Annotated in this window: 109 protein-coding genes, 6 tRNA genes and 3 rRNA genes (1 of these 118 only partly in view); 81 read left to right on the top strand and 37 right to left on the bottom strand. The window is 57.2% G+C overall.

From position 1 onward, the window contains the following. From ACYZT7_RS29540 to rpsU, 4 genes are all read right to left on the bottom strand, one after another. Positions 1-3637: the 5' portion of an EAL domain-containing protein gene (locus tag ACYZT7_RS29540; RefSeq protein WP_462039215.1), read on the bottom strand. Its footprint begins 110 nt before the window's first position; only the first 3637 of its 3747 coding nucleotides appear in the window; it begins with the start codon at positions 3635-3637; its stop codon lies beyond the left edge, outside the window. 122 nt (positions 3638-3759) lie between these two features. Then, the gene (gene rpoD / locus ACYZT7_RS29535; RefSeq protein ID WP_282381437.1) at positions 3760-5610 is read right to left on the bottom strand and encodes an RNA polymerase sigma factor RpoD; all 1851 of its coding nucleotides are present in this window, start codon (positions 5608-5610) and stop codon (positions 3760-3762) included. A gap of 67 nt (positions 5611-5677) precedes the next feature. After that, positions 5678-7657: a DNA primase gene (gene dnaG / locus ACYZT7_RS29530; protein ID WP_449645262.1), complete on the bottom strand. Its 1980-nt coding sequence runs from the start codon at positions 7655-7657 to the stop codon at positions 5678-5680. Positions 7658-8139: 482 nt separating this feature from the next. After that, positions 8140-8355, bottom strand: a complete 216-nt coding sequence (rpsU, locus tag ACYZT7_RS29525; RefSeq protein ID WP_002551877.1) for a 30S ribosomal protein S21 — start codon at positions 8353-8355, stop codon at positions 8140-8142. A gap of 199 nt (positions 8356-8554) precedes the next feature. Between rpsU and tsaD the strand changes: the two genes are divergently transcribed. Next, positions 8555-9580, top strand: coding sequence for a tRNA (adenosine(37)-N6)-threonylcarbamoyltransferase complex transferase subunit TsaD (gene tsaD, locus ACYZT7_RS29520; protein WP_462039214.1), 1026 nt, complete (start codon positions 8555-8557; stop codon positions 9578-9580). A 35-nt stretch (positions 9581-9615) separates the two neighbouring features. On the opposite strand, the gene plsY is transcribed toward tsaD, so the two are convergent. Then, complete coding sequence (gene plsY, locus ACYZT7_RS29515; RefSeq protein ID WP_462039213.1) at positions 9616-10185, bottom strand: glycerol-3-phosphate 1-O-acyltransferase PlsY; 570 nt, start codon at positions 10183-10185, stop codon at positions 9616-9618. Positions 10186-10259: 74 nt separating this feature from the next. Between plsY and folB the strand changes: the two genes are divergently transcribed. Together folB and folK are read left to right on the top strand one after the other, a co-directional pair. Further along, positions 10260-10616 (top strand): dihydroneopterin aldolase, encoded by a 357-nt coding sequence (folB, locus tag ACYZT7_RS29510; RefSeq protein ID WP_462039212.1) that lies wholly within the window; start codon positions 10260-10262, stop codon positions 10614-10616. Then, complete coding sequence (gene folK / locus ACYZT7_RS29505) at positions 10607-11125, top strand: 2-amino-4-hydroxy-6-hydroxymethyldihydropteridine diphosphokinase (protein WP_462039211.1); 519 nt, start codon at positions 10607-10609, stop codon at positions 11123-11125. The genes folB and folK overlap by 10 nt, the downstream gene beginning before the upstream one ends. Positions 11126-11209: 84 nt before the next feature. On the opposite strand, the gene ACYZT7_RS29500 is transcribed toward folK, so the two are convergent. The 11 genes from ACYZT7_RS29500 to ACYZT7_RS29450 form a co-directional block, all read right to left on the bottom strand. Then, positions 11210-12439, bottom strand: a complete 1230-nt coding sequence (locus tag ACYZT7_RS29500) for a multifunctional CCA addition/repair protein (RefSeq protein ID WP_462039210.1) — start codon at positions 12437-12439, stop codon at positions 11210-11212. A 63-nt stretch (positions 12440-12502) separates the two neighbouring features. Further along, positions 12503-14065 (bottom strand): SpoVR family protein, encoded by a 1563-nt coding sequence (locus ACYZT7_RS29495; RefSeq protein ID WP_462039209.1) that lies wholly within the window; start codon positions 14063-14065, stop codon positions 12503-12505. Continuing rightward, the gene (locus ACYZT7_RS29490) at positions 14062-15333 is read right to left on the bottom strand and encodes a YeaH/YhbH family protein (protein ID WP_462039208.1); all 1272 of its coding nucleotides are present in this window, start codon (positions 15331-15333) and stop codon (positions 14062-14064) included. The genes ACYZT7_RS29495 and ACYZT7_RS29490 overlap by 4 nt, the downstream gene beginning before the upstream one ends. A gap of 202 nt (positions 15334-15535) precedes the next feature. After that, entirely contained in the window at positions 15536-17458 is a 1923-nt protein-coding gene (locus ACYZT7_RS29485; protein WP_033056218.1) for a PrkA family serine protein kinase, read from the bottom strand. 296 nt (positions 17459-17754) lie between these two features. After that, positions 17755-18084: a thiosulfate sulfurtransferase GlpE gene (gene glpE / locus ACYZT7_RS29480; protein WP_462039207.1), complete on the bottom strand. Its 330-nt coding sequence runs from the start codon at positions 18082-18084 to the stop codon at positions 17755-17757. Positions 18085-18117: 33 nt separating this feature from the next. After that, positions 18118-18999, bottom strand: a complete 882-nt coding sequence (locus ACYZT7_RS29475; RefSeq protein WP_123368658.1) for a symmetrical bis(5'-nucleosyl)-tetraphosphatase — start codon at positions 18997-18999, stop codon at positions 18118-18120. Further along, positions 18999-19379, bottom strand: coding sequence for a Co2+/Mg2+ efflux protein ApaG (apaG, locus tag ACYZT7_RS29470; RefSeq protein WP_123368659.1), 381 nt, complete (start codon positions 19377-19379; stop codon positions 18999-19001). Before apaG ends, ACYZT7_RS29475 begins: the two co-directional genes overlap by 1 nt. 123 nt (positions 19380-19502) lie before the next feature. After that, the gene (gene rsmA / locus ACYZT7_RS29465; protein ID WP_462039206.1) at positions 19503-20321 is read right to left on the bottom strand and encodes a 16S rRNA (adenine(1518)-N(6)/adenine(1519)-N(6))-dimethyltransferase RsmA; all 819 of its coding nucleotides are present in this window, start codon (positions 20319-20321) and stop codon (positions 19503-19505) included. Continuing rightward, positions 20318-21307 carry a 4-hydroxythreonine-4-phosphate dehydrogenase PdxA gene (gene pdxA, locus ACYZT7_RS29460; protein WP_462039205.1) on the bottom strand — a complete coding sequence of 330 codons (990 nt, stop codon included), beginning with the start codon at positions 21305-21307 and terminating at the stop codon, positions 20318-20320. Before pdxA ends, rsmA begins: the two co-directional genes overlap by 4 nt. Next, the gene (gene surA, locus ACYZT7_RS29455; protein WP_462039204.1) at positions 21304-22620 is read right to left on the bottom strand and encodes a peptidylprolyl isomerase SurA; all 1317 of its coding nucleotides are present in this window, start codon (positions 22618-22620) and stop codon (positions 21304-21306) included. The genes pdxA and surA overlap by 4 nt, the downstream gene beginning before the upstream one ends. After that, complete coding sequence (locus tag ACYZT7_RS29450; RefSeq protein WP_462039203.1) at positions 22601-25402, bottom strand: LPS-assembly protein LptD; 2802 nt, start codon at positions 25400-25402, stop codon at positions 22601-22603. The genes surA and ACYZT7_RS29450 overlap by 20 nt, the downstream gene beginning before the upstream one ends. 130 nt (positions 25403-25532) lie before the next feature. Here ACYZT7_RS29450 and ACYZT7_RS29445 point away from each other — a divergent pair, with 130 nt between their 5' ends. The 3 genes from ACYZT7_RS29445 to ACYZT7_RS29435 are packed head-to-tail and all read left to right on the top strand — an operon-like array spanning position 25533 to position 27989. Continuing rightward, entirely contained in the window at positions 25533-26552 is a 1020-nt protein-coding gene (locus ACYZT7_RS29445; RefSeq protein ID WP_462039202.1) for an aminoglycoside phosphotransferase family protein, read from the top strand. Then, a complete protein-coding gene (gene murU, locus ACYZT7_RS29440; RefSeq protein ID WP_462039201.1) occupies positions 26549-27220 on the top strand; it encodes an N-acetylmuramate alpha-1-phosphate uridylyltransferase MurU in 672 nt (223 codons plus the stop codon). Before ACYZT7_RS29445 ends, murU begins: the two co-directional genes overlap by 4 nt. A 1-nt stretch (position 27221) precedes the next feature. After that, entirely contained in the window at positions 27222-27989 is a 768-nt protein-coding gene (locus ACYZT7_RS29435; RefSeq protein ID WP_462039200.1) for a TerB family tellurite resistance protein, read from the top strand. A gap of 36 nt (positions 27990-28025) precedes the next feature. Here ACYZT7_RS29435 and ACYZT7_RS29430 read toward each other — a convergent pair whose 3' ends face one another. Continuing rightward, positions 28026-29012 carry an alpha/beta hydrolase family protein gene (locus ACYZT7_RS29430; protein ID WP_462039199.1) on the bottom strand — a complete coding sequence of 329 codons (987 nt, stop codon included), beginning with the start codon at positions 29010-29012 and terminating at the stop codon, positions 28026-28028. 73 nt (positions 29013-29085) lie between these two features. Between ACYZT7_RS29430 and ACYZT7_RS29425 the strand changes: the two genes are divergently transcribed. The 10 genes from ACYZT7_RS29425 (at position 29086) to trpE (ending at position 41389) form a co-directional block, all read left to right on the top strand. After that, on the top strand, positions 29086-31485 hold the full coding sequence (locus tag ACYZT7_RS29425) for a PAS domain-containing sensor histidine kinase (RefSeq protein WP_462039198.1): 2400 nt from the start codon (positions 29086-29088) through the stop codon (positions 31483-31485). Further along, a complete protein-coding gene (locus ACYZT7_RS29420; protein ID WP_008147212.1) occupies positions 31486-32115 on the top strand; it encodes a response regulator in 630 nt (209 codons plus the stop codon). It abuts the gene before it with no gap. Positions 32116-32397: 282 nt separating this feature from the next. Further along, a complete protein-coding gene (locus ACYZT7_RS29415; protein WP_462039197.1) occupies positions 32398-33522 on the top strand; it encodes an ABC transporter ATP-binding protein in 1125 nt (374 codons plus the stop codon). Positions 33523-33571: 49 nt separating this feature from the next. Beyond that, positions 33572-34615, top strand: a complete 1044-nt coding sequence (locus tag ACYZT7_RS29410) for an ABC transporter substrate-binding protein (protein WP_462039196.1) — start codon at positions 33572-33574, stop codon at positions 34613-34615. A gap of 199 nt (positions 34616-34814) precedes the next feature. Next, a complete protein-coding gene (locus ACYZT7_RS29405; RefSeq protein ID WP_131061006.1) occupies positions 34815-36062 on the top strand; it encodes an ABC transporter permease in 1248 nt (415 codons plus the stop codon). Between the two features lie 12 nt (positions 36063-36074). After that, positions 36075-36899 (top strand): ABC transporter permease, encoded by an 825-nt coding sequence (locus tag ACYZT7_RS29400; RefSeq protein ID WP_045059981.1) that lies wholly within the window; start codon positions 36075-36077, stop codon positions 36897-36899. 219 nt (positions 36900-37118) lie between these two features. Beyond that, positions 37119-38267 carry an iron-containing alcohol dehydrogenase gene (locus tag ACYZT7_RS29395; protein WP_462039195.1) on the top strand — a complete coding sequence of 383 codons (1149 nt, stop codon included), beginning with the start codon at positions 37119-37121 and terminating at the stop codon, positions 38265-38267. Between the two features lie 79 nt (positions 38268-38346). Further along, positions 38347-39021 carry a ribulose-phosphate 3-epimerase gene (gene rpe / locus ACYZT7_RS29390; protein ID WP_008027088.1) on the top strand — a complete coding sequence of 225 codons (675 nt, stop codon included), beginning with the start codon at positions 38347-38349 and terminating at the stop codon, positions 39019-39021. Next, the gene (locus tag ACYZT7_RS29385) at positions 39018-39836 is read left to right on the top strand and encodes a phosphoglycolate phosphatase (RefSeq protein WP_462039194.1); all 819 of its coding nucleotides are present in this window, start codon (positions 39018-39020) and stop codon (positions 39834-39836) included. Before rpe ends, ACYZT7_RS29385 begins: the two co-directional genes overlap by 4 nt. Positions 39837-39907: 71 nt before the next feature. Continuing rightward, positions 39908-41389 carry an anthranilate synthase component I gene (gene trpE / locus ACYZT7_RS29380; protein WP_462039193.1) on the top strand — a complete coding sequence of 494 codons (1482 nt, stop codon included), beginning with the start codon at positions 39908-39910 and terminating at the stop codon, positions 41387-41389. Positions 41390-41470: 81 nt separating this feature from the next. On the opposite strand, the gene estP is transcribed toward trpE, so the two are convergent. Both estP and ACYZT7_RS29370 read right to left on the bottom strand, forming a co-directional pair. Further along, positions 41471-43378 carry an esterase EstP gene (gene estP / locus ACYZT7_RS29375; protein ID WP_462039192.1) on the bottom strand — a complete coding sequence of 636 codons (1908 nt, stop codon included), beginning with the start codon at positions 43376-43378 and terminating at the stop codon, positions 41471-41473. A gap of 15 nt (positions 43379-43393) precedes the next feature. Next, entirely contained in the window at positions 43394-43738 is a 345-nt protein-coding gene (locus ACYZT7_RS29370; protein WP_462039191.1) for a hypothetical protein, read from the bottom strand. Positions 43739-43784: 46 nt separating this feature from the next. On the opposite strand from ACYZT7_RS29370, the gene ACYZT7_RS29365 reads away from it, so the two are divergent. From ACYZT7_RS29365 to ACYZT7_RS29350, 4 genes are all read left to right on the top strand, one after another. Further along, a complete protein-coding gene (locus ACYZT7_RS29365) occupies positions 43785-44378 on the top strand; it encodes an aminodeoxychorismate/anthranilate synthase component II (RefSeq protein ID WP_157713839.1) in 594 nt (197 codons plus the stop codon). A 9-nt stretch (positions 44379-44387) separates the two neighbouring features. Further along, on the top strand, positions 44388-45437 hold the full coding sequence (gene trpD / locus ACYZT7_RS29360) for an anthranilate phosphoribosyltransferase (RefSeq protein ID WP_462039190.1): 1050 nt from the start codon (positions 44388-44390) through the stop codon (positions 45435-45437). Further along, a complete protein-coding gene (trpC, locus tag ACYZT7_RS29355) occupies positions 45434-46270 on the top strand; it encodes an indole-3-glycerol phosphate synthase TrpC (protein WP_462039189.1) in 837 nt (278 codons plus the stop codon). The genes trpD and trpC overlap by 4 nt, the downstream gene beginning before the upstream one ends. Before the next feature lie 68 nt (positions 46271-46338). Next, positions 46339-47040 (top strand): lipoate--protein ligase family protein, encoded by a 702-nt coding sequence (locus ACYZT7_RS29350; protein WP_462039188.1) that lies wholly within the window; start codon positions 46339-46341, stop codon positions 47038-47040. On the opposite strand, the gene crp is transcribed toward ACYZT7_RS29350, so the two are convergent. Continuing rightward, a complete protein-coding gene (crp, locus tag ACYZT7_RS29345) occupies positions 47037-47681 on the bottom strand; it encodes a cAMP-activated global transcriptional regulator CRP (RefSeq protein WP_462039187.1) in 645 nt (214 codons plus the stop codon). The genes ACYZT7_RS29350 and crp overlap by 4 nt on opposite strands. 230 nt (positions 47682-47911) lie before the next feature. Here crp and ACYZT7_RS29340 point away from each other — a divergent pair, with 230 nt between their 5' ends. After that, entirely contained in the window at positions 47912-48334 is a 423-nt protein-coding gene (locus ACYZT7_RS29340; RefSeq protein WP_007941657.1) for an OsmC family protein, read from the top strand. Between the two features lie 112 nt (positions 48335-48446). On the opposite strand, the gene coq7 is transcribed toward ACYZT7_RS29340, so the two are convergent. The 6 genes from coq7 to hemJ all read right to left on the bottom strand — a co-directional run bounded on the left by coq7 (position 48447) and on the right by hemJ (position 52966). Next, positions 48447-49094: a 2-polyprenyl-3-methyl-6-methoxy-1,4-benzoquinone monooxygenase gene (gene coq7 / locus ACYZT7_RS29335; RefSeq protein ID WP_282381973.1), complete on the bottom strand. Its 648-nt coding sequence runs from the start codon at positions 49092-49094 to the stop codon at positions 48447-48449. A 119-nt stretch (positions 49095-49213) separates the two neighbouring features. Next, entirely contained in the window at positions 49214-49552 is a 339-nt protein-coding gene (locus ACYZT7_RS29330; RefSeq protein WP_008147240.1) for a histidine triad nucleotide-binding protein, read from the bottom strand. Between the two features lie 80 nt (positions 49553-49632). After that, positions 49633-50421 carry an SDR family NAD(P)-dependent oxidoreductase gene (locus ACYZT7_RS29325; protein WP_462039186.1) on the bottom strand — a complete coding sequence of 263 codons (789 nt, stop codon included), beginning with the start codon at positions 50419-50421 and terminating at the stop codon, positions 49633-49635. 62 nt (positions 50422-50483) lie between these two features. Further along, positions 50484-51449 carry a DUF805 domain-containing protein gene (locus ACYZT7_RS29320; RefSeq protein ID WP_462039185.1) on the bottom strand — a complete coding sequence of 322 codons (966 nt, stop codon included), beginning with the start codon at positions 51447-51449 and terminating at the stop codon, positions 50484-50486. Between the two features lie 86 nt (positions 51450-51535). Continuing rightward, positions 51536-52504, bottom strand: coding sequence for an NAD(P)H-dependent flavin oxidoreductase (locus ACYZT7_RS29315; protein ID WP_462039184.1), 969 nt, complete (start codon positions 52502-52504; stop codon positions 51536-51538). A 33-nt stretch (positions 52505-52537) separates the two neighbouring features. After that, positions 52538-52966, bottom strand: coding sequence for a protoporphyrinogen oxidase HemJ (gene hemJ, locus ACYZT7_RS29310; protein ID WP_462039183.1), 429 nt, complete (start codon positions 52964-52966; stop codon positions 52538-52540). A gap of 135 nt (positions 52967-53101) precedes the next feature. On the opposite strand from hemJ, the gene argC reads away from it, so the two are divergent. Both argC and erpA read left to right on the top strand, forming a co-directional pair. Continuing rightward, positions 53102-54136: an N-acetyl-gamma-glutamyl-phosphate reductase gene (gene argC, locus ACYZT7_RS29305; RefSeq protein ID WP_462039182.1), complete on the top strand. Its 1035-nt coding sequence runs from the start codon at positions 53102-53104 to the stop codon at positions 54134-54136. Positions 54137-54303: 167 nt separating this feature from the next. Then, positions 54304-54654, top strand: coding sequence for an iron-sulfur cluster insertion protein ErpA (erpA, locus tag ACYZT7_RS29300; protein ID WP_007947969.1), 351 nt, complete (start codon positions 54304-54306; stop codon positions 54652-54654). A gap of 80 nt (positions 54655-54734) precedes the next feature. Here the strand turns inward: erpA and ACYZT7_RS29295 are convergent, their stop codons facing one another. Both ACYZT7_RS29295 and ACYZT7_RS29290 read right to left on the bottom strand, forming a co-directional pair. After that, the gene (locus tag ACYZT7_RS29295; RefSeq protein ID WP_462039181.1) at positions 54735-55826 is read right to left on the bottom strand and encodes an anhydro-N-acetylmuramic acid kinase; all 1092 of its coding nucleotides are present in this window, start codon (positions 55824-55826) and stop codon (positions 54735-54737) included. A 3-nt stretch (positions 55827-55829) separates the two neighbouring features. Next, on the bottom strand, positions 55830-57266 hold the full coding sequence (locus ACYZT7_RS29290) for a peptidoglycan DD-metalloendopeptidase family protein (protein WP_462039180.1): 1437 nt from the start codon (positions 57264-57266) through the stop codon (positions 55830-55832). A 213-nt stretch (positions 57267-57479) separates the two neighbouring features. Between ACYZT7_RS29290 and tyrS the strand changes: the two genes are divergently transcribed. From tyrS to bfr, 56 genes are all read left to right on the top strand, one after another. Beyond that, positions 57480-58679, top strand: coding sequence for a tyrosine--tRNA ligase (gene tyrS, locus ACYZT7_RS29285; RefSeq protein ID WP_462041880.1), 1200 nt, complete (start codon positions 57480-57482; stop codon positions 58677-58679). A gap of 552 nt (positions 58680-59231) precedes the next feature. Continuing rightward, positions 59232-60770, top strand: a 16S ribosomal RNA gene (locus tag ACYZT7_RS29280). A 161-nt stretch (positions 60771-60931) separates the two neighbouring features. Continuing rightward, positions 60932-61008: transfer RNA gene (locus ACYZT7_RS29275), tRNA-Ile, on the top strand. Positions 61009-61038: 30 nt separating this feature from the next. Beyond that, a tRNA-Ala gene (locus ACYZT7_RS29270) sits at positions 61039-61114 on the top strand. 249 nt (positions 61115-61363) lie between these two features. After that, positions 61364-64255 (top strand): 23S ribosomal RNA (locus tag ACYZT7_RS29265). A 173-nt stretch (positions 64256-64428) separates the two neighbouring features. Next, positions 64429-64544: ribosomal RNA gene (gene rrf / locus ACYZT7_RS29260) — 5S ribosomal RNA — on the top strand. Together the 16S, 23S and 5S rRNA genes with 2 tRNA genes alongside form the textbook arrangement of a ribosomal RNA operon. 135 nt (positions 64545-64679) lie before the next feature. Beyond that, complete coding sequence (gene birA, locus ACYZT7_RS29255; protein WP_462039179.1) at positions 64680-65639, top strand: bifunctional biotin--[acetyl-CoA-carboxylase] ligase/biotin operon repressor BirA; 960 nt, start codon at positions 64680-64682, stop codon at positions 65637-65639. Beyond that, on the top strand, positions 65629-66378 hold the full coding sequence (locus ACYZT7_RS29250) for a pantothenate kinase (RefSeq protein ID WP_462039178.1): 750 nt from the start codon (positions 65629-65631) through the stop codon (positions 66376-66378). Before birA ends, ACYZT7_RS29250 begins: the two co-directional genes overlap by 11 nt. 7 nt (positions 66379-66385) lie before the next feature. Continuing rightward, positions 66386-66826 (top strand): hypothetical protein, encoded by a 441-nt coding sequence (locus ACYZT7_RS29245; protein WP_462039177.1) that lies wholly within the window; start codon positions 66386-66388, stop codon positions 66824-66826. Between the two features lie 142 nt (positions 66827-66968). After that, positions 66969-67053: transfer RNA gene (locus ACYZT7_RS29240), tRNA-Tyr, on the top strand. Between the two features lie 24 nt (positions 67054-67077). Beyond that, positions 67078-67151 (top strand) — tRNA-Gly (locus ACYZT7_RS29235). 26 nt (positions 67152-67177) lie between these two features. Next, positions 67178-67253 (top strand) — tRNA-Thr (locus ACYZT7_RS29230). A gap of 84 nt (positions 67254-67337) precedes the next feature. Beyond that, the gene (gene tuf, locus ACYZT7_RS29225) at positions 67338-68531 is read left to right on the top strand and encodes an elongation factor Tu (RefSeq protein WP_462041879.1); all 1194 of its coding nucleotides are present in this window, start codon (positions 67338-67340) and stop codon (positions 68529-68531) included. A gap of 53 nt (positions 68532-68584) precedes the next feature. Further along, positions 68585-68660 (top strand) — tRNA-Trp (locus ACYZT7_RS29220). 45 nt (positions 68661-68705) lie between these two features. Next, positions 68706-69074 carry a preprotein translocase subunit SecE gene (secE, locus tag ACYZT7_RS29215; protein ID WP_007896620.1) on the top strand — a complete coding sequence of 123 codons (369 nt, stop codon included), beginning with the start codon at positions 68706-68708 and terminating at the stop codon, positions 69072-69074. 9 nt (positions 69075-69083) lie between these two features. After that, positions 69084-69617, top strand: coding sequence for a transcription termination/antitermination protein NusG (nusG, locus tag ACYZT7_RS29210; protein WP_282379324.1), 534 nt, complete (start codon positions 69084-69086; stop codon positions 69615-69617). 117 nt (positions 69618-69734) lie between these two features. Next, complete coding sequence (rplK, locus tag ACYZT7_RS29205; RefSeq protein WP_003210097.1) at positions 69735-70166, top strand: 50S ribosomal protein L11; 432 nt, start codon at positions 69735-69737, stop codon at positions 70164-70166. Continuing rightward, entirely contained in the window at positions 70166-70861 is a 696-nt protein-coding gene (gene rplA / locus ACYZT7_RS29200; RefSeq protein WP_128872506.1) for a 50S ribosomal protein L1, read from the top strand. The genes rplK and rplA overlap by 1 nt, the downstream gene beginning before the upstream one ends. Before the next feature lie 198 nt (positions 70862-71059). Beyond that, positions 71060-71560 carry a 50S ribosomal protein L10 gene (gene rplJ / locus ACYZT7_RS29195; RefSeq protein ID WP_008145489.1) on the top strand — a complete coding sequence of 167 codons (501 nt, stop codon included), beginning with the start codon at positions 71060-71062 and terminating at the stop codon, positions 71558-71560. Positions 71561-71640: 80 nt separating this feature from the next. Further along, the gene (gene rplL, locus ACYZT7_RS29190) at positions 71641-72006 is read left to right on the top strand and encodes a 50S ribosomal protein L7/L12 (protein ID WP_010467258.1); all 366 of its coding nucleotides are present in this window, start codon (positions 71641-71643) and stop codon (positions 72004-72006) included. 220 nt (positions 72007-72226) lie between these two features. Further along, positions 72227-76300 carry a DNA-directed RNA polymerase subunit beta gene (gene rpoB / locus ACYZT7_RS29185; RefSeq protein WP_462039176.1) on the top strand — a complete coding sequence of 1358 codons (4074 nt, stop codon included), beginning with the start codon at positions 72227-72229 and terminating at the stop codon, positions 76298-76300. A 64-nt stretch (positions 76301-76364) separates the two neighbouring features. Beyond that, complete coding sequence (rpoC, locus tag ACYZT7_RS29180) at positions 76365-80564, top strand: DNA-directed RNA polymerase subunit beta' (RefSeq protein ID WP_462039175.1); 4200 nt, start codon at positions 76365-76367, stop codon at positions 80562-80564. Between the two features lie 216 nt (positions 80565-80780). Continuing rightward, on the top strand, positions 80781-81152 hold the full coding sequence (gene rpsL / locus ACYZT7_RS29175) for a 30S ribosomal protein S12 (protein WP_002555494.1): 372 nt from the start codon (positions 80781-80783) through the stop codon (positions 81150-81152). A gap of 118 nt (positions 81153-81270) precedes the next feature. Further along, complete coding sequence (rpsG, locus tag ACYZT7_RS29170; protein ID WP_010490886.1) at positions 81271-81741, top strand: 30S ribosomal protein S7; 471 nt, start codon at positions 81271-81273, stop codon at positions 81739-81741. A 30-nt stretch (positions 81742-81771) separates the two neighbouring features. Then, the gene (gene fusA / locus ACYZT7_RS29165; protein WP_283181874.1) at positions 81772-83877 is read left to right on the top strand and encodes an elongation factor G; all 2106 of its coding nucleotides are present in this window, start codon (positions 81772-81774) and stop codon (positions 83875-83877) included. Positions 83878-83908: 31 nt separating this feature from the next. Continuing rightward, on the top strand, positions 83909-85102 hold the full coding sequence (gene tuf, locus ACYZT7_RS29160; protein ID WP_282379303.1) for an elongation factor Tu: 1194 nt from the start codon (positions 83909-83911) through the stop codon (positions 85100-85102). A 139-nt stretch (positions 85103-85241) separates the two neighbouring features. Beyond that, positions 85242-85553 carry a 30S ribosomal protein S10 gene (gene rpsJ / locus ACYZT7_RS29155; RefSeq protein ID WP_003186070.1) on the top strand — a complete coding sequence of 104 codons (312 nt, stop codon included), beginning with the start codon at positions 85242-85244 and terminating at the stop codon, positions 85551-85553. An 80-nt stretch (positions 85554-85633) separates the two neighbouring features. Further along, positions 85634-86269 (top strand): 50S ribosomal protein L3, encoded by a 636-nt coding sequence (gene rplC / locus ACYZT7_RS29150; RefSeq protein WP_003186059.1) that lies wholly within the window; start codon positions 85634-85636, stop codon positions 86267-86269. 12 nt (positions 86270-86281) lie between these two features. Further along, positions 86282-86884: a 50S ribosomal protein L4 gene (gene rplD / locus ACYZT7_RS29145; RefSeq protein ID WP_007896707.1), complete on the top strand. Its 603-nt coding sequence runs from the start codon at positions 86282-86284 to the stop codon at positions 86882-86884. Next, a complete protein-coding gene (rplW, locus tag ACYZT7_RS29140; RefSeq protein ID WP_002555488.1) occupies positions 86881-87180 on the top strand; it encodes a 50S ribosomal protein L23 in 300 nt (99 codons plus the stop codon). Before rplD ends, rplW begins: the two co-directional genes overlap by 4 nt. Positions 87181-87194: 14 nt before the next feature. Then, a complete protein-coding gene (rplB, locus tag ACYZT7_RS29135; protein ID WP_003176423.1) occupies positions 87195-88019 on the top strand; it encodes a 50S ribosomal protein L2 in 825 nt (274 codons plus the stop codon). Between the two features lie 16 nt (positions 88020-88035). Beyond that, positions 88036-88311 carry a 30S ribosomal protein S19 gene (gene rpsS / locus ACYZT7_RS29130; RefSeq protein ID WP_002555486.1) on the top strand — a complete coding sequence of 92 codons (276 nt, stop codon included), beginning with the start codon at positions 88036-88038 and terminating at the stop codon, positions 88309-88311. A 13-nt stretch (positions 88312-88324) separates the two neighbouring features. Continuing rightward, entirely contained in the window at positions 88325-88657 is a 333-nt protein-coding gene (rplV, locus tag ACYZT7_RS29125; RefSeq protein WP_003210077.1) for a 50S ribosomal protein L22, read from the top strand. Between the two features lie 13 nt (positions 88658-88670). Continuing rightward, complete coding sequence (gene rpsC / locus ACYZT7_RS29120; protein ID WP_003176422.1) at positions 88671-89357, top strand: 30S ribosomal protein S3; 687 nt, start codon at positions 88671-88673, stop codon at positions 89355-89357. A 12-nt stretch (positions 89358-89369) separates the two neighbouring features. Next, positions 89370-89783 (top strand): 50S ribosomal protein L16, encoded by a 414-nt coding sequence (rplP, locus tag ACYZT7_RS29115; RefSeq protein ID WP_461966594.1) that lies wholly within the window; start codon positions 89370-89372, stop codon positions 89781-89783. Then, a complete protein-coding gene (gene rpmC, locus ACYZT7_RS29110) occupies positions 89783-89974 on the top strand; it encodes a 50S ribosomal protein L29 (RefSeq protein WP_002555481.1) in 192 nt (63 codons plus the stop codon). The genes rplP and rpmC overlap by 1 nt, the downstream gene beginning before the upstream one ends. 2 nt (positions 89975-89976) lie before the next feature. Continuing rightward, complete coding sequence (gene rpsQ, locus ACYZT7_RS29105; protein ID WP_003176419.1) at positions 89977-90243, top strand: 30S ribosomal protein S17; 267 nt, start codon at positions 89977-89979, stop codon at positions 90241-90243. Between the two features lie 23 nt (positions 90244-90266). Continuing rightward, positions 90267-90635 carry a 50S ribosomal protein L14 gene (rplN, locus tag ACYZT7_RS29100; protein ID WP_002555479.1) on the top strand — a complete coding sequence of 123 codons (369 nt, stop codon included), beginning with the start codon at positions 90267-90269 and terminating at the stop codon, positions 90633-90635. Between the two features lie 11 nt (positions 90636-90646). Continuing rightward, the gene (rplX, locus tag ACYZT7_RS29095; RefSeq protein ID WP_033059465.1) at positions 90647-90961 is read left to right on the top strand and encodes a 50S ribosomal protein L24; all 315 of its coding nucleotides are present in this window, start codon (positions 90647-90649) and stop codon (positions 90959-90961) included. Positions 90962-90981: 20 nt separating this feature from the next. Continuing rightward, on the top strand, positions 90982-91521 hold the full coding sequence (gene rplE / locus ACYZT7_RS29090) for a 50S ribosomal protein L5 (RefSeq protein WP_003176415.1): 540 nt from the start codon (positions 90982-90984) through the stop codon (positions 91519-91521). Positions 91522-91534: 13 nt separating this feature from the next. Next, complete coding sequence (gene rpsN / locus ACYZT7_RS29085; RefSeq protein WP_003176414.1) at positions 91535-91840, top strand: 30S ribosomal protein S14; 306 nt, start codon at positions 91535-91537, stop codon at positions 91838-91840. Between the two features lie 209 nt (positions 91841-92049). After that, positions 92050-92442 carry a 30S ribosomal protein S8 gene (rpsH, locus tag ACYZT7_RS29080; RefSeq protein WP_003186040.1) on the top strand — a complete coding sequence of 131 codons (393 nt, stop codon included), beginning with the start codon at positions 92050-92052 and terminating at the stop codon, positions 92440-92442. Between the two features lie 12 nt (positions 92443-92454). After that, complete coding sequence (rplF, locus tag ACYZT7_RS29075) at positions 92455-92988, top strand: 50S ribosomal protein L6 (RefSeq protein ID WP_003176412.1); 534 nt, start codon at positions 92455-92457, stop codon at positions 92986-92988. Between the two features lie 10 nt (positions 92989-92998). Then, complete coding sequence (rplR, locus tag ACYZT7_RS29070; protein WP_003186037.1) at positions 92999-93349, top strand: 50S ribosomal protein L18; 351 nt, start codon at positions 92999-93001, stop codon at positions 93347-93349. Positions 93350-93352: 3 nt separating this feature from the next. Continuing rightward, positions 93353-93853 carry a 30S ribosomal protein S5 gene (gene rpsE, locus ACYZT7_RS29065; protein WP_003186035.1) on the top strand — a complete coding sequence of 167 codons (501 nt, stop codon included), beginning with the start codon at positions 93353-93355 and terminating at the stop codon, positions 93851-93853. Positions 93854-93855: 2 nt separating this feature from the next. Next, positions 93856-94032: a 50S ribosomal protein L30 gene (gene rpmD, locus ACYZT7_RS29060; RefSeq protein ID WP_003186033.1), complete on the top strand. Its 177-nt coding sequence runs from the start codon at positions 93856-93858 to the stop codon at positions 94030-94032. A 3-nt stretch (positions 94033-94035) separates the two neighbouring features. After that, positions 94036-94473, top strand: coding sequence for a 50S ribosomal protein L15 (gene rplO, locus ACYZT7_RS29055; protein WP_007896782.1), 438 nt, complete (start codon positions 94036-94038; stop codon positions 94471-94473). Then, the gene (secY, locus tag ACYZT7_RS29050) at positions 94474-95802 is read left to right on the top strand and encodes a preprotein translocase subunit SecY (RefSeq protein WP_008073883.1); all 1329 of its coding nucleotides are present in this window, start codon (positions 94474-94476) and stop codon (positions 95800-95802) included. A gap of 27 nt (positions 95803-95829) precedes the next feature. After that, positions 95830-95946 carry a 50S ribosomal protein L36 gene (gene rpmJ, locus ACYZT7_RS29045; protein WP_002555468.1) on the top strand — a complete coding sequence of 39 codons (117 nt, stop codon included), beginning with the start codon at positions 95830-95832 and terminating at the stop codon, positions 95944-95946. A gap of 130 nt (positions 95947-96076) precedes the next feature. Further along, positions 96077-96433, top strand: coding sequence for a 30S ribosomal protein S13 (rpsM, locus tag ACYZT7_RS29040; RefSeq protein WP_003186020.1), 357 nt, complete (start codon positions 96077-96079; stop codon positions 96431-96433). 30 nt (positions 96434-96463) lie between these two features. Then, entirely contained in the window at positions 96464-96853 is a 390-nt protein-coding gene (gene rpsK, locus ACYZT7_RS29035) for a 30S ribosomal protein S11 (RefSeq protein ID WP_002555466.1), read from the top strand. Positions 96854-96871: 18 nt separating this feature from the next. After that, entirely contained in the window at positions 96872-97492 is a 621-nt protein-coding gene (gene rpsD / locus ACYZT7_RS29030; protein ID WP_003210056.1) for a 30S ribosomal protein S4, read from the top strand. A 22-nt stretch (positions 97493-97514) separates the two neighbouring features. Next, positions 97515-98516 (top strand): DNA-directed RNA polymerase subunit alpha, encoded by a 1002-nt coding sequence (locus tag ACYZT7_RS29025; RefSeq protein WP_462039174.1) that lies wholly within the window; start codon positions 97515-97517, stop codon positions 98514-98516. 42 nt (positions 98517-98558) lie between these two features. Next, positions 98559-98945: a 50S ribosomal protein L17 gene (gene rplQ, locus ACYZT7_RS29020; protein WP_008145500.1), complete on the top strand. Its 387-nt coding sequence runs from the start codon at positions 98559-98561 to the stop codon at positions 98943-98945. A gap of 209 nt (positions 98946-99154) precedes the next feature. Then, a complete protein-coding gene (locus ACYZT7_RS29015) occupies positions 99155-100609 on the top strand; it encodes a catalase (RefSeq protein ID WP_462039173.1) in 1455 nt (484 codons plus the stop codon). A 149-nt stretch (positions 100610-100758) separates the two neighbouring features. Next, positions 100759-101223, top strand: coding sequence for a bacterioferritin (gene bfr, locus ACYZT7_RS29010; RefSeq protein ID WP_123365585.1), 465 nt, complete (start codon positions 100759-100761; stop codon positions 101221-101223). Positions 101224-101288: 65 nt separating this feature from the next. Here bfr and uvrA read toward each other — a convergent pair whose 3' ends face one another. Continuing rightward, entirely contained in the window at positions 101289-104123 is a 2835-nt protein-coding gene (uvrA, locus tag ACYZT7_RS29005) for an excinuclease ABC subunit UvrA (RefSeq protein ID WP_462039172.1), read from the bottom strand. A 191-nt stretch (positions 104124-104314) separates the two neighbouring features. Between uvrA and ACYZT7_RS29000 the strand changes: the two genes are divergently transcribed. Both ACYZT7_RS29000 and ACYZT7_RS28995 read left to right on the top strand, forming a co-directional pair. After that, positions 104315-105712: an MFS transporter gene (locus ACYZT7_RS29000; protein WP_462039171.1), complete on the top strand. Its 1398-nt coding sequence runs from the start codon at positions 104315-104317 to the stop codon at positions 105710-105712. A 9-nt stretch (positions 105713-105721) separates the two neighbouring features. Next, positions 105722-106249 (top strand): single-stranded DNA-binding protein, encoded by a 528-nt coding sequence (locus ACYZT7_RS28995; RefSeq protein WP_016969466.1) that lies wholly within the window; start codon positions 105722-105724, stop codon positions 106247-106249. 70 nt (positions 106250-106319) lie between these two features. On the opposite strand, the gene ACYZT7_RS28990 is transcribed toward ACYZT7_RS28995, so the two are convergent. From ACYZT7_RS28990 to ACYZT7_RS28955, 8 genes are all read right to left on the bottom strand, one after another. After that, a complete protein-coding gene (locus tag ACYZT7_RS28990; protein WP_462039170.1) occupies positions 106320-107477 on the bottom strand; it encodes a glutathionylspermidine synthase family protein in 1158 nt (385 codons plus the stop codon). A gap of 12 nt (positions 107478-107489) precedes the next feature. Beyond that, positions 107490-108203, bottom strand: coding sequence for a DUF1190 domain-containing protein (locus tag ACYZT7_RS28985; RefSeq protein ID WP_309676303.1), 714 nt, complete (start codon positions 108201-108203; stop codon positions 107490-107492). An 18-nt stretch (positions 108204-108221) separates the two neighbouring features. After that, a complete protein-coding gene (locus tag ACYZT7_RS28980; RefSeq protein ID WP_131062034.1) occupies positions 108222-108650 on the bottom strand; it encodes a DUF350 domain-containing protein in 429 nt (142 codons plus the stop codon). A 15-nt stretch (positions 108651-108665) separates the two neighbouring features. Continuing rightward, complete coding sequence (locus tag ACYZT7_RS28975; protein WP_462039169.1) at positions 108666-109340, bottom strand: DUF2491 family protein; 675 nt, start codon at positions 109338-109340, stop codon at positions 108666-108668. After that, complete coding sequence (locus ACYZT7_RS28970) at positions 109327-110361, bottom strand: ion channel (protein WP_461966582.1); 1035 nt, start codon at positions 110359-110361, stop codon at positions 109327-109329. Before ACYZT7_RS28970 ends, ACYZT7_RS28975 begins: the two co-directional genes overlap by 14 nt. Positions 110362-110434: 73 nt before the next feature. Next, positions 110435-110998 carry a rhomboid family intramembrane serine protease gene (locus tag ACYZT7_RS28965; RefSeq protein ID WP_283189236.1) on the bottom strand — a complete coding sequence of 188 codons (564 nt, stop codon included), beginning with the start codon at positions 110996-110998 and terminating at the stop codon, positions 110435-110437. Between the two features lie 232 nt (positions 110999-111230). Then, positions 111231-111929, bottom strand: coding sequence for a PspA/IM30 family protein (locus tag ACYZT7_RS28960; protein ID WP_462039168.1), 699 nt, complete (start codon positions 111927-111929; stop codon positions 111231-111233). 24 nt (positions 111930-111953) lie between these two features. After that, positions 111954-112535, bottom strand: a complete 582-nt coding sequence (locus tag ACYZT7_RS28955; protein WP_462041878.1) for a YjfI family protein — start codon at positions 112533-112535, stop codon at positions 111954-111956. Between the last annotated feature and the right edge of the window lie 98 nt (positions 112536-112633).

The raw sequence follows: 112633 nt of genomic DNA, 5'->3' as shown, positions 1-112633 counted from the left end.
GGATCTGTTCACAGCCTTCGGCAGCGAGGAATTGCTGCTGCGCGAGGGTTTCGACGCCCTCGGCAATGATGGTGAATTGCATGCTGCGGCCCAGGGCGATGATGGCGCGAACGATGGCTGCATCGTGGGGATCATCCGGCAGGCCACGGACGAAAGACTGGTCGATCTTGAGAATGTCCAACGGCAGACGTTTGAGGTAACTCAAGGACGAGTACCCGGTGCCAAAGTCGTCGATCGCCAGTTGCACACCCAGGTGTTTGAGTTGGTGCAGCACTGCCAGCGCCTCTTCAGCCTGGCTCATGATGAAGTTTTCGGTAATTTCCAGTTGCAGGAAACCGGGCTTGAGGCGGTTGTCCTTGAGCAATTGTTCGATTCGGCCGAGCAGATTCGGCTGACGCAACTGAGCCCCCGCGAGGTTGACCGACAGCGGGCCGACGGGTTGGTAAGCCTGATTCCACTCGAACATCTGCCGGCAGGCGGTTTCGAGAACCCAATCGCCGATTTGAAGGATCATGCCGTTTTCTTCGGCCAGCGGAATGAAGTGCTCCGGTGGCACATCACCGAAGGTCGGGTGGCGCCAGCGAATAAGCGCTTCTGCTCCGACCAGGCGATGGTCGATCAGGCTGATCTTCGGTTGATAGTGGAGGTGCAGCTCATTGCGCTCGATAGCGCGTCGCAGTTCATGTTCCAGTGCCACTCGCTCGCTCGCTTGAGCGGTGAGGTCGCGGGTGTAGCTTTCGACCCGGTTGCGACCCTTCGCCTTGGAGCGATACATCGCCGCATCGGCGTTCTTGACCAGCGTGGCGACGTCGCAGCCATCCTTGGGATACAGGCTGGTGCCGATACTGGCGCTGATAAAAAACTCATGTTCGCCGGCCTGGAACGGTGCGCCGAAGCAATTGAGCAACTTGGTCGCGATGTTGTCGGCGTCACTGGCTTGCTGCAGACCGGGCAGCAGGATGATGAATTCGTCGCCGCCCAGCCGCGCCACGGTGTCGATGTCGCGCAACTGCTCCTTGAGGCGCACGGCAATGCCCTTGAGCAGCAGGTCGCCGACCGGGTGACCCAGGCTGTCGTTGATGTGTTTGAAACGGTCCAGGTCCAGGAACAGCACCGCGCCCTGGCCGCCGTTTTCCTGTTGGTTGTTGAGCGCAGTCAGCAATCGGCTCTCGAACAGCGTGCGATTTGGCAGGCCGGTCAGCGGGTCGTGGTGTGCCTGATAATCGAGCTTGGCCTGGGCGTGTTTGAGGCTGGAAATGTCCGCGAACACTGCGACAAAGTGGGTGACGAATTTGTCCCGGTTGCGCACCGCACTGATGGTCAGCCAGCTCGGGTAAAGCTCGCCATTCTTGCGCCGGTTAGAAATTTCGCCCTGCCAATGACCTTCGGCTGTCAGCTGGTGCCACATGGCGGCATAGAACGCGCTGTCGTGCAGGCCCGAGGCGAGCAGGCGAGGGGTGTGGCCCAATGCTTCGCTCTCGCTGTAGCCGGTGATTTCGGTAAACGCACGATTGACCGCGCTGATGTGCTGTTGAGTGTCGGTGATCAATACACCCTCGGCGGTGCTCTCGAATACCGTGGCGGCCTGTTGCAGTTTCTCCTGCATCAGGTGTCGCTCGGTGATGTCCCGGGCGATGGTCAACATGCAGTCTTCATCGCCGATCGGCAGCGGACGGCTGGACACCTCGCAGAGGCGGATCTGCCCGTCGCTGCGGCGTATATGGCAACTGAAGTCGCGGACGAAACCGTCCCGGTGCAGCAGATCGAGCATCTGTTTGCGTTCGTTGAGATTGACCCAGATCCCCAGTTCGAGGACGGAGCGATCCACGGACATCGCGCTGTTGAAACCGGTAATGCGACTGAAACCCTCATTGACCTCAAGCAGTAAACCGTCGCTCTGCCGGGACAATAGCAAGCCGTCGGGGGAGGCATGGAAGGCCTTGGCGAATTTCTCTTCGGAGGTCTGCAGCTGTTGCTGGGTTTCCTTGAGCTGGCTGATGTCTCGCACGACCACCACCAGCGCAGGGGTTGTATCGAGGTCGAACGGTTCCGCGGAGATCAGGCCGGTAAACACTTGGCCATTGTTGCGGCGAAAGGGCATCTCCAGGTTACGGATGCTGCCGGCCTGCAACCGCTGCAACAAACCCGGCCCGACGCCGGGTATGCCCCAGATGTTCAGGTCGGTGGCGGTCTGGCCGATGACGTCTTCGGCCATGAGGCCGATCTGTTCTTCGAACGCTTCGTTGACCTCCAGCAGACAGCCGTCGGAGAGTCGCGCGATGACCAGAATGTCCGGGCATTGCTGGAACACCGAGGCGAACTTCTGTTCCGACAGACGCAATGCCTCTTCAGTGCGCTTGGCTTCGCTGATGTCGATCATCAATCCGCGCATCACCGGTTCATGACCGTGCTCAATCAGGCTGACGATATCGCGTACCCAAATGCAGCGGCCGTCGGCGGTGATCACTCGGTAATCGAGACTGTGATCGCGCCCGGCCAGTACTTCGTGATCGCAGAAGGTCTGGGCGCGGGTCAGGTCGGCCGGGTGAATAATGTTGCGCCAGAAGCCCGGAATCAGCCAATGAGACAGGGGGTAGCCGAGTAGATCCTCGGCATGGGGAGACACATAGCTGTAAGTGAAATCGCTGATCCGCGCTTCCCAGGCGATGGCCGAAAGGCTCTCCACCAGCCCGCGGTAGTGGTATTCGCTGCTGCGCAGTTCTTGTTCCAGATCGACCCGACGGGCAATTTCTGAACTCAGTCGGCGGTTGATCTGGATAACTACCGCCAGCACGATGATCAGCACCAGCAACCCCGGTAGACCGTAAATCAGCAGATCGGTCCAGAAGGCTCGATGATCGAGAACGTTGCCGACCCAAAGCTCCTGAATGGCATTGATTTCGTCCGGGGTCATGTCGGCCAGGACTTTATCCAGAATGCCGACCAGCATTTTGTTGTCCCGAGGCACGCCCATAGCCAGTTGATAGCGATAGGGGGTTTCGCCGCTGACGTAGAGCCCGTCGAGCTTGAGCTGACGCAGGCTCCAGACGCTGGAGGCGAGATCGCCTACCACTGCGTCCACTTCATCGGTTGCCAGCGCTTGCAGCGCTGAGCTGACATTGGGCATCGCCACCAGATTCAGGTCGGGATTGTGGGTGCGCAACAGCTCGTGGGGGGCGTAGTTTTCCACCACGGCGACTTTCAGGCCATACAGGTCTTCGAGCTTGCGTGGTTGGGGGCCTCCGACATGGGCAAGGATGACAATCGGAAAGTCCAGGTAGGGGCGGGTGAATGACAGGTAAGTCTGGCGCTCCGGGGTCGACATGATGCCAGGCAACAAGTCCAGCTTGGCTTGTTTGGCCTGCTCCAGGACGACTGTCCAGCTAACGGGCTCGATGGGCGTCAGCTTGATGGCCAGGCGTTGGCGAATCAGGTCGATATAGTCTGCCCCAAGGCCCTGATAGCGGCCCTGATCGTCGCGAAACTCGAAGGGAGGCCATGACGCATCGACACCCAGGCGTAAATCCGGGTGTGCCGCCAGCCAGCTACGTTCTTCGTCGGTAAGAGTCAGCGCGCCAGCCGTTGCGGTCCAGGCCAATAGCGACAGCAAAAAAAGCACGGTCGGCAGTCTGGGCATAACGGTCTCGTTATGGCTCGGGGGAATGTTTCGAGTGTAGACGGGCAATTCTGCGGGAGCGAAGTACGGGGGATTTTATCTGCATAAAGCAAAACCCCCGGCCTGGGCCGGGGGTTTAGTTGTTACTCGTCGAGGAAGGAGCGCAAATGCTCGCTTCTCGTCGGGTGGCGCAGCTTGCGCAGTGCCTTGGCTTCGATCTGACGAATCCGTTCACGGGTCACGTCGAACTGCTTACCAACCTCCTCGAGGGTATGGTCGGTATTCATGTCGATACCGAAGCGCATGCGCAGAACCTTGGCTTCACGGGCAGTGAGGCCGGACAGAACTTCGCGAGTCGCTTCTTTAAGGCTCTCAACGGTAGCGACATCGATTGGCGACTGCATGGTCGAGTCTTCGATGAAGTCACCCAGATGGGAGTCTTCGTCATCACCGATCGGGGTTTCCATGGAGATCGGCTCTTTAGCGATCTTCAATACCTTGCGGATTTTGTCCTCAGGCATTTCCATGCGTTCGCCCAGCTCTTCCGGGGTCGGTTCGCGACCCATTTCCTGCAGCATCTGGCGGGAAATGCGGTTGAGCTTGTTGATCGTCTCGATCATGTGCACCGGAATACGGATGGTGCGGGCCTGGTCGGCGATCGAGCGAGTGATCGCCTGACGGATCCACCAGGTGGCATAAGTCGAGAATTTGTAGCCGCGGCGGTATTCGAACTTGTCTACCGCTTTCATCAAGCCGATGTTGCCTTCCTGGATCAGATCGAGGAATTGCAGACCACGGTTGGTGTACTTCTTGGCGATGGAGATCACCAGACGCAAGTTCGCTTCTACCATCTCTTTCTTCGCGCGGCGGGCCTTGGCCTCACCGATCGACATGCGACGGTTGATGTCCTTGATCTCGGCGATCGTCAAACCGGTTTCGGTTTGCAGTGCGGTCAGCTTCTGTTGGCAACGAATGATGTCCGGTTGCAGGCGACCAATGGCTTCAGCGTATTTGCTTTTGCCTTTGGCCAGTGCGTCGGTCCAGCTTTCGTCGACTTCATTGCCCGGGAACTGGCGCAGGAAGTCGGCACGCGGCATACGAGCATCACGAACGCACAGTTGCATGATCGCGCGCTCTTGCTGACGCAGACGATCCAGGGCACTGCGAACACGCTCGACCAGGCCTTCGAATTGCTTCGGAACCAGTTTGATCGGCATGAACAGCTCAGCCAGGAGCACCAGCTCGGCAATTGCCAGCTTGTTGCCACGACCGTGCTTTTTCAGCGCCTTGCGGGTGACTTCCATCTGATCGGAGACAGCACCAAAGCGCTGTGCAGCGATGACCGGATCCGGACCGCTTTCGGCTTCTTCTTCGTCATCAGTCGTCGCTTCGGCGTCATCGTCTTCGGTGTCGTCGTCCGCTTTCACGGCTTTCGGATCGACAGGCGGTGGCACTTCCGCTGCAGGCGGCGCAATACCGTCGTCCGGGTCGATATAACCGCTCAGGACGTCGGACAGGCGGCCACCTTCGGTGGTGACGCGAGTGTACTCGGAGAGAATATGGTCAACCGTGCCAGGGAAGTGCGCGATTGCGCCCATCACTTCGCGGATGCCCTCTTCAATACGTTTGGCGATTTCGATTTCGCCTTCACGTGTGAGGAGCTCTACCGTACCCATTTCGCGCATGTACATGCGCACTGGGTCGGTGGTGCGACCAATGTCGGTCTCGACCGCTGCCAACGCTGCTGCTGCCTCTTCGGCCGCGGCTTCGTCGGTATCGGCGTCGGCCAGCATAAGGGAATCCTTATCTGGCGCAACCTCGAATACGTTGATCCCCATGTCATTGATCATGCGGATGATGTCTTCCACCTGTTCCGGATCTGAAATATCCTCCGGCAGGTGGTCGTTGACCTCCGCGTAAGTCAGGTAGCCCTGCTCACGACCAAGTGTGATCAACTCTTTGATACGAGACTGCTGTTGCGCTTTTCCGGACATAACACCCTATCCACTGAAGGTCTTGGCGGGCAAAAAACAAGCCGAGGATTATACCTGAGCTATGACCTCACGCGCCAGTTGAGGTCGGGTCTGATACAGCCAAATTGCGTTTTAATAGGTCGCGCATCTGATTTGCGATCTGAATTGCTTCCTCCGCGGTCAATCCTGGCTGCCTTGCTTTTCTGATAAGTACTTCCAGGCTATCCGTGTGTTGACTTGCCGATAACCTAGTAATGGTGTCTAAAAACTGTTGTTCAAGGTTGTCGCCGTCAATCAGCCACTCCTTTTCCGCTAAAGCCTTAAGCAGGCGCCCCTGTTCAGTGCCATGCCAGCGCGCCATTAACTGGATAGAGTTTAGCTTAGGATTTTTCTGCACGGCCCCGATGAGGGCTACCAGCAGTTGCGCATACGTGTTGCTCTCATTCGCGAAGTGATCGGCGGTTTCTACCTTGCCCGCCAGCTCCGGATGATGAATGAGGGTGCGCAGCGCTATCAGCGTCGGTGCTTCGACTGCAATCGGTGTGCGTGGGGCGCTGTGTTGGTCGCGATCACCGCCGCGTTTACCGTTCTTGTCCCACGGTTTCTTGTCCCACTTCTTGCCGCCCGCACCGGGTTTCTTCGGCGTCCATTCTTGCTGCGGCACGTACATCTCTTGTGCCTGCGGCTGATGGTAGTCGCTGTAATCCGGCATGGCGTCGTAATCGATGCCCGGATCGTAAGCCGGTGGTGCCTCCTGAGGCGCGCTGTGCACCAGCTGGCTCACGGCTTCACCGCTTAGGCCGGTAATTTCGGTCAGTCGCTGACGCATCAGAATCCGCAGGTTTGCGCCCGGGACTTTGTCGATCAGCGGCGCGGCGAGGGTGGCCATGTGGGCCTTGCCTTCGAGCGAGCGTGGGTCCGATTCCTCGGTCAGCTGTTGAAAAAAATAATCCGCTAATGGTTGGGCGTGCTGGTTGATCCGTGCGCGGAAGGCATCGGTGCCTTCGGAGCGGACCAGCGTGTCCGGGTCTTCGCCTTCGGGCAGGAACAGAAAGCGTGCGCGCCGCCCATCCTGCAGGCTTGGCAGCGCCGCCTCCAATGCCCGCCAGGCGGCATTTCGACCTGCCTGATCTCCGTCGAAGCAGAACAGCACGTTGGGCACGACGCGAAACAACCGCTTCAAGTGCTCTTCGCTGGTGGCGGTGCCCAAGGTCGCGACAGCATTGCGCAGGCCTTGCTGTGCGAGGGCGATAACATCCATGTAGCCTTCGACGACGATAATTTCGTCGAGGTTGCGGTTGTTCTTGCGTGCTTCATAAAGGCCGTAGAGTTCCTGGCCCTTATGGAATACCGGGGTTTCCGGTGAGTTCAGGTATTTCGGCTTGTCGTCGCCCAAAACCCGGCCGCCGAAAGCGATGATGCGTCCGCGGCTGTCACGTATCGGGAACATCACGCGATCGCGGAAGCGGTCATAGCGTTTGCCGGTTTCGGCGTTCTCGATCAGCAGGCCAGCATCGATCATGGCTTTCTGTTGCAGGGTATCGCTGCTCAAGTGCTTGAACAGGTTGTCCCAGCCGGGCGGGGCAAAGCCGAGGCCGAAGTCTCGAGCGATTTCACCGGTCAGCCCGCGACCTTTCAAGTAATCCACAGCCGCTTTGCGCGACGGATGGCTTTTCAGGGCCTGGCGGTAAAAGTCGGCGGCGGCGGTGAGCAGCGGGTAGAGCGGCGAATCGGTCGGCTGCCGCGGTTTGTGCGGCCGTCCGCTTTCTTCGCGGGGGATTTCCATGCCGGCGGCTTTGGCCAGTTCTTCGACAGCCTGGACGAAATCCAGGTTGTCGTGGTCCATCATGAAACCGAGGGCGTTGCCGCCAGCGCCGCAGCCAAAGCAATAATAGAACTGCTTGTCGGGACTGACGCTGAAGGAGGGGGTTTTCTCTTTGTGAAACGGGCAGCAGGCGGTGTAATTCTTGCCAGCCTTTTTCATCTGCAGGCGCGAGCTGACCACATCGACGATGTCGGTGCGGTTCAGAAGGTCGTCAATGAAGCTCTGGGGAATTAGCCCGGCCATGGCGTTCTCGTCATCTGCGCTGAAATGGACCCAAAACAATGAGCGGCCGAACGCGGGTCGTTGTTTGAGGCGCGCAAAATGTGCGGCTCGACCGGTGTCGTCTGCATAATCGCTGTCGGGAAGTGTATCTGCCGAAAATCCACTGACGTTAGTACCAATCAGTATTCGACTATTTGAAAGTGTTGCGCTGAATCCGGCTGCGGCCTGTCAATGGCCTCGGATAGCTCATAAGCTGGCACGCAAGAAGGTGCCTTGGGCTGATCGTCGTGAGAGGAGTCAGTGGGTGTGCTCGTCAGTAGCCTTGGAAGGCTCGTCAGAAAAGACGTGCACCGCTGGCAAAAGAGCCAGGTCTGACGCTGTGAAGCAGATGTGTCGCGGTCGCGTGTGCGGCTTTGACGGTGAAGCATCAAGCGTTGTCCGCAAATGCCATTAGCCCGGCTGAGGGCCGGGCTTGGCAGAAGCTTGCTACGAACGTCTGTGTATTAGTACAGACGAACGGCGCGGCGCTGTTCGCGCTGAACTTTCTTGGCGTGACGCTTAACAGCGGCTGCTGCTTTGCGCTTACGCTCAGAAGTAGGCTTCTCGTAGAATTCGCGGCTACGAACTTCAGCCAGTACACCGGCTTTTTCGCAGGAGCGCTTGAAACGACGCAGAGCTACGTCGAAGGGTTCGTTCTCTTTTACTTTGACGGCTGGCATCCAGAGCTACCTTCATTCATTACCGGGGTCAACATCCTCGTGGCAAAAGAGCACTTGAAGACGTCGGTTTTTAAGGGTTGCGGATGTTAACCCCTCATCGCTCGGAATGCAAAGCCTCTGATCGAAAACCGCTAGTCGGGGCATCCCATGGCGACTATTATGCGCGCCTTCGAATTCAGCCTAAACAAGGCGCAAACCCATGCTAGTACTGGGATTAGAAACCTCCTGCGACGAAACCGGTGTCGCATTATATGACAGTGAACGCGGCCTGCTGGCCGACGCGCTGTTCAGCCAGATCGACCTGCACCGCGCCTATGGCGGGGTAGTGCCGGAGCTGGCCTCGCGTGACCACGTCAAACGCATGCTGCCCTTGATTCGTCAGGTGTTGGCTGAAGCTGACTGTGTGCCGACCGAGATCGACGCCATCGCTTATACCGCGGGTCCTGGCCTGGTCGGTGCCTTGCTGGTGGGCGCCTCCTGCGCTCAGGCACTGGCCTTCGCCTGGGGCATTCCGGCGCTGGGTGTGCATCACATGGAAGGTCACCTGCTGGCGCCCATGCTGGAGTCGCAACCACCGCAATTCCCGTTCGTCGCTTTGTTGGTGTCGGGCGGTCATACGCAGCTGGTTCAGGTCGACGGGATCGGTCAATACACGCTCTTGGGCGAGACCCTCGACGATGCCGCCGGTGAAGCTTTTGACAAGACCGCGAAGATGATGGGCCTCAATTATCCGGGTGGGCCGGAAATCGCGCGCCTGGCGGAACAAGGGGTTGCAGGGCGTTTCACTTTCCCGCGTCCGATGTGTGACCGTCCGGGCCTGGCCTTCAGCTTCAGCGGCTTGAAAACCTTCGCCCTGAACACGTGGCAGCAGAGCGTCAGCGCCGGGGACGACAGCGAGCAAGCCCGTTGCGACATCTCGCTGGCGTTCCAGCAGGCCGTGGTGGAGACTTTGACCATCAAGTGCAAGCGTGCCCTGAAACAGGCGGGCATGAAGCGTCTGGTGATCGCTGGCGGCGTCAGTGCCAACAAGGCACTGCGCACTTCACTGGAAAAAATGCTCGGCGACATGAAGGGCGATGTGTTTTATGCCCGTCCAGAGTTCTGCACCGACAACGGCGCGATGATCGCGTTTGCCGGCTGCCAGCGCTTGCAGGCGGGTCAGCACGAAAGCCTGGCGATCAGCGTGCAGGCGCGTTGGCCAATGGAGCAATTGTCGGCGCTGTGAGGACGTGCGGGATGAGCGGCGCTCATGCCCGGTATTTAAAAATGCCGTTCGCGCCCGGCAAACAGGTCGCGTAGATTGCCGCGATGGCGCCAGACGATCAGTCCCGTGAGTGCGCTCATGGGCAGCACTGCCGCCGGTTCTTGCCAGGCAAGCAGCGGCAGGGTCAGCGGTGTGGCGATCAATGCGGCCAGTGAGCTGGTGCGGGTCAGGTAGAACGTCAGCAGCCAGGCGCAGACCGCCAGCAGTGCAGCAGGCGGGTAGAGGCCCAGCAGCATTCCGGCAGCGGTTGCGACACCCTTGCCACCGTGAAAGCGAAAGTACAGCGGGAATAGGTGGCCGATGACGGCGCTGACGCCGATCCAGGCCTGTTCTTGCAGCGTAAGGGCCGCAAACCCTGCGATCAGCACCGGCAGCAGGCCTTTGCAGAGGTCGCCGAGCAAAGTCAGGACGGCGAGTTTCTTGCCGGCCAGGCGCAACATGTTGGTGGCGCCGGCATTGCCCGAGCCACTCATTCGCGGATCGGGGTTACCGGTCAGGCGGCTGAGCAAAATGGCGAAGGACAGAGAGCCGAGCAGGTAGGCGAAAGTCGCCAATAACCAAAACATGCTAACTATTCCGGGCGAGGACGCCCTGATTCTAACGGCGCATTGCGCCCTTGTCGTGCAGCGGAGAAAAGTGCTTGGACAGAGTGTTTATCGAGGGCCTGGAAGTCGACACCGTGATTGGTGCCTATGACTGGGAGCGAGGCATCCGGCAGTGCTTGCGTCTTGATCTGAGTTTCGCTTGGGACAATCGCCCAGCCGCCGTCGGTGATGACCTGACGCTGGCGCTCGATTACGCGAGCGTTTCGTCGCGCATTCAGGCTTTTGCCGAGCAGGCGCAGTTCCAGCTGGTCGAGACCTTCGCCGAGCGTCTGGCTGAAGTGCTGATGAGCGAATTCAACATCACCTGGATGCGCCTCAAGCTAACCAAGCCAGGTGCCATCCCGGCTGCCACGGGTGGTGTGGGCGTGGAGATCGAGCGCGGATGTCGCTGACTCAGGTGTATCTCGGGCTCGGTAGCAATATCGAGCGTGAATCCCATTTGCAGGCTGGCCTGGAAGCCTTGGCAGGTTTCATGGTGGATATACGCTGCTCGGCGGTGTTCGAAAGCCAGCCGGTGGGGATCAAGAGCGGGCCGTTCTTCAATTTTGTGGTGTCGGCGTTTACCGATTTACCGCTGATGGAACTGGATCGCCGGTTGAAATTCATCGAGGCGGACAACGGCCGTTATGCACCGGACCGCAAGGGTTTGCCGCTGGATATCGACGTGCTGCTGTTCGGCGATCTGGTGGGCAACTTTGATGGCTTGATTTTGCCGCGGGCAGAAATTCTGAAAAATGCCTTCGTGCTGTGGCCGTTGTCGCTGATTGCACCGGATCGCGTGCATCCGGGTGTAGGCAAGAGCTTTGCGACGTTGTGGCGCGAGGCGCAGATTGATCAGGTGTTGGCGCCGGTGGCGTTTGAGTGGCGCGGTGAGCAGTTGACCCCTTCAGATCTGCTGTGACTCTGCTGACGCCTTCGCGGGCAAGCCTCGCTCCTACAAGGTTATACGCCAACCTGCGTAGGAGCGAGGCAGCCCGCGATGCTATCAAACAGACGCCGCCTCTTTGTAAGCCTTCAATGCCTTGAGCCGTTCACGCTTGATCGCCTCACCCAGCTCCGGCCCTTTGAATCCTTTCTCCAGCAACGGCTGAACCGCCACGGTCCGAGCGGCATTCGCCGCCCCACGCAAATAATCCGCTTGTGGATAACTTCGCTGTTCCAGCCCTTTGCGTCCACGCGCGTCCATCTCGCACGCCGCGATGAAATCCTCGAACCGCTGCGGTCGACGATAAACGTCAAAACGTTGCAGCAACTCCAGCAAGGTCGACGGCGTCAGCTCCAGGGCGCGATGGCCGTGGGTGTGATATTCGCCGACCAGCAAAGCCAGCTCCTGACAGTCCCTCGGCGCCTTGAAGCGTTCGTTGACCGCCTTGATCAGTTTCAGGCCCTTGTTCTCGTGGGCTATGTGCCGGGGCCATTCCTCCTCGGGTGTCAGTCCCTTGCCCAGGTCATGCAGCAGGCAGGCCCAGCGCACGGTGAGTGGTTGTTTGTGCAGCGCCGCTTGCTCCAGCACGCTCAGGGTGTGCACGCCCGTGTCGATTTCCGGGTGATGGGCTTCCGGTTGCGGTACGCCGAACAGCGCGTCGAGTTCCGGCATCAGCACCTTGAGCGCACCGCACTCGCGAAGCACCTCGACGAACACCCGGGGTTGGTCTTCCATCAGGGCGCGAGAGATTTCTTTCCAGCTTCGTTCCGCGGTCAAGGCTTGCAGTTCACCTGACTCGCTGAGTTGACGCATCAGTTCCAGTGTCTCAGGTGCGACGGTGAAACCCAGCCCCGCATAACGAGCGGCGAAGCGGGCAACGCGCAGAACTCTGAGAGGATCTTCGGCGAATGCGGGGGAAACGTGGCGCAGGAGGCGATCCTTGAGATCCCGTTGACCATGGTAAGGATCGGTCAGGTTCTGCTGATCGTCTTCTGCCATGGCATTGATTGTCAGGTCACGACGGATCAGGTCTTCTTCGAGGGTGACTTCGGGGCTGGCGTGAAAGGTAAAGCCGCCGTAGCCGCGTCCGCTTTTACGTTCGGTCCGGGCGAGGGCGTATTCCTCACCGCTTTTGGGATGAAGAAAAACCGGGAAGTCCGCACCCACCGGGCGAAAGCCCTTGGCGAGCATTTCTTCAGTGGTGGCGCCCACCACGACCCAGTCGATGTCGGTGACAGGCTTGCCCAGCAGGCGATCGCGTACCGCACCGCCGACTTTATAAATCTGCATAAAAACCCTCCGTTAGCTCGACAGAATAACCTTTGCGTCGAACTCCCGGAGGCCGAAACAGGATCAAAGATGGATGACAGCCAGGTCCAGCCGGCCGTAATCCCCCTCGCTGTGTTCACTTCTGGGCGGAACATGCTGGGTTTTCATTATCTGATCCCCTTGCAGGGTTTCCAGGTGAATATCGAAGCCCCAGAGGCGATGCAGGTGCTTGAGCACTTCCTCGGTGGACTCGCCCAGCGGTTTGCGGTCATGTTGCTGGTGACGCAGGGTCAGAGAGCGGTCGCCGCGCCGGTCGATGCTGTAGATCTGCACGTTGGGTTCACGATTACCCAGGTTGTACTGCGCCGCCAGGGTTTCACGGATGATCCGGTAGCCGGGTTCATCGTGAATGGCGGGGACCAGCAAATCGTCCTTCTGGTCATCATCGAGAATGCTGAACAATTTCAGATCGCGGATCACCTGGGGTGACAAGTACTGCAGGATGAAGCTTTCATCCTTGAAGCTGCTCATGGCGAACTTGATGCTCGACAGCCAGTCGGTGCCGGCAATTTCAGGGAACCAGCGGTAGTCCTCTTCGGTAGGCTTTTCACACATGCGCCGGATGTCCCGGTACATGGCAAAACCCAGGGTGTAGGGGTTGATGCCGTTGTAGTAGGGGCTGTCGAAGCCGGGTTGATAGACCACGCTGGTGTGCGACGTCAGAAACTCAATCATGAAGCCGTCAGTTACCAGGCCTTCGTCGTACAAGTCGTTCATCAGGGTGTAGTGCCAGAACGTGGCCCACCCTTCGTTCATCACCTGCGTCTGACGCTGTGGATAAAAATACTGGGCGATCTTGCGCACGATCCGCACAATTTCCCGCTGCCATGGCTCCAGCAGCGGTGCGTGTTTTTCGATGAAGTAAAGGATATTTTCCTGAGGTTCGGCGGGGAAGCGCGCGTTATCCTTGTCGCTGTATTTGTCCGCACCTTTTGGAATGGTCCGCCACAGATCGTTGATCTGTTTCTGCAAATGCTCTTCCCGATCCTTTTGCCGACGACGTTCTTCTTCGGCGGAAATCGGATACGGGCGTTTGTAGCGATCGACTCCGTAGTTCATCAGGGCGTGGCAGGAATCCAGCAGGTCCTCGACCGCGTCGATACCGTGGCGTTCTTCGCACTGCATGATGTATTGCTTGGCAAAGACCAGGTAATCGATGATCGAACTGGCGTCAGTCCAGGTGCGGAACAGGTAATTGCCCTTGAAGAAGCTGTTATGCCCGTAGCAGGCATGGGCGACGACCAACGCCTGCATGCAGATGGTGTTTTCTTCCATCAAATAGGCGATGCACGGGTCAGAGTTGATCACGATCTCGTAGGCCAGCCCCATCTGCCCACGGCTGTAGGACTTCTCGGTGCTGAGGAAGTGTTTGCCGTAGGACCAATGGTGATAGCCCAGCGGCATGCCGACGGAGGCATAAGCGTCCATCATCTGCTCGGCAGTGATCACTTCAATCTGATTGGGGTAGGTATCCAGGGCATAACGAGCCGCCAGGCGACTGATTTCTTTGTCGTACGCCTGAATCAGCTCGAACGTCCATTCGGAACCGGTGGAAATGGGTTGGCGCTTCTGCTCTTTGGCGGTCATGTCACTAACCTGCGCTGGAAGAGTTCACGGAAGACCGGATAGATATCCCCGGCCGAGACCAGTTGTTGCTGGGCAAAAGTGTCAGAGAAGGCTTCGGCGATGCGTTCGTACTCGAACCACAGGGCCTGGTGCTCGCGCGGGGTGATCTCAACGTAAGTGTAGTACTGCACGAACGGCATGATCTGGTTGATCAGAATGTCGCGGCAGATCGGCGAGTCGTCGTTCCAGTTATCGCCGTCGGAGGCCTGGGCGGCATAGATGTTCCACTCGTTGCTCGGATAGCGTTCGGCCATGATCTCCTGCATCAGTTTCAAGGCGCTGGAAACGATGGTGCCGCCAGTTTCGCGCGAGTAGAAAAACTCCTCTTCATCCACTTCCCGGGCACTGGTGTGGTGGCGGATGAATACGACGTCGATCTTGTCGTAGTTACGCTTGAGAAACAGGTACAACAGGATAAAGAAGCGCTTGGCGATATCCTTCGTCGCCTGAGTCATGGAACCGGACACGTCCATCAGGCAGAACATGACTGCCTTGGAGCTGGGGTTGGGTTGCTTGATGAGCAGGTTGTACTTGAGGTCGAAGGTATCGAGGAACGGTACGCGATGAATGCGCGCACTGAGTTTTTCGATTTCTGCTTCGATTTCCCGAATATCGCCGAAGTTGTCAGGCTCGTCCCGCTTGAGTCGCAGCAGTTCGTCTTTGGCTTCGCGTAATTTTGCCCGGCTGCTGCCAGACAGGGCGATTCGCCGTGCATGGGCCGAGCGCAAGGTGCGGATGATGTTGATCCGTGACGGATTGCCCTCGTTACTGATCCCGGCACGAACGGTCTTGAAGGTGTCGGTGCCGGTCAGGTTGCGTTTGACCAGGTTGGGTAGCTCAAGGTCCTCGAACATGAATTCGAGGAATTCCTCCTGAGTGATCTGGAAGACGAATTCGTCCATCCCTTCGCCCGAGTTACCGGCCTTGCCGGGGCCTCTGCCACCGGCACCTCCAGGCGGGCGGGCAATGTGCTCGCCGCTGGTGAATTCCTTGTTGCCCGGATGCACGACGGTCTGCTTGCCACCGCGACCGTGGTGAAGCACCGGCTCGTCAATGTCGCGGCCGGGGATGCTGATCTGTTCGCCGTGTTCCATATCGGTAATGGAACGCCGGCTGACCGCCTCTTCGACAGCCTTTTTTATGTGATCACGGTAACGCCGCAGAAACCGCTGACGGTTCACCGTGCTCTTGTTCTTGCCATTGAGACGTCGGTCGATCACATAGCTCATGACTGCTCCTTAGAAGCTGTCCTGAAAGGGGCGAGCGGTTATGCAGCATCGACCGTGCCAAGGGATGTTCACGCTCCCCCAAGCGCTTTTGGACGCTGACTGAACCTCGCTACCGACTTTCGAACACCTTCCAGAGGTCTGTGTAACAGAAAATGCGCACACAGGCCTCTGGCTGACGACAACCGGTCTGACCGGCAGCGGGTTATTGTGATTTTCTGACCCGCAGGTACCACTCGGACAGCAGTCGTACCTGTTTGTCGGTGTAGCCCCGCTCGACCATCCGTGTGACGAAGTCGTTGTGCTTCTGCTGGTCCTCTTTGCTGGCCTTGGCATTGAAGCTGATGACTGGCAGGAGGTCCTCGGTGTTGGAGAACATTTTCTTCTCGATGACCACCCGCAGTTTTTCGTAGCTGAGCCAGGTCGGGTTCTTGCCGTTGTTATTGGCCCGGGCGCGCAGTACGAAGTTGACGATTTCGTTGCGGAAATCTTTCGGATTGCTGATGCCGGCCGGTTTTTCGATTTTCTCCAGTTCTTCGTTCAGCGCTACGCGGTTTAGGATCTCGCCGGTTTCCGGGTCGCGGTATTCCTGGTCCTGGATCCAGAAGTCGGCGTACAGTACGTAGCGATCGAAGATGTTCTGGCCATACTCGCTATAAGACTCGAGATAGGCAGTCTGGATCTCCTTGCCGATGAATTCGATATAACGCGGTGCCAGGTATTCTTTGAGGAAGCGCAGATAGCGTTCGCGGGTTTCGGCCTGGAATTGTTCCTGCTCGATCTGTTGTTCCAGCACGTAGAGCAAATGCACCGGGTTGGCGGCGATTTCGTGCGGATCGAAGTTGAACACTTTCGACAGAATCTTGAACGCGAAGCGGGTCGACAGGCCGTTCATGCCTTCGTCGACACCGGCGTTGTCGCGGTATTCCTGGATCGACTTGGCCTTCGGATCGGTGTCCTTGAGGTTTTCGCCGTCATACACACGCATCTTGGAGTAGATGTTGGAGTTTTCCGGCTCCTTGAGGCGCGAGAGTACGGTGAACTGGGCGAGCATTTTCAGGGTGTCAGGCGCGCAGTGGGCCTTGGCCAGGGAGCTGTTGAACAAGAGCTTGTCGTAGATCTTCACTTCGTCGCTGACCCGTAGGCAGTACGGCACTTTGACGATGTAGATCCGGTCGATGAAGGCTTCGTTGTTCTTGTTGTTGCGGAAGGTGTGCCATTCCGATTCGTTGGAGTGGGCCAGCAGGATCCCGGTAAACGGAATCGCCCCAAGACCTTCGGTACTGTTGTAGTTGCCTTCCTGGGTGGCGGTCAGCAGTGGGTGCAGCACCTTGATCGGTGCCTTGAACATTTCGACGAACTCCATCAGGCCCTGGTTGGCCCGGCACAGTGCGCCCGAGTAGCTGTAGGCGTCGGCGTCGTTCTGCGGGAATTCTTCGAGTTTGCGGATATCGACCTTGCCTACCAGTGCCGAGATGTCCTGGTTGTTTTCGTCTCCAGGCTCGGTTTTGGCCACGGCGATCTGGTTGAGGATCGACGGATAGAGTTTCACCACGCGGAACTGGCTGATGTCGCCACCGAATTCGGCGAGGCGTTTGGTAGCCCATGGCGACATGATGGTGTTGAGGTAGCGCCGTGGAATGCCGAAGTCTTCCTCGAGGATCGCGCCATCTTCAGTGGCGTTGAACAGACCCAGAGGCGACTCGAATACCGGCGAGCCCTTGATCGCGTAGAAAGGCACCTTCTCGATAAGCTGTTTCAGCTTTTCGGCCAGGGACGATTTACCGCCACCCACAGGGCCGAGCAAATAGAGAATCTGTTTCTTCTCTTCCAGGCCCTGAGCAGCATGGCGAAAATACGACACGATCTGGTCAATGCATTCTTCCATCCCGTGGAAGTCTTCAAAGGCCGGATAGCGGCGGATCACCTTGTTGGAAAAGATTCGCGACAGTCTCGAGTTGGCCGACGTGTCGAGAAGTTCCGGTTCACCGATGGCCAGCAACAGACGCTCGGCGGCGGAGGCGTAGGCGCTGCGGTCGCTTTTGCACAGCTCAAGATACTCTTGCAGCGAGAGTTCTTCCTGGCGTGTGGACTCGAAGCGTTGTTGGAAGTGGCTAAAGATACTCATGACGTCACCTCGCTCGATACGTGGAGCCGACGCCGGATCATTCAGTCGATGCTGGCAGCGACCGAATATGCAGTCGCTGTTTACCCCCCAGAACTCTTTCGGAGCTGACTACCCCGAAAGCTACTCCCGATGACCCGCGCGCCGGTGTACCGGCTCTCCCCTGTTTTGGATGGCCTGCGCTTAAGGATAGTTGGGAATTCGGCAGGTAAAGGCGAGATACGTAATTAGTTGTGGCAGACCGTTCGTCTGCCACCGCGCGAGCCCGCAGGGGCCGGGGCTTGCGCGTTACAAAAAAATTATTCGGAAGTGCCTTGCGCCGTTTCCGAAGGATAAGTCGTACACCACAGCTCAAAACCGCCATCCATGCTGTAGACGTCGGAGAAGCCCTGACTAATGAGGTACGCAGCGGCGCTCTGACTGGAATTGCCGTGGTAGCAGACCACCACTGTCGGTGCGTCGAGGTCGGCAGCGCGGATGAAATCCGAGATGGAGTGGTTATCCAGATGCTTCGAGCCGGCGATGTGCAGCGCGGCAAAGGTCGCAGGATCGCGGACATCGACCACCACTGCGCCTTGTTCGCGCAGGGCGTGGGCCTGTTCCGGGGGGATACGTTTGAATTCGCTCATGGCGGGCTCCTGTGGCTCGGCTGAAAGCGCAGTCTAGCGCGGGGCGCTGGCTGACGATGGTTCGGGGATAAGTGCGGCGACTGGCGGCAGGGCAAGGCCGTGCTCATCGCATTTGCAAGACAGGCGTTCACCGCTGTCGACATTCATGAGGGTCAGGGCGCCACCCCAGACACAACCGGTGTCGAGGGCCGAGATGCCCGGCTCATTGCATCGGCCTTCCAGAGCGGCCCAGTGGCCGAAGATGATCTTCAGGCCCTTGGTCTTGCGCTCTTTGTGCTGAAACCAGGGTTTGTAGCCCGGTGGCGCATTGTCGAGGCCTTCCTTGCTTTTGAGGTCAAGCTTGCCCTCGGCGGTACAAAACCGCATGCGGGTGAAATAGTTGGTGATCACCCGCAGGCGTGTCACGCCTTTGAGGTCGTTGTCCCATTTCGCCGGATCGTTGCCGTACATGCCATCGAGGTAGGGCGGTAACAGGTTGTCATCGCGCAATGCCGCCTCGACTTCGGCGGCATACTTTAAGGCCTTGCGCAGTGACCACTGGGGCGGAATGCCAGCATGTACCAGGGCGACATCGCGCTGTTCGTCGTAATGCATGAGCTTTTGCTGACGCAGCCACTCCAGCAGTTCCGCGGAATCGGGCGCTGCGAGAATCTCGAGCAGGGTGTCGGACTTCTTCAAGCGTTCGATGTTTTTCCCGGCAGCCAGCAAGTGCAGGTCATGGTTGCCGAGCACGCACACCAGCGATTCGCGGATGCTATAGAGGAAGCGCAAGGTGTCCAGGGACTGCGGGCCACGGTTGACCAGATCGCCTACCAGCCACAGACGATCCCGTGTCGGGTCGAAGGCGACCTGCTTGAGCAGGCATTGCAATGCTTGAAGGCAGCCTTGCAGATCGCCGACGGCGTACGTTGCCATCAGTGCAGGGCTCCGGGCACCGCCAGACGGAATGGGGCGATGATGGCGTCGAAGTGTTTGCCGTCGTCGGCAACCATTTCATAAGTGCCCTGCATCGTGCCGACCTTGGAGGTCATGACGGTGCCGCTGCTGTAGGTGTGGCTTTCGCCCGCGTCGATCAACGGCTGCTGGCCAACAACGCCCGCACCGCGAACTTCTTCGACATGCCCGTCACCGTCGGTGATCACCCAGTGCCGCGACAACAGTTTGGCCGGTAGCTCGCCATTGTTGTGCACGGTGATGGTGTAGGCGAAGGCAAAACGGTTTTGCTCGGGTTGCGATTGTTCTGCCAGATAGCGGGTGACGACGCTGACGTCGACCTGATAACGAGGATCGGACATGCAAGAGGCCTTAAAATCGAAGCGGAACGCGGGGCGTAGCTGATGGAACTCAGTCTAGGCCAAGTATCGGGTAGTAAACCAGACATGGGGGCTGGTGTCCTACCCGATAACGCTCATTGCCTGTCAGTCGGCGGCGGGTGTCTGTAGGACTTGTTCGCTGAGCTTGTCGGCCAGGCGCACGAAGGCGGCCAGATCGAGCTGTTCAGGGCGCAGGCTGCCATCAACGCCAGCGGCTTCGATTTCAGCGTTGCTCAGCAGTAGCTTGAGGGTGTTGCGCAGGGTCTTGCGGCGCTGGTTGAAGGCTTCGCGCACGACGCGCTCCAGCAACTTGTGATCCTTGGCCGGGTGCGGCAGCACCGCGTGAGGCACCAGACGCACGATAGCCGAGTCGACTTTGGGCGGCGGATTGAACGCGCCGGGGCCAACGTTGAACAGATGCTCAACCCGGCAGTGATACTGAACCATGATCGACAAGCGACCCCAGTCACCACCACCAGGGCCTGCTGCCAGGCGCTCGACCACTTCCTTTTGCAGCATGAAGTGCATGTCGCGAATCAGGCTGGCGTTATGCAGCAGGTGAAAAATCAGCGGCGTAGAGATGTTGTACGGCAGGTTGCCGACCACTCGCAGGCTGTTTGGCGCGGCATTCAGGCTGTTGAAGTCGAACTTCAGCGCGTCGCCCTGGTGCAGGTTGAAGTTGTCCTTGCCGGCGAACTGCTGGTTGAGGATCGGGACCAGGTCCTTGTCCAGCTCCACCACGTCCAACTGCGCGCCGCTGTTGAGCAGGCCTTGAGTCAGTGCGCCCTGGCCCGGGCCGATTTCCAGCAGGCGGTCTTCGGGTTTGGCGCGGATGGCGCGCAGGATGCGGTCGATAACGCCGGCATCGTGCAGGAAGTTCTGGCCAAAGCGTTTGCGCGCCTTGTGTTGGTAATGCTCGGTCATAAACGGGTCTCGGCCATCTGGTAAGCGGTTTCCAGGGCGACTTGCAGGCTGCCGGTGTCGATTTTGCCGCTGCCGGCCAGGTCCAGGGCAGTGCCGTGGTCCACCGATGTGCGGATGATCGGCAAGCCGAGGGTCACGTTGACTGCCGCGCCGAAGCCTTTGTATTTCAGCACCGGCAGGCCCTGGTCGTGGTACATCGCCAGCACCGCGTCGCAGTGCTCCAGATATTTGGGGGTAAACAGAGTGTCGGCGGGCAGGGGGCCGCGAAGGTCCATTCCTTCGCCACGCAGGCGCTCTAATGTAGGTTCGATAATGTCGATTTCTTCATGGCCCAGGTGTCCGCCTTCGCCGGCATGAGGGTTGAGCCCACACACCAGGATGCGCGGCTGGGCGATGCCGAATTTTTCTTGTAGATCGGTGTGCAGAATTCGCGTGACCCGTTCCAGTCGCTCCGGCGTGATCGCATCGGCAATCTCGCGAAGAGGCAGGTGAGTGGTGACCAGCGCCACGCGCAATCCGCGAGTGGCGAGCATCATCACCACTTGTGCGGTATGGGTCAGGTCGGCAAGAAATTCCGTGTGCCCGGAAAAGGCGATCCCGGAGTCATTGATCACGCCCTTGTGCACAGGGGCCGTGATCATGCCGGCAAAATGCCCGTCCAGGCAGCCTTGGCCAGCTCGGGTCAGGGTTTCCAGGACGAAAGCCGCGTTGGCCTTGTCCAGATGCCCGGCGGTGACCTTGGCGTTGAGCGGTGTATCCCAGACATACAGGCTGTTGGCTGGCGCGGGTACATCCGGCCAGCTGTCCGGGGTTACCGGCAGCAAATCGACAACCACGCCCAGCTGCGCGGCCCGCTCAAAGAGCAGGTCGCGGCTGGTAATGGCAATCAGGGGATGTGGCTGGGCTTGCGAGGCGAGCAGCAGGCACAGGTCAGGACCTATGCCGGCCGGCTCGCCGGGTGTCAGCGCGAAACGTTTGGGTTTCACTGCGCTGCCTGGTCTGCACCAGGGAGTTTGATCTCTACGTACGCTTCGTCACGGATCTGACGCAGCCAGGTTTGCAGCTCTTCGTCGTATTTGCGGTTACGCAGTACGGTCATCGCTTGCTGCTCACGGGCCTGGGTGGTGCTGTCAGTGGCGCGACGGCCAAGGACTTCCAGAACGTGCCAGCCGTATTGGGACTGGAACGGCTTGGACAGCTGACCTTGCGGGGTCTTGGCCATCACTTCGCGGAATTCAGGCACCAATGCATTCGGGTCGATCCAGTTCAGGTCGCCACCGTTGAGGGCGGAACCTGGATCTTCCGAGAAGCTTTTCGCCAGTTCGCCGAAATCTTCGCCCGCTTCGATTCGGGTATAGAGCGACTCAGCCAAAGCCTTGGTTTTAGCCTCGTCGCGGATCGGGCTAGGTTTGACCAGGATATGACGCACGTGCACTTCGTCACGCACCTGGGTCTCGCCGCCACGCTTGTCGAGGATCTTCAGGATGATGAAGCCGCCCGGGGTGCGCATTGGCTGGGTAATGTCGCCGACAGCCATGGTGCTCAGCATGCGATCGAACGGAGGTGGCAGCTGACCGGCTTTACGCCAGCCCATGTCGCCACCTTCCAGTGCTGTTTCGCTGGCGGATTTGGCGATTGCCAACTGACCGAAGTCAGCGCCTTGCTTGAGCTGCTGGTAAACAGCGTCGGCTTGTTTGGCGGCATTCTGAATCGCGTCGGAGTTGGCGCTTTCCGGCGTAGGAATCAGGATGTTGGCCAGGCGGAACTCTTCGGACAACTGCATTTTGCCAAGGTCAGAAGCGAGGAAGTTCTTCACTTCCTGTTCGGAGACCTGGATACGCTCGGCCACACGGCGCTGACGCACACGGCTGATGACCATCTCGCGGCGAATCTGGTCGCGGGCGTCTTCATAAGACAGACCATCGCGAGTCAGGGCGGCGCGGAATTGATCCACGGACATGTTGTTTCGCTGAGCAATGGTGCCGACAGCCTGGTTCAGTTCTTCATCGGTAATGCGGATGCCGGAACGTTCGCCGATCTGCAGTTGCAGGTTTTCGACGATCAGGCGCTCAAGCACCTGCTGGTCCAGCACGCCGGCCGGTGGCACGGCTGAACCGCGCTTGGCGATGGTTTGCTGAACTTCATGAACGCGTTGGTCCAGTTGGCTCTGCATGACCACGTCGTTGTCGACAATGGCCACCACTTTATCGATGGACTGCACCGCGGCGTTCGCCGCGGTACCCAGGAACAGCGCGCCCAGCATCAGCGGGCGCAGACAATCAGAAAGCTTGGTCTTCACGTTCACGATAACCTTGGATGCCTTTGTCGAGGAAGCTCTCTACTTTGGCGCCGGTGAGGCCGCCGAGTCCCTTCAGAACAATTTGTAGGAAGATGCCGTGGTCGCCTTTTTCGTTTTCCGGGGCGTTCTGACTGAACTCGTCATACGAAACCCAGTAACGGTTGATCAGGCGCAGTTTCCAGCAGCAGTTGTCGTACTCGAAACCACCGAAAGCTTCCAGGGTACGGTTACGGTTGTAGTCATACTGCCAGCGGCTGATGGCGTTCCATTGCGGCACGATCGGCCAGATCACCGAGAAGTCGTGCTGCTGAATCTTGTAGTAGTCCTTCACGTAGCCAGGAGTGCCCGGGGTGCCGTAGTCACCACCGCCCACTTGCCACTTACCGGTGTTCTGGTCGTAACGGACCTGGTCATTGCGATAGCGATAGCCAGCGTTGATGACCTTGTTCGGGTTGTCTTCAGGCTGGTAGTGGAACATCGCGCTGCCCGAGCGAGGGCTGCGGCTGTCCGGGTCCCAGTTGTAATCGGCCGTGGTGCGCCAATCGCGGTTCCAGCGATATTCGTATTCCAGCGCGTATGGCGAGACATTAGCCTGCGCGTCGTCGCGGGTTTTTGCATCGATACCCGGCAACTGAACTTCGCGATCCTTGAAATACACGGCCTGGCCGACGCTGATGCGTTGACGTTCGAAGCCATTGTCTTCGATCCAGCGGTTGGTTACGCCCAGCGACAGTTTGTTCTCGTCGCCGACGCGGTCGGAGCCGGAGAAGCGGTTGTCACGGAACAGCGACGCGTAGTTGAAGGTGTATTCGCTGGTGTCGAATACTGGAATGTCTTCCTGATCCGTTTCAGGCACGTACAGGTAGAACAGGCGCGGCTCGAGGGTCTGGCGATAATTCTTGCCGAACCATTGGGTGTTGCGATCGAAGTACAGGCCGCTGTCGATGCTTGCAATCGGCACACCACGGTTCTGGTTGCTGCTGAAGGTGCCGTTGAGCTTTTGCTGTTCGGCAGTCTGCGCGTCAATCTGACTTTTACCGGTACCGTCCAGATCCAGTTGGTACTGGGTGTATTGGTACTTGAGCGATGGCTTCAGGTAGCCATAAGTCCAGTCCAGCGGCAGGCTGACACCCGGTTTGAGATTCAAACGGTCGCCGTTGGCCCGTGCTAGTCCCGTCACGTTGTTATCAAGACGCGGCTCGACGGTGCCGTCTTCGTTTACGAAGTTACCGTCCTTCAAGTCACGATCAAACCGTACGACTTCTGTCTCGTAATCGAAGTCCAGGCCGCCAGGGTGAGTCGGCAACTGACCATTGAAAGTGATCTGCGGCAAGCGGTCGTACGGCGTAATGTCCGAAACGGTCGCGAGCTGATAAGCCTGGGCATTCAAGCGAGCGGTGTAGCTGTCGCCACGATAGGTGACAGAACCCTGCTGGTTCACATAATCGGAGCTTTTAACCCCGATCTGGTCGGTTTGCAGATCCTGGAAGTAATACGGATCGCTGATCTTGGTGTAATCGACTTGAGTCAGAACGCGCGAGTCGAGACCACCCTTGTGCTGCCAGTTGTACATGTAGCGATTTTTTTGGTAGTCGGTCTGCAGCTTGCGATCGGTGTCTTCGTCGTTGAGGTACGCGGCGCCGAGCTGACCTTCGCTGGACGGGGTCAGGTAACGGAATTCGCCTTCCATCAACAAGCCGTGCTTGCTCATGTAGCGCGGGTACAACGTGGCATCGTAGTTTGGTGCCAGGTTGAAGTAATACGGTGTGACCAGCAAGAAGCCGGTATCGGTGCCGGTGCCGATAGTCGGCGGCAGGAAGCCGGACTGGCGACGGTCATCGATCGGGAAATAGATGTACGGCGTGTACAGAACCGGAATGTCCTTGACCCGCAGCGTCACGTTGGTCGCGGTACCGAAACCGGTGGCCGGGTTCAAGGTGATGTTGTTGCCCTTGAGCTGCCAGGCGTTGCTGTTCGGTTCGCACGTGGTGTACGTACCATCCTTGAGGCGGATGATCGCGTTCTCGGCACGCTTGGCGTACAGCGCGCTGCCGCGGATACGGGATTTGTGCAGGACGTATTCGGCGTTGTCGACCTTGGCTTCACCGGTGTCGAGTTGCACGTCGGCGTGGTCGCCCACGATCAATGCGCCGTTGTCGCGAACACGGACATTGCCGCTCAGTTCGCCACGGCTCTCGGCCTGGTAGAGGTTCGCTTCGTCGGCTTCGACCTGCATGCTGCCCTGACGCATGACCACGTCACCGGCCAGGGTCGCGACCTGCTCATCCTGCTTATAGCGAGAGGCTTTGGCGCCGAGAAAGGTCGGAGCGTCACTTTTATTCGTCTTGTCATTCATGCCAGGACGAATTGGTTCGATATAGGAACCAGAGCAGTAAGGACCGGTTTCGGCCAATTGCGCTGCAGTGAGCTTCTCGCGCGGAACCCAGTCGAGGTGGCTGTAGTCTTCGCTACGCGACTTCAAGCCGCGGCCCTTGGACTCGGTCACCAGCACAGGCTTGGCGCCGGTGTCTTGACTGGAGCCGCTGTCGGCCGGAGTCTCGCCGCTGGTGCTTACCGCCGCACTGCCGTCATGGACGGGACGCGGTGGCAGCGCAGCTGCTGGAGATTTTGGCGCACAGTTCCAGGCACCCGAAGCAGAGACTGAGCAGTCATACTGTTCCGCGGCGACCACGAACGAAGTGGCTAGAGGTTGCAGGGCCAGCAGACTGCCGGTAACCAACAACGGAAATTTTTTACGAAACGCGGGGGATTTCAATGCCATCTTATTAGTCCGGGCTTCCTGCGTGCCATCTGCCCGCGGTGTGGGCCGCACGCCTCTCGATGGTCTGAAAAAGATGCTGGATAATAAAGCATGCCCCGCTTGACGGCTAGCGCCGTCGGAGACCCTTGCAATGCCTGACCAAGATGTACGTTTGCAACACCTGAAAGTTTGGCTCGATGAGCAATTGGCTGTCCTTTTTGCAGAACAGGGTTGGGGTGCCGTACCCCCGGCCACGTTGATCGCGGCCAGTAGCGATGCGAGTTTTCGACGTTATTTCCGCTGGGAAGGCGAGGGCAGAAGCTTCGTCGTGATGGACGCGCCCCCCCCCCAGGAAAACTGCAAACCCTTCGTGGATATCGCTTTTTTGCTGGCGAAGTCCGGAATAAATGTTCCGAAAATTTATGCCGAAGACCTCGAGCGTGGTTTTCTTTTACTCAATGACCTGGGCAACAAGACTTATCTGGACGTGATCGACAGCGAAAATGCCGACAATTTGTTCAAGGATGCCTTGCAAGCACTGCTGGCTTTTCAGCAATTGCCGATGGTTGCACCGCTGCCAAGTTATGACGTGGCGTTGCTGCGGCGCGAGCTGGAATTGTTCCCTGAGTGGTACGTGAAGCGTGAGTTGGGTATCGAGTTCGATTTGGCTCAGCAAATGCTCTGGAAGAACGTGACTGAGCTATTGATCGACAGCGCCCTGGCCCAGCCCCAAGTGCTGGTGCACCGCGACTACATGCCGCGCAATCTGATGCTCAGCGAGCCGAATCCCGGTGTGCTGGATTTCCAGGACGCAGTGTATGGCCCCGTGACCTACGACGTGACCTGCCTGTTCAAGGATGCGTTCCTCAGTTGGCCCGAGGAGCGTGTGCGCGGTTGGCTGGAAGTTTACTGGCAGCAAGCGGGCGATCTCGGGATCCCGGTTCAGCCCGACTTCGATGATTTCCTGCGTGCCAGCGACCTGATGGGCGTGCAGCGGCACCTGAAAGTGATCGGCATCTTCGCCCGCATCTGCCACCGTGACGGCAAGCCGCGCTATCTCGGCGATGTGCCGCGCTTCTTTGCTTATATAGACGCAGTGATCGCCCGTCGTCCTGAGTTGGCTGAGCTGGATGTGTTGCTGCTGAGTCTGCGTGCTGGAGCGAATGCATGAAGGCGATGATTCTGGCGGCAGGCAAGGGCGAGCGCATGCGCCCGCTGACCCTGACCACCCCGAAACCGCTGGTACGCGCTGGCGGTATTCCGTTGATCGAGTATCACTTGAAGGCCTTGGCGGTGGCGGGGTTTACCGAGGTGGTGATCAACCACGCCTGGCTCGGCCAGCAGATCGAAAACTACCTCGGTGATGGCTCTCAATACGGCGTACGTATTCAGTACTCGCCGGAAGGTGAGCCACTCGAAACCGGAGGCGGGATTTTTCGCGCGCTGCCGTTGCTGGGTGATGAGGCCTTTATGGTGGTCAACGGTGACATCTGGACCGATTACGACTTCAGCGTATTGCATCAGCCCATTGGCGGGCTGGCGCATTTGGTGCTGGCGGACAACCCGGCTCATCACCCGGCCGGGGATTTCAGTCTGATCGATGGGCACGTACGCGACGGTCAGCCAGACACCGCAACTCTGACCTACAGCGGCATCGCGGTGCTGCACCCGCAGCTGTTCGAAGGTTGCTCTGCCGGGGCGTTCAAGCTTGCACCGCTGTTGCGCAAGGCCATGGCCGATGGACAAGTAACCGGCGAACACTTGAAAGGGCATTGGGTGGATGTCGGCACTCACGAGCGTCTGGCTGAAGTCGAAACTTTGATAGAGGCGAGACGCTGACATGCTGTGGCCAGGGACTCTGATTGGAGCCGGAGCGGGCTATGCCATCGCCAGCATTCCGGGGGCCATGCTTGGCGCCTTATTAGGACAAGCGCTGGATCGGCGCTTGCACTTGCAGAGCTGGGCGCACTTGCGAGAAAAGCTCGGTGGTCGCTCGGTGCTGCGCAACGACGAACTGCTGTTTGTGTTGTTGGGAAGGCTGGCCAAATGCGATGGGCGGGTGGGGGAGGGCCACATCCAGCAGGCCCGTCAGGAAATGCGTTCGCTGGAAATGAACGAGTCGGCCCAGCGCCGGGCAATTGCCGCGTTCAATCGCGGCAAGTCGGGAGATGACCGGTTGCGCGGTTACCTGCGCCGCTTGAGTGCTCAACCCCATGCAGCCGAAGGCGTCTTGCGCGCCTGTTGGCGGATGATTTGGGCTGATGGCCGCGCCGGTAGCGCTGAGCGAGCGCTGATTACGCAGTGGGGCAAATGGCTGGGCTGGACACGGCATCAAGTGCAGGCGCTGGCGGCCGATTATGAACAGCACAAGCTGGCGCAGGTCAGCAGCACTGTCACCTACCAAGATGCACTGCGGCTTTTGGGCGTGTCGGCGACCAGCGAGCCGGCGCAGATCAAACGCGCTTATCGACGCCTGCTGAGTCGCCATCATCCGGACAAGATTGCTGGCAGCGGTGCGACGGCGTCGCAGGTTCGCGAAGCCACTGACAAGACTCGCGAACTGCATAGCGCCTACACATTGATTCGTGAGCGGCGGGATTTTCGGTAGTAGGGCAGGGGTGTAATACCTGCAAGGAGGCGAGGGTCAATCGGCTAGCGGATTCAACCAGCCGCGCACCCGTCGGAATAGCTGCTCTTGCTCAGCCTTGGTATTACCGGGCAAAGCCTTGAGCGACACCTGGCTGAATGCCGAAGCTTTCAAACGTTTGCTGGCTTGCATACGTTCCAGCGCCGCGTTGCGATCCAGCGGCTTGTCCATATAGAAGATGTCTGCGGTGGGCAGCTTCAGGGTCGGTGTCAGTTCGGCCAGCTCTGGTTTGGCTTTCACCGGCATCTGAGCGGCAACCATCACAAACTTCTCCACTTGCGAAGGCTGCTTCTCGCTCAGATAACGTGCCGCCCAGTAAGCGCCGGTACCATGACCCAATATGACAATGCGGCGAGCGCTTTGCTGTTCGGCGTAGGCAATGGCGGCGTCGATGCGGGCGAAGATTCGTTCGGCGTCGGCGTTGGCCTGTTCCTCGGTGGTTTCGGCGATCGCCTTGTCCGCCACCTCCGCTTCACCGCCCGCGGCTTGTTCGATGGGCGCTGCGGTGGTCGAGTCTTTGCTGCCAGTGTCGGGGGCTTTTGGCGTGAGTGCCACTTCTACGATGCGTGGTGCAATGGCATCGCTTTGCACGTCCGGCAAGGTGATACTCAGGCTGCTCCACTCGGCGTCTGGCAATTTACGTCGCAATGGACCTATTGCTTGCGGCCAGTCAACGCTTTCGCCGGCACCCGGGATGATAATCACCGCGCCTTTGGGTTCGGCGGTATTGGCCGGTTTCCACAAGGCTAGAAACGTGTCAGTGCCCGCTTGCAGTTGCTGCTGTTCCTGAGCAGGGATTTGTCGCTCAAGTGCAGACGCTTCTTCCTGACTACGCTCAAGCATCGGCTGGCGCTCGACCGGTTTTTCTTCGGCGGGCGTTTGCGTCGCGGCAGGTACCGGGTCGGCGGCCTCGACAGAAAAGGCGCAAGGCAGGATCAGCGACAGGCACAATGCTGGCAGTGCCAGGCGGTAGACAGGGGGCATCGGATATTCCAGGCCAGAAGTTATTCCGGCAGCCTAATGGGTTGGTCAGTATTTGTCAGTGTGTGAGACTTCGATGATGCGTTTTTGCTGCCTGTGGGTTATCGGCTGTTTGTGGTTTCCCTTGATGGGCTGGGCGGCTCCCGCGCCACCGGTGCACGTCGCGCCATTGTCCGCGGGCCAGCAGCAATGGCTGGCGCAGCATGGCGAGTTGCGCGTCGGGCTGGTGTTGCAAGTGCCCTACGCCCAATACGATCGCCGCTTGCAGCGCCTGTCCGGGGTTAACGTCGAGCTGATGAAATGGCTGGCCAAGTCCCTCAAGGTCGAGCTGAGCTGGCGCAACTTTCCCGACCTGGCGCAACTGGAAGCCGCCGCGCGCGAGGGTGAAATCGACATCGCTCCGGGGCTCACCCAAACCCCCGCTGGCCTGCGGCTCTGGCAGTTTTCCGACCCGTATATGCGGGTGCCGCAACTGGTGGTCAGTGACCAGAAAAGCACCGGCGTGGTCGAGTTGGAAAAACTCGACAGCCAGACCCGTGTCGCCGTGCGCATGCCCGGTGCCACCGCCGACTATCTTCGCAGTAATTACCCACACTTGAACCTTCAAGGCGTACCGATCGAGCGCCAGGCACTGCAACTATTACTGAGTCAGCAGGCCAGCTACGCCGTGGTCGACGAAGCGCAACTGGGACGTCTGTCCGCCGAACCGGAGTTCGCCGGGCTGGTGGTGGTGGGTGACATCGGCCTGCCGCACCTGTTGCGGGTGGCCACGCGCCGGGACTGGCCGGAACTGGCTGGCATCGTCGAAAGCGCGTTGCGGGCGATCCCGGCCAAGGACCTGGAGCAACTGCACAACCAATGGCTGCAACCCAAGTACCCGCGGCTGACCGAGTCCCCGGGCTTCTGGCAAAACCTCTGTCTGCTGTTGGTGGTGTTGATGTTGAGCAGCATGGCCATCGTGTTCTGGCAGCGTCGTCAGCAGCACAGTCTTGAGCATCGTTTACGGGCAGCGCGCGAAGACATTGCGCTGCGTGCCGCCAGCGAAGAAGCCTTGAGCCTCACTCAGTTTTCCATCGACCAGAGCACCGTCGGCATCCTTTGGGTCAACTGGGACAGCCATGTGCGCTACGCCAATCGCGCGGCCGAAACCATGCTGGGTTATCCGGCGGGCGGGATCATTGATCGGCCGCTGATCGACTTCGAACCCGGCTTGCACATGGACCGCTGGCTGAACCTGTGGAAACGCGCGCGGGCCAACGAGGAAGGCCCGCAAAGTTTCGAAACCAACTGCGTGCGGGCGGATGGCAGCAATCTGCCGGTGGATGTTTCGCTGAGTTTTTTGCGGTTTCGCGACGGCGAATACCTGGTGGTCTACCTCAACGACGTCACCGAGCGCCGTCGAGCCCTGGCCGCGTTGCAGGAGAGCGAGGCCCGGTTGCAAGGGATCGCCGCCAACGTTCCAGGACTGGTCTTCCGCCTGGAACGGGCCCCGGTGACGGGGCAGATCGACTTTGCCTACATCAGTGAAGGCAGCGAGAGCCTGGTGGGTTACTCACCGGCCACCCTGGCCCATCGCGACAAAGGCCTGCGCAGCCTGGTGCACCCGGACGACAAGGCCAGTTATCACCAAACCCAGGACCATGCGCTGGATACCGACAGCGACTGGTCGTGGCAGGGGCGGATTCTCACCCGTTCAGGCGAACAGCGCTGGGCCGAGATCAAGGCCATCACCCGCCGACTCGAAGACGGCGCCTATGTCTGGGACGGGATCGTCTGGGACATCAGCGAGAGCAAACGCATCGAACTGGAACTGGCCAGCTCTCGCGAGCAGTTGCGTGAGTTGTCTGCGCACCTAGAGAGCGTGCGGGAAGAGGAAAAGGCCCGCATCGCCCGGGAAGTTCACGACGAACTGGGTCAGATGCTCACCGTGCTGAAGCTGGAAACATCCATGTGCGAACTGGCCTACGCCCAGCTCGACCCCGGTCTGAACGAACGTTTGAACAGCATGAAGCGCTTGATCGCTCAGTTGTTCCAACTGGTACGGGATGTGGCGACGGCGCTGCGACCGCCGATTCTCGACGCCGGGATTGCCTCGGCCATCGAGTGGCAGGCCCGCCGATTCGAGGCGCGCACGCAGATTCCGTGTCTGGTGCAGGTGCCGGAAAATCTGCCGATGCTCAGTGATGCCAAGGCGATTGGCCTGTTCCGGATCCTTCAGGAAGCGCTGACCAATGTCATGCGCCATGCCCAGGCGCATACTGTCGAACTGACATTGGCGCTGGAAGGCGACGAGTTGTGTCTGACCGTCAGTGATGATGGCGTAGGATTTGTCCCCGCAACCGGTAGGTCAACCTCCTTCGGGGTGGTGGGCATGCGCGAGCGAGTGTTGATCATGGGCGGGCAGTTGTCGCTTGAGAGTGAACCGGGTGAAGGCACGACCCTGAGCGTGCGAGTGCCGCTGGATGAGGAGAAGTAAGTGATCCGTGTACTGGTAGCCGAAGACCACACCATCGTCCGCGAAGGCATCAAGCAATTGATCGGCCTGGCCAAGGATTTGCTGGTGGTAGGGGAGGCGAGCAATGGCGAGCAGTTGCTCGAGACCTTGCGCCATGTTCCCTGCGAAGTGGTCTTGCTGGACATCTCGATGCCTGGGGTCAACGGCCTGGAGGCGATTCCGCGGATTCGCGCGCTGAACAATCCGCCGGCGATTCTGGTGTTGTCGATGCACGACGAAGCGCAAATGGCCGCCCGTGCGTTGAAGATCGGCGCTGCCGGCTACGCGACCAAGGACAGTGATCCGGCGCTCCTACTGACGGCGATCCGCAAGGTCGCGGCGGGCGGGCGCTACATCGACCCGGACCTGGCCGACCGCATGGTCTTCGAAGTTGGCCTGACCGATTCGCGGCCGTTGCACTCGTTACTGTCTGAGCGCGAGTTCTCAGTGTTCGAACGCCTGGCCCAGGGCGCCAACGTCAATGACATCGCCCAGCAACTGGCCCTGAGCAGCAAAACCATCAGCACCCACAAGGCGCGGCTGATGCAGAAACTCAACATCACCTCCCTGGCGGAACTGGTGAAGTACGCGATGGAGCACAAACTCCTCTAAGGTTCACCACCGTCCCCTGTGGGAGCGAGCAAGCTCGCTCCCACAGGGATAGTGGTCGCATGCCCATTTACGACACGCCTTCAAACCCGCTTTCGCCCGTTCTTGTGGCTTGCAGCCTGAAGCTTACCGCTGACCCTATCCATCCCCGCCATCCTTGTAGGGCAATCCCTACCCCCAACCTTCCATCCGGCTGAGGCCATTCTCTCCTGCGCCCCGATTTGCGCGGTCACCAGCGTCCACTAGGCTTAGTCCACAGCAGTCATTAACAACAAAGGTGTGGGTATGAGCCAGGTCGATTCAAACGCAGGGGCCAGCGATATTCTGGTCAGCTTTCGTGGAGTGCAAAAAAGCTACGACGGCGAGAACCTGATCGTCAAAGACCTCAACCTGGATATTCGCAAAGGCGAATTCCTCACCTTGCTAGGGCCGTCCGGCTCCGGCAAGACCACCAGTCTGATGATGCTTGCCGGTTTCGAAACACCGACCGCAGGCGAAATCCTGCTGGCCGGGCGGTCAATCAACAACGTGCCGCCGCACAAGCGCGACATCGGCATGGTGTTCCAGAACTACGCGTTGTTCCCGCACATGACGGTCGCCGAGAACCTGGCGTTCCCGTTGACCGTGCGCGGCTTGAACAAGAGCGATGTTAGCGACAAGGTCAAAAAAGTCCTGAGCATGGTTCAGCTCGACACCTTCGCCCAGCGTTATCCGGCACAACTGTCCGGCGGTCAGCAACAGCGTGTGGCTTTGGCCCGGGCGTTGGTGTTCGAACCGCAACTGGTGCTGATGGACGAACCCCTCGGCGCACTGGACAAACAACTGCGCGAACACATGCAGATGGAGATCAAGCATCTGCATCAGCGCCTCGGCGTGACCGTGGTCTACGTGACCCACGACCAGGGTGAAGCCTTGACCATGTCCGACCGCGTAGCGGTGTTCCACCAAGGCGAGATCCAGCAGATCGCTCCACCGCGCAGCCTCTACGAAGAACCGAAAAATACCTTCGTCGCCAACTTCATCGGCGAGAACAATCGTCTCAACGGCCGCTTGCACAGCCACACCGGCGACCGCTGCGTGGTCGAGCTCGGTCGCGGTGAAAAGGTTGAAGCCCTGGCCGTGAACGTCGGCAAGACCGGCGAACCGGTCACGCTGTCGATTCGTCCGGAACGCGTGAGCCTCAATGGGTCGAGCGAGTCCTGCGTCAATCGCTTCTCGGGGCGGGTGGCGGAATTCATCTATCTGGGCGACCACGTCCGGGTTCGCCTGGAAGTCTGCGGCAAGACCGATTTCTTTGTGAAACAACCGATTGCCGAGCTCGATCCCGCGCTGGCTGTCGGCGACGTGGTACCGCTTGGCTGGCAGGTCGAACACGTTCGCGCGCTCGACCCACTTCTAGAGGCGCATTGATCGCCCCCTGCTTCAACAACACCAACCCTGCACGTGGAGAGAACAATAAATGTTGAGATCCCTGAAATTCACCGCTTTGGTCATGGGCATGATCGGTGCGGCACACGCAATGGCGGCGGGCCCGGACCTGACCGTGGTGTCCTTTGGCGGGGCGAACAAGGCAGCGCAGGTCAAAGCCTTCTATGCACCGTGGGAAGCGGCAGGCAACGGCAAGATCGTGGCAGGCGAGTACAACGGCGAAATGGCCAAGATCAAAGCCATGGTCGATACCAAGAGCGTGTCCTGGGACCTGGTGGAAGTTGAATCGCCAGAACTGTCCCGTGGTTGCGACGAAGACATGTTCGAGCAACTCGACCCGGCGTTGTTCGGCAAATCCGAAGACTACGTCAAAGGCGCTATCCAGCCGTGCGGCGTGGGCTTCTTCGTGTGGTCGACCGTGTTGGCCTACAACGCCGACAAGCTGGCATCCGCACCGACCAGCTGGGTGGATTTCTGGGACACCAAGAAATTCCCGGGCAAACGTGGCCTGCGTAAAGGCGCCAAGTACACCCTCGAATTTGCGCTGATGGCCGATGGCGTTGCGCCGAAAGACGTCTACAAGGTGCTTGCCGGCAAGGATGGTCAGGATCGCGCGTTCAAAAAACTCGATGAACTCAAGCCAAGCATCCAGTGGTGGGAAGCCGGCGCGCAACCGCCGCAGTACCTCGCTTCCGGTGACGTGGTCATGAGCTCGGCCTACAACGGCCGGATCGCTGCCGTGCAGAAAGAAAGCAACCTGAAAGTCGTGTGGAACGGTGGTATCTACGACTTCGACGCATGGGCCATTCCAAAAGGTCTGGACAAGGCGCGTGCTGAAGCGGCGAAGAAATTCATCGCGTTCTCGGTGCAGCCACAACAGCAGAAGACTTACTCGGAAAACATCGCCTACGGCCCGGCCAACACCCAAGCCGTACCGTTGCTGTCCAAGGATGTCCTCAAAGACATGCCGACCACCCCGGAAAACATCGCCAACCAGGTGCAGATCGACGTCAGCTTCTGGGCTGACAACGGCGAGCAACTGGAACAGCGCTTCAATTCCTGGGCTGCAAAATAAGACCACCCCGTGGGCTTATCCACTCCTGTAGGAGCGAGGCTTGCCCGCGAAGACGTCAGCACAGTCAACATCAATGTTGACTGACACGCCGACTTCGCGGGCAAGCCTCGCTCAGGTAGCGGGTTGTAAACAGAAGCAGAGGTGGTTCAGCAGTTTGTAAGGCCGCCTCTGTAACGATCAAAGATTTCCGGAGTACGCCATGGCCACCGCCATTCCCCTGAACGCGGGCACTGACCCCACCTTGAAGCAGCGGCTCAAGCACGCCGAGCGGATCAACCGCTGGAAAGCACAAGCCTTGATCGCGCCATTGGTGTTGTTTCTGTTGCTGGTGTTTCTGGTGCCCATCGTGGCGCTGCTCTACAAAAGCGTCGGTAACCCGGAAGTAGTCGGCGGCATGCCGCGCACCGTGGCGGCCATCGCCAGTTGGGATGGCCGAGGCCTGCCCGCTGAACCGGTTTACAAGGCGGCCAGCGAAGACCTCGCTGAGGCCCGCAAGAATCAGACCTTGGGCGACCTGTCCAAGCGCTTGAACATGGAGTTGGCCGGCTACCGCAGCCTGCTGACCAAAACCGCCCGCGCCTTGCCGTTCGCCACCGAACCGGCCTCCTATAAAGAAGCGCTGGAAGGTCTCGACGAGCGCTGGGGCGACCCGGCCTACTGGCAAGCCGTGCGCCGCAACACCAGTAACATTACGCCGTATTACTTGCTGGCGGCGGTCGATCACCGGATCGACGACCTCGGCGAAATCGCCCCGGCCACGCCTGATCAGGCGATCTACCTCGACATCTTCGCCCGGACCTTCTGGATGGGGCTGATCATCACCGTGATCTGCCTGGTGCTGGCGTATCCGTTGGCCTACCTGCTGGCGAACCTGCCATCGCGGCAAAGCAACTTGTTGATGATTCTGGTGCTGCTGCCGTTCTGGACCTCGATCCTGGTGCGGGTCGCCGCGTGGATCGTGCTGCTGCAATCGGGCGGACTGATCAACAGCGGTCTGATGGCCATGGGCATCATCGATAAACCGCTGGAACTGGTGTTCAACCGCACCGGGGTTTACATCTCCATGGTGCACATCCTGCTGCCGTTCATGATTCTGCCGATCTACAGCGTGATGAAAGGCATTTCGCCGACGTACATGCGGGCGGCGATTTCCCTCGGCTGCCACCCGTTCGCCAGTTTCTGGCGGGTGTACTTCCCGCAGACCTATGCCGGTGTCGGCGCCGGTTGCCTGTTGGTGTTCATCCTCGCCATCGGCTACTACATCACCCCGGCCTTGCTGGGCAGCCCGAACGATCAGATGGTCAGTTACTTCGTTGCCTTCTACACCAACACCAGCATCAACTGGGGCATGGCGACCGCACTCGGTGGGCTGCTGCTGTTGGCGACCGTGGTGCTTTATCTGATTTACAGCTGGCTGGTGGGCGCCAGTCGCCTGCGCCTGAGCTAAGGGGAGAACGAAATGCTGAGTCCTTATATGTCGCCCATTGAGCGGGTGTGGTTCTACAGTTTGCGGATTCTCTGCGGCTTGATTTTGTTGTTCCTGATTCTGCCGGTGCTGGTGATCATTCCGCTGTCGTTCAACTCGGGCAGTTTCCTGGTCTATCCGCTGCAAGGCTTCTCGCTGCACTGGTATCAGGACTTCTTCGCCTCGGCGGAATGGATGCGCGCACTGAAGAACAGCATCATCGTTGCCCCGGCGGCGACTGTTTTGGCGATGATCTTCGGTACGCTGGCGGCAATCGGCCTGACGCGGGGCGACTTCCCCGGCAAGGCGCTGGTGATGGCGCTGGTGATTTCGCCGATGGTGGTGCCAGTGGTGATCATTGGTGTGGCGAGTTATCTGTTCTTCGCCCCGCTGGGATTGGGCAACAGTTTCTTCTCGCTGATCGTGGTGCATGCGGTGTTGGGTGTGCCGTTTGTGATCATCACGGTGTCGGCGACGTTGCAGGGGTTTAACCAAAACCTGGTGCGCGCTGCTGCGAGCCTTGGCGCTTCGCCACTGACGGCGTTCCGTCGGGTGACGTTGCCGCTGATTGCGCCCGGCGTGATTTCCGGTGCGCTGTTCGCCTTTGCGACCTCGTTCGATGAAGTGGTGGTGACGCTGTTCCTCGCCGGTCCCGAACAAGCGACCTTGCCTCGGCAGATGTTCAGCGGCATCCGCGAAAACCTCAGCCCGACCATTGCAGCTGCCGCAACGCTGCTGATCGCCTTCTCGGTGATCCTGCTGCTGACCCTGGAATGGCTGCGTGGGCGCAGCGAGAAACTGCGCACCGCTCAGGTCTGAAGTCACACACCGCCCAACTGTGGGAGCGAGCTTGCTCGCGATAGCGGACTATCAGTCGACATCAATGTTGAATGACAGTCAGTCATCGCGAGCAAGCTCGCTCCCACAGGGATTTACGGTGCTTTCGGGTCTCGGGTCATTCACCACCTGAATAGCAGACAATCCCAAATCCCCAGCTACTCTTGTGCCCAGCTCCCCTAGCTATAAGAGGCTGCGCACATGAGTCTTTCCTCTTTCAAAATCGCTCACAAACTGATCACCGGCGCCGGTGCCATCGAGCAACTGGCGGCTGAACTGACACGCCTGGACATCGACAACCCGCTGATCGTCACCGATGCCGCACTGGTCAAGTCCGGCACGGTCGAGCTGGCGCTGGCGCAGCTGGGCGACCGAACCTACGAAATTTTCGACCGTGTGCTGCCAGACCCGGAAATCGCCATCGTCGAAGACTGCATGCGGGTCTACCGCGAGGGCGGGCACGACGGATTGATCGGCCTGGGCGGCGGCAGTGCCATCGACATCGCTAAAAGTGTCGCGGCCTACGCCGGTTATCACGGGGCGCTGGAGGATCTGTTCGGCATCAATCAGGTGCCGCGCAAAGGCCCGCCGCTGATCGCCATCCCGACCACCGCGGGCACCGGCTCGGAAGTCACCAACGTGGCGATCCTCTCCGACAAGGTTGCGCAGCTGAAGAAAGGCATCGTCAGCGACTATCTATTACCGGATGTGGCGCTGGTCAGTCCACAAATGACCCTGACCTGCCCGCGCAGTGTCACTGCCGCCAGTGGCGTCGATGCACTGGTGCACGCCATCGAATCCTATCTGTCGCTGAACGCCTCACCGATTACCGACGCGCTGGCCATCGGCGCCATCAAGCTCATCGCCAAGGCGCTGCCCAAGGCCTACGCCAATCCGTCCAACCTCCAGGCCCGCGAAGACATGGCCACCGCCAGCCTGATGGCCGGTATGGCGTTCGGCAATGCCGGGGTCGGCGCGGTGCATGCGCTGGCGTATCCGCTGGGCGGCCGTTACAACATTGCCCATGGCGTCAGCAACGCCTTGCTGCTGCCGTATGTCATGACCTGGAACAAAATGGCCTGCGTGGAGCGCATGCAGGATATTGCCGAGGCCATGGGGGTGAAGACCGCTCATCTGAGCGTCAACGACGCGGCCGACAAAGCCGTGGAGGCGATGATCGAGCTGTGCGCCGCGGTGGAAATCCCGGCGGGCCTGCACAGCTTCGGCGTTCCCGAGGACGCCCTACCGGCCATGGCCGTGGAGGCGGCGGGGATTGAGCGTCTGATGCGCAACAATCCGCGCAAATTGAGTGCCGTCGATATCGAGAAAATCTATAGGGCGGCTTACTGATTATCACGTCACGGTGCGCGCGCCAAAGCATGAGGTATACAATGCGCGCCATCGTGATTCTGCTCAAAAAAGGTGCGTCATGCAGCCCTTCGTCATTGCTCCGTCGATTCTCTCCGCCGACTTCGCCCGCCTGGGTGAAGAAGTGGACAACGTCCTGGCCGCCGGTGCCGACTTCGTCCACTTCGATGTCATGGACAACCACTACGTGCCGAACCTGACCATCGGCCCGATGGTCTGTGCCGCACTGCGCAAATACGGCGTGACCGCGCCGATCGACGCGCACCTGATGGTCAGCCCGGTGGACCGCATCGTCGGTGACTTCATCGAGGCCGGCGCGACGTACATCACCTTCCACCCGGAAGCCAGCCAGCATGTTGACCGTTCCCTGCAACTGATCCGCGAAGGTGGCTGCAAGTCGGGCCTGGTGTTCAACCCGGCGACCCCGCTGGACGTGCTCAAGTACGTGATGGACAAGGTCGACATGATCCTGCTGATGAGCGTCAACCCGGGGTTTGGTGGGCAGAAGTTCATCCCCGGCACCCTCGACAAGCTGCGTGAAGCGCGGGCGCTGATCGACGCTTCCGGCCGTGACATCCGCCTGGAAATCGACGGCGGTGTGAACGTCAACAACATTCGTGAAATCGCCGCTGCCGGCGCCGACACCTTCGTCGCCGGCTCGGCGATCTTCAATGCACCGAACTACCAAGAGGTGATTGAAAAGATGCGTTCCGAACTGGCGCTGGCTCGCCCATGAGTGGCTTTGAGCAGCTGTTCCCGGGGTCTCTGCCGCGGTTGGTGATGTTCGATCTGGATGGCACGCTGGTCGATTCGGTCCCCGACCTCGCAGCGGCTGTGGATAACATGCTGCTCAAACTCGGGCGTCAACCTGCTGGCATCGCATCGGTGCGTGAGTGGGTGGGCAACGGCGTGCACGTGCTGGTGCGCCGGGCCTTGGCCAACCACATCGACGCCGAGGGTGTCGATGAGGTCGAAGCCGAGCATGCCCTGGCGTTGTTCAACGGCTTTTATGAGGACGGTCACGCGCTGACGGTGGTGTACCCCGGCGTGCGCGACACCCTGAAATGGCTGCACAAGCAGGGTGTAGAGATGGCGCTGATCACCAACAAGCCAGAGCGTTTCGTCGCGCCGCTGCTGGATCAGATGAAAATCGGTCGTTACTTCAAATGGATCATCGGCGGCGACACACTGCCGCAGAAGAAGCCCGACCCTGCGGCGCTGTTTTTTGTGATGAAAATGGCCAACATTCCCGCGTCTCAATCGTTATTTGTCGGCGATTCGCGCAGCGATGTGCTGGCGGCGAAAGCGGCGGGGGTCAAATGCGTGGCGCTCAGTTACGGCTATAACCACGGCCGACCCATTGCCGAAGAGTCGCCGGCGCTGGTGATCGACGATCTGCGCAAGTTAATTCGCGGTTGCCTGGATCCGGCCGCTGAGATAACGTTGCCCAACGCTGTTCAACCCCCTTCTGGAAACGCCATCGTGGTGGTCACTCGCAAACTCTGGATGAAAGTCATCAAGGCCCTGGCCCGCTGGCGTTGGCGCGCCTGACTTGTTCCTGGCCGGCCTACCGGCGCGTTTGCATACCTGACTGTTAGACCCTCAAGCCACGAGGCTACCCCATGATCCGCGAAGAATTCCTGCGTTTGGCCGCTGCCGGCTACAACCGCATCCCGCTTGCTTGCGAAACCCTGGCTGACTTCGACACGCCGCTGTCGATCTACCTGAAACTGGCCGACGAGCCCAACTCCTACCTGCTGGAATCGGTGCAGGGCGGGGAGAAGTGGGGGCGTTACTCGATCATCGGCCTGCCGTGCCGCACCGTGCTGCGGGTTCACGACCATCACGTCAGCGTGACCCACGATGGCGTCGAGATCGAAAGTCATGAGGCTGAAGATCCGCTGGCCTTTGTCGAAGAATTCAAAGCTCGCTACAACGTGCCGACCATCCCTGGCCTGCCGCGCTTCAATGGCGGTCTGGTGGGTTACTTCGGTTACGACTGCGTGCGGTATGTAGAAAAGCGTCTAGGCAAATGCCCGAACCCGGATCCATTGGGCGTGCCGGACATTCTGCTGATGGTTTCCGACGCGGTTGTGGTGTTCGACAACCTCGCCGGCAAGATGCACGCGATTGTTCTGGCCGATCCGTCGCAAGCAGATGCCTTCGAGCAAGGTCAGGCACGACTGGAAGAGCTGCTGGAAAAACTCCGTCAACCGATTACCCCGCGCCGTGGCCTGGATTTCAGCAAACAACAGTCTGCTGATCCGGTGTTTCGTTCGAGCTTCACCCAGGACGATTACGAAAAAGCCGTCGATACCATCAAGGAATACATCCTGGCCGGTGACTGCATGCAGGTCGTGCCGTCCCAGCGCATGTCGATTGACTTCAAGGCCGCGCCGATCGATCTGTACCGGGCGCTGCGTTGCTTCAACCCGACGCCTTATATGTACTTCTTCAACTTCGGCGACTTCCACGTCGTCGGCAGTTCGCCGGAAGTGCTGGTGCGGGTCGAAGACAACCTGATCACCGTGCGCCCGATCGCCGGCACACGCCCTCGCGGGGCCAACGAAGAGGCCGACCTGGCACTGGAAAAAGACCTGCTGTCCGATGACAAGGAAATTGCCGAGCACTTGATGCTGATCGACCTTGGCCGTAACGACACCGGTCGGGTCTCGGAAATCGGTTCGGTGAAACTCACCGAAAAAATGGTGATCGAGCGTTATTCCAACGTGATGCACATCGTTTCTAACGTCACCGGCCAACTGAAGGCCGGGCTGACGGCGATGGACGCACTGCGGGCGATCCTGCCGGCGGGCACCTTGTCTGGCGCACCGAAGATTCGCGCGATGGAAATCATCGACGAACTGGAGCCGGTCAAGCGTGGTGTCTACGGCGGCGCGGTCGGCTACTTCGCCTGGAACGGCAACATGGACACCGCGATCGCGATCCGCACCGCAGTGATCAAGAACGGCGAACTGCACGTGCAGGCCGGTGGCGGCATCGTTGCTGACTCGGTACCGGCGCTGGAATGGGAAGAAACCTTGAACAAGCGCCGCGCGATGTTCCGTGCGGTGGCCCTGGCCGAGCAAACCCGGGCAAGCTGAGTTCCCACAAAGACCTCACCACCCTAAAAAAACGCGGCACCTGTGAGGGCTCCGCGTTTTTTGTGCCTGCTGTTTGCCGGATCAGAAATCCAGCGCAACCCCAACGGTAAGCCCTTGCTGGGTAAAGTCATCATCCTTGCGGAACGTGTATCCGCCACGCAGTGCCAGATCGGCCGTCAACTTGTGGCTGACCCCCAGGCTCACGCGATTCAGGTGGCTTTGCGGTGTATAGCCGTCCAGTTTGAAGTCCAGGGAAGGCAGACTGTTTAGCGCGATGTTCACTTTCTGAGTGTCATCCTCGTATTCACGCTCATACGCGTATTCGCCGAACACTTGAGTCTGCGTGGTGATCTGATACTTACCCTGCAGACCGGCGCCCAGACGTTTAGAATCGCGAGTCTGATCATCAAAGGTCAGCGCTGTGGAACGAGTGCTGTTTTCCGAATAGCCGTCGACTTCCACTTTTGCGTAATCGGCGCTGATGAACGGCGACAGGTGCCACTCGCTGCCCGGTTGCGCAATGTCGTAGCCAAGGCGAGTGCTGAAGGCCCAGAGATCGCCATCGGTATCGCCTTTCTCCGCACCTTCGCTGGCACCCAGGTCGAATTTGCGTTTGAGGTTGTCGTAATCCAGCTTGCCGCCGGTCAACGCGGCATCAGCCCACCAGCGATTCTGCTGGAACTGGGCGAAGGCGGTGGCCAGGTAGCTGTTGAGTTTGTAGTCCGAATCGTTATTGCCTGCTTCCAGGTTCTGACGATAGAAACCCGCCGCCACACCGACGCGCCAGGCGTCATTGAGACGATAGCTGCCGCCGATGTTCAGGTTGTAACCGTCGCCGTCGGCGCTGGCGCCGCTGCTTTGGCTATCGACATCCAGATGCTGACCGCCCCCGGCGACAATGGCGCGCCATTGGCCGATCGCTTGCCAGTTCTCCCAGTCCGATTGCCATTGGCTGCGCAGTTCATCCTGGTGCGCACGCAAGGTAGCTTGGGCCATTTCCGGCAACAACGTCAGCTCCCAAGGCGCAGCCAGTAAGGAATAGGCGTAGTCGGAAATCAGTTTTTGCCCGGCTTCGGTCGGATGAACCCCATCGTTATAAATCAGCTTGCTGGGGTCCGGCGTGGCACTGTTGATGCCATACGTAGGGTTTTCGGTGCAGCTGTTACCGCTGAAACAGGTCGCCGTCAGGTTCTGGCCTGTAGCAAAACCGAATCGCGCCGGATCGGCGAAGGTTTCCTGCAACAGCAACGGAATGTTCAGCGGGATGATTTCGGCATCGATCCCCGCCAGTCGAGTGACCAGTTGCCGGTTGAAGGCAGAGCTCAGTAGTGAGGTGGGTGTCTGCTGGGGTGTGCCATTGATGGCGGGCGTCAAACCCAGGTCGGGCAGCAGCCATACCACGATGTACCGGGCGCCGGCGATCTGCAAAACCTGGACGCTGTTGGCCAGTCGATCCGCAGCGGCATTCGCCTGAGCGCCACTTTGTACACGTCCCTGAAGAAAATCGTTACCACCCCCGGAAATGTAATACAGCGCATTCGGATCGGCGCTGAAGTTGTTTGTCGGCAGATAGCCCGAACGCGTGCGTTCACCCGTGGCGGATACGCTGGTGATCGAGGTGAGGATCTGGTCCGTGCGGTAACCTCCAACGGCCCAGTTATTACCGTCCGGCAGGCCCTGGTTCGCACGCGCCGCCGAGGTCGAAGCGGCCGTCTGGTCTGGAGAAAACCCAAGTCTTGCGCCCAGCAGTTGTGTCGAGTTGGCGGAATAGACTTCGCCGCTGCCGGTCTGGTAAACCGGTCCGGTCCGGTTGGTGAAGCGCAGGGTCGAGCCGGGAGGGCCGCCCGTGTCGGTAAACTGCCCGGCATCGTTGAGGCTATCGCCGAAGACGATGAAATTCGAATAGGGGTTGGGTGCCGCGATCGCCTGGGTGCAGGCCATAGCGAGCAAGCAGCCGGCAAGCGGTACAGCCAACGTCTGTCTGATCATGAGCAAGTCCGTTTGTTATTGTTTTAGTGAGCGAAACGTCAGTGCCAAAAAACTATAGAGCCTGTTGCCGTTCGGCGCGAACCCGTCGATTGTTTCACGCGCTTCGATCGCCCCATATTGCACGCTCTGCCCAGCTAAGTTACTGTGCCAAGACGTATAAATGAGACCTTCCCCGTGTTGATCGTCAGCAAACTTCTGGATCAAGTCATCAAGGCACACGCCCGTTGGCGTTGGCGCGCCTGAATCCTTCTGCCGGCCCGGCCGGATCTTTACCGCTTTGCCTTCTTTGCCCGCAAGACAAACCGCTTTGCTGCGCGATTTCAGCGACTGACAAAGCGCAGGACGCTGCGGGTAACTCATTCGAAGGCTGTATTAAAGTCAGTGAATTCAAGAGGTTCATAACGCCATGTTGCTGATGATCGATAACTACGACTCTTTTACCTACAACGTTGTGCAGTACCTTGGTGAGCTCGGCTCCCAGGTCAAAGTCGTGCGCAACGATGAGCTCACCATTGCCGAAATCGAAGCCCTCAACCCTGAGCGGATCGTCGTCTCGCCCGGTCCTTGCACCCCGACTGAAGCCGGCATCTCGATTGAAGCGATCAAACATTTTGCCGGCAAACTGCCGATTCTCGGCGTCTGCCTGGGCCATCAGTCCATCGGCCAGGCGTTTGGTGGCGACGTGGTTCGCGCCCGGCAGGTCATGCACGGCAAGACCAGCCCGGTGTTCCACGAGGACAAGGGCGTTTTCGAAGGCCTGAACCATCCGCTGACGGTCACCCGCTATCATTCACTGATCGTCAAACGCGAAACCCTGCCCGATTGCCTTGAGCTGACTGCGTGGACCCAGCTCGAAGACGGCTCGGTTGACGAGATCATGGGGCTGCGCCACAAGACACTGAACATCGAAGGCGTGCAGTTTCACCCTGAGTCGATCCTCACCGAACAGGGCCACGAGCTGTTCGCTAACTTCCTCAAACAAACCGGCGGCACGCGCTAAGGACTTTTCATGAATATCAAGACAGCCCTCAGCCGTATCGTCGAACAGCTCGACCTCAGCACCGATGAGATGCGCGATGTGATGCGCGAAATCATGACCGGTCAATGCACGGATGCGCAGATCGGCGCGTTCATGATGGCCATGCGCATGAAGAGCGAAAGCATCGATGAGATCGTCGGCGCCGTGTCGGTCATGCGCGAGCTGGCGGACAAGGTCGAACTCAAGACCCTCGACGGCGTCGTCGATGTGGTCGGTACCGGAGGTGACGGAGCCAATATCTTCAACGTCTCGACCGCTTCCTCGTTCGTGGTCGCCGCGGCCGGTTGCACCGTCGCCAAACACGGTAACCGTGCGGTCTCGGGAAAAAGCGGCAGCGCCGACCTGCTGGAAGCGGCCGGTATCTACCTGAACCTGACGTCGGTTCAGGTCGCACGCTGCATCGATAACGTCGGCATCGGTTTCATGTTCGCCCAGACCCACCACAGTGCCATGAAGCACGCCGCCGGCCCGCGCCGGGAGCTGGGCCTGCGTACCATGTTCAACATGCTCGGCCCGCTTACGAATCCGGCCGGCGTGAAGCATCAGGTGGTGGGCGTGTTCAATCAGGCGTTGTGCCGGCCGCTGGCCGAAGTCTTGCAGCGTCTGGGCAGCAAACACGTGTTGGTAGTGCACTCGAAGGATGGCCTGGACGAATTCAGTCTGGCGGCGCCAACCTTTGTGGCGGAGTTGAAGGATGATCAGATCATCGAGTACTGGGTCGAGCCAGAAGACTTGGGGATGAAGAGCCAGAGCCTGCACGGTCTGGCGGTGGATAGCCCGGCGGCCTCGCTGGAGCTGATTCGCGATGCCCTGGGCAAGCGCAAGACCGAGAACGGTCAGAAAGCCGCGGAAATGATTATGCTCAATGCCGGTGCCGCGCTGTACGCCGCCGACCATGCCAGCAGTTTGAAAGAAGGCGTTGCCTTGGCGCACGATGCGCTGCACACAGGCCTCGCTCGGGAAAAACTGGAGGAGTTGGGTGCATTTACCGCGGTATTCAGAGTGGAGAATGAGGGATGAGTGTACCGACGGTTCTGGAAAACATTCTGGCCCGCAAAGTCCAGGAAGTCGCCGAGCGTAGCGCTCGCGTAAGCCTGGCGGAGCTGGAAAGTCTGGCCAAGGCGGCCGATGCCCCCCGTGGTTTTGCCAAGGCATTGATGGCTCAGGCCAAGCTCAAGCAGCCGGCGGTGATTGCAGAAATCAAGAAAGCTTCGCCCAGCAAAGGCGTGATCCGCGAGAACTTCGTTCCCGCCGACATTGCCCAGAGTTACGAGAAGGGCGGCGCGACCTGTCTGTCGGTGCTCACCGATATCGATTACTTCCAAGGCGCCGATGCGTATCTGCAACAGGCTCGTGCGGCGTGCAGTTTGCCGGTGATCCGCAAGGATTTCATGATCGATCCGTACCAGATCATTGAAGCCCGAGCGTTGGGTGCCGACTGCGTGCTGCTGATCGTCTCCGCACTGGACGACATGAAGATGGCTGAGCTGGCGGCCGTGGCTAAAAGCGTCGGCCTCGATGTGTTGGTAGAAGTCCACGACGGCGACGAGCTGGAGCGGGCCTTGAAAACCCTCGACACTCCGCTGGTGGGCGTCAACAACCGCAACCTGCATACCTTCGACGTCAGTCTGGAAACCACACTCGACCTGTTGCCACGTATCCCGCGTGATCGCTTGGTGATCACCGAAAGTGGCATTCTCAACCGGGCCGATGTTGAGCTGATGGAAATCAGTGATGTGTACGCGTTCCTGGTTGGCGAAGCGTTCATGCGCGCCGAAAGCCCGGGCACCGAACTGCAGCGTCTGTTCTTTCCTGAGCGTGGTATCGCGGTGAGCGGTTCTACACTCGACTGAACGTGACTTAAATGAAGAAGCCGGCGATGCCGGCTTTTTTATACCCCAAACAAAGGATGTCTACTGCCATGACCCAGCCCATCGCCTTGACCGTCGAAGTCGGCCTGCTCGCCGAACAGGATCTGTTGGCCCATGTGTGCACCGGCGATTCGGAGTTTGGTCTGCTGTTCTGGCAACCCAGTGATCGGGCGCTGGTCATGCCTCGACGGTTGAATCGCCTGCCTGGGTTCGAGGCCGCGTGCGAGGTATCGGCTGCGGCGGGTTGGCCGGTGTTATTGCGTGAAACCGGCGGTGAACCAGTGCCGCAATCGGCCTCAACCATCAATATCGCGCTGGTCTACGCGCCACCGCGTAACGAGGGTGACCAGAACCGGATCGAAACCGCTTATCGCCGACTCTGCGACCCGATTTGTCAGCTGCTTGATGAGATGGGCGGCGTTTCGTCCTTGGGCGAAGTTGATGGCGCGTTTTGCGATGGCCGATTCAACGTCAATCTCGATGGGCGCAAGATGGTTGGCACCGCGCAGCGTTGGCGTCAGAGCAAGGGCGGTACGCGTCCGGTAGGGTTGGCGCACGGTGCTTTGTTGCTCGATAACGAGCGTGAATCGATGGTTGCGGCGGTCAACCGTTTCAATGAAGCCTGTGGCCTGGAGCAGCGAGTTCGCGCCGAGAGCCACATCGCCTTGCATGAAAAATATGCAGCGCCTGATGCGCTGGAGCGACTCGACACGTTGTACCGCCATTTGCTGGCAGACATGTTCAGGACTTAGCGCGTACCGAAGACCACCATGGTCTTGCCTTTGACGTCCACCAGGTTGCGCTCTTCCAGATCCTTGAGTACGCGACCGACCATCTCACGCGAACAACCGACAATCCGTCCGATCTCCTGACGGGTCACCTTGATCTGCATGCCGTCCGGGTGAGTCATCGCATCCGGCTGCTTGCAGAGTTCCAGCAGGCAGCGCGCAACGCGACCGGTGACGTCGAAGAACGCCAGATCACCGACTTTGCGCGTGGTGTTGCGCAGACGCTGTGCGATTTGTCCGCTGAGCACGTAAAGAATGTCCGGAGCCTGTTGGGACAACTCGCGGAATTTCGCGTAGCTGATTTCCGCGACTTCGCATTCGATCTTGGCGCGCACCCAGGCGCTGCGTTCCTGTTCCAGGCCGGCTTGTTCGAACAGACCTAACTCACCGAAAAAGTCTCCGGAGTTCAGGTAGGCGATGATCATTTCACGGCCGTCGTCATCCTCGATCAGGATGGTGACCGACCCTTTGATGATAAAGAACAGCGTTTCCGAGCGGTCACCGGCACAAATGATGTTGCTCTTGGCCGCATAACGACGGCGCTGGCAGTGCATCAAGAGCTTGTCGAGGTTCTTGATTTTGGGTGTTGGGGTAATAGCAACCATGGTTGTATCCCGAAAAGACTGCACGGTATGTTTGGTTTTTTTATGAATAGCTGAGGTTGCTACACAGCTGGCTATGCGCCAGCGAATTGGCGCCAGCTTAACAGACACTTCCTGCAATATTCGAGCATTTACCTACGACGCAGAAGGTTATGTCCTACGAAGGCGAACGCTGTCAATCAAGGGCCCTGTGCTAAGCTGGCGACCCTTTTTTATACAGTGGAGTCTTGGCGATGAAGGCACGCATCCAATGGGCTGGCGAAGCCATGTTCCTCGGTGAATCAGGCAGCGGTCATGTCGTGGTCATGGACGGTCCGCCCGATGCCGGCGGTCGCAACCTGGGTGTCCGGCCGATGGAAATGCTCCTGCTGGGTGTTGGCGGTTGCAGCAATTTCGACGTGGTCAGCATCCTCAAGAAGTCCCGTCAGGCCGTTGAAAGCTGTGAAGCCTTCCTCGAAGCCGAGCGGGCCACCGAAGATCCGAAGGTTTTCACCAAGATCCACATGCACTTCGTGGTCAAGGGCCGTGGGCTGAAAGAAGCCCAGGTCAAACGCGCCATCGAGCTGTCTGCCGAGAAGTATTGCTCGGCTTCGATCATGCTCGGCGCGGCAGGCGTGGCGATTACCCACGACTACGAGATCATCGAGCTCGGTTGAATCGACATTAAAAAGGCGACTACTTTGCGGTAGTCGCCTTATTTATTGCTGACGCAGAGCCATTGTGGGAGCGAGCCTGCTCGCGAAGAGGCTCCCAAGGACAATGCAGCTATCAGATCCGATAAGTACTCTTGGTCATGACCTTGGCCATCAGGCTCATGCCGAACTTCACCGGTGCCGGGAAGCGGAAACCCCCAGCCTCCAGCGCGCTTTCGGCGTGGTGTTCTTCATCAATGCGCATCTGCTCGAGGATCGCCCGGGACTTTTCGTCCTCGGCCGGCAGTTGCTCAAGGTGTTCGTTCAGGTGTTTGCAGACCTGATGCTCGGTGGCAGCAACGAAACCCAGGCTGACTTTATCGCTGATCAACCCTGCTACCGCGCCGATCCCGAACGACATGCCATAGAACAGCGGGTTGAGAATGCTGGTGTGGCTGCCCAACTGTTTTATGCGTTGTTCACACCAGACCAGGTGGTCGATTTCTTCTTCGGCAGCATGTTCCATGGCAGCACGCACTTTCGGCAGCTTGGCGGTCAGGGCCTGACCCTGATACAGCGCCTGGGCACAGACTTCGCCGGTATGGTTGATGCGCATCAGGCCGGCGACGTGTCGGGTGTCTTCGTCGCTCATTTGCGCATCCGGCTGCACGATAGCGGGCGAAGGACGGTACGGCTGGCCACTGAAGGGCAGCAATGTACGCATCGCGGCATCGGCTTGCAGCAGAAGACGGTCAATCGGCGAGTAGTGACGTTGGGTAGTCATGCTGACCTCCGGGAAGAATCTCGGCGGCCAGTTTAACCCAATCGGCCGGCGAAGGTTTGCGTTGGGTCATTTGCGGGAGCGAGCAAGTCACACCGCCGCTCCCTCAGGTTTTACTGCAATCAGCCCGGCGGCCAATGCATCTGGCGCTGACCCAGCACGTGCATATGAATGTGATAGACGGTCTGCCCACCCAGTGGATTGCAGTTCATGACCACGCGAAAGCCCTCTTCGCAGCCCAGTTCCAGGGCCAGACGCTGGGCGGTGAACAGAATGTGCCCAGCCAATGCCTTGTCGTCCTCGGTCAGGTCGTTAAGCGTGCGCACCGCTTTTTTCGGGATCACCAGAAAATGCACCGGTGCCTGTGGGGCGATGTCGTGGAAGGCCAGTACCTGGTCGTCCTCGTAGATGATCTTGGCCGGGATTTCCCGGTTGATGATCTTGGTGAACAGAGTATCCACAGCTGTTTCTCCGTTATTTGGGCTGGCCTGAGTGTAACCATGGGTTATGCCCGAGCCCAGCCTTTTACCTTGAAGAGCGATCAGCGCGGGCAGTAAGCCTTGTTGACCATGCCTGCGATTGTCCGGGTCAGCCAGCGTGAGCCGAGCCGCGGCAGGAAGGCGCGCCAGCGGTTGCGTAGTCCCGGAATAATGATGGCGCGATTTTTCTCCAGAGCCCGCACTGTATAGAGTGCGACTTCCTCGGGGCTCATCAGCATTTTGCTGTCGACCAGTTTGCCAGCGTCCAATTGCGCAGTGCGGAAAAACGCCGTGCGGGTAGGGCCGGGGCAGAGCACCGACACCTTGACCGCGCATTTTTTCAGTTCGACGCGCAACCCTTCGGAAAAGTGCAGCACATAAGCCTTGCTGGCGTAGTAAGTACTCATCCATGGGCCGGGATGGAACGCCGCGACCGAGGCGACATTCAAAATCTGCCCGCCGCCCTGCAGCGCCATGCTGTTGCCGATCGCGTGACACAGGCGAGTGAGCGCGAGGATGTTCACTTCGATCAGGTCCTGCTCGGTCATCCAGTCCTGAGCCAGGAACGGGCCACAAGTGCCGATGCCGGCGCAGTTGACCAGCAAATCGATCTGTCGGTCACCTTCCTCCAGCTCCAGCAGAAATCCCGACAGCCGTAGCGGCTCGCCGAGGTCACAGGCTCGGAACAACACTTCCACGCCAAAACGTTGAGTCAGTTCAATCGCAATACTTTCCAGCTGATCACGCTGACGGGCCACCAGAATCAGGCTGCGGCCGCGCCGGGCCAGCGCTTCGGCCATCGCCAGGCCGATGCCGCTGGAAGCGCCAGTGATCAGAGCGTAACGGGTCATGCATTTCTCCATCGCAACAGCTCCGCGCCGGCGACGCAGGTGTCACGGGCGGGGAGCGCTGTTCATTCTTTCGCAGAGTCTACAGGGGGCTGGGCTTCTTCGGCTGCATCGTCGGCTGAATTTGGCGCCGGCTCTGCTTCCACAGCGGTCTGATCTTCGATCTCTTCGGTGGTCACGGAGTCACTTTCATAGCTGCTCTGGGTGGCGCTTTCGTATTCACTTTGAATGGTAGAGAGGCCACCGGTCAGTCCGCCGATGAACAGGATCGCGATAAACACCAGCCAGAGTGAAGACAGGATCTTGACCGCGGAGCTGTTGGGTGGTGGTGGCGCACCGTATTGATTGGCGGCGTTATTACCCGGTGCAATCATCATCACGAACGGAAAGATGCTGCCCACGAACGGCACGAGGGTCAGCAGCCAAAGCCAGCCAGACCAGCCGATATCGTGCAGACGCTGGACACTGAACTGAATGCTGACGAACGCGAGCGCCACGAAGAGAACAAAGGCCAGCAAGCCACTGAGAATCAGGCTGGCGGTCGAGTCCGTGCTGATGAGGGCCAGGCCGAAAACAGCAAGCACAGTGCCAACACCAAGGGTTACCAGCGTCAGGGACATCGTCCAGGCCAGGTAACGCAAGCGGCCGATGCGACCTTCGAAGCTGAACGCCTTGAGTGGGGCAAATTCAGGCAAGGCTTCGCCGACGGTAGCCCGGGGTGGCGCGTAAGGGGATTCGGGATCTGCTGCGACGGCAGGGGTGTGTTCATGAACGTCAGACAGGTTCAGCTCGATCGATGGTTCGGATTCGATCCGGGCATCGATGCCGGTTTTGGTCAGCGCCTGGAGATAAGTCTGAGCATCGGTCTGTGACAGGTCGCGTTTGAGTGCAACCGGCTTGCCACTGAACAGCCGCTCGATGGCAGCCACATCGCTTTTGAACAGATCGGCGAGATTGAGCTTGGCGGTGGTGACGTCAACACCTGGCAGCAGAGCGCCGTCGAATACGATCTTGAAACGGTTTTCGCTCATTGCGAGGCATCCTTGTCGCGAGTGTTTTAGGGCGTATTGCGCGTGGAGTGTAAGGCCAGCCGGAATGGACTGGCCAAGTTTTACTGTCAGCGTGGCCAGCGTTTGGGCAGCGCTGCCGCCAGCTCCAGCGCTGTGCGGTACTCGGCTTCAAGGCGAGCGATCAATTGATCGACACTTGGCAGGTCATCGATTTCGCCGACCCCCTGGCCTGCGGACCAAACGGTTTTCCAGGCTTTGGCTTCATCGCTTATAGGCTTGAGTTTGGAGCCGAAGTTCACCTCACCCTTGCCTTGCAGCGCTGCCATGTCGAAACCCGCAGCCTCTAGGCTTTGACGCATAAAGCTCGCCGGTACTCCCGACACCGCTGGAGTATGGACGATGTCCGCTGCTCTGGAAGTCAGCAGCATCTGTTTATAGGCGTCAGACGCATGACTTTCGGTGGTGCCGATAAATCGCGTACCGAAGTAGGCCAAATCCGCACCGAGCAATTGTGCAGCGAGAATCTCGTGGCCGTGGTTCAGGCAACCGGCCAGCAGCAGTGTCTTGTCGAAGAATTGGCGTATCTCGGCAATCAGCGAGAACGGGCTCCAGGTCCCGGCGTGCCCACCGGCGCCGGCTGCCACGGCGATCAAACCGTCGACCCCGGCCTCGGCGGCTTTCTCTGCATGGCGACGAGTCGTCACGTCATGAAACACCAGACCACCATAGCTGTGCACGGCATCGACCAGTTCTTTCACGGCGCCGAGGCTGGTGATCACGATCGGCACTTTGTGCTCGATACAGATCTCCAGATCCGCTTGCAGTCGCGGGTTGCTGTTGTGGACGATCAGGTTCACCGCAAAAGGCGCCGGATTCTCCAGTGTTGCCAACCCTGCTTCGATCTCTTCCAGCCAGGCCTTGAAGCCACTGCTCTCGCGCTGGTTCAGCGCGGGGAAGCTACCCACCACGCCATTACGGCAGCAGGCGAGCACCAGTTGAGGGTTGGAGATCAGGAACATCGGCGCTGCCACCACAGGCAGGCGCAAACGTTGTTCGAGCAGAGCGGGCAGCGACATTGGAAGTACCCCGGTGAGTTGTGCTTATTGGAGTTAGAACGGCCGAACGACAACCAGAATTACAATAGCCAGCAATATCAGAACCGGCACTTCATTGAACCAGCGATAAAAGACATGGCTGCGGGTGTTCTCGCCACGGGCAAAACGTTTCACCTGGGCGCCGCACATGTGGTGGTAGCCGATCAGGATCACCACCAAGGTCAACTTCGCGTGCATCCACGCACCCTGACTAAAGATGCTGGGGTTCAAGGCGATCAGTGCAATACCGAAAATCAGGGTGGCGATCATCGCCGGGCCCATGATGCCGCGGTACAGCTTGCGCTCCATGATGCTGAAGCGTTCTTTGCTGACGGTGTCTTCGCTTTGGGCGTGATAGACGAACAGGCGCGGCAGGTAGAACAGGCCGGCAAACCAGCAGACCATGCTGACGATGTGAAGCGCTTTGAGCCACAGATAAAGCATTTTTAGTTATTCCCAGGTTCACGGTAGCGAAGATAGTAGAGGGTAGAGCGCCCGCACGTCACCTTGGCGGTTGTCGCAGAGCCGCGCGGCCCCTATTATCGACGGCTTTCCAGTGGGTTCGTTGAGGGCAGGTTTATGGTCAAGGTCGGTATCGTCGGCGGCACGGGTTACACCGGTGTCGAACTGCTGCGTCTGTTGGCGCAGCACCCGCAAGCTGAAGTGGCAGTCATCACTTCCCGATCCGAGGCCGGTCTGGCCGTGGCTGATATGTACCCGAACCTGCGCGGTCATTACGATGGCCTGGCGTTCAGCGTTCCGGACATCAAGACGCTGGGCGCTTGTGATGTGGTGTTCTTTGCTACGCCTCACGGTGTTGCTCATGCCTTGGCTGGTGAACTGTTGGCAGCGGGAACCAAGGTCATCGACCTGTCGGCGGACTTCCGTCTGCAAGACGCCGAAGAGTGGGCCAAGTGGTACGGTCAGCCTCACGGCGCACCGGAACTGCTGGAAGAGGCGGTCTATGGCTTGCCGGAAGTCAATCGCGAGCAAATCAAGCAGGCTCGCCTGATCGCCGTCCCGGGTTGTTACCCGACTGCTACGCAATTGGGTTTCCTGCCATTGCTTGAGGCAGGTCTGGCCGATACCACCCGCTTGATCGCTGACTGCAAATCCGGCGTCAGTGGCGCCGGTCGTGGGGCTTCCGTAGGTTCGCTGTACGCCGAGACGTCGGAAAGCATGAAGGCCTACGCCGTCAAAGGGCATCGTCACTTGCCGGAAATTCGCCAGGGTCTGCGTCGCGCAGCGGGCAAGGACGTCGGTCTGACCTTCGTTCCGCACCTGACGCCCATGATTCGAGGCATCCACTCGACGCTCTACGCGACGGTTGTGGATCGCTCGGTGGATCTGCAGGCGCTGTTTGAAAAGCGCTATGCCAACGAACCGTTCGTCGATGTCATGCCGGCCGGCAGTCATCCGGAAACCCGCAGCGTGCGCGGTGCCAACGTTTGCCGTATTGCCGTGCATCGTCCACAGGATGCTGATCTGGTAGTGGTGTTGTCAGTGATCGATAACCTGGTCAAAGGCGCGTCGGGTCAGGCGGTACAGAACCTGAACATTCTGTTCGGTCTGGATGAGCGCTTGGGTCTGTCCCACGCAGGTATGCTGCCGTAAGGTTTATCCCGCTCAGCAAAAAGGCCCGTCTGACGGGCTTTTTTGCATTTCGGGCGGGCAAATGTGTTGATTGATATACCGTAACAATAGTTGACCAATTTTCTAGGAGAAGCGGATAATGCGCGTCATCACGCATTATGGCGGCGTAACGCCGGGAGATAGTTAGCATGAGCGTCGAATCCTTCACCCCCACGGCTTTGCAATTCACCCACGGTGCCGCGCACAAGGTGAAGAGCCTGGTCGATGAAGAGGGGAATGATCGCTTGAAGCTGCGCGTATTCGTTACGGGCGGCGGTTGTTCAGGTTTTCAGTACGGCTTCACCTTCGATGAAGAAGTGGCCGATGACGACACCATTGTCGAACGCGAAGGTGTGAGTCTGGTGGTCGACCCGATGAGTTTCCAATACCTGGCAGGTGCCGAGGTGGATTATCAGGAAGGTCTGGAAGGTTCGCGCTTCGTGATCAAGAACCCGAACGCCAGCACCACGTGTGGCTGCGGCTCTTCGTTCTCGATCTGATCGCAATACATCGCATCACCAAGCGCCGCATGGCCTCAGGGCTCTGCGGCGTTTTGCTGTCCGGGATTCGGTATGGATGGTCAGGCAGGATAGATGGCGCCGAGTACGCGCAGGCCACGGGCGCCGGTGACGCTCGGGCGATTGGCCGCGATGCCTTCCAGGCAGCAATGGGCCAGCCAGGCGAAGGCCATGGCTTCGACCCAGTCCGGGTCTACACCGTAAGCCGCGGTGCTGGTGACCTTGGCGTTCGGCAGCAAACTGGCTAAGCGGTTCATCAACGTGGCGTTGTGCGCGCCGCCGCCGCAGACAAGCAGTTCCTGGGTGCCTGATTGGGCGCTTTGCAGTGATTCCACGATGGTCAGTGCGGTCAGTTCAAGCAGCGTTGCCTGCACGTCTTCGGTGGCGAAGGTCGGCAGCTGTGCCAGACGCTGTGTCAGCCATGGCAGGTTGAATACTTCACGACCGGTACTTTTCGGGCCTTTGGTCACGAAGAACGGATCACTGAGCAATTCTTTCAAAAGAATCGGTTCGACCTTACCGGTGGCAGCCCATTGGCCGTCGCGATCAAAGTTGTCGCCGCGTTGCTGGTGAATCCACGCATCCTGCAGAACATTGCCTGGACCACAGTCGAAACCCGCAACAGGCTTGCCAGGTTCAATCAGGCTTAGGTTGCTGAAACCGCCGACGTTCAATACCGCACGATTGCCAGGCTGTTCTTCGAACAACGCTTCGTGGAAGGCTGGAACCAGTGGCGCGCCTTGCCCTCCGGCGGCCACATCGCGGCTGCGGAAGTCGCTGACCACGGTGATGCCGGTCAGCTCCGTCAGTAGGGCAGGGTTGCCGATTTGCACCGTGAAGCCGCGCGCGGGTTCGTGGCGAATGGTCTGACCGTGGCTGCCGATTGCACGAATGTCTTCTGGCTTCAGGTTTTGTTGATCAAGGAGGGTGTGAATGCCCTGTGCTGCCAGCTTCACCCAGTTCTGCTGGGCAATGGCGGAGCGGGCAATCTCGTCCGGGCCACTACTGCACAAGCCAAGCAGCTCGGTGCGTAGGGAATCAGGCATGGGAATGTAGTGCGTGGCGATCAGCTTGATCGCCGGGGCTAGCTCAACCAGCGCAATATCCAGGCCGTCGAGGCTGGTCCCGGACATCACACCTATATAGAGCGTCATGGCTTATCGCTTGCTCGAAGCCAGCTGCGTGGACTTCTCTTGATCCATACGCGCCATCAGCGGTTGGCTCTGCGCGAGGAAACGTGCGCGTTCAGCTTTGGAGATCGGATCGGCCATCGCTACCTTCTGGCCCAATGGATCGACGTGTACGCCATTGACCTGGAACTCGTAGTGCAAGTGCGGGCCGGTGGAGAGTCCGGTGGTGCCGATGTAGCCGATCACCTGGCCTTGCTTGACGCTGCCGCCAGTCTTGATGCCTTTGGCGAAGCCTTGCATGTGGCCGTACAGCGTGCGGTAGGTATTGCCGTGCTGGATGACTACGGTGTTGCCGTAGCCACCGCGGCGTCCGGCCAGCATCACTTTGCCGTCACCGGCTGCCTTGATTGGGGTGCCACGCGGCGCTGCATAGTCGACGCCTTTGTGGGCGCGGATCTTGTTCAGGATTGGGTGCTTGCGGCCCATGGAGAATTTCGAACTGATGCGGGCGAAGTCCACCGGCGTACGGATAAACGCCTTGCGCATGCTGTTGCCGTCAGCGGTGTAGTAGCTGCTGTTGCCTTGTTTATTGATGTAACGCACGGCGGTGTAGGTCTTGCCGCGGTTGGTGAAACGCGCGGAAAGGATCGGGCCATTGCCGACGGCCTTGCCGTTGACGACTTTCTGTTCGTAGATGACATCGAACTCGTCACCCTGGCGAATATCCTGGGCGAAGTCGACGTCATAGCCAAACACGCTGGCCATGTCCATGGTCAGGCTGTGGGACAGGCCTGCACGTGCAGCGGATTGCGACAGCGAACTGTTGATCACGCCATGAATGTAGGCGGAGCGCACGGTAGGCTTGGCGGTAATGCGGTTGAATGCATAACCCTTGTCATTCTTGGTCAGGGTGATGCTTTCGACGTCGCTGACCTTGCTGTGCAAGTTGGTCAGCTGGCCATCGGGGCTCAGTTCGAATTCAAGTTTCTGGCCATGTTTGAGTTGGCTGAACTGCTTGGCCTGTTTGTCGCTGGCCAGTACTTCATGCACCGAAGTTGCCGGAAGGCCGACTTTCTCGAACAGTGTGGAGAGCGTATCGCCTTTAGAAACGATCACTTCCCTATGGTTTGGAGATTTTTTTTCTTCGATCACAGGGGCGGGCGTGGATGCCGGCGCCGGTACGGCCTGAGCGGTTTCCTGGGGTTCTTCTGTGCTGTTTTCGATCTGTGCGAAAGGGGAAGCTGCTGGCTCATTTGTGGCCTGGACGGCCTCGGCAGCGTCTTGATCTTGTGTCAGTTGTTCAGCAGGGCTTTCCAGTTCAAGACTCAGGGTCGTCTTTTTGGCTTCAACATCACTGGAAGGGAATACCAGAAGCGCCAGGCTCAGAAGGGCGGCGATGCCGCTTGCTGCGAGCAGGTGGGTCTTCGGGTAAAGCGGCGGCGCTTTAGACGATTCTTTGGTCATAGGTAATTTTTGACTTTGAAAAAAGATGAATTGGAAAAGATGAATGACATGATGAAGATGAAATAACTGTATAAAATATAACCAAATCATCTCTTAAGCAAGTCCGCGAACGCTCTGTTCGTGGATTGGCGTCCGTGCGCCGGGCAGAACTTGTATTTGACGCGCGATCTTGTATGGTTGGTTCCCTTTGAATTCGAGCCTTGCGGGTCTGTTATGAAGTCGGTTGAAGAGCAGCTAGCGCTGATCAAACGTGGTGCGGAAGAACTGTTGGTCGAGTCCGAGCTGATCGAAAAGCTCAAGCGTGGCCAGCCGCTACGTATTAAGGCAGGCTTCGATCCGACCGCGCCGGATTTGCACCTGGGTCATACCGTGCTTATTAATAAGCTGCGCCAGTTCCAGGAGCTGGGGCATCAGGTGATCTTCCTTATAGGTGACTTCACCGGGATGATCGGCGATCCGAGTGGCAAGAGTGCAACACGTCCTCCGCTTACCCGTGAGCAGGTTCTCGAGAATGCCGAGACCTACAAGACCCAGGTCTTCAAGATTCTTGATCCGGCGAAAACTGAAGTTGCGTTCAACTCCACCTGGATGGATCAGATGGGGCCGGCCGACTTCATTCGCCTGACTTCTCAGTACACCGTGGCTCGCATGCTCGAGCGCGACGACTTCGACAAGCGCTACACCACCAATCAGCCAATTGCCATTCACGAGTTTCTCTATCCGCTGGTTCAGGGTTATGACTCGGTCGCTTTGCGTGCGGATGTCGAGCTGGGTGGTACCGATCAGAAGTTCAACCTGTTGATGGGGCGTGAACTGCAGCGTGGGTATGGTCAAGAGGCTCAGTGCATTCTGACCATGCCGCTGCTCGAAGGTCTGGATGGCGTGAAGAAGATGTCCAAGTCCTTGGGCAACTACGTGGGGATTCAGGAAGCGCCCGGTGTGATGTACAGCAAACTGGTTTCCATTCCGGATGCGCTGATGTGGCGCTACTTCGAATTGCTCAGCTTCCGTTCCATGGATGAGATCAATGCGTTCCGTGCGGATGTTGAGGCGGGCGCAAATCCGCGCGACATCAAGATCAAGCTGGCTGAAGAGATCGTCGCGCGTTTCCATGGTGAGGAGGCTGCGGCCAATGCTCACCGTGCGGCGGGTAACCGTATGAAGGAAGGTGAGCTGCCGGACGATCTGCCAGAGATCGAATTGACTGCTACTGAAGACATGCCGATTGCTGCTGTCCTTAATAAGGCAGGTCTGGTCAAGAACTCGGCTGTCGCGCGGGACCTTCTAGGTTCTGGTGGTGTGCGTATAGATGGTGAGGTTGTCGATCGCACCTTTATATATGTACTGGGCGCGACCCATGTTTGCCAGGCTGGGAAGAAGGCATTTGCGCGTATTACGCTCAAATCCGAATAAAGCTCAAATTAGGGGTTGACGGCAGATTCTGGACGTCTATAATTCGCCCCACTTCCGGCGCAGTCGAAACGGAAAACTCCTTGGTAAACAATGAGTTGCGCAGTTTTCGACAGCGAGTTGCTTCAGTTCATCGAAGCCCAGAAGGAGTTGAAAGAGCGGGGTTGTTTGGCTCTTTTAACGGTTCGATCTTCTCGGTCGAAAGCGGTGTAAAAGAGGTGTTGACAGCAGCGAGTAACGCTGTAGAATTCGCCTCCCGCTAACGAGAGATCGAAAGCGCAAGTGGTTGAAGTTACAAAGGAAACTTTGAAAACTTCTGAAAATAACCGCTTGACAGCAACAGAGGCTGCTGTAGAATGCGCGCCTCGGTTGAGACGAAAGATCTTAACCAACCGCTCTTTAACAACTGAATCAAGCAATTCGTGTGGGTGCTTGTGGAGTCAGACTGATAGTCAACAAGATTATCAGCATCACAAGTTACTCCGCGAGAAATCAAAGATGTAACCAACGATTGCTGAGCCAAGTTTAGGGTTTCTTAAAAACCCAAAGATGTTTGAACTGAAGAGTTTGATCATGGCTCAGATTGAACGCTGGCGGCAGGCCTAACACATGCAAGTCGAGCGGCAGCACGGGTACTTGTACCTGGTGGCGAGCGGCGGACGGGTGAGTAATGCCTAGGAATCTGCCTGGTAGTGGGGGATAACGCTCGGAAACGGACGCTAATACCGCATACGTCCTACGGGAGAAAGCAGGGGACCTTCGGGCCTTGCGCTATCAGATGAGCCTAGGTCGGATTAGCTAGTTGGTGAGGTAATGGCTCACCAAGGCGACGATCCGTAACTGGTCTGAGAGGATGATCAGTCACACTGGAACTGAGACACGGTCCAGACTCCTACGGGAGGCAGCAGTGGGGAATATTGGACAATGGGCGAAAGCCTGATCCAGCCATGCCGCGTGTGTGAAGAAGGTCTTCGGATTGTAAAGCACTTTAAGTTGGGAGGAAGGGCATTTACCTAATACGTAAGTGTTTTGACGTTACCGACAGAATAAGCACCGGCTAACTCTGTGCCAGCAGCCGCGGTAATACAGAGGGTGCAAGCGTTAATCGGAATTACTGGGCGTAAAGCGCGCGTAGGTGGTTCGTTAAGTTGGATGTGAAATCCCCGGGCTCAACCTGGGAACTGCATTCAAAACTGTCGAGCTAGAGTATGGTAGAGGGTGGTGGAATTTCCTGTGTAGCGGTGAAATGCGTAGATATAGGAAGGAACACCAGTGGCGAAGGCGACCACCTGGACTGATACTGACACTGAGGTGCGAAAGCGTGGGGAGCAAACAGGATTAGATACCCTGGTAGTCCACGCCGTAAACGATGTCAACTAGCCGTTGGGAGCCTTGAGCTCTTAGTGGCGCAGCTAACGCATTAAGTTGACCGCCTGGGGAGTACGGCCGCAAGGTTAAAACTCAAATGAATTGACGGGGGCCCGCACAAGCGGTGGAGCATGTGGTTTAATTCGAAGCAACGCGAAGAACCTTACCAGGCCTTGACATCCAATGAATCTGCTAGAGATAGCGGAGTGCCTTCGGGAACATTGAGACAGGTGCTGCATGGCTGTCGTCAGCTCGTGTCGTGAGATGTTGGGTTAAGTCCCGTAACGAGCGCAACCCTTGTCCTTAGTTACCAGCACGTAATGGTGGGCACTCTAAGGAGACTGCCGGTGACAAACCGGAGGAAGGTGGGGATGACGTCAAGTCATCATGGCCCTTACGGCCTGGGCTACACACGTGCTACAATGGTCGGTACAGAGGGTTGCCAAGCCGCGAGGTGGAGCTAATCCCAGAAAACCGATCGTAGTCCGGATCGCAGTCTGCAACTCGACTGCGTGAAGTCGGAATCGCTAGTAATCGCGAATCAGAATGTCGCGGTGAATACGTTCCCGGGCCTTGTACACACCGCCCGTCACACCATGGGAGTGGGTTGCACCAGAAGTAGCTAGTCTAACCTTCGGGAGGACGGTTACCACGGTGTGATTCATGACTGGGGTGAAGTCGTAACAAGGTAGCCGTAGGGGAACCTGCGGCTGGATCACCTCCTTAATCGACGACATCAGCTGCTCCATAAGCTCCCACACGAATTGCTTGATTCATTGAAGAAGACGATAAGAAGCAGCCCTAAGGGGTTGTAGCTTGGTTGGTTAGAGCGCACCCCATGCTCTGTGGTAGAGAGCAGGGTGAGGTCGGCCTTGTAGCTCGAAATTGGGTCTGTAGCTCAGTTGGTTAGAGCGCACCCCTGATAAGGGTGAGGTCGGCAGTTCGAATCTGCCCAGACCCACCAATTTTGTGTGGGAAACGCCTGTAGAAATACGGGGCCATAGCTCAGCTGGGAGAGCGCCTGCCTTGCACGCAGGAGGTCAACGGTTCGATCCCGTTTGGCTCCACCACTAACTGCTTCTGTTGTTGAAAGCTTAGAAATGAGCATTCCATCGTGACGATGGTGAATGTTGATTTCTAGTCTTTGGCTAGATCGTTCTTTAAAAATTTGGGTATGTGATAGAAAGATAGACTGGACGTTACTTTCACTGGTAACGGATCAGGCTAAGGTAAAATTTGTGAGTTGCTCTTTATGAGCAAGAATCGAATTTTCGGCGAATGTCGTCTTCACAGTATAACCAGATTGCTTGGGGTTATATGGTCAAGTGAAGAAGCGCATACGGTGGATGCCTTGGCAGTCAGAGGCGATGAAAGACGTGGTAGCCTGCGAAAAGCTTCGGGGAGTCGGCAAACAGACTTTGATCCGGAGATGTCTGAATGGGGGAACCCAGCCATCATAAGATGGTTATCTTAAGCTGAATACATAGGCTTAAGAGGCGAACCAGGGGAACTGAAACATCTAAGTACCCTGAGGAAAAGAAATCAACCGAGATTCCCTTAGTAGTGGCGAGCGAACGGGGACTAGCCCTTAAGTGGCTTTGAGATTAGCGGAACGCTCTGGAAAGTGCGGCCATAGTGGGTGATAGCCCTGTACGCGAAAATCTCTTGGTCATGAAATCGAGTAGGACGGAGCACGAGAAACTTTGTCTGAATATGGGGGGACCATCCTCCAAGGCTAAATACTACTGACTGACCGATAGTGAACTAGTACCGTGAGGGAAAGGCGAAAAGAACCCCGGAGAGGGGAGTGAAATAGATCCTGAAACCGTATGCGTACAAGCAGTGGGAGCCCACTTTGTTGGGTGACTGCGTACCTTTTGTATAATGGGTCAGCGACTTATTTTCAGTGGCGAGCTTAACCGAATAGGGGAGGCGTAGCGAAAGCGAGTCTTAATAGGGCGTCTAGTCGCTGGGAATAGACCCGAAACCGGGCGATCTATCCATGGGCAGGTTGAAGGTTGGGTAACACTAACTGGAGGACCGAACCGACTACCGTTGAAAAGTTAGCGGATGACCTGTGGATCGGAGTGAAAGGCTAATCAAGCTCGGAGATAGCTGGTTCTCCTCGAAAGCTATTTAGGTAGCGCCTCATGTATCACTGTAGGGGGTAGAGCACTGTTTCGGCTAGGGGGTCATCCCGACTTACCAAACCGATGCAAACTCCGAATACCTACAAGTGCCGAGCATGGGAGACACACGGCGGGTGCTAACGTCCGTCGTGAAAAGGGAAACAACCCAGACCGTCAGCTAAGGTCCCAAAGTTATGGTTAAGTGGGAAACGATGTGGGAAGGCTTAGACAGCTAGGAGGTTGGCTTAGAAGCAGCCACCCTTTAAAGAAAGCGTAATAGCTCACTAGTCGAGTCGGCCTGCGCGGAAGATGTAACGGGGCTCAAACCATACACCGAAGCTACGGGTATCACTTAGGTGATGCGGTAGAGGAGCGTTCTGTAAGCCTGTGAAGGTGAGTTGAGAAGCTTGCTGGAGGTATCAGAAGTGCGAATGCTGACATGAGTAACGACAATGGGTGTGAAAAACACCCACGCCGAAAGACCAAGGTTTCCTGCGCAACGTTAATCGACGCAGGGTTAGTCGGTCCCTAAGGCGAGGCTGAAAAGCGTAGTCGATGGAAAACAGGTTAATATTCCTGTACTTCTGGTTATTGCGATGGAGGGACGGAGAAGGCTAGGCCAGCTTGGCGTTGGTTGTCCAAGTTTAAGGTGGTAGGCTGAGATCTTAGGTAAATCCGGGATCTTAAGGCCGAGAGCTGATGACGAGTTACCCTTTGGGTGACGAAGTGGTTGATGCCATGCTTCCAAGAAAAGCTTCTAAGCTTCAGGTAACCAGGAACCGTACCCCAAACCGACACAGGTGGTTGGGTAGAGAATACCAAGGCGCTTGAGAGAACTCGGGTGAAGGAACTAGGCAAAATGGCACCGTAACTTCGGGAGAAGGTGCGCCGGTGAGGGTGAAGCATTTACTGCGTAAGCCCATGCCGGTCGAAGATACCAGGCCGCTGCGACTGTTTATTAAAAACACAGCACTCTGCAAACACGAAAGTGGACGTATAGGGTGTGACGCCTGCCCGGTGCCGGAAGGTTAATTGATGGGGTTAGCTAACGCGAAGCTCTTGATCGAAGCCCCGGTAAACGGCGGCCGTAACTATAACGGTCCTAAGGTAGCGAAATTCCTTGTCGGGTAAGTTCCGACCTGCACGAATGGCGTAACGATGGCGGCGCTGTCTCCACCCGAGACTCAGTGAAATTGAAATCGCTGTGAAGATGCAGTGTATCCGCGGCTAGACGGAAAGACCCCGTGAACCTTTACTATAGCTTTGCACTGGACTTTGAATTTGCTTGTGTAGGATAGGTGGGAGGCTTTGAAGCGTGGACGCCAGTTCGCGTGGAGCCAACCTTGAAATACCACCCTGGCAACTTTGAGGTTCTAACTCAGGTCCGTTATCCGGATCGAGGACAGTGTATGGTGGGTAGTTTGACTGGGGCGGTCTCCTCCTAAAGAGTAACGGAGGAGTACGAAGGTGCGCTCAGACCGGTCGGAAATCGGTCGTAGAGTATAAAGGCAAAAGCGCGCTTGACTGCGAGACAGACACGTCGAGCAGGTACGAAAGTAGGTCTTAGTGATCCGGTGGTTCTGTATGGAAGGGCCATCGCTCAACGGATAAAAGGTACTCCGGGGATAACAGGCTGATACCGCCCAAGAGTTCATATCGACGGCGGTGTTTGGCACCTCGATGTCGGCTCATCACATCCTGGGGCTGAAGCCGGTCCCAAGGGTATGGCTGTTCGCCATTTAAAGTGGTACGCGAGCTGGGTTTAGAACGTCGTGAGACAGTTCGGTCCCTATCTGCCGTGGACGTTTGAGATTTGAGAGGGGCTGCTCCTAGTACGAGAGGACCGGAGTGGACGAACCTCTGGTGTTCCGGTTGTCACGCCAGTGGCATTGCCGGGTAGCTATGTTCGGAATAGATAACCGCTGAAAGCATCTAAGCGGGAAACTAGCCTCAAGATGAGATCTCACTGGGACCTTGAGTCCCCTGAAGGGCCGTCGAAGACTACGACGTTGATAGGTTGGGTGTGTAAGCGCTGTGAGGCGTTGAGCTAACCAATACTAATTGCCCGTGAGGCTTGACCATATAACACCCAAGCAATTTGCAGGCTTCGAGCTGAAAAGCGAAAGAGCACCAGATTGCGGTGTGTGAAGACGAACCGAACCGAAAGTTCGAGATACTCACAAAACACCAAACTATCGCATACCCATTCGCTGGAGCGTGAACCTGCAAAGGCCCACGACCTGGCTCCCGAATTTCTTGACGACCATAGAGCATTGGAACCACCTGATCCCATCCCGAACTCAGCAGTGAAACGATGCATCGCCGATGGTAGTGTGGGGTTTCCCCATGTGAGAGTAGGTCATCGTCAAGATTAAATTCCGAAACCCCTATCTGCGTATGCAGGTAGGGGTTTTGTTTTGTCCGCGGGAAAACTGGCCTGTTGAGTTTCTATGCAATGGCGCGGGGCATGGCTATCATGCTGGCCTCATTGTGAGGCGAGACTTGCATGCTGACGTTGTTAAAGCTTCTTAAAGATGGCCGATTCCATTCGGGTCAGGCTCTGGGCGTTGCCTTGGGTGTCAGTCGTAGTGCCGTTTGGAAGCAGCTTCAGCATTTAGAGGCTGATCTGGGACTATCCATCCATAAGGTGCGGGGTCGCGGCTATCAGCTGGCTGCACCGTTGACGCTGCTTGATCCTGTCGAGATAAAAGGGCAAGCACCTTCTTGTGATTGGCCCATCCTGGTTTTCGATTCAATCGACTCCACTAATGCCGAGGCTCTACGTGCCATAGAGCGAGGTCAGGCTGCACCATTTCTGGTGCTTGCTGAGCGGCAAACAGCAGGTCGCGGGCGGCGTGGGCGAAAGTGGGTGAGTCCATTTGCGGAAAACATCTATTACAGCCTTGTGCTGCGTATTGAAGGTGGAATGCGTCAGCTGGAAGGCTTGAGTCTTGTTGTTGGGCTCGCCGTGATGCAGGCATTGCGAAAACTCGGTGTTTCGGGGGCTGGATTGAAGTGGCCCAACGATGTTCTGGTCGGTCAGAAAAAGATTGCCGGGATACTGCTCGAGCTGGTGGGGGATCCTGCCGATGTGTGTCACGTTGTGCTGGGTGTGGGAATTAATGTGAACATGCAGATTACCGATGAGGTAGATCAGCAGTGGACGTCCATGCGGCTCGAGTCGGGTAAGGTGTTTGACCGAAATCACTTGGTGGGCGAGTTAGGCGCGATGCTCCAGGAGTATCTGTGTCGTCATCAAGTCGACGGATTTTCAGCTATCCAGGCAGAGTGGGAGCAAAATCATCTCTGGCAGGGGCGGGCCGTGTCGCTGATTGCCGGTGTTAACCAAATAGATGGCGAAGTGCTGGGTATTGATAGTCAGGGTGCTCTGCGCTTGAAGGTGGGTGGTGTGGAAAAAGTCTTTAGTGGTGGTGAGCTCAGTCTGAGGTTGCGTGATGATTCTTGAGCTCGACTGCGGAAACAGTTTCATCAAGTGGCGTGTGCTCGATGCGGATGTTCGGCGGGTGGTTGGCGAGGGTGTCGTTGATTCAGATCTCGCTTTGCTGGAGAGCTTGAAAGCGCTCAAGGGGCTCGCTCTCAAGTTTTGTCGGCTGGTCAGTGTCAGGACCGCCGAAGAAACCAATGCACTGATTTCGCTACTGACAGGCGCTTTTGGTGTGTCGGTGGTATGTGCTGCACCGTCCCGCGAAATGTCGGGGGTACGTAATGGCTATGACGAGTTCGAGCGGTTAGGACTCGACCGTTGGCTGGCGATGCTTGGGGGATTTCATCTGGCCTCAGGCTCATGCCTTGTGCTTGATTTTGGTACGGCTGTTACTGCGGACTTCATCGCCAGGGATGGCGAGCATCTCGGAGGATTTATATGCCCGGGTATGCCGCTGATGCGAAACCAGTTGCGTACCCATACCCGTAGAATTCGTTATGGGGATCTAGCCGCCGAGCGCGCTCTGGAAAGTCTTATTCCTGGTCGTACAACTGTCGAGGCAGTCGAACGGGGATGCTCGTTGATGCTGAGAGGTTTTGTCCTGACACAGCTAGAGTTGGCGCGTAGCTATTGGGGGGATGATTTCGCTGTGTTTCTTACTGGAGGAGATGCAGGCCTGGTTTCCGAAATCGTGCCTGAGGCCAGGATGGTTCCCGATCTGGTGTTTGTAGGCTTGGCTATGGCATGCCCCCTGTCCTGAGGTTTCTATGCGTTGGTTGTTTCTGTTGCTGCTTGTTCTCAATGTGTTCTATTACATCTGGCACCAACAAGAGGCTCCTCTGCGTGCAAAGGATGTAACCCCTTTGAGTTTGTATCGGGGTTCGCAGCAGGGTATTCGCTTGTTGAGTGAGACGACTGACGCGGCTGGTGATAAAGGAAAGCCTGCCCAGGCAGATGATGGTTGCCTGTATTTGGGCGGTTTTGCTCGTCAGGAAGCGGCTCAGGCGGTCGAGCGGCGATTGAGCGGTATGGAAATCAAGTTCGAGTCCTTGCTGAAGGCTCCCGCCGAGTCTGCTGGTTACTGGGTGCGGGTGGCACCAGAAAGCCGACGTTGGTTGGATGACTCGCAGCTGAAAAACCTTTCTAGAGAATTCAATGAGTTAAAACATAAAATAATGCCGTGCGAGGGGGTTGCACCCGCCAATTAGTTTGCATAGAATGGCGCCCGCTTCGCAGTGAAGACCTTTAGCGGTTAACGGTGCGGAGCGATGTCAATGCAGCTAACCTCAGGTTTTTAATGAGAAAATGCTTGACAGAAGGCTGGCATGATATAGAATGCCGGCTCGCTTAGGAGGGGTTCCCGAGCGGCCAAAGGGATCAGACTGTAAATCTGACGTCTACGACTTCGAAGGTTCGAATCCTTCCCCCTCCACCATTTTTAGCGAGAGCTGCAAGCTCCGCGGGTATAGTTTAGTGGTAGAACCTCAGCCTTCCAAGCTGATGATGCGGGTTCGATTCCCGCTACCCGCTCCAAGTTTGCAGATCCTGCAAAGTGTTACGCTCTTGTAGCTCAGTTGGTAGAGCACACCCTTGGTAAGGGTGAGGTCAGCGGTTCAAATCCGCTCAAGAGCTCCATATGACAAGGCAGATATGAAAATATCTGCCTTTGTTTTAATGGCTTGTTTGGCCTGCTTAATTCTTCTGTTAGGGGTGATTTCGATGGCTAAGGAAAAGTTCGAGCGTAATAAGCCGCATGTCAACGTTGGTACCATTGGTCACGTCGATCATGGTAAAACCACTTTGACTGCTGCTTTGACCCGTGTCTGCTCCGAGGTTTTCGGTTCGGCAAAGGTCGACTTCGACAAGATCGATAGCGCCCCTGAAGAAAAAGCTCGTGGCATTACCATCAACACCGCTCACGTTGAGTACGATTCGGCCGTGCGTCACTACGCACACGTTGACTGTCCTGGTCACGCCGACTACGTAAAAAACATGATTACCGGTGCTGCGCAGATGGATGGTGCGATTCTGGTTTGCTCGGCCGCTGATGGTCCGATGCCGCAAACCCGTGAGCATATCCTGCTGTCCCGTCAGGTTGGCGTTCCGTACATCGTTGTCTTCCTGAACAAGGCTGACATGGTTGACGACGCTGAGTTGCTGGAGCTGGTTGAGATGGAAGTGCGCGACCTACTGAGCACTTACGATTTCCCAGGTGATGACACTCCGATCATCATTGGTTCGGCGCTGATGGCGCTGAACGGTCTAGATGATAACGAGATGGGCACCACTGCCGTCAAGAAGTTGGTCGAGACTCTGGATAGCTACATTCCGCAGCCTGAGCGCGCTATTGATAAGCCGTTCCTGATGCCGATCGAGGACGTGTTCTCGATCTCCGGTCGCGGTACTGTTGTGACTGGTCGTGTTGAGCGTGGCATTGTCCGCATTCAGGAAGAAGTTGAGATTGTGGGTCTTCGTGACACTGTCAAAACTACTTGCACTGGTGTTGAGATGTTCCGCAAGCTGCTCGACGAAGGTCGTGCTGGTGAGAACTGCGGCGTTTTGCTGCGCGGTACCAAGCGTGACGATGTTGAGCGTGGCCAGGTTTTGGTCAAGCCAGGCACCGTCAAGCCGCATACCAAGTTCACCGCTGAGGTATACGTTCTGAGCAAGGAAGAAGGTGGTCGTCATACGCCATTCTTCAAAGGCTACCGTCCACAGTTCTACTTCCGTACTACTGATGTGACTGGTAACTGCGAGCTGCCAGAAGGTGTTGAAATGGTGATGCCAGGTGACAACGTCCAAATGACCGTCACTCTGATCAAAACCATCGCAATGGAAGATGGTCTGCGTTTCGCTATCCGTGAAGGCGGTCGTACCGTCGGTGCTGGTGTCGTTGCTAAGGTTATCGAGTAAGTTGTTGTAATGTCTTTTTCGGGCCGGCATAATGGTCGGCCTGATTTTGTTTTAGGTCAGTAGCTCAATTGGCAGAGCGACGGTCTCCAAAACCGTAGGTTGGGGGTTCGATTCCCTCCTGACCTGCCAGATTCACTTGGTGTGTCTGGCTTTCTTTTCACAGGATCCTCATAGATGACTCCTAAAGCTGAAGCTCAAGGCTCTCGCTTCGATCTGCTCAAGTGGCTAGTAGTAGTCGCTTTGGTGGTTGTTGGCGTTGTTGGCAATCAGTATTACTCTGCTTCGCCGATCCTGTACCGCGTACTTGCTTTGCTTGTCATTGCTGCTGTAGCTGCCTTTGTAGGCCTGCAGACAGTCAAGGGCAAGTCTTTCTTTGTACTGGTTAAGGAAGCTCGCACCGAGATTCGTAAAGTCGTATGGCCAACTCGCCAAGAAACCACGCAGACCACGTTGATTGTTGTGGCTGTTGTTCTGGTTATGGCGTTGCTGTTGTGGGGGCTTGATTCCCTGCTCGGCTGGCTTGTTTCCTTGATTGTCGGCTAAGGGTGTCCCGTGGCTAAGCGTTGGTACGTTGTGCATGCTTACTCCGGTTACGAGAAGCATGTCATGCGCTCGTTGGTAGAGCGCGTAAAGCTGGCTGGCATGGAAGATGGCTTTGGCGAAATTCTGGTTCCCACTGAAGAAGTGGTTGAAATGCGTAATGGCCAGAAACGCAAAAGCGAGCGCAAGTTCTTCCCAGGTTATGTGCTGGTTCAGATGGATATGAATGAGGGTACTTGGCACTTGGTCAAGGATACTCCTCGGGTGATGGGTTTTATTGGCGGTACCGCTGATAAGCCTGCGGCAATTACAGATAAAGAGGCAGAAGCGATTCTGCGTCGCGTTGCTGATGGTAGCGACAAGCCGAAGCCGAAGACGTTGTTCGAGCCAGGTGAGTCGGTACGTGTCAACGACGGGCCGTTTGCCGATTTTACTGGCACGGTCGAAGAGGTTAACTACGAAAAGAGCCGGATCCAAGTGGCGGTGCTCATTTTCGGTCGCTCTACTCCGGTAGAGTTAGAGTTCAGCCAGGTCGAAAAGGTCTAGCTGAGCAAGCATCCCAACCCCGCAGCCCTAGGCTGTGGGGTTTTGTCGTCACTGGGATAAACGCGCAAGTAACCGGGGAGCCTTTCGAGGCGTTCGAACCCGTAATTGGAGTGCCTCATGGCCAAGAAGATTACCGCTTACATCAAGCTGCAAGTGAAAGCCGCTCAGGCTAACCCAAGCCCACCTGTTGGTCCTGCATTGGGTCAGCACGGCGTGAACATCATGGAATTCTGCAAGGCTTTCAACGCCCGTACTCAGGGTATTGAGCCAGGTCTGCCGACTCCAGTGATCATCACTGTCTATAGCGACCGTAGTTTCACTTTCGAAACCAAGTCTACCCCTGCTTCGGTTCTGCTGAAGAAGGCTGCTGGTCTGACTAGCGGTTCCGCTCGTCCGAACACCGTTAAGGTTGGCACTGTGACCCGTGCTCAGCTGGAAGAAATCGCGAAAACCAAAAACGCGGATCTGACTGCAGCTGATATGGACGCAGCCGTGCGTACTATCGCCGGTTCTGCTCGTAGCATGGGCCTTAACGTGGAGGGTGTGTAATGGCTAAGTTGACCAAGCGTCAAAAGGCTATCGCCGGCAAAATCGAAGCAGGCAAGTCCTACAACTTTGTAGACGCTGCTGCTCTGCTGGCTGAGCTGTCGACTGTCAAGTTCAGCGAGTCGTTCGACGTTGCTGTAAACCTGGGTGTTGACCCGCGTAAATCCGACCAGGTCGTTCGTAGCGCTACTGTGCTGCCACACGGCACTGGCAAGACTGTTCGTGTTGCTGTGTTCACCCAGGGTCCAGCTGCTGAGGCCGCTCTGGCTGCCGGCGCTGACCGTGTAGGTATGGACGATCTGGCTGCCGAAATGAAAGGCGGCGACCTGAACTATGACGTAGTTATCGCATCCCCGGATGCAATGCGCGTTGTGGGTCAGCTGGGTCAGATCCTCGGCCCACGTGGCCTGATGCCTAACCCTAAAGTCGGCACCGTAACTCCAGACGTAGCTACCGCGGTTAAAAACGCCAAGGCTGGTCAGGTTCGTTATCGCACCGACAAAAACGGCATCATTCACACCTCCGTTGGCAAAGTCGGCTTTGATGCCGTCAAGCTGAAGGAAAACGTTGAAGCCCTGATCTCTGATCTGAAGCGTATCAAGCCGGCTTCCTCGAAAGGCATTTATGTCAAGCGCATCACCCTGAGCACCACCATGGGTCCGGGCCTGGTCATCGACCAAGGTTCGCTGGAAGCGTAAGACAAAAATTGGCGCAAGCGATTGCGCCAATTGAAAGATTGGGGTCCCTGCCTGGCGGGGGCTATCCAAGACCGTAGGCGACGCAAGTCTTAAACCTCAAGCCTACGCAGATGGTGCTCCCGGTTCCTTACCGAATCAGACACCAAAACGACATCTGACCTCGGTTGGATGAAACGGTAACAAGCAGGAGTTTTTCCCGTGGCAATTAAACTTGAAGACAAGAAGGCCATCGTCGCTGAAGTCAACAAGGCTGCCCAAGTTGCTCTGTCCGCTGTCGTGGCTGATGCCCGTGGCGTAACAGTAGGCGCTATGACCGGACTCCGTAAAGAGGCTCGTGAAGCTGGCGTATACGTACGTGTTGTACGTAACACCCTGCTCAAGCGCGCCGTTGCTGGCACTCAATATGACGTGCTCAACGACGTGTTCACCGGCCCGACCTTGATTGCATTCTCCAAAGACCATCCGGGTGCTGCTGCCCGTATCTTCAAAGAGTTCGCAAAAGGTCAGGACAAGTTCGAGATCAAGGCAGCTGCGTTCGAGGGCAAGTTCCTCGCAGCTAATCAGATCGACGTACTGGCAAGCCTGCCGACCCGTGACGAAGCAATTTCTCAGCTGATGAGCGTGATTCAAGGCGCAACCAGCAAATTGGCTCGTACTCTGGCGGCTCTTCGCGACCAGAAAGAAGCTGCCGCAGCCTGAGGCTGAGCGACTCCTTTCAGCGTTTATTGTTTATTTCGATGGCCGCGTAGGCTGTCACCCCAATACAGGAATTTATAGTCATGTCTCTGACTAACGACCAAATCATCGAAGCAATCGGCGAAAAATCCGTTCTGGAAATCGTTGAGCTGATCAAGGCCATGGAAGAGAAGTTCGGCGTTTCCGCTGCCGCTGCTTCCGCTGGTCCAGCTGCTGTCGCTGCCGTTGTTGAAGAACAAACTGAATTCAACGTCATGCTACTGGAAGCTGGCGAGAAGAAAGTTAACGTGATCAAGGCAGTACGTGAACTGACCGGTCTGGGCTTGAAAGAAGCCAAGGCTGTAGTTGACGGCGCTCCTGGCATGGTTCTGGAAGCTGTTTCGAAAGACGCAGCTGACAAAGCCAAAGCCACTCTGGAAGAAGCAGGCGCTAAAGTCGAGCTGAAGTAAGCATCGACTTTGCGTCTCCAGCCCGAGCGTTAAGCGAAAGGCTGATGGCTGGTGGCTCTTGCCACCGGCCTTTTTCCGTTATTGGCAGCCGACTGGGTTGGTGCTGATAACGAGCTGTAACCACCCGATGTGGTGGCGCAAACCATGGGGTTTGCACGATTTTCTGGCTGCTCCCGTCGGGAGGGGCCAAACAAGCAGGTGACCAAGCTGGGGAACGCTGATGGCTTACTCATATACTGAGAAAAAACGTATCCGCAAGGACTTTAGCAAGTTGCCGGACGTCATGGATGTGCCGTACCTCCTGGCCATCCAGCTGGATTCGTATCGTGAATTCTTGCAAGCGGGAGCGACTAAAGATCAGTTCCGCGACGTGGGCCTGCATGCGGCCTTCAAATCCGTTTTCCCGATCATCAGCTACTCCGGCAATGCTGCGCTGGAGTACGTCGGTTATCGCCTGGGCGAACCGGCATTTGATGTCAAAGAATGCGTATTGCGCGGTGTAACTTACGCCGTACCTTTGCGGGTAAAAGTGCGCCTGATCATTTTCGACAAAGAATCGTCGAACAAAGCGATCAAGGACATCAAAGAGCAAGAAGTCTACATGGGTGAAATCCCCCTGATGACTGAGAACGGTACCTTCGTAATCAACGGTACCGAGCGTGTAATCGTTTCCCAGCTGCACCGTTCCCCGGGCGTGTTCTTCGACCACGACCGTGGCAAGACGCACAGTTCCGGCAAACTGCTGTACTCCGCGCGCATCATTCCTTATCGCGGTTCGTGGCTGGACTTCGAGTTCGACCCGAAAGACTGCGTATTCGTGCGTATCGACCGTCGTCGCAAGCTGCCTGCATCGGTACTGCTGCGCGCGCTCGGTTATACCACTGAAGAAGTGCTCGACGCGTTCTACACCACCAACGTATTCCATGTGCAGGGCGAAAGTATCAGCCTGGAATTGGTGCCTCAGCGCCTGCGTGGTGAAATCGCTGTTATCGATATTCTCGATGACAAGGGCAAGGTTATTGTCGAGCAGGGTCGTCGTATCACCGCTCGTCACATTAACCAGCTGGAAAAAGCCGGGATCAAAGAGTTGGTTATGCCTCTGGACTACGTCCTGGGCCGCACCACCGCCAAGGTCATCGTGCATCCGGCAACCGGCGAAATCCTGGCAGAGTGCAACACCGAGCTGAACACCGAGATCCTGGCAAAAATCGCCAAGTCCCAAGTTGTTCGCATCGAAACTCTGTACACCAACGATATCGACTGCGGTCCGTTCGTCTCCGACACTCTGAAGATCGACTCCACCAGCAACCAATTGGAAGCGCTGGTCGAGATCTATCGCATGATGCGTCCAGGCGAGCCGCCAACCAAAGACGCTGCCGAGACTCTGTTCAACAACCTGTTCTTCAGCCCTGAACGCTATGATCTGTCTGCGGTCGGCCGGATGAAGTTCAACCGTCGTATCGGTCGTACCGAGATCGAAGGTTCGGGCGTGTTGTGCAAAGAAGACATCGTCGCGGTTTTGAAGACCCTGGTCGACATCCGTAACGGTAAAGGCATCGTCGACGACATCGACCACCTGGGTAACCGTCGTGTTCGCTGCGTAGGCGAGATGGCCGAGAACCAGTTCCGCGTTGGCCTGGTACGTGTTGAGCGTGCAGTCAAAGAGCGTCTGTCGATGGCTGAAAGCGAAGGCCTGATGCCGCAAGACCTGATCAACGCCAAGCCAGTGGCTGCGGCGGTGAAAGAGTTCTTCGGTTCCAGCCAGCTCTCGCAGTTCATGGACCAGAACAACCCGCTGTCCGAGATCACCCACAAGCGTCGTGTATCTGCACTCGGCCCTGGCGGTTTGACTCGTGAGCGTGCCGGCTTTGAAGTTCGTGACGTACACCCGACTCACTACGGCCGTGTATGCCCGATTGAAACGCCGGAAGGTCCGAACATTGGCCTGATCAACTCCTTGGCCGCCTATGCGCGCACCAACCAGTATGGCTTCCTCGAAAGCCCGTACCGTGTGGTGAAAGACGCTCTGGTCACCGACGAGATCGTGTTTTTGTCTGCCATCGAAGAAGCTGATCACGTGATCGCTCAGGCTTCGGCCACGATGAACGACAAGAAAATGCTGATCGACGAGCTGGTAGCTGTTCGTCACTTGAACGAGTTCACCGTCAAGGCGCCGGAAGACGTCACCTTGATGGACGTTTCTCCGAAGCAGGTAGTTTCGGTTGCAGCGTCGCTGATCCCGTTCCTCGAGCACGATGACGCCAACCGTGCGTTGATGGGTTCGAACATGCAGCGTCAAGCTGTACCAACCCTGCGCGCTGACAAGCCGCTGGTCGGTACCGGCATGGAGCGTAACGTAGCTCGTGACTCCGGCGTTTGCGTCGTGGCTCGTCGTGGCGGCGTGATCGACTCCGTTGATGCCAGCCGTATCGTGGTTCGTGTTGCTGATGATGAAGTTGAAACCGGTGAAGCTGGTGTCGACATCTACAACCTGACCAAATACACCCGCTCCAACCAGAACACCTGCATCAACCAGCGTCCGCTGGTGCGTAAAGGTGATCGGGTTCAGCGTAGCGACATCATGGCTGACGGCCCGTCCACCGACATGGGTGAACTGGCGCTGGGTCAGAACATGCGCATCGCGTTCATGGCCTGGAACGGTTACAACTTCGAAGACTCCATCTGCCTGTCGGAACGAGTTGTTCAAGAAGATCGCTTCACCACGATCCACATTCAGGAACTGACCTGTGTGGCACGTGACACCAAGCTTGGGCCAGAGGAAATCACTGCAGACATCCCGAACGTGGGTGAAGCTGCACTGAACAAGCTGGACGAAGCCGGTATCGTTTACGTAGGTGCTGAAGTTGGCGCAGGCGACATTCTGGTAGGTAAGGTCACTCCGAAAGGCGAGACCCAGCTGACTCCGGAAGAGAAGCTGTTGCGTGCCATCTTCGGTGAAAAAGCCAGCGACGTTAAAGACACTTCCCTGCGTGTACCTACCGGTACCAAGGGCACTGTCATCGACGTACAGGTCTTCACCCGTGACGGCGTCGAGCGTGATGCTCGTGCGCTGTCCATCGAGAAGACTCAACTCGACGAGATCCGCAAGGATCTGAACGAAGAGTTCCGTATCGTTGAAGGCGCTACTTTCGAACGTCTGCGTTCCGCTCTGGTCGGCCACAAAGCCGAAGGCGGCGCCGGTCTGAAGAAAGGTCAGGACATCACCGACGAAGTTCTCGACGGTCTTGAGCATGGTCAGTGGTTCAAACTGCGCATGGCTGAAGATGCTCTGAACGAGCAGCTCGAGAAGGCTCAGGCCTACATCGTTGATCGCCGCCGTCTGCTGGACGACAAGTTCGAAGACAAGAAGCGCAAACTGCAGCAGGGCGATGACCTGGCTCCAGGTGTGCTGAAAATCGTCAAGGTTTACCTGGCAATCCGTCGCCGCATCCAGCCGGGCGACAAGATGGCCGGTCGTCACGGTAACAAAGGTGTGGTCTCCGTGATCATGCCGGTTGAAGACATGCCGCACGATGCCAATGGCACCCCGGTCGACGTCGTCCTCAACCCGTTGGGCGTACCTTCGCGTATGAACGTTGGTCAGATCCTTGAAACCCACCTGGGCCTCGCGGCTAAAGGCTTGGGCGAGAAGATCAACCGGATGATCGAAGAGCAGCGCAAAGTCGCTGAGCTTCGTAAATTCCTCGACGAGATCTACAACCAGATCGGCGGTCGTAACGAAGATCTGGATAGCTTCTCCGACCAGGAAATTCTGGATCTGGCGAAGAACCTGCGTGGCGGCGTTCCAATGGCCACTCCAGTGTTCGACGGCGCCAAGGAAAGCGAAATCAAGGCCATGCTGAAACTGGCTGACCTGCCAGAAAGCGGCCAGATGCAGCTGACCGACGGCCGTACCGGCAACAAGTTCGAGCGCCCGGTTACTGTTGGCTACATGTACATGCTGAAGCTGAACCACTTGGTAGACGACAAGATGCACGCTCGTTCTACCGGTTCGTACAGCCTGGTTACTCAGCAGCCGCTGGGTGGTAAGGCTCAGTTCGGTGGTCAGCGTTTCGGGGAGATGGAGGTCTGGGCACTGGAAGCATACGGTGCTGCATACACTCTGCAAGAAATGCTCACAGTGAAGTCGGACGATGTGAACGGCCGTACCAAGATGTACAAAAACATCGTGGATGGCGATCACCGTATGGAGCCGGGCATGCCCGAGTCCTTCAACGTGTTGATCAAGGAAATTCGTTCCCTCGGCATCGATATCGATCTGGAAACCGAATAACACGTGACGCGAATCGAGAGCGGGGCAGGATTGCCCGCTCTCTGCTCCGCCAGGAGGAAAGGCCTTGAAAGACCTACTGAATTTGCTGAAAAACCAGGGTCAAGTCGAAGAGTTCGACGCCATCCGTATTGGATTGGCATCGCCTGAGATGATCCGTTCGTGGTCGTTCGGTGAAGTTAAAAAGCCGGAAACCATCAACTACCGTACGTTCAAACCAGAACGTGACGGCCTGTTCTGCGCCAAGATCTTTGGCCCGGTAAAGGATTACGAGTGCCTGTGCGGTAAGTACAAGCGCTTGAAGCACCGTGGTGTGATCTGCGAGAAGTGCGGCGTTGAAGTCGCGCTGGCCAAAGTTCGTCGTGAGCGCATGGCGCACATCGAACTGGCTTCCCCAGTTGCCCACATCTGGTTCCTGAAATCGCTGCCGTCGCGTATCGGTTTGCTGATGGACATGACCCTGCGTGATATCGAACGCGTTCTCTACTTCGAGAGCTACGTCGTTATCGATCCAGGCATGACCACCCTTGAAAAAGGTCAGCTGCTCAACGACGAGCAGTACTTCGAAGCGCTGGAAGAGTTCGGCGACGATTTCGATGCCCGCATGGGTGCCGAAGCTGTCCGCGAACTGCTGCACGCTATCGATCTGGAACACGAGATTGGCCGTCTGCGCGAAGAAATTCCGCAAACCAACTCCGAAACCAAAATCAAGAAGCTGTCCAAGCGTCTGAAGTTGATGGAAGCCTTCCAGGGTTCCGGCAACCTTCCAGAGTGGATGGTGCTGACCGTTCTTCCGGTTCTGCCGCCAGATCTGCGTCCACTGGTCCCGCTGGATGGCGGTCGCTTCGCGACTTCCGACCTCAACGATCTGTATCGTCGAGTGATCAACCGTAACAACCGCTTGAAGCGCCTGCTTGATCTGTCCGCTCCGGACATCATCGTGCGCAACGAAAAGCGTATGTTGCAGGAAGCCGTCGACGCACTGCTCGACAACGGTCGTCGTGGCCGCGCTATCACCGGTTCCAACAAGCGTCCTCTGAAATCCCTGGCTGACATGATCAAGGGTAAACAAGGTCGTTTCCGTCAGAACTTGCTCGGTAAGCGTGTTGACTACTCCGGTCGTTCGGTAATTACCGTAGGTCCGACCCTGCGTCTGCACCAGTGCGGTTTGCCGAAGAAAATGGCTCTCGAGCTGTTCAAGCCGTTTATTTTTGGCAAGCTGGAAATGCGTGGTCTCGCTACCACCATCAAAGCTGCGAAGAAGATGGTCGAGCGCGAGCTGCCAGAGGTTTGGGACGTTCTCGCTGAAGTGATTCGCGAACACCCGGTTCTCCTCAACCGTGCACCGACCCTTCACCGTCTGGGTATCCAGGCGTTTGAACCGGTACTGATCGAAGGCAAGGCTATCCAGCTGCACCCTCTGGTCTGTGCTGCGTACAACGCCGACTTCGACGGCGACCAAATGGCCGTGCACGTACCGCTGACACTGGAAGCCCAGTTGGAAGCGCGCGCGTTGATGATGTCGACCAACAACATTCTGTCGCCAGCCAACGGTGAGCCAATCATCGTTCCGTCGCAGGACGTTGTATTGGGTCTGTACTACATGACTCGTGAAGCGATCAACGCCAAGGGCGAAGGTCGTGTGTTCGCGGACCTGCAGGAAGTTGACCGTGTGTTCCGTGCCGGCGAAGCCGCACTGCACGCCAAGGTCAAAGTGCGGATCAACGAAACCGTCAACGATCGTGATGGTGGTAGCGTCAAGAACACCCGTATCGTCGACACCACTGTCGGGCGTGCGCTGTTGTTCCAGGTTGTTCCACCTGGCCTGTCGTACGACGTCGTCAACCAGCCGATGAAGAAAAAGGCGATCTCCAAGCTGATCAACCAATGCTACCGCGTGGTTGGTTTGAAAGAGACCGTGATCTTCGCTGACCAGTTGATGTACACCGGTTTTGCCTATTCGACCATTTCCGGCGTTTCCATCGGTGTTAACGACTTCGTTATCCCGGATGAAAAAGCCCGCATCATCGGTGCTGCTACCGATGAAGTGAAAGAGATCGAAAGTCAGTACGCCTCCGGCCTGGTAACCCAGGGCGAGAAGTACAACAAAGTGATCGACCTTTGGTCCAAGGCGAACGACGAAGTTTCAAAGGCGATGATGGCTAACCTCTCGAAAGAGAAAGTCATCGACCGTCATGGCGTCGAAGTCGACCAGGAATCCTTCAACTCGATGTACATGATGGCCGACTCGGGCGCACGGGGTTCTGCTGCGCAGATCCGTCAGCTCGCCGGTATGCGTGGCCTGATGGCCAAGCCGGACGGTTCCATCATCGAAACGCCGATTACTGCGAACTTCCGTGAAGGTTTGAGCGTACTTCAGTACTTCATCTCCACGCACGGTGCTCGTAAAGGTTTGGCGGATACCGCGTTGAAAACTGCGAACTCCGGTTACCTGACTCGTCGTCTGGTAGACGTTGCGCAGGATCTGGTAGTAACCGAGATCGATTGCGGCACCGAACATGGTCTGGTAATGACTCCGCACATTGAAGGCGGTGATGTTGTTGAGCCGCTGGGTGAGCGCGTATTGGGTCGTGTTATTGCCCGTGACGTGTACAAGCCAGGGACCGAAGAAATCATCGTTCCTGCCGGCACGCTGGTAGACGAGAAGTGGGTTGAGTTCATCGAGCTGAACAGCATCGACGAAGTGATCGTGCGTTCGCCGATCAGCTGCGAAACCCGCTATGGCATTTGCGCCAAGTGCTACGGCCGTGACTTGGCTCGTGGTCACCAGGTGAACATCGGTGAAGCGGTCGGCGTTATCGCTGCCCAGTCCATCGGTGAGCCGGGTACCCAGCTGACCATGCGTACGTTCCACATCGGTGGTGCGGCAAGCCGGACCTCCGCAGCCGACAGCGTTCAGGTGAAGAATGGCGGTACCGTCCGTCTGCATAACCTGAAGCACGTTGAGCGAGTGGATGGTTGCCTGGTTGCTGTGTCCCGTTCCGGTGAGCTGGCGATCGCTGATGACTTCGGTCGTGAGCGCGAGCGTTACAAGCTGCCGTACGGTGCTGTGATTTCGGTTAAAGAAGGTGACAAGGTCGACGCTGGCGCAATCGTGGCCAAGTGGGATCCGCACACTCACCCAATCGTTACCGAAATGAAAGGTACCGTGACCTACGTGGGCATGGAAGAAGGCATCACGATCAAGCGTCAGACTGACGAATTGACCGGTATGACCAACATTGAAGTACTCGACGCCAAAGACCGTCCAGCTGCCGGTAAAGATATCCGTCCTGCTGTGAAGATGGTTGATGACAACGGCAAGGATCTCTTGCTGCCGGGTACCGACGTAATTGCTCAGTACTTCCTGCCTGCCAACGCCCTGGTCGGCGTGGCGGACGGTGCGAAAATCGCGATCGGTGATGTTATCGCTCGTATTCCGCAAGAGACTTCGAAAACCCGTGACATCACCGGTGGTCTGCCGCGTGTTGCCGACTTGTTCGAAGCCCGTCGTCCGAAAGAAGCCTCGATTCTGGCTGAAGTCAGCGGCACCATCGCGTTCGGTAAAGAGACCAAAGGCAAGCGCCGTCTGGTCATTACCCCGAACGACGGTAGCGATCCGTACGAAGAGCTGATTCCGAAGTGGCGTCACCTGAACGTCTTCGAAGGCGAACAGGTAAACCGCGGCGAAGTTATCTCCGACGGCCCAAGCGATCCACACGACATCCTGCGTCTGCTGGGTGTGAGTGCGCTGGCCAAGTACATCGTGAACGAGATCCAGGACGTTTATCGTCTGCAAGGCGTGAAGATCAACGACAAGCACATCGAGACCATCCTGCGTCAGATGCTGCGTAAAGTTGAAATCGCTGAATCCGGCGATTCCACTTTCATCAAGGGCGACCAGATGGAATTGACTCACGTTCTGGTAGAGAACGAGCGTCTGGCTGGCGACGAGAAATTCGTTTCCAAGTTCACTCGCGTGCTGTTGGGTATCACCAAGGCGTCGTTGTCCACCGAATCGTTCATCTCGGCGGCTTCCTTCCAGGAAACCACTCGCGTACTGACCGAAGCGGCGGTAACCGGCAAGCGCGATTACCTGCGCGGCCTGAAAGAAAACGTGGTCGTGGGTCGTCTGATCCCGGCCGGTACCGGTCTGGCTTATCACAGCGAGCGCAAGCGTCGCCGTGAAGCTGACAAACCGTTGCGCGTAAGCGCCAGTGAAGTGGAAGCTGCACTGACCGAAGCACTGAACTCGAGCGGTAACTGAGTTCTGCAGTAAATAAGCGTGGGGCCCCGGCCTCTCCGTTAATCGAATCGAGACAATTTGTCGAGATTGGATAAGCGGAGAGGTTGGGGCCTTGCCTTGACTGGGGGCAAGATCCTCTTTAGACTCTTGTACCCCTAAATTTGGCGGGAATTCGTTCCTGCCATTTTGCTTTTCTTGCAAGACAATAGCGTCGCAAGACAACAGTGGAGCTAGTAGATGGCAACTATCAACCAGCTGGTACGTCAGCCGCGTAAGCGTATCGTCGAGAAATCCGACGTGCCTGCGCTGCAGAACTGCCCGCAACGTCGTGGCGTATGCACCCGTGTGTATACCACCACGCCGAAAAAACCTAACTCGGCACTGCGTAAAGTATGCCGTGTGCGTCTGACCAACGGTTTCGAGGTTTCCTCGTACATCGGCGGTGAAGGCCACAACCTGCAAGAGCACAGCGTGGTACTGATCCGCGGCGGTCGTGTAAAAGACTTGCCAGGTGTTCGTTACCACACCGTGCGCGGTTCTTTGGATACTTCCGGCGTTAAAGGTCGTAACCAGGGTCGTTCGAAGTACGGTACCAAGAAGCCTAAGTAGTAGTGGCTTTTTGTAAAAACTGATTTTCTATTTTTCTGAGTCGATAAGAGTAAGGTCGGAGGCGTCCCGTAAGGGGACCGATTCCGAGCGAACCTGAAGACCGTTTGAGGGCTTATCCATGCCAAGAAGACGCGTAGCAGCCAAGCGCGAAGTGCTTGACGATCCAAAATACGGAAGCCAAATCCTGGCCAAGTTCATGAACCACGTTATGGAAAGCGGCAAGAAAGCCGTTGCCGAGCGTATCGTTTATGGCGCGCTGGACAAGGTTAAAGAACGCAAGAACAGCGATCCCCTGGAAATCTTCGAGAAAGCTCTCGACGCCATCGCTCCGCTGGTCGAAGTAAAGTCGCGCCGTGTAGGCGGTGCTACTTACCAGGTTCCGGTCGAAGTTCGTCCGTCCCGTCGTAACGCTCTGGCAATGCGCTGGTTGGTAGACTTCGCCCGTAAGCGCGGCGAGAAGTCTATGGCCCTGCGTTTGGCTGGCGAACTGTTGGACGCTGCTGAAGGTAAAGGTGCTGCAGTTAAGAAGCGTGAAGACGTGCACCGTATGGCTGAAGCTAACAAAGCTTTCTCGCACTACCGCTTCTAATTTTAGCGTCACTAATTTTGCGAGGGCTTTATGGCTCGTACAACACCGATTAATCGCTACCGTAACATTGGTATCGTTGCTCACGTGGATGCTGGTAAAACCACCACCACCGAGCGCGTCCTTTTTTACACTGGCAAAAGTCACAAGATGGGCGAGGTGCATGACGGCGCCGCGACCACAGACTGGATGGTTCAGGAGCAGGAGCGTGGTATTACCATTACTTCTGCTGCTATTACCGCCTTCTGGCAGGGTTCCGAGAAGCAGCACAAAGACCAATACCGCTTCAACGTCATTGACACTCCGGGCCACGTTGACTTCACCATTGAAGTTGAGCGTTCCCTGCGTGTTCTCGACGGCGCGGTCGTTGTGTTTTGTGGTACCTCGGGCGTTGAGCCTCAGTCGGAAACCGTATGGCGTCAAGCCAACAAATACGGCGTTCCACGTCTTGTTTACGTAAACAAGATGGACCGTGCAGGTGCGAACTTCCTGCGCGTGATCGGTCAGATCAAGCAGCGTCTGGGTCACACCCCGGTGCCAATCCAGTTGGCTATCGGTTCCGAAGACAACTTCCAGGGTCAGATCGATCTGATGGCCATGGAAGCTGTTTACTGGAATGATGCTGACAAAGGCATGGTTCCAGTTCGCAAGCCTATCCCTGCTGAACTGCAGGAATTGGCTGACGAGTGGCGCGGCAACATGGTTGAGGCTGCGGCCGAAGCCAGCGAAGAGCTGATGAACAAGTACCTCGAAGGTGAGGAACTCACCAACGCGGAAATCAAGGCCGCTCTGCGTCAGCGTACTATCGCTGGTGAGATCGTTCTGGCTGTTTGCGGTTCTTCCTTCAAGAACAAGGGCGTTCCCCTGGTTCTCGACGCCGTTATCGATTACCTGCCTGCACCAGTTGATATTCCTGCCATCAAGGGTACTGACCCGGATGACGAGACTATCGACCTGGAACGTCACGCAGATGACAGCGAGCCGTTCTCGGCTCTGGCTTTCAAAATCGCTACCGACCCATTCGTGGGTACCTTGACGTTCGTCCGCGTTTACTCGGGCGTGTTGGCCTCCGGCGACGGCGTGATCAACTCGGTCAAGGGCAAGAAAGAGCGTGTGGGTCGTATGGTGCAAATGCACGCAAACGCCCGTGAAGAAATCAAGGAAGTACGCGCTGGTGACATCGCGGCCTTGATCGGCATGAAGGACGTCACCACTGGTGAAACTTTGTGCGACGCTGCTAAGCCAATTATTCTGGTTCGCATGGACTTCCCGGAGCCGGTTATTTCGGTTGCCGTAGAGCCTAAGACCAAGGACGACCAGGAAAAAATGGGTGTCGCTCTGGGCAAACTCGCTCAGGAGGATCCATCTTTCCGCGTCAAGACTGATGAAGAGACTGGTCAAACGATCATCTCTGGCATGGGCGAGTTGCACCTGGACATCCTGGTTGACCGGATGCGCCGTGAGTTCAACGTCGAAGCCAACATCGGCAAGCCTCAGGTTTCCTATCGTGAGCGCATCACGAAGAACTGTGAAATCGAAGGTAAGTTCGTTCGTCAATCCGGCGGTCGTGGCCAGTTTGGTCACTGCTGGATTCGTTTTGCGCCTGCTGACGAAGGTCAGGAAGGTCTGCAATTCGTGAACGAAGTAGTGGGTGGTGTGGTTCCTAAGGAATACATCCCGGCTATCCAGAAGGGTATCGAAGAGCAGATGAAGAACGGCGTTGTCGCCGGCTATCCGCTGATCGGCCTGAAGGCTACCGTGTTTGACGGTTCTTACCACGACGTCGACTCCAACGAGATGGCGTTTAAGGTGGCCGCTTCCATGGCGACCAAGCAACTGGCCCAGAAGGGCGGTGGTGAGTTGCTTGAGCCGATCATGGCGGTAGAGGTTGTTACGCCTGAAGACTATATGGGTGACGTGATGGGCGACCTTAACCGTCGTCGCGGCATGATCCTGGGTATGGAAGACACGGTTTCCGGCAAAGTGATTCGTGCCGAGGTTCCGTTGGGTGAGATGTTCGGTTACGCAACCGACGTTCGCTCCATGTCCCAAGGTCGCGCAAGCTACTCTATGGAATTCAAAAAATACAATACAGCTCCGTCGCATATCGTCGAAACTGTTACCAAAAAACAAGGCTGATTCAGCCCCTTTAGGCTAGGAGTTAATTGTCGTGGCTAAAGAAAAATTTGTACGTGACCTCCCGCACGTTAACGTTGGCACCATCGGTCACGTTGACCACGGTAAAACCACGCTGACCGCTGCTCTGACTCGCGTCTGCTCCGAAGTTTTCGGTTCGGCTGCTGTTGCTTTCGACAAAATCGATAGCGCACCGGAAGAAAAGGCTCGTGGTATCACCATCAACACCGCGCACGTTGAATACAACTCGCTGATCCGTCACTACGCTCACGTTGACTGCCCAGGTCACGCTGACTATGTGAAGAACATGATCACCGGTGCTGCTCAGATGGACGGCGCTATTCTGGTTTGCTCGGCCGCTGATGGTCCGATGCCACAAACCCGTGAGCACATCCTGTTGTCCCGTCAGGTTGGCGTTCCGTACATCGTTGTCTTCCTGAACAAGGCTGACATGGTTGACGACGCTGAGCTGCTGGAGCTGGTTGAGATGGAAGTGCGCGATCTGTTGAGCACTTACGACTTCCCGGGTGACGACACTCCGATCATCATCGGTTCGGCTCTGATGGCTCTGAACGGCCAAGACGACAACGAAATGGGCACCACTGCCGTTCGTAAACTGGTTGAGACTCTGGATAGCTACATCCCAGATCCAATTCGTGTTATCGACAAGCCGTTCCTGATGCCAATCGAAGACGTATTCTCGATCTCCGGTCGCGGTACTGTTGTAACTGGCCGTATCGAGCGCGGTATCGTCAAGGTTCAGGATTCGCTGGAAATCGTTGGTCTGCGTGACACTGTTGTCACCACCTGCACCGGCGTTGAAATGTTCCGTAAGCTGCTCGACGAAGGTCGTGCTGGCGAGAACTGCGGCGTGCTGCTGCGCGGCACCAAGCGTGACGACGTTGAGCGTGGCCAGGTTCTGGTCAAGCCAGGTTCGGTTAAGCCGCACACTACCTTCGAAGCTGAAGTGTACGTGTTGAGCAAAGAAGAAGGCGGTCGCCACACTCCGTTCTTCAAAGGCTACCGTCCACAGTTCTACTTCCGGACCACTGACGTGACCGGTAACTGCGAACTGCCGGAAGGCGTTGAAATGGTAATGCCAGGCGACAACATCAAAATGGTTGTCACCCTGATCAAAACCATCGCAATGGAAGATGGTCTGCGTTTCGCTATTCGTGAAGGCGGTCGTACCGTCGGCGCTGGCGTCGTAGCCAAAATCATCGCCTAAGCGTTGATTGATGAAAAAGCCCCCGCTTGCGGGGGCTTTTTTATTGGGTTGACACTCGGTTGGCCCGTCTATAGAATTGCGCCTCCTTTTAACGGGCGTATTGCGCTCGGTGGGAATAGCAGCCGGAGTCTGAAATCCAATGCAAAATCAGCAAATCCGTATCAGGTTGAAGGCTTTTGACCATCGCCTGATCGACCAATCCACCCAGGAAATCGTGGAAACCGCGAAACGTACTGGTGCTCAAGTGCGTGGTCCAATTCCACTGCCTACCCGTAAAGAGCGGTTCACCGTTCTGGTCTCCCCGCACGTCAACAAAGACGCGCGTGACCAGTACGAGATCCGTACTCATAAGCGCGTTCTGGACATCGTCCAGCCAACGGATAAAACCGTTGATGCGCTTATGAAGCTTGATCTTGCGGCCGGTGTGGAAGTGCAGATCAGCCTCGGCTAAGACTCGGTCTTAGTCGTGTAACGCTCTGAAATGGGCGGCCATAGCGGGTGAAAGCCCCGTACACTCATGAGGTTTACAACATGACTATTGGTGTAGTCGGTCGTAAATGCGGTATGACCCGTATTTTCACCGAAGAAGGTGTCTCCATTCCGGTCACGGTCATTGAGATCGAGCCGAATCGCGTCACCCAGTTCAAAACTGAAGAGACCGATGGCTATCGTGCAGTGCAAGTCACTGTAGGCGAGCGTCGTGCTTCGCGTGTTACAGCTGCTCAAGCTGGCCACTTCGCTAAGGCGAACGTTGCCGCTGGTCGTACCGTAATGGAATTCCGTCTTGAAGAAGGCGAGTACCAGGCCGGCGATCTGATCAACGCTGAAATCTTCGCCGCTGGTCAACTGGTTGATGTAACCGGTCAGTCCAAGGGTAAAGGCTTCCAGGGTACGATCAAGCGTTGGAACTTCCGCGGGCAAGATAATACCCACGGTAACTCCGTGTCCCACCGCGTTCCAGGCTCTATCGGCCAGTGCCAGACTCCTGGTCGTGTATTCAAGGGCAAAAAAATGTCCGGTCATATGGGCGCTGAGCGCGTGACCGTGCAGTCCCTCGAAGTAGTGCGCGTGGACGCTGAACGCAATCTGTTGTTGGTCAAGGGCGCTGTTCCTGGCGCTACTGGCGGCAACTTGGTTGTACGTCCAGCAGCCAAGGCTCGCGGTTAAGGGGAAGCTGACATGCAATTAAATGTAAATGACGCTCAAGCGATCGAAGTTTCCGAACTGACATTTGGCGGCGAATTCAACGAGACGCTGGTTCACCAAGCAGTCGTGGCCTACATGGCCGGCGGCCGTCAAGGTAGCAAGCAGCAAAAGACCCGTTCCGACGTTCGTGGTGGCGGTAAGCGCCCATGGCGTCAGAAAGGTACTGGCCGTGCTCGTGCCGGTACTATCCGTAGCCCAATCTGGCGTGGCGGCGGTACCACTTTCGCAGCTCGTCCTCAGGATCACACCCAGAAGCTGAACAAGAAGATGTATCGCGCAGCAATGCGTTCCATCCTTGCTGAGCTGGTGCGTACTGATCGTCTGGTTGTGGTTCAGGACTTCGCTGTTGATGCACCGAAGACCAAAGATCTGCTGAACAAACTGACCGGCATGGGCCTGACTGACGTCTTGATCGTGTCTGAAGTGGTTGATCAGAACCTGTACCTGGCTGCTCGCAACCTGCCACACGTTGATGTACGTGACGTGCAAGGTTCCGATCCAGTTAGTCTGATCGCATACGACAAGGTGTTGATCACCGTGTCGGCCGTGAAGAAATTCGAGGAGCTGCTGGGATGAACCAGGAACGCGTATTTAAAGTTCTGCTTGGCCCGCACGTTTCCGAGAAGGCTACGGTTCTGGCTGACAAGAAAGGCCAGTTCGTTTTCAAGGTTGCAACTGACGCAACCAAGCTGGAAATCAAGAAGGCCGTCGAAAGCCTGTTCAGCGTGAAAGTAGAGCGTGTTACTACCCTGAATGTTCTGGGTAAGAGCAAGCGCACTGCTCGCGGTCTGGGCAAGCGTAATGACTGGAAGAAGGCAGTTATCTCCCTTCAGCCAGGCCAAGATCTCGATTTCAGCAGCAGTGCTGAGTAAGGAAGGGGTGCATCATGGCAATCGTTAAATGCAAACCGACTTCCCCTGGCCGCCGTTTTGTGGTCAAGGTGGTCAACCAGGAGCTCCATAAAGGCGCTCCTCACGCACCGCTGCTCGAGAAAAAATCGAAGACTGGTGGTCGTAACAACAATGGTCGCATTACCACTCGTCACATCGGTGGTGGCCATAAGCAGCATTATCGTCTGGTCGATTTCCGTCGCAACGACAAAGATGGCATCTCTGCCACTGTCGAGCGTATTGAATACGATCCAAACCGTACTGCTCACATCGCTCTGCTGCTGTACGCAGATGGCGAGCGTCGCTACATCATCGCCCCTAAAGGCGTGAGTGCTGGCGACCAGCTGATCGCAGGTGCTCTGGCACCGATCAAGCCGGGCAACGCTCTGCAACTGCGTAACATTCCAGTTGGTAGCACCGTACACGGCATCGAATTGAAGCCAGGTAAAGGCGCGCAAATCGCTCGTTCCGCTGGTGCTTCGGCTCAGCTGATCGCTCGTGAAGGTGTCTACGTGACCCTGCGTCTGCGTTCTGGTGAGATGCGTAAAGTGCTGGCTGAATGCCGCGCGACCCTGGGTGAAGTCTCGAACTCCGAGCACAGCCTGCGTTCGCTGGGTAAGGCTGGTGCCAAACGCTGGCGTGGCGTTCGCCCAACCGTTCGTGGTGTTGCCATGAACCCGGTTGACCACCCACATGGTGGTGGTGAAGGTCGTACCTCTGGTGGTCGTCATCCGGTATCGCCATGGGGCTTCCCGACTAAGGGCGCGAAGACTCGTGGTAATAAGCGTACCGACAAAATGATCGTCCGTCGTCGCAAGTAAATAGAGGGATACGACAGTGCCACGTTCTCTGAAAAAAGGTCCTTTTATTGATCTTCACCTACTGAAGAAGATCGAAGTGGCGGCGGAAAAGAACGATCGCAAACCAGTTAAAACCTGGTCGCGCCGTTCCATGATCCTGCCACAAATGGTCGGTTTGACCATTGCAGTGCATAACGGTCGTCAACATGTTCCAGTTCTCGTGAACGAAGACATGGTCGGCCACAAACTAGGCGAGTTTGCCGGTACCCGCACATATCGTGGGCACGTGGCAGACAAGAAAGCCAAGCGTTAAGGGGTAAGGAACGATGGAAGTAGCCGCTAAGTTGTCGGGCGCTCGAATCTCCGCCCAGAAAGCCCGCTTGGTCGCCGACCAGATCCGCGGGAAGAAGGTGGGCGAAGCGCTCAACCTGTTGGCTTTCAGCAGTAAGAAAGCCGCCGAGATCATCAAGAAAGTGCTGGAGTCGGCCGTAGCCAACGCCGAGCATAACGAAGGCGCAGACGTTGATGACCTTAAAGTCAGCACCGTTTTCGTCAACGAAGGGCGTTCGCTGAAGCGAATCATGCCACGTGCCAAAGGCCGTGCTGATCGCATCGTCAAGCGGTCTTGCCATATCACTGTCAAGGTTGCTGACAAGTAACGGAGTCGAAGAGATGGGTCAGAAAGTACATCCCATTGGCATTCGCCTGGGAATCGTCAAGGAGCACACCTCCGTCTGGTACGCAGACGGTCGGACTTATGCGGACTATTTGTTCGCTGATCTGAAGGTGCGCGAGTATCTCCAAGACAAACTAAAAAGCGCGTCCGTAAGCCGTATCGATATCCATCGTCCGGCTCAGACTGCACGTATCACCATCCACACCGCTCGTCCAGGTATCGTTATCGGGAAGAAAGGTGAAGATGTTGAGAAACTGCGTCAGGACCTGACCAAGCAAATGGGTGTGCCTGTGCACATCAATATCGAAGAGATCCGTAAGCCGGAGCTCGACGGTATGCTGGTTGCGCAGAGCGTAGCTCAGCAGCTGGAGCGTCGCGTAATGTTCCGTCGCGCTATGAAGCGCGCTGTTCAGAACGCCATGCGCATTGGTGCCAAAGGCATCAAAATCCAAGTGAGCGGTCGTCTCGGCGGTGCTGAAATCGCACGTACTGAATGGTATCGCGAAGGTCGTGTGCCACTGCACACCCTGCGTGCCGACATCGACTATGCCAACTACGAAGCTCACACCACTTATGGTGTGATCGGTGTAAAGGTTTGGATCTTCAAAGGCGAAGTAATTGGTGGTCGCCAAGAAGAACTGAAACCACAAGCACCAGCGCCTCGTAAAAAAGCTGCTAAGTAAGGGGTACGCCAAATGTTGCAACCAAAGCGTACGAAGTTCCGCAAGCAGATGACTGGCCACAACCGTGGCTTGGCTCAGCGCGGTAGCAAAGTCAGCTTCGGCGAATATGCGCTGAAGTCTGTAGCTCGTGGTCGTCTCACCGCTCGTCAGATCGAGTCAGCGCGTCGTGCACTGACCCGTCACGTTAAACGTGGCGGCAAGATCTGGATCCGTGTATTCCCGGACAAGCCTGTAACCAAAAAGCCACTCGAAGTTCGGATGGGTAAAGGTAAGGGTAACGTCGAATACTGGGTTGCCCAGATTCAGCCAGGCAAAGTCCTGTATGAAATCGAGGGTGTTACTGAAGAGCTGGCGCGTGAGGCTTTTGCCCTGGCTGCTGCAAAGCTGCCGCTCGCCACCGCCTTTGTTAAACGGACGGTGATGTGATGAAAGCGAATGAACTTCGTGAAAAATCCGCACAGCAGCTGAACGAGCAACTGCTCGGCCTGCTGCGCGACCAGTTCAATCTGCGTATGCAGAAAGCAACTGGCCAGTTGGGGCAGTCTCATCTGCTCTCGCAAGTTAAACGTGACATCGCTCGCGTGAAGACTGTGCTTAACCAGCAGGCAGGTAAGTAATCATGGCTGAAGCCGAAAAAACTGTCCGTACGCTGACTGGCCGTGTTGTCAGCGACAAGATGGACAAAACCATCACCGTTCTGATCGAGCGTCGCGTTAAGCACCCGATCTACGGTAAATACGTTAAGCGTTCGACTAAGCTGCACGCGCACGACGAAACCAATCAGTGCCACATCGGCGACAAAGTCACTATTCGTGAAACTCGTCCTTTGGCCAAGACCAAGTCTTGGGCGCTGGTTGATGTTCTCGAACGCGCTGTGGAAGTCTAAGGACTAGGGGTCGGAGAAATTATATGATTCAGACTCAATCCATGCTCGATGTGGCCGATAACAGCGGCGCTCGCCGTGTTATGTGCATCAAGGTGCTGGGTGGCTCCCATCGTCGTTACGCTGGTATCGGTGACATCATCAAAGTTACCGTGAAGGAAGCAATTCCTCGCGGTAAAGTGAAAAAAGGCCAAGTGATGACTGCTGTTGTAGTCCGCACTCGCCACGGCGTTCGCCGTGCTGATGGCTCCATTATCCGCTTTGATGGCAACGCTGCTGTTCTTTTGAACAACAAGCAAGAGCCGATCGGCACCCGTATCTTTGGGCCAGTGACCCGTGAACTTCGTACTGAGAAGTTCATGAAGATCGTCTCGCTCGCCCCAGAAGTGCTGTAAGGAGATCCGACATGCAAAAGATTCGTCGTGACGACGAGATCATCGTGATCGCCGGCAAAGACAAAGGTAAGCGCGGTAAGGTGCTTAAGGTTCTCGCTGACGACCGTCTGGTCGTTGGTGGTCTGAACCTGGTTAAGCGTCATACCAAGCCAAACCCTGCGTCGGGCGTACAAGGCGGTATCGTCGAAAAAGAAGCGCCACTGCACGCTTCCAACGTTGCCATTTTCAACGGCGAAACCAACAAGGCTGATCGCGTTGGTTTCAAAGTAGAAGACGGCAAGAAAATTCGTGTCTTCAAGTCGACCCAAAAAGCGGTTGATGCTTGAACACTGCTAGGTAGAAGACCATGGCACGACTAAAAGAGATTTACTGGAAGGAAATCGCACCGAAACTTAAGGAAGAACTTAAGCTTTCGAACGTGATGGAAGTTCCACGCGTTACCAAAATCACCCTGAACATGGGTCTGGGCGAAGCGGTCGGCGACAAAAAAGTCATCGAGCACGCTGTTGCTGACCTGGAAAAGATCACCGGCCAGAAAGTCGTTGTGACCTACGCTCGGAAATCCATCGCTGGCTTTAAAGTCCGTGAAGGTTGGCCGATCGGCGTCAAAGTGACCCTGCGCCGTGAGCGTATGTACGAATTCCTGGATCGTCTGCTGTCGATCTCCCTGCCTCGGGTCCGCGACTTTCGCGGCCTGAATGCCAAGTCCTTCGATGGTCGTGGTAATTACAGCATGGGCGTTAAAGAGCAGATCATCTTCCCGGAAATCGACTACGACAAGATCGATGCTCTCCGCGGTCTGGACATTACCCTGACCACCACTGCCAAGAACGATGATGAAGGTCGCGCGCTGCTGCGTGCTTTCAAATTCCCGTTCCGCAACTGATTGGAGTAGGAAAATGGCCAAGATGAGCATGAAAAACCGCGAGCTGAAGCGTCAGCTCACGGTTGCCAAGTACGCCAAAAAGCGTGCAGCACTGAAAGCTATCATCGTTGATCTGAACGCAAGTCCAGAAGCGCGTTGGGAAGCTACAGTAGCTCTGCAGAAGCAGCCACGTGATGCAAGCGCTTCGCGCATGCGTAACCGCTGCCGCCTGACCGGTCGTCCACACGGCGTTTACCGCAAGTTCGGCCTCGGCCGTAACAAACTGCGTGAAGCTGCAATGCGTGGTGACGTACCTGGTCTGGTTAAAGCCAGCTGGTAAGCACTATCAAAGTCTCGGTGGTCCGAATCGCAAGATCCTGACCGCCGGTGACCTTGAACTTGAATCAAGCCCCTATTGGGGCTTGATTCATTTGTGGGGTGTGTCTAGAATACCCGGCTCGCCTGAGCCCGTGCTTTTTTCGCGCGGATGTACTCGGCGACAAGTAGTAGCCGCAAGGCTAATTTTTTTGTATTAGGAGCGTCTAGCCCATGAGTATGCAGGACCCGTTAGCGGACATGCTAACTCGAATCCGTAATGCCCAGATGGCTGAAAAGTCCGTCGTAAGCATGCCATCTTCTACGTTGAAGGTAGCTGTTGCCAAAGTCCTGAAGGACGAAGGTTACATTGCGGGTTATCAGATCAGCAGCGAAATCAAACCACTGCTGTCCATCGAGCTGAAGTACTTCGAAGGCCGTCCGGTCATCGAGGAAGTGAAGCGCGTTAGCCGTCCAGGCCTGCGCCAGTACAAGTCCGTCGATGATCTGCCAAAAGTTCGTGGCGGTCTCGGTGTGTCTATCGTCTCCACCAACAAAGGTGTGATGACGGATCGTGCTGCGCGCGCTGCCGGTGTCGGCGGCGAAGTTCTTTGCACTGTGTTCTAAGGGGGGATAAGCATGTCACGCGTCGCTAAGAACCCCGTTAAGCTGCCAGCCGGTGTCGAAGTAAAATTCGCAGGCCAACAGCTTTCGGTGAAGGGTGCCAAGGGCACTCTCGAACTGAACATCCATTCGTCCGTTGAGATTGTTGAAGAAGCTGGTGAGCTGCGTTTCGCTGCTCGCAATGGCGATCAACAAACTCGCGCAATGGCTGGTACCACTCGTGCGTTGGTAAACAACATGGTCCAAGGCGTAAGCCAAGGCTTCGAGCGCAAGCTCCAGCTGGTCGGTGTTGGTTACAAAGCGCAAGCAAAAGGCACAGTGCTGAACCTGGCTCTTGGCTTCTCGCACCCAGTGGATTATGAACTGCCGGAAGGCATCACCGCTGAGACTCCTAGCCAGACCGATATCCTGATCAAGGGCATCGATAAGCAGCTGGTAGGTCAAGTGGCCGCCGAGATCCGCGACTTCCGTCCACCAGAGCCGTACAAAGGCAAAGGTGTGCGCTACGCGGACGAAGTCGTCCGTCGTAAAGAAGCCAAGAAGAAGTAGGGCATAGCAAATGACCGACAAAAAAGTTACTCGACTGCGTCGCGCTCGCAAAGCACGCCTGAAAATGCACGAACTCGAAGTCGTGCGTCTCTGCGTGTTCCGCTCGTCGCAGCACATCTACGCCCAGGTCATTTCGGCCGACGGCAACAAAGTCCTGGCAAGTGCCTCGACTTTGGATAAAGAACTGCGTGATGGTGCCACTGGCAACATCGACGCGGCCACTAAGGTTGGCCAGCTGGTCGCTACGCGTGCAAAAGCCGCTGGCGTCTCGCAAGTGGCTTTCGACCGCTCTGGCTTCAAGTACCACGGTCGCGTCAAGGCGCTGGCTGATGCTGCTCGTGAAGCTGGGCTGGAGTTCTAAGTTATGTCAAATAACGACCAAAAGCGCGACGAAGGCTACATTGAGAAGCTGGTTCAAGTTAACCGCGTAGCCAAAACCGTTAAAGGCGGCCGTATCTTCACTTTCACCGCGTTGACCGTGGTTGGTGATGGTAAAGGGCGCGTTGGCTTCGGCCGTGGCAAGTCGCGTGAAGTGCCTGCTGCGATCCAGAAGGCAATGGAAGCTGCTCGCCGCAACATGATCCAAGTTGATCTGAACGGCACCACGCTGCAGTACGCAATGAAGTCCGCCCATGGCGCTTCGAAGGTGTACATGCAGCCTGCTTCTGAAGGTACCGGTATCATCGCTGGCGGCGCTATGCGTGCTGTCCTCGAAGTTGCTGGTGTTCAGAACGTTCTGGCCAAGTGCTACGGCTCGACTAACCCGGTAAACGTGGTTCACGCCACTTTCAAAGGTTTGAAAGCTATGCAGTCTCCTGAATCCATTGCCGCCAAGCGTGGCAAAAGCGTCAAGGAGATTTTCTGATCATGGCTACCGTTAAAGTTACGCTGATCAAAAGCATGACCGGCCGCATCCCTAACCACAAACTGTGTGTTAAGGGTCTGGGTCTGCGTCGCATCGGTCACACTGTAGAAGTACTTGATACTCCCGAGAATCGCGGGATGATCAACAAGGCTTACTACATGCTGCGTGTCGAGGGTTAATCGATGAAACTCAATGATCTGAGTCCAGCGCCGGGTTCCCGTCGCGAAAAGCATCGTCCGGGCCGTGGTATCGGTAGTGGTTTGGGCAAGACCGGTGGCCGTGGCCACAAAGGTCAGTCCTCCCGCTCCGGTGGCACCATTGCTCCAGGCTTTGAAGGCGGTCAACAGCCGCTGCATCGTCGCCTGCCGAAGTTCGGTTTCGTTTCCTTGAAGGCCATGGACCGCGCAGAAGTGCGTCTGTCCGAGCTGGCTAAAGTGGAAGGCGACATCGTCACCGTGCAGTCCCTGAAAGATGCCAACGTGATCAACGTCAACGTACAGCGTGTGAAAATCATGCTGTCCGGCGAAGTTACTCGCGCTGTTACCATCGGAAAGGGAATCGGCGCCACCAAAGGTGCGCGTGCGGCTATCGAAGCAGCTGGCGGCAAGTTCGAGGAATAAATGGCTAAGCAAGGTGCTCTCTCTGCGCTCGGCAAAGGCGGTATGTCTGAACTCTGGGCTCGTCTGCGTTTTCTGTTCCTGGCGATTATCGTCTACCGAATAGGCGCACACATCCCGGTTCCAGGTATCAACCCGGACCGACTCGCGGACCTGTTTCGACAGAATGAGGGGACCATTCTTAGCTTGTTCAACATGTTTTCCGGCGGCGCGCTGGAGCGGATGAGCATCTTTGCACTGGGGATCATGCCGTACATTTCGGCATCGATCATCATGCAGCTGATGACCGCCGTGAGCCCGCAGTTGGAGCAGTTGAAGAAGGAAGGTGAAGCTGGGCGTCGCAAGATTGCCCAGTACACCCGCTACGGCACTGTCGTTCTCGCTCTCGTTCAGGCAATTGGCATGTCCATTGGTCTGGCAGGGCAGGGCGTTTCGTTCACTGGTGACTTTGGCTTCCATTTCGTCGCGGTATCCACTTTTGTGGCTGGTGCGATGTTCATGATGTGGCTGGGTGAGCAGATTACTGAGCGTGGTGTTGGCAACGGTATCTCGATGTTGATTTTCGCAGGTATCGTCGCCGGTCTTCCGAGGGCGATTGGGCAGTCTTTCGAGTCTGCGCGTCAGGGTGATATCAATATTTTCGCCTTGGTTGCCATCGGTTTGTTGGCAGTAGCGATTATCGGTTTCGTGGTGTTCATTGAGCGTGGTCAGCGTCGTATTGCTGTTCATTACGCCAAGCGCCAGCAGGGCCGCAAGGTCTTCGCTGCGCAGACCAGCCACTTGCCGTTGAAAGTGAACATGGCTGGTGTTATTCCAGCCATTTTCGCGAGCAGCATTTTGCTGTTCCCGGCTTCGTTGGGGACCTGGTTTGGTCAGTCTGAAGGTATGGGCTGGCTGCAGGACATCTCGCAGTCGATCGCTCCTGGTCAGCCGTTGAATATTCTGCTGTTTAGTGCAGGGATTATTTTCTTCTGCTTCTTCTATACGGCGTTGATGTTCAATCCGAAAGACGTAGCGGAAAACCTGAAGAAGTCCGGTGCCTTTATTCCGGGTATCCGTCCAGGTGAGCAGTCTGCGCGCTATATTGATGGCGTGCTGACTCGTTTGACCTTGTTCGGTGCTCTATATATGACGGCCGTGTGCCTGTTGCCCCAGTTCCTGGTGGTTGCAGCAAACGTTCCGTTCTACCTTGGCGGGACCTCGTTGCTGATCGTCGTCGTGGTTGTGATGGACTTCATGTCCCAAGTACAATCGCACCTCGTTTCGCACCAGTACGAATCCCTGATGAAGAAAGCCAACCTGAAGGGTTACGGCAGTGGCATGTTGCGCTGAGTACCCATAAGGTTCGAGGAGTTGGTGATGAAAGTTCGTGCATCGGTGAAAAAGCTGTGCCGTAACTGCAAGATTATTCGCCGCGAAGGTGTTGTTCGAGTAATTTGCAGCGCGGAACCGCGTCACAAACAGCGCCAAGGCTGAGTGTGATTGTGCTTCAAGCCCGGCAGCTAGTGCGCTGCCGGGTTGATTATTTGTTATTACAGCGATATTATCTCGCGCCCTATTTCTTGGCTTCCGGGGCGTAGGTAGCTGTCAATTGGAGTCCCACTGAATGGCCCGTATTGCAGGCGTTAACATTCCAGATAACAAGCATACTGTTATCTCGCTGACCTACATCTATGGTGTTGGTCGCACTACTGCGCAGAAGATTTGTGCAGTGACTGGGGTAAACCCAGCCGCAAAGATCAAAGATCTGAGCGACGAGCAGATTGAACAGCTGCGTGGCGAAGTGGCGAAGTTCACCACTGAAGGTGACCTGCGTCGCGAAATCAACATGAAAATCAAGCGTTTGATGGACCTCGGTTGCTATCGCGGTCTGCGTCATCGTCGTGGTCTTCCAGTGCGCGGTCAGCGTACCAAGACTAACGCGCGTACCCGTAAAGGTCCGCGTAAGCCGATCCGCAAGTAATCGCCCCAGCGAATCGACAGGAAATTAATCATGGCTAAACCTGCTGCTCGTCCTCGTAAAAAAGTTAAAAAGACAGTGGTTGATGGCATTGCCCACATCCATGCATCTTTTAACAACACAATCGTGACCATCACCGACCGTCAAGGCAACGCTCTTTCCTGGGCTACCTCCGGTGGTTCGGGTTTCCGCGGTTCCCGCAAGTCCACCCCGTTTGCTGCTCAAGTAGCTGCTGAACGTGCTGGTCAAGCTGCGCTGGAATACGGTCTGAAAAACCTCGACGTCAACGTCAAAGGTCCAGGCCCAGGTCGTGAATCTGCAGTCCGCGCTTTGAACGGCTGTGGCTACAAGATCGCCAGCATCACCGACGTGACGCCAATCCCGCACAACGGGTGCCGTCCGCCGAAGAAGCGCCGCGTGTAATCCAGGAGATTGTAAAGAATGGCTCGTTACATTGGTCCAAAATGCAAACTCGCTCGTCGCGAAGGCACCGATCTCTTTCTGAAGAGCGGCGTGCGCGCGATCGAATCGAAGTGCAACATTGAAGCAGCACCTGGTATCCACGGCCAACGCCGCGGTCGCCAGTCCGATTACGGCACCCAACTGCGTGAAAAGCAGAAGGTCCGTCGTATCTACGGCGTTCTCGAGCGTCAATTCAGCGGCTACTACAAAGAAGCAGCTGGCAAGAAAGGTGCAACCGGTGAAAACCTGCTGCAACTGCTCGAATGCCGTCTGGACAACGTTGTATACCGTATGGGTTTTGGCTCTACTCGTGCCGAATCCCGTCAGCTGGTATCGCACAAATCCGTAAGCGTTAACGGTCAGACCGTAAACGTGCCGTCGTACCAGGTTCGTGCTGGTGACGTGGTCGCGATTCGCGAGAAAGCAAAGAACCAACTTCGCATTGTCCAAGCTCTCGATCTGTGTGCCCAACGTGGCCGCGTAGAATGGGTAGAAGTAGACACTGAGAAGAAGTCGGGCGTTTTCAAGAACGTTCCAGCTCGCAGTGATCTGTCCGCCGACATCAACGAAAGCCTGATTGTCGAGCTCTACTCCAAGTAAGGGCTAGAAAATAGGTGCATCCATGCAGATTTCGGTAAATGAGTTCCTGACACCCCGCCATATTGATGTGCAGGTTGTCAGTCCAACCCGCGCCAAGATCACTCTCGAGCCTCTCGAGCGTGGTTTCGGCCACACCCTGGGCAACGCGCTGCGCCGCATCCTGTTGTCCTCAATGCCCGGCTGTGCAGTAGTCGAGGCCGAGATTGACGGTGTACTCCATGAGTACAGCGCCATCGAAGGCGTACAGGAAGACGTAATTGAAATCCTGTTGAACCTTAAAGGTCTGGCTATCAAGCTGCACGGTCGTGACGAAGTTACGCTGACCTTGTCGAAGAAGGGTTCGGGGGTGGTTACCGCTGCCGATATTCAGCTGGATCATGATGTCGAGATCGTTAACCCCGATCACGTAATCGCTAACCTGGCGTCTAACGGCGCCCTGAACATGAAGCTCACCGTAGCTCGTGGTCGTGGTTATGAACCGGCAGACTCGCGTCAGAGCGATGAAGACGAAAGCCGCAGCATCGGTCGCTTGCAGCTTGACTCTTCGTTCAGCCCGGTTCGCCGTATCGCATACGTGGTGGAAAACGCCCGTGTCGAGCAGCGTACTAACCTGGACAAGCTGGTTATTGATCTGGAAACCAACGGTACCCTGGATCCTGAAGAGGCTATTCGCCGTGCTGCAACCATTCTGCAACAGCAGTTGGCTGCGTTCGTCGACCTCAAAGGTGACAGTGAGCCAGTGGTTGTCGAGCAGGAAGACGAGATCGATCCGATCCTGCTTCGCCCGGTTGACGATCTGGAACTGACTGTACGTTCGGCTAACTGCCTTAAGGCGGAAAACATCTACTACATCGGTGACCTGATTCAGCGTACCGAAGTAGAGCTGTTGAAGACTCCGAACCTTGGCAAGAAATCCTTGACTGAAATCAAGGACGTTCTGGCCTCCCGCGGTCTGTCCCTCGGCATGCGCCTCGACAACTGGCCGCCTGCAAGTCTTAAGAAGGACGACAAGGCGATTGCCTGATCGTCGTAATCACCGAACGTTGTGTTTGGTAAGGAATGAACCATGCGTCATCGTAAAAGTGGTCGTCACCTGAGCCGCACTAGCTCGCACCGCAAGGCCATGTTTCAAAACATGGCAGTGTCGCTGTTCGAGCACGAGCTGATCAAAACTACACTGCCGAAAGCTAAAGAACTGCGTCGCGTTGCTGAGCCGCTGATCACTTTGGCCAAGACAGACAGCCTGGCAAACCGCCGTCTGGCTTTCGACCGTACTCGTTCGAAAGCTATCGTTGGTAAGCTCTTCAACGACCTGGGCAAGCGTTACGCTACCCGTGAGGGTGGCTACCTGCGCATCCTCAAGTGCGGTTTCCGCACTGGCGACAACGCGCCTATGGCGTACGTCGAGTTGGTTGATCGTCCTGCCGGTGGTGAAGCTGTATCCGCTGAGTAAGACGTCAGTCTGAAACGAAGAACCGGGCCTAGTGCCCGGTTTTTTGTGCGCGCTCGAAAAGCATCGGCATCGATGCATCATCATAAACGTAATTAGTAATTTTCTATCGATAGCTGCAAGTTAATGAATTTGTAGCTGTAACGTTCATGATCAATACTCCCTCTCAGCCGATTAGCCGGCAGTTAAAGACTGACAGAGGAAGAAATCGCATGAGCCAAAATAAAACGCTTACCACCGCCAGTGGCGCTCCTGTCGCCGACAACCAGAATTCTCGCTCCGCCGGCCCTCGTGGCCCACTGCTGCTCGACGACTTCCACCTGATCGAGAAGCTTGCCCACTTCAACCGTGAAAACATCCCTGAGCGTCGTGTACACGCCAAAGGCTCAGGTGCTTACGGTACGCTCACCGTGACTCGTGACATCACCGAGTACACCAGCGCCAAACTGTTTGAATCCGTTGGGAAGCAAACGCCAACGTTCCTGCGGTTTTCCACCGTCGGCGGCGAACGCGGTTCGGCTGACACCGAGCGCGATCCACGTGGCTTTGCCCTGAAGTTCTACACCGAAGAAGGTAATTGGGACATCGTCGGCAACAACACGCCGGTATTCTTCATCCGCGATCCTTTGAAATTCCCGGACTTTATTCACACCCAAAAACGTCTGCCGCAAAGCAATCTGAAAAGCGCACAAATGATGTGGGACTTCTGGTCGCATTCGCCTGAGGCGTTGCACCAGGTCACCATTCTGTTCTCGGATCGCGGCATTCCTGATGGCTACCGCCACATGCACGGCTTCGGCAGCCATACCTACAGCCTGATCAACGCCAATGGCGAGCGTCACTGGGTGAAGTGGCACTACAAGACCAAGCAAGGGATCAAAAACCTGGCACCGGCAGAAGCGGCACGCCTGGCCGGGACCGACCCGGATTATGCGCAGCGTGATCTGTTCGGCGCGATCGAGCGCGGTGATTTCCCGAAATGGCGCGTGTGCATCCAGATCATGACCGAGGATCAGGCCGCGGCGCACTACGAGAACCCGTTTGACGTGACCAAGACCTGGTCGCAGAAAGAGTTTCCGCTGATCGAAGTGGGCGAGTTGGAGCTTAATCGCAACCCGCAGAATTACTTTGCTGAAGTCGAGCAAGCGGCGTTCGGTCCGAGCAACATGGTCCCGGGTGTCGGTTTGTCGCCTGACCGCATGCTGCAGGGTCGAGTGTTCGCTTACGCCGATGCTCACCGCTACCGTATTGGCACCAACCACCAGCAATTGCCGGTGAACGCACCTCGCAGCCCGGTGAACAGCTATCAGCGCGATGGTTCGATGGCGTTTGGCAGCAATGGTGGTGCGACACCTAACTATGAGCCGAACAGCTACGTTGAGTCGCCGAAGCAAGCACCTCGTTATGCAGAACCGCCATTGGCGCTAAGTGGTTCGGCTGATCGCTACGATCACCGCGAGGATACCGACTACTACAGCCACGCCGGTGCGTTGTTCCGTTTGATGAGCGATGAGCAAAAAGCGCTGTTGGTCGGCAACATTGCAGGCGCAATGGCCGGAGTTTCCAGCGATGTAGTTGACCGCCAATTGCAGCACTTCTACAAAGCTGATCCAGCGTATGGAGAAGCAATCGCAAAGCTGCTCAACGTACAGCTTAACGAAGTCTAAACGAGAAGCAGAACCGCCCTCATTTGGGCGGTTTTTGCGGTATTTAAACCATTTTTCTCAGAATATCTTCGCTTTTATCGCGCAAGCAGAGTGACCAAACAGTCTGCTTGGTTCAAACTACAGACTTTCAAGCAGGGAGATGTAGGGCGATGCAAGGCCACCCAGACGTAATCGATTACCTCAACACGTTGCTGACCGGCGAGCTGGCGGCGCGTGATCAATATTTCATCCATTCGCGGATGTACGAGGACTGGGGTTTCACCGAGCTCTACGAACGTATCAACCACGAGATGGAAGAAGAGGCGCAGCACGCTGACGCCCTGATGCGCCGGATTCTCATGCTCGAAGGCACTCCGCGCATGCGGCCGGACGACCTGGATGTCGGCACCACAGTGCCTGATATGCTCGCTGCCGACCTGCGACTGGAATACAAAGTCCGCGCCGCACTCTGCAAGGGCATCGAGCTCTGCGAACTTCACAAAGACTATGTCAGCCGCGAGATGCTGCGTATTCAGCTGAACGACACTGAAGAAGATCACACCTACTGGCTCGAGAAGCAGCTGGGTCTGATCAAGTTGATCGGCCTGGAGAATTACCTGCAATCGCAGTTCTGATTCCGCCGCCTACAAAAAAGCCCCTGTCACCGATGAAGTGACAGGGGCTTTTTCATGGGCCTGATTCAGGCTTTGTCGCGAGCCAGCAGCGGTTTGAGGTAGAAGCCCGTGTGAGACTGCTTCATCTCCGACACTTCTTCCGGCGTACCGACAGCAATGATCTGGCCGCCCTTGGAACCGCCTTCCGGCCCAAGATCCACCAACCAGTCGGCAGTCTTGATAACGTCCAGGTTGTGCTCGATCACCACCACGGTATTGCCGTGATCGCGCAGGCGGTGCAGCACGTCGAGCAATTGCTGGATATCTGCGAAGTGCAGGCCGGTTGTCGGCTCATCGAGGATATACAGCGTCTTGCCGGTATCGCGTTTGGACAGTTCGCGGGACAGCTTCACCCGCTGGGCTTCACCACCTGACAGCGTGGTCGCTGACTGCCCGAGCTTGATGTACGAAAGGCCGACATCCATCAACGTCTGAAGCTTGCGCGCCAGGGCCGGAACCGCATCGAAGAACACTCGCGCCTCCTCGATCGTCATCTCGAGGGTTTCGTGGATGTTCTTGCCCTTGTACTTGATCTCCAGAGTCTCGCGGTTGTAGCGCTTGCTCTTGCAGACGTCGCACGGGACATAGATATCCGGCAGGAAGTGCATTTCCACCTTGATCAGGCCATCGCCCTGACAAGCTTCGCAACGTCCACCCTTTACGTTGAAGGAGAAGCGTCCAGGCCCATAACCGCGTGAGCGGGACTCCGGCACACCGGCAAACAGTTCGCGAATCGGTGTGAACAGCCCGGTATACGTCGCCGGGTTTGAACGTGGCGTGCGTCCGATCGGGCTCTGATCGATGTCGACAACCTTATCCAGATGCTCCAGACCTTTAATGCTGTCGTGAGCAGCCGCTTCAAGCGTCGTTGCACCGTTGAGTGCCGTGGCGCTCAAAGGAAACAGCGTGTTGTTAATCAGCGTCGATTTGCCCGAGCCGGACACGCCGGTGACGCAAGTCAGCAGACCAATTGGAATGTCCAGATCGACATCGCGCAAGTTGTTGCCGCGAGCGCCCTTGAGGGACAGCGACAGCTTCTTGTTCCTCGGTGTGCGTTTGGCGGGGACTGCAATTTTCACCCGGCCCGACAAATACTTGCCGGTCAGCGAATCGGGATGAGCCATAACCTCGGCCGGCGTACCTTCGGCGACGATATGTCCGCCGTGTACACCTGCGCCGGGTCCGATATCTACCACGTAGTCGGCCAGACGAATTGCATCTTCGTCATGCTCGACCACGATCACCGTGTTGCCGATGTCACGCAGGTGCTTGAGCGTGCCGAGCAGGCGATCGTTGTCCCGTTGGTGCAGGCCAATCGATGGTTCGTCGAGAATGTACAGAACACCAACCAGGCCCGCGCCAATCTGACTGGCCAGACGAATACGCTGAGCCTCACCGCCGGACAAGGTGTCGGCACTGCGATCCAGCGACAGATAATCGAGGCCGACGTTGACGAGGAACTGTAGACGCTCACGGATTTCCTTGAGAATCTTGTCGGCAATTTCGCCGCGACGGCCAGTCAGCTTCAGCACGCCAAAATATTCGCAGGCGTCGCCAATCGGAAGATTGGTCACCGCTGGCAGCGTCTTCTCGCCTACCCAAACGTGCCGCGCCTCTCGACGCAGGCGCGTGCCACGACAATCCGGGCAAGGCTGGGTGCTGAGGAACTTGGCCAGCTCTTCACGCACCGAGGCGGACTCGGTTTCACGGTAGCGACGGTCCAGATTCGGCACGATGCCTTCGAACGGGTGCGAACGTTTGACGATGTCGCCACGGTCGTTCAGGTATTTGAAGTCGACGTTCTGCGAACCGCTGCCGTGCAGGATGAACTTCTGCTGATCGGCCGTCAGTTCGTTGAACGGCACTTCCAGGCTGAACTTGTAGTGCGAAGCCAACGACCCGAGCATCTGGAAGTAATAGACGTTGCGCCGGTCCCAGCCGCGAATCGCGCCCTCGGCCAACGTCAGTTCACCATTGACCAATCGCTTGATGTCGAAGAACTGCTTAACACCCAGGCCATCGCAAGTCGGGCAAGCGCCGGCCGGGTTGTTGAAAGAGAACAGCTTGGGTTCCAGCTCGCTGATGGCGTGGCCGCAAATCGGGCAGGCGAAGCGCGCGGAGAAGATAATCTCTTCGCCGGGCTCGTCGTCCATTGGCGCTACCAAAGCGATGCCGTCCGCCAGCTTCAAAGCGGTCTCGAACGACTCGGCCAGGCGCTGTTGCAGGTCGGCGCGGACCTTGAAGCGGTCGACCACCACGTCGATCGAATGCTTCTTTTGTTTATCCAGCTTCGGCAGCTCGTCCAGCTCGCAGAGCCTGCCGTTGACCCGGGCCCGCACAAAACCCTGTGCGCGGAGTTCTTCGAAGACCGACAGGTGCTCGCCTTTACGCTCGCGGATCACCGGGGCCAGCAGCATAAGCTTGCTACCCTCCGGTTGAGCCAGGACCAGGTCGACCATCTGGCTGACGGTCTGGGCTTCCAGCGGAATGTCATGATCCGGGCAACGTGGAATACCCACGCGAGCGTAAAGCAGGCGCAGGTAATCGTAGATTTCGGTGATGGTGCCGACCGTCGAACGCGGGTTGTGTGAGGTCGACTTCTGTTCGATGGAAATGGCTGGCGACAAACCTTCGATGGTGTCGACGTCAGGTTTTTCCATCATCGACAGGAACTGCCGGGCGTAGGCCGACAGCGATTCGACGTAACGGCGCTGGCCTTCGGCATACAGCGTGTCGAATGCCAGGGACGATTTGCCGGATCCGGACAGGCCGGTGATGACGATCAGTTTGTCCCGTGGCAGGGTCAGGTCGATGTTCTTCAGGTTGTGGGTTCGGGCCCCACGAATCAGGATCTTGTCCAAAGTGGCCTCGCTCGGCGGGCGTCGAAAACGTAGGAGTATACGGCCAAATACTGGATGGATGCACACTATCAAATGAGCGGGTTGCAGCCTTACGTGAAGACTCTGTCAGCAGAGCGCGTCAAAGCGTCGCGATATACCCCGTCAATCGATGGGACTGGTAGAATCGCCGCCGGTTCACATGAGGTTTTTCCATGCACGATCCCCACAGCGAACGCATGAGTGGCAGTGAGACCCGCGCAGCAAGCGGTCTGGCCCTGGTGTTCGCCTTCCGTATGCTTGGCATGTTCATGGTGTTGCCGGTATTGGCGACCTATGGGATGGATCTGGCGGGAGCGACCCCGGCCCTCATCGGGCTGGCGATTGGCGCTTACGGCCTGACCCAGGCGATCTTTCAAATTCCTTTCGGCTTCATTTCCGACCGTATCGGCCGTCGTCCGGTGATTTACCTGGGGCTGATCATCTTCGCCCTCGGCAGTGTGCTGGCGGCCAATGCCGACTCGATCTGGGGCGTGATCGCCGGACGAATACTGCAAGGCGCCGGGGCGATTTCCGCGGCGGTGATGGCGTTGCTGTCAGACCTGACCCGCGAACAGCATCGGACCAAAGCCATGGCCATGATTGGCATGACGATCGGTCTGTCGTTCGCTGTCGCCATGGTTGTAGGCCCGTTGCTGACCCGCGCTTTCGGCCTGTCCGGGTTGTTCCTCGCCACGGGCGGCATGGCGCTGTTCGGCATTGTGATCGTGATGTTCATGGTGCCGCGAGCCAACAGCCCGTTGCAGCATCGCGAATCCGGCGTCGCGCGCCAGGCGTTGATACCGACACTCAAGCATCCGGACCTGCTGCGTCTGGACTTGGGCATTTTTGTGTTGCACGCGATGTTGATGTCGAGCTTCGTTGCGTTGCCTTTGGCGCTGGTCGAAAAAGCCGGGCTGCCCAAAGAGCAGCACTGGTGGGTGTACCTGACCGCGCTGCTGATTTCCTTCTTCGCCATGATCCCGTTCATTATCTACGGCGAGAAGAAACGCAAAATGAAACGAGTTTTACTCGGCGCCGTCGTGACGCTGATGCTCACTGAGCTATTCTTCTGGCAGTTCGGCGAAAGCTTGCGGGCTCTGGTGGTGGGTACGGTGGTGTTTTTCACTGCGTTCAATCTGCTGGAAGCTTCGTTGCCATCGCTGATCAGCAAGGTTTCACCGGCAGGCGGCAAGGGCACGGCGATGGGGGTTTATTCCACCAGCCAGTTCCTCGGTTCGGCACTGGGCGGCATCCTCGGCGGCTGGTTGTTCCAGCATGGCGGTTTGTCGGTTGTGTTCCTGGGATGCGCCGGTCTGGCTGCCCTCTGGCTGGCCTTTGCTGTTACCATGCGCGAACCTCCCTACGTGACGAGCCTGCGCTTGCCGTTGTCGCCCGAGGCGATCCGCGAAGCGGGTCTGGTCGAGCGCCTGAAGGCCGTCGTAGGGGTAACAGATGCAGTGATCGTCGAAGATGAAGCGGCGATTTACATCAAATTGGACACCGAACTATTGGATCGCACCACCCTTGAACGCCTGGTGAACAACCCGGCCGGGGCAGCGTGCGTAGCCTAGGAGAACGTTATGGCCCGTGGGGTTAACAAAGTCATATTGGTCGGCACTTGCGGCCAGGATCCCGAAGTTCGCTACTTGCCTAACGGTAACGCCGTGACCAACCTGAGTCTGGCGACCAGCGAACAGTGGACCGACAAGCAAACCGGTCAGAAGGTCGAGAAGACCGAATGGCACCGTGTGTCGATGTTCGGCAAGGTTGCCGAAATCGCCGGCGAGTACCTGCGTAAAGGTTCCCAGGTCTACATCGAAGGCAAGCTGCAGACCCGCGAGTGGGAAAAAGACGGTATCAAGCGTTACACCACCGAAATCGTGGTCGACATGCAAGGCACCATGCAACTGCTGGGCGGCCGTCCACAGCAGGGCGACCAACAAGGCGGGGGCAATAACTACCAGCAGTCCGCCCCGGCTCCACGCCAACAGGCTCCGCGTCCTCAGCAGTCGGCACCGCAACAGTCGCGCCAGGCTCCAGCTCCACAGCAGGCAGCTCCGCAGCCGGCTCCGGATTTCGACAGCTTTGATGACGATATTCCGTTCTAGGATTCACCCGATCTAAACAAAAAGGCCCGTCGCTAACAGCGCCGGGCCTTTTTTGTGGGCGAAGGATTTGTCAGTCGAGGATCAGATGCGGTAGAAACCGACTTGAATCCTTGGTGATCAAACTGTCGTCTTCCCGCACGCCAATGCCGGCCGCTTGGTCGCCAATCACCCACGAGCCCACCAGCGTGTAGCTGTCGCCAAACTGCGGCAACGGTGCGAATTCCTGAAGGATAAACGGCGCGTCGGTGTAGGGTCCGTCCTCTTTCACGGTCAGGCCGTCGCCAGTTTGCAACTCGATGTTAGCGCCTTCCCGGGAGAAGTACGGCTTGCGCACCCAGCCTTTCGGCACCGCTTTGCCCGGATCGGTATCCAGATGAGCCGCGAGCAGGTTCGGGTGACCTTTGTTGAATTCCCACAGCAGCGGCAGGATGCCCTTGTTGGAGATGATCGATTTCCAGGCCGGCTCGAAAAACTGCGTATCACTCTGGGCAATCGCTGCACCGAAGGGCTCGTGGAAGATGAACTCCCACGCATGCAGTTTGAACAGGTGAGGAATCCAGCGATCTTCGAGGTCGACGAAACGTCCGTCAGCGGTGAGGCCGATGTCTTCGATGTCGATGTGGCGTGACTCTATTCCGACTTTTTCGGCGATCAGGCGCAGGTAGTCGGTGGTGCCCTTGTCCTCGACCGAGTCTTTCATCGAGGCGAAATAGAAAGGCTGTTTAAGCTGTAGCTGGGCGAAGGCCTGATGCAGTTTGGTGTCAATGCTGTTGAACTGGTCGGCATGCTTGGGCAACAAGCCGCGTCCGATGCATTGCTCCAGCCAGCCCCACTGAAACGCTGCCGCTTCATAGAGGCTGGTCGGCGTGTCGTAGTTGAGTTCCAGCAATTTTGCCGGTCCGGTGCCGTTATACGAGAAGTCCATGCGCCCATAGAGGTGCGGGTGGCCTTCGAGCCATGAAGTCCGAATCATGTCGAAGAACGGCGCAGGAATGCTCAGGCGCTCCAGCAACTCTTCGCTCTGAACCACCCGGGCTACCAGGTCCATGCACATCTCATGAATTTCGGTGGTCGGGTCTTCGAGATCGTTTTCGATCTGCTTGAGCGTGAACTGGTAATACGCGCTCTCGTCCCAATAGGGTTCATCGTCGATGGTGTGGAACAGAAATCCGAGACTGTCGGCGGTCTGTTTCCAGTCATGACGTTCTGTGCAGAGAATCTTTTTCATGGCCCGGTTTCCTTAACTGCTCGAACCGCCGCCGCCCCAGCCACTGCGTGCGCTGGCCTTGCTGCCGAAACCGCCACGGGAGGTGGACGAGGCAACCGACACCGGCTTGCTGGCGGAACGAATCGAATCGGCGTAGTTGCTGCTGCCGTACCTCGCCTGATTGGACTTGGTAAAGGTCGAGCCCTTGGCAATCCGCTGGCTGAGCGTGGAAGACGAGTAACCGCCGCGGTCATCGCGGTAGCGATACACCGGTTGCGAGTAAAAGCTGTTGCGGTTGTTGCTCAGCATGTTGCCGATCAGCAAACCGGTCAGCAGGCTGGTGCCGGAGAATCCGGAGCCACCACTGTTCGCTTCCGAGGCGGGCAGTTGGGCCTTGGCCGCGTCCACTTGGGACTGCGTCACTTCGCCATCGGCGGTCAGTTCGAAACCGCCCAGTTTCGGGATGAACTTGCCGGTGGAATCTTGCTGGCACCAGTCTGCGACAAAGTCCGCGTCGCAATCGGCCTGATTGTCGTAGACCGGCGCAATGCGCCGATGCTCCGTCATGGCAGCCATGTAGGCGTCAGAGCAGACGTCTACCGGGAGTTTTTCATCGGCACATTGCTGGACGGACTGGAAGTTGTACTTCTTCTGCACCGGGTAGGTTTTTTCCGTCGGCCCGCAGCCGGATATCGCCATGGCGACCGAGGCGGCCAGCGACAGTTGAACGTACTTGCTTCGTTTCATCGGGAGCTCCCTGCGCGATCAGTTCGGGGTAGGGGTCATGCAGGCGGCGTTCAACATGCCGACGCTGATGGCCACGGCCGCGACATAGACACCCGCCGCGATTTCACCTTTCTTGATGCGTTCCGACGTGCCTTTCAAGACCAGGCTAGTCACCAGGAACGCCAGCAGTTGCACGACGGCGGCGATCAGTGACCAGACGACAAAGTCGAGCAGGCTGATCGAGTAGGCAATCACATTGCTGGCCGGTATCGCGAAACCGATGAGCGCACCGCCCAAAGCGATTGCGGCCGCGACGTTGCCCGAACGGATCAGTTCAAACTCCTTGTGCGGAGTGATTCGGGTGTAGATGAACTGGAACAGCGCGAACAGCACGGCGGCGCCGAGGATGTACGCAACAAACCCGAACACGGCGGCTTTGTTCAGGGAGATGGAGAGCGCTTCTAGCATGGACTTCTTCCTTATTTAAAAAGTGTTCAGGTCGGTGGTGTACAGCGAAATGCCCAGCGACGTGCTCAGGCTGATGGCGCCTTCGGCATCTTCTTCGACGGAAAACAGCAGGAATTCACGGCGATCGGTCAGGCCGGTTTCGCGCGCGTACAGCATCGAACGGTGTTCAATGCTGTAGGACTCATCCGGGTTTTTCAGGTATTCGCTCAACGCTACCAGTTCTGTCTGGCCATCCTCGGTGCCCCACTCGCGGGTGTATTCGACGCCGTTGTGGGTGTAGGTCGGCAGACCGATAAGGCTTTGCGGGCCGGCCAACCGACTCAACTCCGCCTCGCTGCTGATGGTCACGTAGCTGAGGTAGTTGAACAGGATCACCGACTCGACCTGCCCGGCGATGGCGCCGGTGGTGTGCACTTGCAGCCAGTAATCTTCGTCATTCATGTAATAACGCGACAGCCAGGTCGATTGCCCGAGGTCAACGGTGCCGTTGCTCCAGATCTGCTGGGAGCCGGGAATGATCACGCTGGTTTTTTCGTCGAGCAGCAATTTCAGGGTGGTGTCGAACATCACCCCTTTGCCCAATGCCAGGCCCAGCGGACCGATGGCGGGCGGGGTTTCGTTGGCAGTCCATTTTGAGTCCGGATTCGCTTTCGGGGCCTCAAGCCCCATCAACTGCTTAAACCATCCCATTGGAGATTTCCTTGAGGCGAGTGGAGGCGATGTAGAAGAGTTCACCGCCCTCAACGCGAGTGGCGCCGGGCGGGTTGATCGAAGGGTGTCGGGCGCCTTTGGCGCGGTAGCCGATAAGGGTCGCGTTGTGATGCTCTTTCATCTGTGCATACAGATCGCCGAATGTTGCTTCAAAAGCCTCGGGCAGTTTCATCAGGTACTGGGTGGCGCCTTGACCCACGCACAGCAATTCACTGATGACTACTGACGAGCCCGGATCCTGAGAGGCGCGCACCAACATCTCGATGGCCATGCTTGAGGTGCATTCCAGGCTCGGTGCGTAGGAGCTGGCCAGCGCGGCGATTTCACTTTCATTGAAGTGGGCGACCACATGCCCGACCGGTTTGAGCTGATTGACCGCCAGCACGGTGGCCAGGGTCAGGTCGTCGGAGTGGGTTCGCACCAGCACGCGCTCGGCACCGGGAACGCCGGCGCGCACCAGTAGCGCGCCGGAGGACAGGCTTTCACCTTTGATAAAGGCCGCTTTGCCCTGCATCGGGTTTTCTTCAAGGTCGCAATCGCAAATGACGATCAGGTTGTCATTGGAGGTTTCATCCTGAAGCAACAACTCGATGACTCGCTCGCTGGACGATCCCGCCCAGCCGATGAGCACCGTGTGGCCGGTCTTGCCGGTGAAATCGCCTTTGCCCTTCATGCCTTTTCTCCATACATCAATGACGCTGCTGGTGGTTTTGCCGATGGCTGCCGTCAGCAGCGCAATGCCCCCGAGCATGACCCAGGTGGCCACGAAAACCCGTCCCGCCGAGGTTTGGGGCGCAAGATCGCCGTAACCGACCGTCAGCGTGGTGGTGAGGTAGAAATAGGTAAAGGTGGCGGGAGCGGTGAGGTGTTGTTCGCCCAGAAACACCAGGCCGAGCCAGGCCGTGCTCAGGTGGATGCCCAAGGCAATCGCCAGTCCCGCCCAGCCGAAACGGTGGAAGAAGGACGAGGCATACACGCGTAATAAAAGAAAAATAGACATGACGTCCCTGACTCCGTGGGATGACTCGTTCCTGGCAATGCGCAGGCCCGAACCCCTGAACGTTCAATTGCCTTTACCGGGCGGCATTAAACCTGTTGCCGGGCGTCGAGAGAAGTACCTTGGCTGCAATAAATCCGGCGAATGCCCCAGCGATATGGCCTTCGAAGGAAACCCCCTGGCGTGGAAGGAAGCCAAACACCAGGCCGCCATACAGCAGGGCGACGACCGCGGCCGTGATCAGGTTACCCCAACTGTGCTGGAACCAGGCGCGCGACAGAATGTACGCCCACAGCCCGAACACCCATCCGCTGGCACCGATGTGCATCCCGGAAAACCCGAACAGCCAGACCAGCAAGCCGCCCAGGCCAATGATGATCGCGCTCACGGCGATGAAGCGATTGAGCCCATCGACAATGACCAACGTGCCGAGGATCAAAAAGGGAATCAGGTTGGCGCTCAGGTGCGCAAAGGACGCGTGCAGAAAAGGCGAGGTAATGATGCCGAGCAGACCGTGCAATGTCCTCGGGACCAGGCCAAATGCAACAAGGCTGTAGCCGGTCGCGGTGTTGAGTACTTGCAGCGCGACCATGAGGATTGCCAGGCCGGCAATTGTCTTGAAACCCTTCAGGGCATCCATCCTTGACCTCTACTCGACAAAAAAAGGGCATTGAGTTAATGCCCGTCAGTTAAGTGATCACCCTGTGGGAGCGAGCTTGCTCGCGATAGCGGAGGGTCAGCCAATATTGATGTTGAATGTAATGCCGTCATCGCGAGCAAGCTCGCTCCCACAAAGATTGCGGTGTTCAGATCCTTAGCTGCCTGGCATTAGGCAACGAATGCCCTTCCTCCTGCAGTATTGCCCGGCCCGGTTACTCGGCCGATTTTTTCTTCAGGCGATCCAGGATTGCGTTGGCGCTGCCCGAATCCGGGGTAATGCCGGCTTCGCGCAGTTTGCGCTCCAGATCGGTACCGGTCGACGCATCGGCCAGTTGATCCTGGGCTTCCAGTTCAGCGGCGCGTTGCTGCTGCTTGGCCTGCAGGCGGTTCAGTGTACCGACGGCGGTTTCCAGCTTGCCGTTGGCGCCGCCACTGGCGATCGAAGCGCTGACCTGGGCTTTCTGTACGCTATCGCGGGCCTTGGCCATGTCCACTTGCTGGCGCAGGCTTTTGATGCGGCTTTCGGCCTTGGTGATGTCTTTGCGCATGTTGTCCGCGTAACCGCCGAATTCGGTGGCCTGCTTTTGCTCGACATCAAGCTCGTTGGTCAGGGTCGAAATGGCTTCGGCCACTTCCAGGGCCAGGTCTTCACGGTTGGCCTGGATCGCGGCCAGGGCCTTGGATTCCAGGTCCTTGATCTTGGCGTTGTACTCGCTGACGCGATCAGCCGACAGTTTGTGCTTGGCCATGATGGTGACCAGCTCACGCTTGGCGTTGGCCAGCGCGCTGTCAGCATCGCGAATTTCCTGGTCGAGGATGCGCAGGGCCTGTTGGTCGACGATCGATTCGCCGACTTCGTTGGCACCGCCACGCAGCGCGGTGAACAATTTGCTCCAGATGGACTGAGTCATTGGATATTTCCTGTTCCCGAATAATTAATTGAAGAAACGTTCGAAGGCTTCGCTGGCGCGCTGGACGTTGTCGACGAGGGTTTTCACCTCGGTCGCGATGTTCGTCAGGCTGGAGTCGGAGCTCAGGGCGCCGAACATGTTGTAAACAATCTGCCCGTTCGGCATGTACTCGATACCGATCGAGGACAGCGGGAATATTTCCCGGCTGCGCAGGACGGCGTCATTGAAGGCCGGTACGTCGTTGATGGACTCGACGTCGACCAGAACGGTATCGACGATGATCTGTTCGCCCACCACCGCGATGTAAATCGGCAAGCCACCGAAATCGTTCATTTCCAGCTTGATGCTGGACTCGGAGCCTTGTACGAGAGAAAGCGTGATGTCGTTCGAAACCACTTCGTCCAGGGCCTGAAGGGCGCTGAAGAGGCGATCGATGTTCCAGTTAGTACCTGCGCTCATGTAATTCTCCGACATGAATGAGCCAGCCAGAATCGGTTGGCGAAGCTGTTTCTCCATCTGCTTGAGCAGGCTTCGGTTTTCGGGAAGCACCCAAGTCTCGTGTTTCACATAACCGGCGGCACCCAGGCCCGCGCGCATCTGCTTCATGTAGAAGCTCGACGGTTTTTTCACGGACGGTCTCGAGCGCTCTCCCTTGCTGCTCGCTGTATCGGTATCAGGCTCGGCAGGCGGACCTGATGGAGAGC

It is taken from the genome of Pseudomonas sp. RT4P38 (assembly GCF_054897765.1).
Note: the sequence above shows the minus strand (reverse complement) of the source record. Positions and strands in the feature narration are given on the sequence as shown.

What these genes read in the sequence shown, in the direction of transcription:
- rpoD (WP_282381437.1), bottom strand. Translation starts at nt 5,610, where the DNA reads ATGTCCGGAAAAGCGCAACAGCAGTCTCGTATCAAAGAGTTGATCACA.
- dnaG (WP_449645262.1), bottom strand. Translation starts at nt 7,657, where the DNA reads ATGGCCGGGCTAATTCCCCAGAGCTTCATTGACGACCTTCTGAACCGC.
- rpsU (WP_002551877.1), bottom strand. Translation starts at nt 8,355, where the DNA reads ATGCCAGCCGTCAAAGTAAAAGAGAACGAACCCTTCGACGTAGCTCTG.
- tsaD (WP_462039214.1), top strand. Translation starts at nt 8,555, where the DNA reads ATGCTAGTACTGGGATTAGAAACCTCCTGCGACGAAACCGGTGTCGCA.
- plsY (WP_462039213.1), bottom strand. Translation starts at nt 10,185, where the DNA reads ATGTTTTGGTTATTGGCGACTTTCGCCTACCTGCTCGGCTCTCTGTCC.
- folK (WP_462039211.1), top strand. Translation starts at nt 10,607, where the DNA reads ATGTCGCTGACTCAGGTGTATCTCGGGCTCGGTAGCAATATCGAGCGT.
- ACYZT7_RS29500 (WP_462039210.1), bottom strand. Translation starts at nt 12,439, where the DNA reads ATGCAGATTTATAAAGTCGGCGGTGCGGTACGCGATCGCCTGCTGGGC.
- ACYZT7_RS29495 (WP_462039209.1), bottom strand. Translation starts at nt 14,065, where the DNA reads ATGACCGCCAAAGAGCAGAAGCGCCAACCCATTTCCACCGGTTCCGAA.
- ACYZT7_RS29490 (WP_462039208.1), bottom strand. Translation starts at nt 15,333, where the DNA reads ATGAGCTATGTGATCGACCGACGTCTCAATGGCAAGAACAAGAGCACG.
- ACYZT7_RS29485 (WP_033056218.1), bottom strand. Translation starts at nt 17,458, where the DNA reads ATGAGTATCTTTAGCCACTTCCAACAACGCTTCGAGTCCACACGCCAG.
- glpE (WP_462039207.1), bottom strand. Translation starts at nt 18,084, where the DNA reads ATGAGCGAATTCAAACGTATCCCCCCGGAACAGGCCCACGCCCTGCGC.
- ACYZT7_RS29475 (WP_123368658.1), bottom strand. Translation starts at nt 18,999, where the DNA reads ATGGCAACGTACGCCGTCGGCGATCTGCAAGGCTGCCTTCAAGCATTG.
- apaG (WP_123368659.1), bottom strand. Translation starts at nt 19,379, where the DNA reads ATGTCCGATCCTCGTTATCAGGTCGACGTCAGCGTCGTCACCCGCTAT.
- rsmA (WP_462039206.1), bottom strand. Translation starts at nt 20,321, where the DNA reads ATGACCGAGCATTACCAACACAAGGCGCGCAAACGCTTTGGCCAGAAC.
- ACYZT7_RS29450 (WP_462039203.1), bottom strand. Translation starts at nt 25,402, where the DNA reads ATGGCATTGAAATCCCCCGCGTTTCGTAAAAAATTTCCGTTGTTGGTT.
- ACYZT7_RS29445 (WP_462039202.1), top strand. Translation starts at nt 25,533, where the DNA reads ATGCCTGACCAAGATGTACGTTTGCAACACCTGAAAGTTTGGCTCGAT.
- murU (WP_462039201.1), top strand. Translation starts at nt 26,549, where the DNA reads ATGAAGGCGATGATTCTGGCGGCAGGCAAGGGCGAGCGCATGCGCCCG.
- ACYZT7_RS29435 (WP_462039200.1), top strand. Translation starts at nt 27,222, where the DNA reads ATGCTGTGGCCAGGGACTCTGATTGGAGCCGGAGCGGGCTATGCCATC.
- ACYZT7_RS29430 (WP_462039199.1), bottom strand. Translation starts at nt 29,012, where the DNA reads ATGCCCCCTGTCTACCGCCTGGCACTGCCAGCATTGTGCCTGTCGCTG.
- ACYZT7_RS29425 (WP_462039198.1), top strand. Translation starts at nt 29,086, where the DNA reads ATGATGCGTTTTTGCTGCCTGTGGGTTATCGGCTGTTTGTGGTTTCCC.
- ACYZT7_RS29415 (WP_462039197.1), top strand. Translation starts at nt 32,398, where the DNA reads ATGAGCCAGGTCGATTCAAACGCAGGGGCCAGCGATATTCTGGTCAGC.
- ACYZT7_RS29410 (WP_462039196.1), top strand. Translation starts at nt 33,572, where the DNA reads ATGTTGAGATCCCTGAAATTCACCGCTTTGGTCATGGGCATGATCGGT.
- ACYZT7_RS29405 (WP_131061006.1), top strand. Translation starts at nt 34,815, where the DNA reads ATGGCCACCGCCATTCCCCTGAACGCGGGCACTGACCCCACCTTGAAG.
- ACYZT7_RS29400 (WP_045059981.1), top strand. Translation starts at nt 36,075, where the DNA reads ATGCTGAGTCCTTATATGTCGCCCATTGAGCGGGTGTGGTTCTACAGT.
- ACYZT7_RS29395 (WP_462039195.1), top strand. Translation starts at nt 37,119, where the DNA reads ATGAGTCTTTCCTCTTTCAAAATCGCTCACAAACTGATCACCGGCGCC.
- rpe (WP_008027088.1), top strand. Translation starts at nt 38,347, where the DNA reads ATGCAGCCCTTCGTCATTGCTCCGTCGATTCTCTCCGCCGACTTCGCC.
- ACYZT7_RS29385 (WP_462039194.1), top strand. Translation starts at nt 39,018, where the DNA reads ATGAGTGGCTTTGAGCAGCTGTTCCCGGGGTCTCTGCCGCGGTTGGTG.
- trpE (WP_462039193.1), top strand. Translation starts at nt 39,908, where the DNA reads ATGATCCGCGAAGAATTCCTGCGTTTGGCCGCTGCCGGCTACAACCGC.
- estP (WP_462039192.1), bottom strand. Translation starts at nt 43,378, where the DNA reads ATGATCAGACAGACGTTGGCTGTACCGCTTGCCGGCTGCTTGCTCGCT.
- ACYZT7_RS29370 (WP_462039191.1), bottom strand. Translation starts at nt 43,738, where the DNA reads ATGAGTTACCCGCAGCGTCCTGCGCTTTGTCAGTCGCTGAAATCGCGC.
- ACYZT7_RS29365 (WP_157713839.1), top strand. Translation starts at nt 43,785, where the DNA reads ATGTTGCTGATGATCGATAACTACGACTCTTTTACCTACAACGTTGTG.
- trpD (WP_462039190.1), top strand. Translation starts at nt 44,388, where the DNA reads ATGAATATCAAGACAGCCCTCAGCCGTATCGTCGAACAGCTCGACCTC.
- trpC (WP_462039189.1), top strand. Translation starts at nt 45,434, where the DNA reads ATGAGTGTACCGACGGTTCTGGAAAACATTCTGGCCCGCAAAGTCCAG.
- ACYZT7_RS29350 (WP_462039188.1), top strand. Translation starts at nt 46,339, where the DNA reads ATGACCCAGCCCATCGCCTTGACCGTCGAAGTCGGCCTGCTCGCCGAA.
- crp (WP_462039187.1), bottom strand. Translation starts at nt 47,681, where the DNA reads ATGGTTGCTATTACCCCAACACCCAAAATCAAGAACCTCGACAAGCTC.
- ACYZT7_RS29340 (WP_007941657.1), top strand. Translation starts at nt 47,912, where the DNA reads ATGAAGGCACGCATCCAATGGGCTGGCGAAGCCATGTTCCTCGGTGAA.
- coq7 (WP_282381973.1), bottom strand. Translation starts at nt 49,094, where the DNA reads ATGACTACCCAACGTCACTACTCGCCGATTGACCGTCTTCTGCTGCAA.
- ACYZT7_RS29325 (WP_462039186.1), bottom strand. Translation starts at nt 50,421, where the DNA reads ATGACCCGTTACGCTCTGATCACTGGCGCTTCCAGCGGCATCGGCCTG.
- ACYZT7_RS29320 (WP_462039185.1), bottom strand. Translation starts at nt 51,449, where the DNA reads ATGAGCGAAAACCGTTTCAAGATCGTATTCGACGGCGCTCTGCTGCCA.
- ACYZT7_RS29315 (WP_462039184.1), bottom strand. Translation starts at nt 52,504, where the DNA reads ATGTCGCTGCCCGCTCTGCTCGAACAACGTTTGCGCCTGCCTGTGGTG.
- hemJ (WP_462039183.1), bottom strand. Translation starts at nt 52,966, where the DNA reads ATGCTTTATCTGTGGCTCAAAGCGCTTCACATCGTCAGCATGGTCTGC.
- argC (WP_462039182.1), top strand. Translation starts at nt 53,102, where the DNA reads ATGGTCAAGGTCGGTATCGTCGGCGGCACGGGTTACACCGGTGTCGAA.
- erpA (WP_007947969.1), top strand. Translation starts at nt 54,304, where the DNA reads ATGAGCGTCGAATCCTTCACCCCCACGGCTTTGCAATTCACCCACGGT.
- ACYZT7_RS29295 (WP_462039181.1), bottom strand. Translation starts at nt 55,826, where the DNA reads ATGACGCTCTATATAGGTGTGATGTCCGGGACCAGCCTCGACGGCCTG.
- ACYZT7_RS29290 (WP_462039180.1), bottom strand. Translation starts at nt 57,266, where the DNA reads ATGACCAAAGAATCGTCTAAAGCGCCGCCGCTTTACCCGAAGACCCAC.
- tyrS (WP_462041880.1), top strand. Translation starts at nt 57,480, where the DNA reads ATGAAGTCGGTTGAAGAGCAGCTAGCGCTGATCAAACGTGGTGCGGAA.
- birA (WP_462039179.1), top strand. Translation starts at nt 64,680, where the DNA reads ATGCTGACGTTGTTAAAGCTTCTTAAAGATGGCCGATTCCATTCGGGT.
- ACYZT7_RS29250 (WP_462039178.1), top strand. Translation starts at nt 65,629, where the DNA reads ATGATTCTTGAGCTCGACTGCGGAAACAGTTTCATCAAGTGGCGTGTG.
- ACYZT7_RS29245 (WP_462039177.1), top strand. Translation starts at nt 66,386, where the DNA reads ATGCGTTGGTTGTTTCTGTTGCTGCTTGTTCTCAATGTGTTCTATTAC.
- tuf (WP_462041879.1), top strand. Translation starts at nt 67,338, where the DNA reads ATGGCTAAGGAAAAGTTCGAGCGTAATAAGCCGCATGTCAACGTTGGT.
- secE (WP_007896620.1), top strand. Translation starts at nt 68,706, where the DNA reads ATGACTCCTAAAGCTGAAGCTCAAGGCTCTCGCTTCGATCTGCTCAAG.
- rplK (WP_003210097.1), top strand. Translation starts at nt 69,735, where the DNA reads ATGGCCAAGAAGATTACCGCTTACATCAAGCTGCAAGTGAAAGCCGCT.
- rplA (WP_128872506.1), top strand. Translation starts at nt 70,166, where the DNA reads ATGGCTAAGTTGACCAAGCGTCAAAAGGCTATCGCCGGCAAAATCGAA.
- rplL (WP_010467258.1), top strand. Translation starts at nt 71,641, where the DNA reads ATGTCTCTGACTAACGACCAAATCATCGAAGCAATCGGCGAAAAATCC.
- rpoB (WP_462039176.1), top strand. Translation starts at nt 72,227, where the DNA reads ATGGCTTACTCATATACTGAGAAAAAACGTATCCGCAAGGACTTTAGC.
- rpsL (WP_002555494.1), top strand. Translation starts at nt 80,781, where the DNA reads ATGGCAACTATCAACCAGCTGGTACGTCAGCCGCGTAAGCGTATCGTC.
- rpsG (WP_010490886.1), top strand. Translation starts at nt 81,271, where the DNA reads ATGCCAAGAAGACGCGTAGCAGCCAAGCGCGAAGTGCTTGACGATCCA.
- fusA (WP_283181874.1), top strand. Translation starts at nt 81,772, where the DNA reads ATGGCTCGTACAACACCGATTAATCGCTACCGTAACATTGGTATCGTT.
- rpsJ (WP_003186070.1), top strand. Translation starts at nt 85,242, where the DNA reads ATGCAAAATCAGCAAATCCGTATCAGGTTGAAGGCTTTTGACCATCGC.
- rplC (WP_003186059.1), top strand. Translation starts at nt 85,634, where the DNA reads ATGACTATTGGTGTAGTCGGTCGTAAATGCGGTATGACCCGTATTTTC.
- rplD (WP_007896707.1), top strand. Translation starts at nt 86,282, where the DNA reads ATGCAATTAAATGTAAATGACGCTCAAGCGATCGAAGTTTCCGAACTG.
- rplW (WP_002555488.1), top strand. Translation starts at nt 86,881, where the DNA reads ATGAACCAGGAACGCGTATTTAAAGTTCTGCTTGGCCCGCACGTTTCC.
- rplB (WP_003176423.1), top strand. Translation starts at nt 87,195, where the DNA reads ATGGCAATCGTTAAATGCAAACCGACTTCCCCTGGCCGCCGTTTTGTG.
- rplV (WP_003210077.1), top strand. Translation starts at nt 88,325, where the DNA reads ATGGAAGTAGCCGCTAAGTTGTCGGGCGCTCGAATCTCCGCCCAGAAA.
- rpsC (WP_003176422.1), top strand. Translation starts at nt 88,671, where the DNA reads ATGGGTCAGAAAGTACATCCCATTGGCATTCGCCTGGGAATCGTCAAG.
- rplP (WP_461966594.1), top strand. Translation starts at nt 89,370, where the DNA reads ATGTTGCAACCAAAGCGTACGAAGTTCCGCAAGCAGATGACTGGCCAC.
- rpmC (WP_002555481.1), top strand. Translation starts at nt 89,783, where the DNA reads ATGAAAGCGAATGAACTTCGTGAAAAATCCGCACAGCAGCTGAACGAG.
- rpsQ (WP_003176419.1), top strand. Translation starts at nt 89,977, where the DNA reads ATGGCTGAAGCCGAAAAAACTGTCCGTACGCTGACTGGCCGTGTTGTC.
- rplN (WP_002555479.1), top strand. Translation starts at nt 90,267, where the DNA reads ATGATTCAGACTCAATCCATGCTCGATGTGGCCGATAACAGCGGCGCT.
- rplX (WP_033059465.1), top strand. Translation starts at nt 90,647, where the DNA reads ATGCAAAAGATTCGTCGTGACGACGAGATCATCGTGATCGCCGGCAAA.
- rplE (WP_003176415.1), top strand. Translation starts at nt 90,982, where the DNA reads ATGGCACGACTAAAAGAGATTTACTGGAAGGAAATCGCACCGAAACTT.
- rpsN (WP_003176414.1), top strand. Translation starts at nt 91,535, where the DNA reads ATGGCCAAGATGAGCATGAAAAACCGCGAGCTGAAGCGTCAGCTCACG.
- rpsH (WP_003186040.1), top strand. Translation starts at nt 92,050, where the DNA reads ATGAGTATGCAGGACCCGTTAGCGGACATGCTAACTCGAATCCGTAAT.
- rplF (WP_003176412.1), top strand. Translation starts at nt 92,455, where the DNA reads ATGTCACGCGTCGCTAAGAACCCCGTTAAGCTGCCAGCCGGTGTCGAA.
- rplR (WP_003186037.1), top strand. Translation starts at nt 92,999, where the DNA reads ATGACCGACAAAAAAGTTACTCGACTGCGTCGCGCTCGCAAAGCACGC.
- rpsE (WP_003186035.1), top strand. Translation starts at nt 93,353, where the DNA reads ATGTCAAATAACGACCAAAAGCGCGACGAAGGCTACATTGAGAAGCTG.
- rpmD (WP_003186033.1), top strand. Translation starts at nt 93,856, where the DNA reads ATGGCTACCGTTAAAGTTACGCTGATCAAAAGCATGACCGGCCGCATC.
- rplO (WP_007896782.1), top strand. Translation starts at nt 94,036, where the DNA reads ATGAAACTCAATGATCTGAGTCCAGCGCCGGGTTCCCGTCGCGAAAAG.
- secY (WP_008073883.1), top strand. Translation starts at nt 94,474, where the DNA reads ATGGCTAAGCAAGGTGCTCTCTCTGCGCTCGGCAAAGGCGGTATGTCT.
- rpmJ (WP_002555468.1), top strand. Translation starts at nt 95,830, where the DNA reads ATGAAAGTTCGTGCATCGGTGAAAAAGCTGTGCCGTAACTGCAAGATT.
- rpsM (WP_003186020.1), top strand. Translation starts at nt 96,077, where the DNA reads ATGGCCCGTATTGCAGGCGTTAACATTCCAGATAACAAGCATACTGTT.
- rpsK (WP_002555466.1), top strand. Translation starts at nt 96,464, where the DNA reads ATGGCTAAACCTGCTGCTCGTCCTCGTAAAAAAGTTAAAAAGACAGTG.
- rpsD (WP_003210056.1), top strand. Translation starts at nt 96,872, where the DNA reads ATGGCTCGTTACATTGGTCCAAAATGCAAACTCGCTCGTCGCGAAGGC.
- ACYZT7_RS29025 (WP_462039174.1), top strand. Translation starts at nt 97,515, where the DNA reads ATGCAGATTTCGGTAAATGAGTTCCTGACACCCCGCCATATTGATGTG.
- rplQ (WP_008145500.1), top strand. Translation starts at nt 98,559, where the DNA reads ATGCGTCATCGTAAAAGTGGTCGTCACCTGAGCCGCACTAGCTCGCAC.
- ACYZT7_RS29015 (WP_462039173.1), top strand. Translation starts at nt 99,155, where the DNA reads ATGAGCCAAAATAAAACGCTTACCACCGCCAGTGGCGCTCCTGTCGCC.
- bfr (WP_123365585.1), top strand. Translation starts at nt 100,759, where the DNA reads ATGCAAGGCCACCCAGACGTAATCGATTACCTCAACACGTTGCTGACC.
- ACYZT7_RS29000 (WP_462039171.1), top strand. Translation starts at nt 104,315, where the DNA reads ATGCACGATCCCCACAGCGAACGCATGAGTGGCAGTGAGACCCGCGCA.
- ACYZT7_RS28995 (WP_016969466.1), top strand. Translation starts at nt 105,722, where the DNA reads ATGGCCCGTGGGGTTAACAAAGTCATATTGGTCGGCACTTGCGGCCAG.
- ACYZT7_RS28990 (WP_462039170.1), bottom strand. Translation starts at nt 107,477, where the DNA reads ATGAAAAAGATTCTCTGCACAGAACGTCATGACTGGAAACAGACCGCC.
- ACYZT7_RS28985 (WP_309676303.1), bottom strand. Translation starts at nt 108,203, where the DNA reads ATGAAACGAAGCAAGTACGTTCAACTGTCGCTGGCCGCCTCGGTCGCC.
- ACYZT7_RS28980 (WP_131062034.1), bottom strand. Translation starts at nt 108,650, where the DNA reads ATGCTAGAAGCGCTCTCCATCTCCCTGAACAAAGCCGCCGTGTTCGGG.
- ACYZT7_RS28975 (WP_462039169.1), bottom strand. Translation starts at nt 109,340, where the DNA reads ATGGGATGGTTTAAGCAGTTGATGGGGCTTGAGGCCCCGAAAGCGAAT.
- ACYZT7_RS28970 (WP_461966582.1), bottom strand. Translation starts at nt 110,361, where the DNA reads ATGTCTATTTTTCTTTTATTACGCGTGTATGCCTCGTCCTTCTTCCAC.
- ACYZT7_RS28965 (WP_283189236.1), bottom strand. Translation starts at nt 110,998, where the DNA reads ATGGATGCCCTGAAGGGTTTCAAGACAATTGCCGGCCTGGCAATCCTC.
- ACYZT7_RS28960 (WP_462039168.1), bottom strand. Translation starts at nt 111,929, where the DNA reads ATGACTCAGTCCATCTGGAGCAAATTGTTCACCGCGCTGCGTGGCGGT.
- ACYZT7_RS28955 (WP_462041878.1), bottom strand. Translation starts at nt 112,535, where the DNA reads ATGAAGCAGATGCGCGCGGGCCTGGGTGCCGCCGGTTATGTGAAACAC.